Raw genomic sequence first — 82,530 nt, 5'->3', positions numbered from 1 at the left:
ACACGCTCGTGGTCCTGACTGACTGGATGCATAGACACCACCCAGCCTGCTACAGGGCCACGAGCCCTCACATCAGGACCACATCACGCGGAGAGTCGGAGAGCCGCCAAAACTATGGGCGGAGAAGCGTTGGTGGACACCCGAAAATCATGCCTCGCGTACTGGCGAGTAATGCACTACGTTCGGCCCAACTCTTTAACCGGTTGTCAAAGGAGTGCAGACATGGCAGGCACCCTCGTTGCTCAGTTGTTGCGGCGCAAGCCGATCGTCTTCCAGCACCATCCCCATCAGGGCGAGGAACTGCCGCGCAACCTGACGACCTTTCAACTGATGATGTTCGGCGTCGGCGCGACCGTCGGCACGGGCATCTTCTTCGTTCTCGGCGAGGCGGTGCCCAAGGCCGGTCCGGCAGTCCTCGTCTCTTTCATGATCGCCGGCTTCGCGGCCGGCCTGTCCGCTCTCTGCTACGCAGAACTGGCTTCGGCGATTCCGGTGAGCGGTTCGACGTACTCGTATGCCTACCACGCCCTCGGCGAGATCGTCGCCGTCATCATCGCCGGCTGCGTCCTGCTCGAATATGGCGTCGCGACGGGTGCTGTGGCGGTCGGGTGGAGCGGCTATTTCAACGAACTTCTGCACGAGACGATCGGGTGGCAGCTTCCCGATGCGCTTTCGGTGTCGCCGATTCCTGGCACCGACCACGTGCCCACAGGCGGAATCATCAACCTCCCGGCCGTCGTCCTGGTGCTGCTGTGCATGCTCCTGCTCATTCGGGGGGCCTCGGAGTCAGCGAAGATCAACGCGATCATGGTGATGATCAAGCTCACCGTTCTTGCGCTCTTCTCCGTCATCGGGTTCAGCGCCTTCAACGCCGATCACTTCTCCAACTTCTTCGCGAAGGGCTTCACTGGCGTGAGCGCCGCCGCCGGGACGATCTTCTTCTCCTTCATCGGTCTGGACGCCGTGGCGACCGCGGGTGAGGAGGTCAAGGATCCACAGAAAGCGTTGCCACGCGCCATCATCGGTGCGCTCTCGATCGTCTCGGGCATCTACCTTGCGGTGGCCGGCGCCGGTCTCGCCGCCAAGCCCGCGTCCTTCTTCGCGGACAAGGACAATGCCGATGCCGGCCTGGCGCTGATCCTCAAGGAGATCACCGGCAACGAGGTGTGGAGCACGATCCTCGCCGCGGGCGCGGTTATCTCGATCTTCTCCGTGACCCTGGTGACACTTTATGGTCAGACCCGGATCCTGTTCGCGGTCGGCCGGGACGGCCTGATCTCCAAGAAGTTCCTCGAGGTCAACCAACGGACCATGACCCCCACCTTCAACACCGTCGTGGTCTCGATCGTCATCGCCCTGATCGGCGGTTTCGTGCCCGCCGACTATCTCTGGGACACAGTCTCGATCGGCACGCTGATGGCCTTCTCGGTCGTCGCGATCGGCATCATGGTCCTGCGACGCACCCATCCGGAATTGGAGCGTCCTTTTAAGGTCCCCGGCTATCCGGTCACCCCCATTCTCACGGTCGCCGCGTGTCTCTACATCATGTACGGCCTGGCGGCCATCACCTGGGTCATCTTCTTGATCTGGATCGTGCTGTGCATCGCCTTCTACTGGCTGTACGGCATGCGCAATGCCACGCTCAATCACTACAGCGATCCCGAGGAGATCGCCGAGCCAAGCGGCCGGCGGCGTGACCTGGAGGACGATCGCGGATGACCTATCTCGTCTGCTACAGCCCGCATAAGGACGACATCGGAGCGATCGATCTGGCCTGCCAGTTCGCCCGCTCCGAGCATGACACCGTCCACGCGCTGACCGTGGTGCCGCGTGGTTGGGAGACAGCTGTCGCCGGCGACACCGATCGCGACTTCGAGCAGTGGGCAGCGCAGGAGGGCGCCGCGAGTGCCGCAGAGGCGCTGGAGGTGTTGGCACGGCATACGGACGTCGTGTCGACTGCGACGTGGGTCGCGGGACGCTCTGTCCCCCAAGCAGTGTGCGAGCAGGTCGACGCGCTGGGTGCGTCGCTGATCGTCGTCGGCTCCGGCGAGAACGGCCCCCGCGGCTATGTCACGGTGACGTCGAAGACCGACCGTATGCTGCACTCCGCCGCCGTGCCGGTCGCGATCGCGCCGCGGGGGTATCGCCCCGTCCCGGACAGCCGGATCACACGCGTGACCATGGGCTTTCGCGATGACGACGCGAGTTGGACGCTGCTGGATCTGGTCGCGAGCATCTGCGCCCGGATTGGGGCGAGCCTGCGCTTGGTGACCTTCGCGGTGCGCCCCCGGCGGATGGTGGTCTCGGCGATGCGCGATGACGAGTCGGACATCTTCGCGCAGTGGAAGTCCCAGGCCCAAGCAGGACTCGACGAGGCGGTGACCCACCTCCGCGACCAAGGCCTCGTCGATGTGGAGGCCGTTCTTGCGCAGGGCCGTTCGTGGGGTGGGGCGATGGACTCCGTGGAGTGGGGACGCGAGGACGTGCTGGTCGTCGGCTCGTCGTCCACGCACAAGCTGGCCCAGGTCTTCCTCGGCTCCAGCGCCGCCAAGATCCTACGCAACTCGACCGTCCCGGTCATCGTCGTCCCCTGAAAGCCCGCCACGCCCGCCCCAGCTCTCCCGCCCGCGCCGGGCTGGTCACCGCAGGGCGAGGGCGGCCAGGGCGGCGTTGACGATCGAGCCCGGCGTCAGGTCGTTGACCGAATAGAGGTCGGCCACCGCACCGGACTGGCCGAAGGCGTCGACGCCGAGGGGGACGCAGGGCACGCCGAGAGCCGAGCCGAGCCACGCCAGCGTGTGCGAGGACGCGTCGTGGACGGTGACGATCGGGGCGCGCATGTCGAACGCGGCGCGCAGCGCCCCGGGGATCGACGGCGTCGTTGCGGTGCGAATGCCCTGGCGCAACGTGCGCTGCCATGCGGCATACAGCCGGTCCGCGGAGGTGATGTCGACGACATGAGCCAGGATGCCCTCCTCGGCGAGTTCCGCTGCGGCAGCGAGCGTTTCCGGCAGCACAGCGCCACAGGCGGCCAGTTGAACGACGGGTGCGCCTTCGTCGCCGCCGGCGTCACGCAGCCGGTAGGCCCCGGCAAGCACCTGGCGCCTCAGTGTGGCATCGCCAAGCCGGGCGCGAGCTTCCTCGAAGGGCGCCGGGTCGAGCGGGCGGGTCGTCAAGCGGAAGTAGTAGGACCCATCCTCGGTCTTGCCCAGCGCGTCCCCCTGGCCGGGATCGGCGATCCGCGCGAGGGCGTGGCACAAGAGCCAGTCGAGGGCCACGGCATACGCCGGTTCGATGAGCGTGGTGTTGGGCAGTTCCAGGCCGACCGACGCGGTGATCGTCGATTGGTGCGCGCCGCCCTCCGGCGCCAGCGTGACGCCCGACGGCGTGCCGGCGACGACGAAGCGGGAGCCGGAGTAGGCGGCATATACATAGGCATCGAGACCGCGCAGCACGAACGGGTCGTAGAGGGTGCCCACCGGCAGCAACAGCTGATCACTGTGATCCCACGTCAGGCCGAGCATACCGAGCAGCAGGAAGAGGTTCATCTCCGAGATGCCCAGCTCGATGTGTTGTCCCGCAGGGGATTCCGACCACTTCACCAGCGGATCGGGGCTCCACGAGCGACGCTCCTCGGGCGCGAAGACACCCGTGCGGTTGATGAAGCCGGCCAGATTGGTCGACGTGGCCACATCCGGTGCGGTCGTCACGAGGTGATCGCCGACGCCGTCGATGCGAGAGAGTCCGACGAGGATCCGGCCGAATGCTTCTTGGGTGGACATCGGCTTGGCCGACGAAAGCCCCGTTGCCGTCGGAACCGGCAAGAGCGAGCGGGTCTGCACGGGGTCGTGACGCAGGTGCTCGGCCCGCAGCGCGGCGAGTTGACCGGCAGCTGTCGTGGGGTCGAGTCGGTCCCACTCGGTGTCCGCGGTCAGCACTACCCGGGCACGCAGGGCATCGATCTGCTCACCGCTCAACACCGCCGAGTGGTTGCGCGGGTTGCCGGCCAGCGGCAGCCCCCAGCCCTTGACGGTATAGGCGAAGACCACGCTCGGCCGGTCGGTGACGGCATCGCAGGCCGCAAAGGCGTTGAGCATCGCGGTAACGTCGTGGCCGCCGAGATCCGTTACCAGAGAGGCGAGTTCGTCGTCGCTCTGCGCGGCGCAGAACGTCTGGACGTCATCAGGGGCGCCGTCGAGGAAACGCTCACGTACGTCCGCCGGTGCCATCCCGAAGAGGGATTGATAGCGCTCGTTGGGCATCGCGTCGATCCACGCCTCCAGGCCCGCTCCCCCGGGCCTGCCGTATGCCGCGTGCAGACGCGGCCCGTATCTCACCTCCACGACATGCCACCCGGCCGCCGCGAACTGGGCACGCCATTGTTGGATCCGAATGCCCGGGACGACCCGGTCGAGGGATTGCCGGTTGAAGTCGACGACCCACATGACATTGCCGAGCCCCTGCGTGGCCGGGTCGGCGACGGCCTCCCAGATATTGCCCTCATCGAGTTCGGCATCCCCGAGCAGGGCGATGAAGCGGCTTGCTGGGCGCGGCCCGAAGTGGGGATCGACATAGCGCCGGGCGACGGCGGCAAAGAGGGGCGCCGCCGGACCGAGTCCGACCGATCCCGTGGAGAAGTCGACGTGGTCGGGGTCTTTGGTCCGCGAGGGATAGGACTGCAGACCGCCGAAGTCGCGCAGGCGCGTCAGATAGGACCGATCGAGATTGCCCAGGAGGTACTGGATCGCGTGGAAGGCCGGCGACGCGTGCGGCTTTACGCTGATGCGGTCGGCGGCGTCCAGGTGCGCGAACCAGAGGGCGGTCATCGTGGTGACCAGGCTCGCGCTGCTGGCCCGGTGCCCACCGACCTTGACCCCGTCGCCCGTGACGCGTTCGCGATTGGCGGCGTCGACGATCCTCGTGGCGAGCCAGAGGACGCGCTGCGCGACCTCATCGAGAAGGTGCCATCCGGGCGTTCGGGGGTGTGCGGCATACGGGTTCGGTCCTTTCAGGACCAGAGCGAATGGTAGGCGTTCAGCGCGAGCTGGCCGCCGAGGTGGGCATAAAGAACGTTGGAGTCCGCGGGGATCTCGCGATCCTGGACCAGGTCGATCAGGCCGGCGAGCGACTTGCCTTCGTAGACGGGGTCGGTGATGAAGGCTTCGAGCTGCGCTCCCAAGGCCATGGCGTTCATCGTGGACTCGACCGGGATGCCGTAGAGGTCGCCGGCCCAGCCCTCGAGGACCCGGATCTCGTCGGCGCGCAAGTCGCGACCGAGCTCCATGACCTGCGCTGTGTGCCGGGCGATCCGCTCGACCTGGTCACGCGTCTTGGCCAAGGTGGCGGATGCGTCGATGCCCAGGACGCGGCGCTTGACACCGGTCCGATCCTCCAGTGCGGCGAAGCCGGCAATCATCCCGGCGTGCGTCGAGCCCGTCACCGTGCAGACGACGATCGTGTCGAAGGTGACACCGAGAGCCTTCTCCTGCTCGGCAACCTCGAAGGCCCAGTTCGCGAAGCCGAGGCCACCTAGCGGGTGCTCGGACGCGCCGGCCGGGATCGCATAGGGCTTGCCGCCCTTGGCCTCGACCTCGGCGAGGGCGTTCTTCCAGGAGTCCCGGATGCCGATGTCGAAGCCCGCGTCGTCGAGACGCGAGTCGGCGCCCATCATCCGCGAGAGCAAGATGTTGCCGACTTTTGTGTTCATCGGGTCGTCCCAGGGCACCCACTTCTCCTGCACCAGAAGGCACTTCATGCCCAGGTGCGCGGCAACCGCGGCAACCTGGCGGGTGTGGTTGGACTGGTAGCCACCGATCGAGACCAGCGTGTCGGCGCCGGAGGCGATCGCATCCGGAATGATGTATTCCAGCTTTCGAATCTTGTTGCCGCCGAAGGCGAGACCGCTGTTGCAGTCCTCACGCTTGGCCCAGATCTGGGCACCGCCAAGATGCTGGGTGAGCCGGTCGAGGCGCTGGATCGGGCTCGGCCCGAAGGTGAGCGGGTAGCGCGGGAAGTCTTGGAGCTTCATACCGATTCTTTCCTTTCTCGTATGCCGTTCGGCTGGGTTGCGGTGGTGGCCGGTGGGCGCTTGGTGGTGCCGTCGGGTCAGGTAAGGGTGTCGAGCAGCGGTTGGAGCGACTGCCAGGTTTCGTGGGATACGTCGGCGGCTGCCTCGGTGTCGCCCTCCGCGCAGAGGTCGATGAGGCGGGTGTGCAGGGCTACGGAAGCGCGGCCTGGGAGAGTGGCGAAACGGAGACGCTCGAGGCGCCGCACGACGGGTGAGAACTGGTCGAGGACCGTCTCGATGGCGGTATTGCCGGCCGCCCGCACCGGGACGGCGTGGAAGTCGTCATCGGCGGCGAGGGCGGCTTCGGCATCGCCCGACTTCATCGCTGTTGCGAAGCGCCTGTTGGCCGCACGCATACTCGCCAAGTCGTCCGGTGTGAGCTGGGCGACGGCGAGTTCTACGGCCAGGCGATGCATCGCGGCAACGACGGACTGCGCGTCCCGGATGGCCTTGACCTCCAACTCGGCGACCGTGGTGGACCGCCCGGGTGCGGTGGTGACCAGGCCGGCAGCCCCGAGCCGCAGGATTGCCTCGCGCACGGGTGTCCGGCTGACGCCGAGCCAATCCGCGAGCTCACCATCACGCAGTTGCTCACCGGGCGCGAAGGTGCCGTCGACGATCGCGTCCCGCAACCGCGTGTAGACGTCATCACGCAGCAAGCCGCGCTTGAGGGCGCTCGAACCGGCGTCCTGGGGGATGGGCATGCAATATATTGCACATTAATCGCCATCCATGTCAAGCCCCCACCCGTCGAGAGGCCGGTTCAGGGGCGTCGAGAGGCCGGTTCAGGGGCGTCGAGTGCGCATCCATCCCCACCGCCTGTGGACAACTTCGCACTCGACGGGGCTGAACCGGCCTTTCGACGTGGGATAGGGGGCGGCGTCCGGGACGGCAATGCTCAAATTCGCGGGACAGCGCGGCCTCGATGAGTGACGATGGTGGCGTGACTGCTCCCCCACTTCCCGCCGGTCTCACCTCCCGGCCGCTCACACCCGCCGACCTGGACGCGACCTTTGCGGTCTACGCCGACGCCGAGTTGGCCGATTGCGGCGAACTCATGATCGAGCCCGAGGACATCGAATCCGATTGGGAGCGAGCGAGTTTCGACCTGAGCACCCAGAGCGTTGGCGTGTTCGACGGCGAGCGCCTCGTCGGCGCGGCCGAGGTGTTCGGGGCGCGACGTGCTGACGGGGCGGTGCACACGGCATACGGCAATCGCGGCATCGGGAGCTGGCTCGCGGCGTGGACCGAGGATCTCGCGAGACGCGAGGGCGGGTCGCGTGTCGGGCAATCACGATTCGCCGGCGGCGGGGGCGACCGGCTGCTGCGCGGGCGGGGCTATCGCGAGATCTGGACCTCCTGGGTGTTGGAAGTGCCGGCCGCGACCCCGATCGAGCCCCAGTCGCTACCGCCGGGCTACGAGCTGCGCACCTTCGTGCCGGGGCAGGACGAGGACATCGCCTACCGACTGATCGAAGATGCCTTCAACGAGTGGCCGGATCGCACCCCGCAGACGTATGCCGATTGGCAGCCTCGCACCCTCGGTCGCCGCGGCTTCGAGCCCTGGCAGGTCCGCTTCGCGGTTGACGGTGACCGCACTCCCGTCGCGGTGGCCTGCACCATCCTTGACGTCGCGAACTGTGCGCACGTCGACCAGATCGCGGTCCGGGCCGACCGGCGCGGGCTCGGCCTGGCGCGCGCACTACTCGTCGATGCCTTCGAGAACGGCCGGGTGCGCGGAGCGATTCGTAGCGATCTGTCGACGGACTCCCGCACCGGCGCACTCGGGCTCTATCTGCGCGTCGGCATGACCATCACCCAGACCTGGCACCACCTCGGGCTCGACCTCTGAGCGCGCTTCAGGGCGCGACGGGATCGGTGACGTCGGCCCGCTCGGCGCCGAGCGCCGCAACCATGGCATCGGCGTCAACCGTGACGGCGACGCCGTGCGCGCCCGCGCCCATCGAGATCGGACGACCCGTGATCGTCACGTCCGCGAGCACTGGCCAGGAATGCTCGCTGCCGAAAGGCGTGATCGTTCCACGCTCGTATCCCGTTGCCGCCCTTGCCGTTTCGGCATCGGGCATGGACAGCCTGTTCACCCTGAGGTGGACGCGCAGCTTCGGCCAGGAGATCTCGCGATCGCCCGGGACCAGGACGAAAACGTAGTCGCCCTCGGTACGCCGGATCACGAGCGTCTTGATGATGTCGGCGGGTGTCACCCCGCGCGCGGCGGCGGCCTCCGCGAGCGAGCCGACGCGCCCGTGGCGGATGACGGCATACGGCAGTCCGTATGCCGCGAGCGCACCGATCGCGCGCGACTCGCCGTCACTCATCCGGCGTCAGGAAGTTCACCAACTCGACGTACTCATCGCTCGCGGCGTCCGCGTCGAGCCCGCGCAACTGGGCCCACGCGTCATATTTGGCGCGGCCGACAAAGTTGGTGAAGCCCGGGCGTGAGCCGGTCACATCGCCCTCGGTTGCCTGCTTATAGAGGGCGTAGAGCCGCAGCTTGATGTCATTGCCCGGGTCGTCGGTCAGGGCGGACACCGCGTCGACGGCGGCCTGGAAGTCAGCGTCAGATGCCATGGCGGTCAATGTAGCCGCACTAACCACCCTCGGGGGCGGGTGGCGTGGCCCGGCTGGGGCCAGTGGCACGGTCTGGCCACTGCACCTGGGAAACTTGATCCCGCACAGGCTTGAAGCGGCCGAACTCCACGGCCTGGGCAGCCGGAGTGAAAGTAGGAACGGGCGATGCCGGTGGAGCGAAAGCGTGGCGCGGTGGATGTGGCGCGAGCCCGGGCGGCCCTCGCCCTGCGCAGCCAGGTGGCGGGGAGCAACCCCGATGCCCGCGCAGCCCGCGTGTGGGGAGTGAGCGGGCCCCGCTGGTTCACCCCGGCGGATCCGATCTGGCGGGTGCACGCGGACGCGTCGATGTTCGTCGGCGGCATCCGCTCGCTGCTGTTGCAGAGTCTGCACCCGCTCGCGATGGCCGGCGTTGATCAGCACTCCTCGTATCAATCCGACCCGTGGACGCGCGTCCAGAACACGTCAGGCTTCATCACGATGACGACCTTCGGCACGATCGCGAATGCCGAGCAGTCCATTGCCGCCGTCCGCGCGATCCACGATCGGGTGCACGGCGTCGCCGCCGACGGCCGGACGTATGACGCCAATGACCCACATTTGCTGCTCTGGGTGCACGTCGCCGAGATCGAGACCTTCCTGACCTGCTATCAGGCGTATGGACGCGCCCCGTTGAGCGCAGCCGACGCAGACACCTATGTCGCCCAAACCGCCGTCGTGGCAACGAAACTCGGCGTCGTCGACCCACCCATGTCGGTTGTCGATCTGACGGCGACGATCGAGGCATTCCGTCGGGAACTGGCCCTCACCCCCGGCGCCGCGGCGGCCTGCCGCTTCTTGCGCAGCGAAACGCCGCTCCCCCGGGCGGCCAAACTCCCGTATGCCGCGCTCGTCAGCGCCGCCGTCGCTACCCTCCCGGCGTGGGCGCGCGATCTGCTGGAGCTGCCGGTCCACCCGGTTCGGGATGCCGCCACGATCCGACTGGTCGGTCGGCCAGCCGTTGCCACAGTGCGCTGGCTGCTCGACCATCCGTCGGTTGCCAAGGACCGCGTGCTCGGGCACGCCGATCGCTAGCTTCCGACCTCGACGCTTGCCTTGTGACGGGTGGCGCTGAGGGGACGTGAGTGGCCGCGAAACCTGGTGACCGCTAATCCCCCACGGCTGTGTTCCCCCGCCTACGTTGAAGGCAAGGGGATCCCCACGAAAAGGAGCTCGACATGCGTGGATCTGGACTCATCTGGACGATCGTCGGCGTGCTGCTGATCATCGTGTTGCTCATGTGGATCATGGCCCGTACCTGATTCCATACACGCCGGTGCCTTCCCAACTCGGGGGCGGCATCGTCTGTGTCAGCACTCGAGCCGGATGCCACGGGAATGGAACGCCGGCCCGGCACGTCGAGTGGTGGTGACACGCCGATGGCGAGGATCGGCATACGGCGTGTCGCCGACTGTCGACCTTTCCGAGTGACCCGGCTCGGCCCCCCGTCAGCCGAGCGCGGTCACTGGAGCTTGAGCCACTCCTCGGCCACCTGCACCGCGTTCAGCGCGGCGCCCTTGCGCAGGTTGTCACCCACCACAAAAAGGTTGAGGCCCTTGCCCTCCGGCGCCGCCTGGTCGGCGCGGACCCGGCCGACGAACACCTCGTCGCGGCCGGCCGCGTCGAGAGGGTTGGGCACATCGACGACAACGACGCCTGGCGCGTTCTTGAGCAGGTCGAGCGCCTCATCGGGCGCGATGTCGTCGGCAAACTCGGCGTGGATGGCCAGGGAGTGACCGCTGAAGACCGGCACGCGCACGCAGGTGCCCGAGACCCGCAGACCCGGGATGTGCAGGATCCTGCGCGACTCGTGCCGCAGCTTCTGCTCCTCGTCGGTCTCACCGGAGCCGTCGTCGACGAGGGACCCGGCGAGCGGGACGACATTGAAGCCGACGGGAACGGCATACACCTGGGGATCGGGGACAGCCACGGCGCGACCGTCGAGGGCCAGGCCCATCGGGTCGCCGGCGGCATACCCGCCGCGCAGCTGACGGTCGAGCTCTTGGACGCCCTTGCCGCCCGAGCCGGACACCGCCTGATACGACGAGACGTGCAAGCGGACCAGAGAAGCCTTGTCGTGCAACGGCTTCAGGACCGGCATCGCAGCCATAGTGGTGCAATTGGGGTTGGCGACGATCCCCTTGGGGATGGTCAGCAGGTCGGCGGCGTTGACCTCGCTGACCACCAGCGGGACGTCGGGATCCTTGCGCCAGGCCGAGCTGTTGTCGATGACGACGGCCCCCGCCGCGGCGACCTTGGGCGCGTACTCCTTGGACGAGGAACCGCCATTGGAGAAGAGCGCGATGTCGATCCCGGAGAAGTCGGCCGTGGCCGTGTCCTCGACGAGGACCTCGCCGTCCGCCCACGGGAGCGCCGTTCCCGCCGACCGCGCGGACGCGAAGAAGCGGATGTCGTCGACGGGAAAGGCCCGCTCCGCGAGCAGGGTCCGCATGACCCCGCCGACCTGACCGGTGGCCCCGAATACACCTACACGCATGTCACCAGAATACGGAGACAGCGCGGCGCGGGCTCTCGCATTTCACCACGCGGGCGCGTCCCGGACGTATGCCGGCACATCCACCCCGACGACCGAATCGCCTCGGGCGTCAGAATCCCAAACGCTGCAGCTGTTTCGGGTCGCGCTGCCAGTCCTTGGCGACCTTGACGCGCAGGTGGAGATACACGCGCTCGCCGAGCAGGGCCTCGATCCCGGCACGAGCCGTGGTCCCGACCTCGCGCAGCCGCGCACCGCCACGGCCGATCACGATGGCCTTCTGGGAGTCTCGCTCGACGAAGATGTCGACGCGCACGTCCAGCATCGGCCGGCCCGCGGGCTGGTCCTCGCGCGGGGTGATCTCCTCGACCACGACCGCGAGCGAGTGCGGCAACTCATCCCGCACCCCTTCCAGGGCCGCCTCCCGCACCAACTCGGCAATGCGCGTGTCGCTTTCCTCGTCGGTCAGCACATCCTCCGGATAGAGCGGCCCCGGAGCTTCGGGCAGATAGGACGTGAGCACCTTCAACACATCGTCGACCTGGTCGCCACGGCGGGCCGAGCACGGCACGATCGCGGCCCAGTCGGCCAGCTGGTCGATCGCGATCAGGTGCTCCGCCAACCGCTTCTTGTCCACCAGATCGCTCTTGGTCGCGATGGCGATGATGGGCAGCTTCTTGGCCGCCATCAACTCCGAGAGTTCCGCAGCGATGAACCGGTCGCCCGGACCGATTCGTTGGTCCGCAGGCATACAGAAGCCAACGACGTCGACGTCGAGCAGCGTGGCGCGCACGAGGTCGTTCAGCCTCTCTCCCAACAGCGTTCGCGCCTTGTGCAGACCGGGCGTGTCCACCAGAATCAGCTGACTGACCGGCCGGCTGACGATCCCGCGAATCGTATGCCGTGTCGTCTGCGGCTTGGCCGAGGTGATGGCGACCTTGTCGCCGACAAGGGCATTGGTCAGCGTCGACTTGCCCGCATTCGGTCGGCCGACCAGGCAGGCGAAGCCCGCGACATAGGGCTCGGGGGTGGAAGGCTTCGGCGTCATGCGCGCTCCGTCCTGGGTGAGGCTGTCTCGGACATGGCCAGTTCGCCCACCGCATCGACAACCGGCGGAAGCGGTTCGAGGAGGACCGAGGCGATCCGGTGCCGCCGGCCGGCCATCCGCTCGGCGGTGAGCCGGTAGCGGCCGACCTCGCAGTGGGAGCCGAGGATCGGCACCCGACCGAGGTGTTTGGCGATCAGCCCGCCGACGGTGTCGACCTCGTCCTCGTCAAGATCGACATCGAAGTCCTCGGCGAAATCGTCTACCGACATCGAGGCAGGCAGCCGGAATCGCCCGGCACCGAGGTCCTCGACCTTGGGTGCCTCGCGGTCGTACTCGTCGTCGATCTCGCCGACGATCTCCTCAAGGATGTCCTCGATGGTGACCAACCCGGCGGTGCCGCCGTATTCGTCGACGACGATGGCAATGTGCACCGAGTCGCGTTGCATCTCGCGCAGCAAATCGTCGACGGGCTTGGACTCGGGGACGAAGGGCATCTGGCGCATCAACGACTCGATCGAGATGGTGCGCAGATCGGCGCCGTCCGAGGTCATCAGGCGCACGACATCCTTCATATAGATCAGGCCGAGCACATCGTCCGGTCCGTCGCCGACGACGGGCAGTCGGGAGAAGCCGGAACGGATGAACAGCGACATCGCCTGCCGGGCGTTCTTGGTGATCTCGATGGCCACCATGTCGGTGCGCGGGACCATGACCGAGCGCGCGACCGTGTCGCCGAGTTCGAAGACGGAGTGGATCATCTCTCGCTCGTCGTCCTCGATGAGGGCGTTCTCGCCGGCGATGTCGACCAGATCGCGCAACTCGGATTCGCTTTGGAACGGGCCGTCCTTGTAGCCACCACCGGTGGCGAGGTTGGCGAGCGAGACCAGGAGGCGAGCGATCGGCCCGAGGAGGCGACGCAGCCATACGACCACGGGCGCGAGGGTCAGACCGACGACGTCGGAGTGGCGGCGTCCGAGGGTGCGGGGCGAGACACCGACGGCGAGGAAGGAGACCAGCGTCATGATCGCGATCGAGGTCAGCAAGGGCCGCCAGAACCCGGCGAGTGAGCGTGTCACCGCCAACGTAATGCACACTGCCGCAACGGCTTCCGCCACTGAGCGCAGGAACGCGGTCACCGACAGATAGGCGGCGCTGTCGTCGAGGATCCGGCCGAGCGCCTTCGCTCCACCGCGCCCTTCATCGGCGAGTTCGGCCGCGCGCACCCGACTCGAGCGCGTGATCGCGGCTTCGGCAAGGGCGAGGACGGCCGCGAAGAGCACGCTCGCCGCGGCGACGAGGATCAGGCGAAACATCAGGCCGAGGGGCGGCCCGCGAGGAAGGTCAGGAGCAGTTGGCGCTGCAGGTCGAACATCTCCTTCTCCTCCTCGGGTTCGGCGTGGTCGTAGCCGAGCAGGTGCAAGATGCCGTGCGTGGTCAGGAGCAGCAGTTCCTCGGCGGGCGCGTGACCGGCCTCGTGAGCCTGGCGCGCCGCGACGCTCGGGCACAAGACGATGTCGCCGAGGACGCCTTCCATCGGCGTCTCCCCGTCGCGGCCCGGACGCAACTCGTCCATCGGGAAACTCATCACATCGGTGGGTCCGGGCAGGTCCATCCACTTCTCGTGCAGGACGGCCATGGTCGGCTCGTCGACGAGTCGCAGGCACAGCTCGGCCTGCGGGTGCACCCGCATCTCCACCATGACATAGCGGGCGAGATCGACGAGTTCGACCTCGTCGACCCGCGCGTCAGTCTCGTTGAGGACGTCGATGCTCACGTTCGTTCCTTCCCTGCTTCGCGGACGTATGCCGTTCGGTGGCGTCCCAGCGCCCGTAGGCTTCGACGATCTCGCCGACCAGGCGGTGGCGGACGACGTCGACCGCCGTCAGATGGGCGAAGTGGACGTCCTCGATGTCGTCGAGGATGCCCTGGACCACCCGCAGGCCGCTCTGCGTGCCGCCTGGCAGGTCGACCTGGGTGACGTCACCGGTGACGACGATCTTGGACCCGAACCCGAGCCGGGTCAGGAACATCTTCATTTGCTCAGGCGAGGTGTTCTGCGCCTCGTCGAGGATGATGAAGGCATCGTTAAGGGTCCGTCCCCGCATATAGGCCAGGGGGGCGACCTCGATGGTCCCGGCGGCCATCAGCCGCGGGATGGAATCGGGGTCGAGCATGTCGTGGAGGGCGTCATACAGCGGGCGCAGGTAGGGGTCGATCTTGTCGTTGAGCGTGCCCGGCAGGAAGCCCAGCCGCTCTCCCGCCTCGACTGCGGGCCGGGTCAGGATGATCCGGTTGACCTGCTTGGCCTGCAGGGCGGCAACCGCTTTCGCCATCGCCAGGTAGGTCTTGCCGGTGCCGGCCGGCCCGATCCCGAAGACGATGGTGTGCGCGTCGATGGCGTCGACATACCGCTTCTGGTTGAGCGTCTTGGGCCGGATGGTGCGGCCGCGGTTGCTGACGATATTCATCGTCAGCACATCGGCCGGGCGCTCGATCGTCTGGGCGCGCAGCATGGCGATGGACCGCTCGACCGCATCCCGGTTGAGCGGCTGCCCGGCGGCGATGACGGCCAGCAACTCCTCGATGGTGCGCTCGATGAGCGCAATATCGGCGCTGGGTCCGGTCATCCGGAACTCGTTGCCCCGCACATGGATCTCGACCGCGGGGAACTGGCGCTCCATCGTGCGCAACAGCTCATCGCGTGGCCCCAGGAGGGAAACCATGGGCACCGTTGGCGGGATTTCGACGGAAAAGGTGGGCTGCGTCGCCGGTAGGGGTGCGCTCGCCTCGGGATGGTGTTCAGACATGGGTGGTCGTATTCTACGGGCCCGTTCAGCCCGGGGGCCACGTCATTGCGCGTGCACCGAGCAGGTGCAAGTGCGCGTGGAAGACCTCCTGGCCGGCATCGCGGCCGGTGTTGAAGACCAGTCGATAGCCGTTGGCCAAGCCGTCGTCGGCCGCGACCTGCGCGGCGAGCGCGAAGACGTCGGCGAGTTCCTCCGCCGACGCGGCGGTCAACTCGGCCGCGTCGGCGACGTGCCGCTTCGGGATCACCAGCACATGGGTCGGTGCTTGCGGGTTGATGTCGCGGAAGGCGAGCGAAAGGTCACTCTCCCCCACCACGACCGGCTCGATCTCGCGCCGCACGAACTTGCAGAAGAGGCAATCGGAGGGATCGGTCATACGGCAAGCTTGGCACTTTCCGGCCCGCCGACGGCGTGAGCGCGGCCGCTCCCCCTGCGCAATGTCAACCGAAAGGCTGGCAGCGGCGTGGAGCAGGCGTGACAATCAGCGCTGTGGCGGACTCCCCCGGCGACCTGCGGCGAATGAGCGCCGATGCGGCCATTGCGAGCTTGTATGCCGCGCACTGGTCCGGTCTGGTGCGCCTGGCCTGGCTGCTGGTGCGTGACCAGGGCGTCGCCGAGGACATCGTCGCCGACGCGTTGATCGCGCTGCACCGGCGGTGGGACCACCTCGCCGATCGCGATCTCGCGCTCGCCTACCTGCGACGCAGCGTCGTGAACGCCGCGCGCTCGGTCCTGCGCCACCGCACGGTCGAGCGCACCTATGTCGCACAGCACGGCCGGGCGATCACGGAGGCCACCGCGCCCAGCGCTGAGCACGAGGCCCTGGACGAGGTGGGCAATGCCGGGATGCTCGCTGCCCTCGACCGCCTGCCGCGTCGCCAGCGCGAGGTGCTGGTGCTGCGCTACTACCTGGATCTGAGCGAGGCCCAGATCGCCCACGCTCTCGAGATCGCGCCCGGGTCGGTCAAGGCCCACGCCTCTCGCGGTCTGACCGCCCTCCGCGCCCAACTCGGCGCCGACCCCGACCGAACCACCCGGGAGGACCGATGAAACCCGGCAACGCCGACGGCCTAGGCGACCTGCGCGACCTGCGCGACCTGGAGGAGGCGTTGGCGCAGGCCCTGCACGCCGACGCCGAGCGGATCACGCCGAGCGACCGGCTGGCCGCGATTCAGGGGGCGACGGCCTACGAGATCCCGACGCGGCGGCGCGGGCCGCGCCTGTTCACGCTGGTCGCCGCTGCGGCTGCGGCGGCCGTGATCGGCAGTGTCGCGGCCGGCCAATGGCTCGCGCCGCACGACCGTACCCGGCCCGGCGGAACCGTGAGCCTCAGTTCACCGGCCACGACCGGGCTGTCGGAGAGCCCGACGGCCGTGGCCGGCGCCGCCCTGCCGGTCTATGTCCCGGTCCAGGTAACGATCGATGGGACGCAGGTATGGCGGCTGACCCGCACCTTCGTCTCCGGCTCGGCGGACGCGGGTGCGAGCGGATCACGACGGGTCCTCGAGGCGCTCCAGTGGTGCGCCAGCGATCGGGCCTGGCCCTACCCCGGCGCCGCTCCCCTCGAAGGCACCGCGGTGGCCGGCGTCGATGTGACACCCCAACTGATCACGATCGTGCTGACCAATGGGGGCGCCCAGGACGGCACGGACGACTATCGACGCCTTGGCATTCAGCAACTCGTGTGGACCGCCCAGGCCGCTGCGGGTCTGGGCCGGGTGCCCGTGACCTTCCAGCTGGAAACCGGCGCGGGTCTGCTCTTCGGCCGCTTCCCGGCGAGCGATCGTTACGACCGGCCGGATACAGCCGGTGCCGCCGCGGTCATCGCACCGATCTGGATCGACCAGCCCGGCACCGAGGCGACGGTCCGCGCGGGTGTCGTCCACGTCAAGGGGTTGGCCGCTGCACCGGAGGGAACCCTCGTCTGGTCCCTGCATCGCGGGGACGGCGCGGCCCCGGTCGCCCAGGGCTCGACCCAGGCCGAGGCAGGGGCCCCGGCGCAAGCGCCCTACGCCTTCGACATCCCCGCCGTGCCGGGCGGCCGCTATCGCCTCGACGTCGGCTATCCCTCGCCGAAGGACGGGAGCGCGACCGGCGTCACGCAGGTCTGGTTCACGGTGAGCTGACCGGGCCGGAAGGCTGGGACGCGGGTCAGCGCCAGCGGGCGGCGGCGGAAAGGACCGCCAGCGCGGCCGGGCCGGCCGAGGACGAGCGCAGGACCGTAGGCCCGAGCCGCACAGCCCGCGCACCAGCCGCGGTCAGTGCCTCGACCTCGCCGGGCGCGATGCCGCCCTCGGGCCCGACGATCACCAGCACCTCACCCTGGTCCGGAAGCCGTTGCGCCGCAAGCGGTTCGACCGCCTCCTCGTGCAGCACGTATGCCGTTCCCGCACCCCGCACGCGCGCCACCAGACCCGCGGTCGTCACCGCCGGTTCGACCTCGGGCAGCCAGGCGCGCCTCGACTGCTTGGTCGCCGCGCGCACGACGTCGGCCCACTTGCGGCGGGACTTCTCGCCGCGCTCGCCCCGCCAGATGACCACCGACCGCTCGGCCTGCCACGGGATGATCCGGTCCACGCCCAACTCGGTCGCCGCCTCGATGGCGTCCTCGTCACGGTCGGCCTTGGCCAGGGCCTGCACCAGCGTGAGGGCCGGTGTGGGTGCAGGCAGGTCCACGACCTGATCGATCGCCAACTCCAGGGTCGCCGCGGCAACCGCCGCAATCGTCCCGGTCACCCGCCGGCCCGCGCCGTCGGCCACCCACAACGCCTCCCCGACCCGCATCCGGCGCACCGTCGCGGCGTGCCTGCCCTCCGGCCCGTCGAGCACCAGGCGGCCACCGACCGACACCGCGTCCAGCGCCCCGGCGTCGAGGAGGAAGAGAGGGAGCGTCATACGGCCTCGGCGCGGAGCGCCGCGTCCTGGGTGACCGTCATGACCCAAGCCGGTGCCACGGCAGGCACGCCCGGGGCGACCGCCAGGGCCAGCCCGCCAGGGACGGCCATCAGGCCGTCGCGGACCAAGGTCACCGCGGCTTGAAGGCGTCGCGCAGCTTGCCCATCAAGCCGTGGTCGGCGCTGGCGAGCTTGCCCGTGGGCGCCTCCTCGCCACGCGCCGTGGCCAGTTGGCGCAGCAGGTCCTCCTGAGCCGGGTCGAGCCTGGTCGGTGTGCGCACATCGGCGTGGACGATCAGATCGCCGCGCCCGTTCGCCCGCAGGTGGCTGACGCCGAGCCCACGCAGAGTGATGGTCTCCCCCGGCTGGGTGCCCGGCTTGATGTCGATGTCCTGGACACCGTCGAAGGTGTCGAACTTCATCGCCGCGCCGAGCGCCGCCGCAGTCATCGGCAGACTCAGGCTCGCGTGCAGGTCGTCACCGCGCCGCTGGAAGGTGCTATGCGGATTGACGGCCACCTCGATATAGAGATCGCCCTGCGGGCCGCCTCCGGGGCCGACTTCGCCTTCACCGGCGAGATGGATGCGGGTGCCCGTGTCGACTCCACCGGGGATCTTGATCGTCATAGTGCGCTGGGTGCGCACGCGCCCCTGACCGGAGCATTCGAAGCACGGATGGGTGATCACCTCACCGAAGCCCTGGCAGGCATTGCACGGCCGGCTGGTCATCACCTGGCCGAGGAAGCTGCGCTGCACCTGCTGGATCTCGCCGCGCCCACCGCACACATCACAGGTGCGCCGGCCGGTGCCCGGCTGCGATCCGTCCCCGCTGCACGTTCCGCACCGCGCGGCCGTCTCGACGGTCAACTCCTTCTCCCCGCCGAAGACCGCGAGCCCGAGGTCGATCGGCAGCCGCACGAGGCCGTCCTGACCCCGCGCCGACCGCGGGCGCGGTCCGCGCCCCGGCCCACCGGCTGCGGCGCCGCCGAAGAAGGCGTCCATGATGTCGCTGAAGGAGAAGCCCTGCCCGAACCCGCCGCTCTGCCCACCGTAGGGGTCGGCGCCCATGTCGTAGTTGCGCCGCTTGTCGGCGTCCGAGAGGACGTCATAGGCCTGCGAAACCTTCTTGAACTGCTCCTCGGCCTCCGCGCCGGGGTTGACGTCCGGGTGCAGCTTGCGCGCCAGCTTGCGATAGGCGGACTTGATCTGCTCGGGCGTCGCGTCCCGCGCGACCCCGAGGTCCGCGTAGTAGTCGTTCACAGTGGCCTTCTGGATTCGGTGAGTGGGTCAGTTCGTCATTGGGTGAGCAGCGCCGAGACGTATGCCGCGACCGCCCGGACCGCGGCCATGCTGGCCGGGTAGTCCATCCGGGTGGGCCCCAGCACGCCGAGCCCGCCGACCAGGTCACCGCCCGTGCCATAGCCGGTGGTCACCATCGAGGTGGACTGCAGGCCCGTCACGGGGTTCTCGTGGCCGATGCGCACGGCGATGTGCTGCTGGCCGCCTTCCGCCGTCGATAGCAAACGGAGTAGCACGACATGTTGTTCCAGCGCATCGAGCACCGGCTCCAGAGTGGCTGGGAAGTCGCCCGGCCGGCGGGCGAGATTGGCCGTCCCGGCCATCACCACCCGCTCCTCGCGCTCCTCGATGAGGGCCTCATCGAGTGCCCCGATGACCCGGCGCACGACATCCCGCTCGCTGGGGGCGAAGGAATCGGGCAGCACCGACAACGCGGCCGCCGCCTCACCGAGGCGCCGGCCGCTGGCCGTCGCGTTGATGCCTGCGCGCAGGCGGGCCACGAGATCCTCGTCGGCGACGGCCTCACGAGCGACCTCGATGGTGCGCTGCTCCACCCGCCCGGTCGTGGTGATCAGCACCAACATCAGGCGCGCCTCGCCGACGGGAACCAGCTCGATGTGCCGCACGTCGGAGCGGGTCAACGACGGGTACTGCATGACGGCGACCTGCCGGGTCAAGGACGCCAGCAGTCGCACCGTCCGATCCACGACATCATCGAGATCCACTGCGCCGGAAAGGAACTCGGCGATGGCCGCCTGCTCGGCCCGGCTCATCGGCTTGATCGCGAGCAGCCGGTCGACAAACAACCGATAGCCCGCGTCGGTCGGGATCCGCCCAGCGCTCGTGTGTGGGGCGACGATCAACCCGTCCTCCTCCAGCGCCGCCATGTCATTGCGGATGGTCGCTGCCGAGACGCCGAGCTGATGGCGCTCGAGCAGGGATTTGGAGCCGACCGGCTCGCTGGTGGACACATAGTCCTGGACGATCGCGCCGAGCACGGCCAGGCGACGATCCTGCATACCGGTCACCTCCTCACGCTGCTGGCACTCACCGGTGTCGAGTGCCAATCCTACGTCCAGCGCGAGGGACAGGCACGCTCGCCAGGCCGACCCGGCGCGTCTGCGGCCGCTCGAGCGTGGGCTCGCTTAGGGTGCCGCGGTGAGCGACCGCTACGGACATGACGTGCTCAGCGGCGACTGGCGCCGCCCGCCCCGGGGACGCACCACGGATGTCGCGACCGAGATCGGCATGGTCGTCGAAGAGGTCGAGACCGGCTGGGTCGGCGCGGTGACGGCCGTCGAGACAATCGGCGGTCGGCGCGTCGTGCGCCTAGAGGACCGCCGTGGCGTGGTCCGCGCCTTCCCGCTCGGGCCCGGCTTCCTCATCGACGGCCGGCCCGTATGCCTGCTCCCCCCGGCCCCCGCGGCAGCCGCACCGAAGGCTCCGCTGCGGTCCGCCAGCGGCTCGGTCGCCGTGCCCGGCGCACGCGCCCGGGTCGCCGCTGCCTCGCGGATCTTCGTCGAGGGCACCCACGACGCCGAACTCGTCGAAAAGGTCTGGGGCCACGACCTGCGCGTCGAAGGCGTGGTCGTCGAGGTGCTGCACGGCGTGGACGATCTCGCGGCCGCACTCGCCGACTTCGGCCCCACCCCGCAGGCCCGGGCCGGGGTTCTCGTGGACCATCTCGTGGCCGGCAGCAAGGAGAGCCGCCTGGTCGCGGCCGCCGAAGCGCGCTTCGGCGGTGACCGCGTGCACATCGTCGGCCACCCCTATGTCGATGTCTGGCAAGCGATCCGGCCCGAGCGGGTCGGTCTGCCACGCTGGCCGGTGATCCCGAAGGGGACCGACTGGAAGGCGGGGATCGCCGCGGCACTGGGGCTGCCGCAGACGTCCACCGAGGACATCGGACTGGTGTGGAAGCACCTGCTCTCCCGCGTGCGTACCTATGCCGATCTGGAGCCGAGCTTCTCGGGCCGGGTCGAGGAACTGATCGACTTCGTGACCGTCGGCGGCTGAGGCGGCCGGCGACCTGAGGGTGGACCCTGAGCGCACCCGTGACGAACCCCAGACCGAGCTGGATCGGGAAGAATTCGCCGGATTCGTGCGGTTGACTGGAGCGAACGAGACAACATCCGGGGAAATGCTCCGGCTCGTGTCACCGAAGGGGACAGCAGAAGACCATGACCCAGAATCCGCAGGGCGACCCGGTCTACCCGAGCTATCAATCGCCCACCACCGACTCGCCGTGGGGCACCCAGTCGCCGGCGGGGACGACCCCGCCGCCCATGACCTACCAGGCGCCCGCCGGACAGACCGCCTTCGAGCGCACCGTCGGCTCCATCGGCGGCACCGACCCGATGACGCCGGCCCAAGAACGCAACTGGGGCATGCTCGCGCACCTGATCCCGGCAGCGCTTTTCGTGCTGTCCGCGGGCACGCTGGGCTTCTTCGCGTCGCTGGGGATCTACTTCATGTACAAGGACCGCGGGCCGTTCGTGCGGCAGAATGCCGCGAACTCCCTCAACGTGCAGATCACCGCCGGGATCGGCCTGCTCATCTCGCTGCCCCTGATGTTCCTGCTCATCGGGTTCGTCACGTACCCGCTCATCTGCATCTGGGCGCTCATCGTCCACCTGATTGCCGCCTCGAAGGCGAGCAACGGCGAGTGGTACAACCCGCCGTTCGCGATCAAGTTCATCAAGTAGCCCGTCCGCGCCGCGCCCCGAGCCCATCGGCTCGGGGCGCGGTCGCGTCTGTGGGTGCTTCGCGGAGGCTCAGCCGGCGTAGCCGAGCAGCCGGCGCACGACGGTGTCGGCGAGCAGCCGGCCGCGCAGCGTCAGGACGACGCGGTCCTCGCCGGCCACCACCAGATCGTCCTCGACCAGCGCCGGTATGGCGGCGCGCCCGGCATCGCTCAACGCCTCCACTCCCAGTCCCTCCCGCAGCCGCACGCCGAGGAGGATGGCCTCGTCAGCCCGCTGGTCGGCGGTGAGCGTCTCGCGCGCGTGGGCCGGGGATGCGCCGGCGGCCAGCCGGTCGGCATACGCCCCGGGATGCTTGACATTCCACCAGCGCACCCCGCCGATATGACTGTGGGCGCCAGGCCCGAGGCCCCACCACTCCCCGCCGCGCCAGTAGGCGAGGTTGTGGCGGCACGCCGCGCCCGCGCGCGCGAAGTTGCTGACTTCGTACCAGTCGTAGCCGGCGACGCTGAGGAGGGCGTCGGCGAGTTCATATTTGTCCGCTTCGTCGTCGTCGTCGGGCATTGTCACGACCCCGCGCCGCACTTGGGCCGCGAGTTTGGTCCCGTCCTCGACCACCAGTGCGTAGGCCGAGATGTGCTGTGGCGCAAGGGCGATCGCTGCATCGAGACTGGTGCGCCAGTCGGCTAAGGATTCGCCCGGCGTGCCATAGATCACGTCGAGACTGACCTCCAGGCCGGCAGCCCGCGCCGCATCGACGGCAACGCCGACTCGGGCGGGGTCGTGGGTGCGTTCGAGGGTGGCCAGGACATGCGGCACTGCCGACTGCATCCCGAAACTGACGCGCGTGAAACCGCCCTGCGCCAGCGCCGCCAAACTCTCGGGGCTGACTGAATCGGGGTTGGCCTCGGTGGTCACCTCGGCGTCGGCAGTCAGCGGCCACACGCGGCGGAGTCGGTCGAGGATGCCGACCAGGTCGCGCGCGGGCAGCAGCGTCGGAGTGCCGCCACCGACGAAGACGCTGTGCAGGGGCGGTCGCCCCGGTGCCTCGGCGAGCACGGCCGCGGCGAGGTCGATCTCCCGCGCCAGCGCGTCCAGGTAGGTCGCGGGCGCGCTCGCCGAGCCGGCCAATTCACCCGGGGCATAGGTGTTGAAATCGCAATAGCCGCACCGGACCCGGCAAAAGGGCACGTGGACATAGGCGCCGAAGGTGCGCCGACCGACCTCCGCCAGCGCGGCCCGAGGCAGCCGGCCATCGGCGGGCGGCGCGGCGCCGTCGGGAAGGGCGCTGGGCGGCATACGGGCGATTCTCCCAGGCCCCCGGTGACACCCGCGCCACCCCGAAACCCCACGAACATCGCGGGCCTCGGCGTGTCCAGTGCGACACGCCGTGGCCGGAAAGATTTTCACAATTGCTCGCCGCTAAGCCTTGTTCCAACCCCCGGCGTGACATAGAAATATCCCATCGCCATCACCTCCGGGTGAACGCGACAGGATCAGGCCTCCGGGTCGGATTCGGACGCGAAACGTGTTTCGTGTCAACGAGATCGGCGCTTCGGCGCTGATCACGAGCAGGGCTACGGCCCAGCTCGACGCCGGCGGCTTCGGCCGACGGCACCCGATCTCGACTCCGGTCGAGATCACGATCGAGACTTCGGTCTCGATCATCTGGACGAGGCTTCGGCCCCGACCAGACGAGGGCCTCGGAAACTCATACTTTCCGAGGCCCTCACCCTTTTCCCCGGCCGTTCACCGGCGACTCGGTGGCCGCGGCATAGCCTGGCCGCATGGACCGGTGGATCGACCTCGACGGTGTCGTCAATATGCGCGATATGGGTGGCCTACCCACGCGCGACGGTGGCCGAATCCAGGCACACCGGCTGATCCGCTCGGACAATCTCCAGGACCTCTCCCGGGCCGATGTCACTCGGTTGATCGGCCTCGGGGTCAGCGACATCGTCGACTTGCGCTCCAACACCGAGGTGCAGGTCAGCGGCGACGGACCGCTGCGTGCCACGCCGCTGCGCCACCATCACCACAGCTTTTTCCCCGAGGCGCGGAACGACCGCGCGGGGGCCGCAGCCAACGACTGGCGAGCGGGCACGCACGAGATGGTCAAGGACGCGAGCTTCTGGAGCCAGCATTACCGCGGCTACCTCACCGGCCGCCCCGACTCAGTGACCGCGGCCCTGTCCGTCGTGGCCACCGCCGCGGGTGGCACGATCGTGCACTGCGCCGCCGGCAAGGACCGCACCGGAACCGTGGTCGGACTTGCCCTCGCCGTTGCCGGTGTGCCGGACGAGGTCATCGTCGAGGACTACGTCCTCACGTCCGAGCGGCTCGAGGCGATCATGGCCCGCCTGATCGGCCGGCCGCCGTATGCCGAGTCGCTCGCCGGTCGCAACCATGCCGAGCAGATCCCGCTGGCCGCGTCGATGGAAGCGCTGCTCGGTTTCCTGGCCGACGCCGGTGGTGCGGACGGCTGGCTGCGGGAGCACGGCTGGACGGCGGACGAGGTCGACGCGCTCCAGGCCAAGCTCCTGACCCCCTGACCCTGGCACTTCCGGCGGCACGATCAGGCCGCCTCATCCGGTCGCCGGGCTGGCGATCCGCGTGGCAGGCTCGCACCATGCGGCCTGTCCCTCTCGACTACTCCGTGACGTCGGAGCGCCCCGCGTGGGCGAGCCTGCCGACCGACGTGCGTGAGGGCGTGGCCGCCATCTGCGGATCCGCAATCGCGTCCGACGCGCCGCCCGTGCGCTCCGGCTTCACCGGCTCGTATGCCGGCGTGCTCACCCTCGACGGCGGCCGGCGCGTCTTCGTCAAGGCCGGTGGACCCGCATTGCCGCACGTGGTCACCGCCCTGGCGCGGGAGGCTGACGTTCTGCCCCAACTGGGTGAACTGAACTGTGCGCCAAGGCTCCTCGGCTCGTCCGCGATCCAGACGCGAGGCGAGGGCGACTGGCGGGTTCTCGTCCGGACCTGATCGACGGGGTCCAGCCCGGTGATCCCTGGTGCCCCGGACACCCCGATGCGGTCGCCGCGGCCTGCGTCGACGTCGCGCGTATTCGCGGTTCGCGCGCGTGCGCGATCACGACCGCGTCGCTGGGTGAGGAGATCGGCGAAGACGAGCACGCGTTGACGGCGATCGACGAACTGGTGGCCGGCCGCGTGGGGTGGCCGGACGGCATACCGGCAATCGGGGCGGATGCGCGACGCGATTTGGCGCGCCTGGCCGCGAAGGCGTCTGCGGCACTGCATGGAGATGCGCTGGTGCACTCGGCTATCTGATCCACGGTCAGGACGAGCAGCCACCACCGGGCTGCACCCCCGCCTTGCGCGCGCACCAGCGTTTCCTCACCGCGGCCTGCCTGAAGTTGCTCCGGGCGCGCCGCGACTGGTGATCGTCGAAAGGCCGGTTCAGCCCCGTCGAAAGGCCGGTTCAGCCCCGTCGAAAGGCCGGTTTAGCCCCGTCGAAAGGCCGGTTCAGCCCGTCGATGGGTCGATTCAACCGGCCGCTGAGTACTCCTACTCATCCCGGCGGGCGCGCCCGGCGCCACCATGTGAGCATGCAACGATCACGACTCGGACGAGGGGCCATCGCGGGCGCGGCCCTTTTCATCGTGCTGGTGAGTGGTTGCGGCGATCCGCCGCCGGACCCATCCGTCGCTCCGATCGAAGTCGTCCTCGACGGCTGCCAACTCAACCGTCCGTCGGTTGCCGCGGGCACGCACGACGTCAGCGTCGTCGGCACCGGGTCGGTCCGCATTCTCGACACGCGCGGCGCCACTGTGGTCGAGCGTAACAACGGCGAACCCGAACCGACTCCCGTGGCGATGGCGAGCGGGCAGCACACGGTGACCTGCCTCGACGCCGCAGGGAAGAACACCGGGTCGGCCACCTTGACGGTGACAGCGAGCTGAGTTTGCAGGCCTGGGCTAGCTCCAGATGCCGTAGCGGCGGTTCCAGTTCTGCGCGCCGGTATAGGCGTCAACCATCCCCCAGATCCACACGCCCAGCATTAGCGGCACGCCGACGAAGACCAGGATGAGCGGCCAACTGATGAGGTAGATGAGCAAGAAGGCGATGCCCTTCCCGACTTCCCCATTGATCATCGTCCCCAGCCCGGGGATGAAGAAGGACGCGATCAACGACAAGCCGGGGTTCTTCGGCGCGACGACCGGAGCCACGGCATACGGCGGGGGATAGCTGACCGCAGGTGCGCCATACGCCTGCGGTAAGCCGGGCTGCCCAGCGGCCAGGCCGTAGGGCTGAAGCCCGGTCTGCGGCGACGGCTGACCATAAGACGCCGTGCCATAGGGCGCACCGGTCATCGGGTCGTATGCCGAGAGCGGCCGATCCTGCGGTGTCGGCCCCGCCGTCCACGCGACCCCATCCCAATAGAGTCGGCGACCGTCTGGCTGGGCATACCACCCGGCCTGCGCGGAAGTCATGGGCCTAAGTATCTGTGTCCTCAGGGGGTTCTTTGGAACAGCACCGCCAATCCGGCGCACATCAGCAAGCGACGTCGAGCGCGGCGGGGCGTGACGCACGGGCGAGGAACAGCACTCCCAGGCCGAGGCGCCGATGACCGCGGCCCCCAGGAAGACGGCGGCATAGCCCAGTTCGGGTGCGGCCCCGAGGGTGATCAACGGCCCGGCGAGCACCGCGCCCACCCGGATCGAGTTCATGAACAACCCCGATGCCAGCCCCGGACCGGGTAGAGCGTCTTGCAGCACGGTCAGCCCGATGCCCTGAACGGCGGCGATGCTGGCCGCATTGAAGATCTGGACGGCCACGAGGGAAATGGGTCCGTCGACGAGCATCATCGCGGCGTAGTAGGCGACGGCTGCGACCGCCCCGAGCTTCAGCAGGCGTTTGGGCGCGACCCGTTCGGCCACCTTGCCGAGCACGAGCAGGAAGGGGATCTCGAGGGCTGCGGCGACGCCGAGGGCCACACCTCCCAACAGGACATGCAGATCGAGTCGATCGGTGACGAAGAGGTTGGTGACGGACACTGCCGCCGTATTGGCGGCCCCGAGCAGCACCAGTCCGCCGACGAGCAGTCCGATCTCGCGGCGACGGATCGCATCGAGCAATCCCCCGCCCTCCGGGACACCGGACCGGTCCCGGGCGGCAGCCCGGGCAGCTTTGGCCAGAGCCACGCTCACGGCGATGGAACCGATCCCGATGATCGCGATGGTCCACAAGATCGACCGATTGCCGAGCAGGCCCATGATCACAGTCGCGACCGGGGGGGGCCCGCGATCCAGGCGAAGGACAAGACCGCCCGGGTGCGCTTGATCTGCGCAACGCTCGCTCCCAGCGCCCGTTGATGGGCAAAGAGCAGCCCCAGTCCGACCCCGGCCGGACCGCCGAGCGCGACCAGCGCGAGCACCGCGAGCGGCACAAGGTGGTCACGAGTGCGAGCGCGGTGACCAGCAGGACGGTGAGCACGCCGCATACGACCATCGGCCGGACGTAGTCACCGGAGCGGTCTGCGCGGGTGGGGACGATCAGGGTGGAGACGAATCCGGAGATGTTGTAGGCCGTCAGCGCCCACCCGACCTGCCCGGGCGTCGCGCCGTAGAGCGCCGCCAGAAGCAGGCCGATGGTCGGGTTGAGGAGGGCGAACTGCAGCCCCCACAGCAGGGCCGCGCCGGGGATGACCAGTGATCGAGAACCAGGCGCGGCGTCCGCCTTCGCGGCTACTTCTTGGCCTTGGCGCCGTTGTCGTCGGAGGAGAGAGCGGCGATGAAGGCCTCCTGCGGGACCTCCACACGACCGACCATCTTCATCCGCTTCTTGCCTTCCTTCTGCTTCTCTAGCAGCTTGCGCTTGCGGGTGATGTCACCGCCATAACACTTGGCGAGCACATCCTTGCGGATCGCGCGAATATTTTCGCGGGCGATGATGCGCGCGCCGACGGCGGCTTGGATAGGCACTTCGAACTGCTGCCGCGGGATGAGTTCCTTCAGCTTGCCGGCCATCATCACGCCATAGCCGTAGGCCTTGTCCTTGTGCACGATGGCGGAGAAGGCGTCGACCTGCTCGCCCTGGAGCAGGATGTCGACCTTGACCAGATCGGCGACCTGCTCACCGTCGGGCTCGTAGTCGAGGGAGGCGTAGCCGCGGGTGCGCGACTTCAACTGGTCGAAAAAGTCGAAGACGATCTCGGCGAGTGGCAGGGTGTAGCGCATCTCGACCCGGTCTTCGGAGAGGTAGTCCATGCCGCGCAGGCTGCCGCGCTTGCCCTGGCACAACTCCATGATCGCGCCGATGAACTCACTCGGCGCGAGGATCGTCGCTCGCACGATGGGCTCGCGGACCTCCGCGATCTTGCCGTGCGGGAACTCGCTCGGGTTGGTCACCGTGACGACGGTGTCGTCCTCCATGGTCACCTGGTAGACGACATTGGGTTGGGTGGAGATCAGGTCGAGGCCGAACTCACGCTCCAGTCGTTCCCGGACGATCTCTAGGTGCAACAGGCCGAGGAAGCCGCAGCGGAAACCGAAGCCGAGGGCGGCGGAGGTCTCCGGTTCATAGACGAGCGCGGCATCGTTGAGCTTGAGCTTGTCCAGAGCCTCGCGCAGGTCGGGATAGTCCGAGCCGTCGATCGGATAGAGGCCGGAGAAGACCATCGGCTTCGGGTCGCGGTAGCCGCCGAGCGCCTTGGTGGCGGGCTTGCCGGCGTTGGTGACCGTGTCGCCGACGCGGGACTGGCGCACGTCTTTGACGCCGGTGATCAAATAGCCGACCTCGCCGACGCCTAGGCCCTTGCTCGGCACCGGCTCGGGTGAGATGACGCCGATCTCGAGCAGCTCGTGCTGCGCCTTGGTCGACATCATCACGATCCGCTCGCGCGGGTTGAGATTGCCATCGATGACGCGGACATAGGTCACGACCCCGCGGTAGGTGTCATAGACGGAGTCGAAGATCATCGCGCGGGCCGGGGCGTCGGGGTCGCCGACCGGTGGCGGGAGTTGCCGGACGATCTGCTCCAGCAGCGCCTCGACGCCCTCCCCGGTCTTGCCACTGACTTTGAGGCAGTCCTGCGGGTCGACGCCGATCAGGCCGGCGAGCTCCGCGGCATACTTCTCCGGCTGCGCCGCGGGCAGGTCGATCTTGTTGAGGACCGGGATGATCGTCAGGTCGTTCTCCATCGCAAGATAGAGGTTGGCCAAAGTCTGCGCCTCGATACCTTGCGCGGCATCGACGAGAAGCACGGCGCCCTCGCAGGCGGCGAGGCTGCGCGAGACCTCGTAGGTGAAGTCGACGTGACCGGGCGTGTCGATCATGTTGAGCGCATAGGTCGTGCCGTCGAGTTCCCACGGCATGCGCACGGCCTGGCTTTTGATGGTGATGCCGCGCTCGCGTTCGATGTCCATCCGGTCGAGATACTGCGCGCGCATCGAGCGGTCGTCGACGACGCCGGTCAGCTGCAGCATCCGGTCGGCCAGGGTCGACTTGCCATGGTCGATGTGGGCGATGATGCAGAAGTTGCGGATCAGCTCCGGCGGCGTGGCGTGCGGATGCAACGCTGTGCGGGCACGGGGTGACACTGGCGCTCGTGATCCTTCGGTGGTCGGGCGGGGACTGACTGCCTAGTCTCCCACGCGCGACCAGCAGCGGTTGTCGGCGCTGGATGATCCAATGAGACCGGGATGGCGTCCGTGCCGTCCGCCTCGCCACCGCAGGAGTCAAGGATCGCGTATGTCGCTCCACCCGCCCCCGCCGCCCGGCTACGCGCCCGTGGACCCGGTCGCCGACGATCCCGGGCGTGCGGGTCGGCGCCGCACCATCCGAGCGGCCTTGCGCCACCCGTTGGAGAATTTCGCGCTCGTCGTGGCGGTGCTCGTCTCCGTGGTGATCCTGATCTCGTGCCTGGTCGCGGTCATCCGCGCCTTCCGCAGGGGCGAGACGCCCGACCCGTATGTGTTGCTGTTCGCGTTGGCGCCGCTCGTGCTGTGGTTCATGCGTGGGCAGCTGATGGCCAAACTTCGGCTGAACGGCGTCAAGGTCACGCCGACCCAGTACCCCGAGGCGTATGCCATGGTGCAGGACGCCGCCAGCGCCTTCGGCCTGAAGCGGGTGCCTGATGCCTATGTCGTGCTCGGCAATGGCATGATCAATGCGGCGGCCTCGGGCCACGGCTTCCGCCGCTTCATCTTCATCTACAGCGACCTGTTCGAGGTCGGTGGCCGGCTGAAGAATCCCGATGCCCTGCGCTTCATCATCGGCCACGAAGTCGGCCACATTGCCGCCGGGCATACCAGTTATTGGCGGTGGCTGGGGATCTTCGGCGCCAATATCGTGCCGATCATCGGCCCGGCGCTCTCGCGCAGCCAGGAGTTCACCGCGGACAACTTCGGGTATGCCTATTGCGCGCACGGCAGCGCGCCCGCGATGTCGGTCCTGGCGGCCGGGAAGTACCTCAACGAAACGGTGGACATCAACGCGATCGCCGACCGGGCGGAGAGCGAGAAGGGCTTCTTCGTCTGGACCGTCAACGCGATGTCCTCGCACCCGGTGCTGGCGTGGCGGGCGCACGCGCTGCGGGATCGGTCGGCCCCGGGCCGGCTGCTGTGGCGACCGCGAGCGCCCAAAGGCATGATCTCGGCCCCGCCTGGGCCGGAGCGTGCATCCATCCTGCCTCCGGGAAACGGCGGCTGAAATGGCCGATCGCGGGTCACTGGCATCCCTCGTCGACCGATTGTTAGCGCGGCTGACGCATCGGGCGGGCGAGTCAGCCGCCGCGCGACCGGGTCGACGGGCGGGTGGACCGGCACGCGTTGGGGCGAGGGGCGCGGAGGCGGCGTCGGGGGGCGCCGGCCCCGCAGGGTCGCCTCCCTCCGGCGGGAATGCCCCGCTGGCCGACTTCACCGGTCCCCTGCCGCGCATCACCTACTCCCCCAAGCCCGATGGCCGTCCCGACCCCGGTGAGGTGGTGTGGGCGTGGGTGCCTTTCCAGGAGGACCCGGCGCGCGGCAAGGATCGGCCCGTGCTGCTGATCGCGTGGGATGGCCCGTGGCTGTTGGCGTTGCCGATGACCAGCAAGGACCACGATCGCGACGCCGCTCATGAGCGCGCGCAGGGGCGGATCTGGGTGGATATCGGGTCCGGCGCGTGGGACGCACGCGGGCGCGCCTCCGAGGTCGGCGTGCACCGGATCCTGCGTGTGGACCCCTCCGCGATCCGGCGCGAGGGTTCCGTTCTGGGGCAGCAGCCGTTCGAGGCGGTGGTCGCCGCGCTCGCGGGTGTTCACGGGTCCAGCCGCTGACGGCGACACAGCCCGGTCAGGGGCGCCAGCGGGCCACGAGTGCGTCGAAGTAGGCATCCAGGTCGGGCTCCCCACTGCATACGTCGTGCTCGCGATGCCAGCGGATGATCTCTCGCGCTCCTTGAGCAAAGGTGGTCTCCGCGCGCCAGCCCGCCGCGAAGGTCCGGATCTTGGAGTTGTCGAAGACCATCGACTGCGCCTTGTCGCCCAGCAGGCTGCCGGTCAGTTCCGGGCGGCCCTCGCAGATCGCCTCCGAGGCGACGGGGACCAGATGCGCCTCCACACCGGCGGCCGCAGCGAGTGTCGTGAAGAGCGCGTTCCAGGTCAGCGCGGTGTCGGCGGTAATGTGCACCGCCTCCCCGTATGCCGTTGGCTCCCCCAGCAGGGTCGTGAAGGCGCGCGCGACATCACGCGCGTGGGTCACGGTCCACAAGGAGGTGCCGTCGCCGGGAACGACGACTGGTGCCCCGCGCAGCAGCCGTTCCACCGCGGTCCAGCCGCCGAAGAGCGGCGGGCTGGTCGCGTCATACGTGTGGGACGGGCGCACGATCGTCATCGGGAGTCCGTCGTCGCGATAGCGCTGAACGAGCAGGTCCTCGCAGGCAATCTTGTTGCGGGAGTAGTCCCACAACGGATTGCGTAGGGGTGTGGACTCGGTGACCGGCAGCCGCGAGGGCGGCGTCTGATAGGCCGACGCCGACGAGATGAAGACATAGTGCCCGCAGCGACCGGCGAGTTGATCGAGGCTCTGACGCACATTGTCGGGATGGAAGGCGAGGAAGTCGGCGACGACGTCGAAGCGGCGACCCCCCAAGGCGTGGGCCACCCAGTTGCTGTCGCGGACGTCGGCGTGCATGACCTCGACCCCATCGGGCAAGGCACGGCTTGTCGTCTGTCCGCGGTGGAGGACGCTGACCGTATACCCGGCCCGCGCCGCCTCGCGGGCGCACGCGGAACTGATCACTCCCGTCCCGCCGTAGAAGAGGACGCTCAGGCCGGTGGCAGCATTCATACGTCGGGACGGTACCGGGCGTCCGCGACAGAGGGCCGGCGCCCGGATCGATCGAGGCCAACACGCCAAGAAGTCGAGCGACTCCTCGACGTGTTGGCCATCTCGATCGGTGTCGGCGTGCCGTAGCACGCGCGGGGACAGTCAGCGGCCGAAGCCCCGGCTGTTGAGGTCCTGGAGGAGGCCCTCGTTGATCACCGCGTAGATCCCGCGGATCTCGCCGTCCAGCTCCTTGAAGTCGATGGCGCCGTGCAGGTCCGGGACTTCCATCTGGGCGAGCGCCGAGAGCACGCTGCTGCGGATCTGCGCGTCGAGGCGTTCTTCGAGGATCGGCGTCAACTGCAGACCGCCGAGGTCGACCGTGAATTTGCTGCCACTCATCGTGGTGTTCCTTCCTGTGATGGGTCGGCCGAGGCCGGTGCCCCGGACGCTCTGGTGACCACCGGGCAGATCCGGCAGGCGTCGCGCCCGTCCTGGGCGAACCAGCGGCAGCTCGCGCGGATGGCACATCGGGGCAGTTCATCGGCTTGGTACTGATCAGCGACCACGTCCCGCAGCCGGCCGATGAGTGAACACTGCCCCGATGGCGGGCCGGCGGATGACCGGTCGGAAGACGGACTGCTGCTGTCGGGTGGCGGGTCAGCGCGCCAGTGCCCACAGCCGCCGCGCGCGCACGGGGCCGCGAAGCGGAAGTCGGTTGACGCGCGGTCCCGGACCGCGGCGACGAAGTCCGCGTCCGCGGTGAGTTGTCCGGGCAAATAGCCGATCGTCCCATCCGCGCGTCGGATGCCCAGGACGATCACGCCCGGCTCGGCCGCGGCGCTCGGGCAGAGCAGGTCGCGTTGTGCCATGTCGCACCTCCCGTTGGTCTCTCTCTAGTCAGAGAGCAGGACGGCGTCAGCGGTGATACATGCGCGTTGTCGGCCGACGGGGGCAAAGCACAAGGCCACCCAACCCCGTGGGGTGGGTGGCCTTCGCCGAACGACGGGCAAGCCTCAGAGGGAAGCGGCCTTCTTGGCCATCGCCGACTTCTTGTTGGCGGCCTGGTTCTTGTGGATGACGCCCTTGGCGACAGCCTTGTCGAGCTTCCTCGACGCGGCCTGGAGAGCGGTCTTGGCCGCCTCCACGTCGCCCGAGGCCGCAGCCTCGCGGAACTTGCGGACGAAGGTGCGCACCTCGGACTTGACCGCCTTGTTGCGCTCGGTCCGGGTGCGGTTGGTCTTGATCCGCTTGATCTGGGACTTGATATTTGCCACGAACTATCTTTCTGTTGGTCGGTATGCCGTTGAGGGCGGCAGGCCTCCTCGGGACCGGCGTGGGGATACCTTGCGTGAGGATGCCTGGGTGGTGCTTCGTGCGCGCACGACCTTGCGCGCACGCAAGGAGCAAATTTACCAGTGCGGGCGGGCGGCCCCAAACCGCCGGGGTCAGCGCCGGCCGGCTCGCTCGCCGGCGATCGTCAGGATGGCGCGTTCGACGGCGTACACCGGGTCGCGCCCACCGCCTTTGACCTCGAAATCGGCCGCCGCGACGGCCTGAATGCAGCGTCCCAGGGCCGGGCCGTCCCAGCCGTTGAGGGCACGGCGCGCGCGATCGACCTGCCAAGGCGCCATCCCGAGATCCCGCGCCAGGTCGCCCGAGCGTCCGGAGCCGGCGGAACCCACACGGACCAGTTGGCGCAGCTGGCCGGCGAGGACGGCGACGATAGGAACGGGATCGAGGCCGGTGCCGAGAGCGTGACGCAACAGGCGGAGGGCCTCACCCGCATCGCCGGCGATGGCCGCGTCGGCGACACGGAACCCCGTGGCCTCGACCTTGCCACCGTGATAGGTGAGGACGACCTGCTCATCGATCGTGCCGGTCGTGTCGTCGACCAGCTGCCGGCATGCGGCGGCCAACTCGGCGATGTCGTTGCCGACGGCCTCGATGAGCGCCCGGACGGCCCCCGGGGTCGCCTTCCGCCCGGCGCGCCGGAACTCGTTGACGGTGAAGTCCTGTTTGTCGCGGTCGGTCTTGATGGCCGGAGCGTCGATCACGCGGGCCTTGTGATGCTTGAGCGTGTCGACGATCTTCTTGCCGCGGTTGCCGCCTTTGTGGATGACGATGATCCGCAACTCGTCCTCGGTATCGGGGATGACAGCGAGCAGGTCGTTCTGGAATGCCTCGCCGCCCTCGTCCGCATCGGCGACCACGACGGTCTTGGCCTCGCCGAACAGGCTGGGGCTGGCCGCCATCGTCAGTTGGCCCGCCTCATACCCCTGGGCCGAGAGCCGGATGACTTCGGCCTCCGGCTGGGCGATGCGGACCTCGGCAAGGGTCTCGGCGAGGGCGCGGTCGATGAGCACCGCCTCGGGCCCGTGAATGAGCACGAGCGGAGGCACGCGGCTCGGGACGGTGACGGGCGCGGTCATACGTCCGAGCTTGCCATGTGGCACCGACAACGGGGCCGGGCACGCTGGCCTCACGAGCTACCGGCGCGGCCAACGGGGTGATCGCGCCACGTACCGCCGGCGATCGGTGCGTCGACGAGCGGCGGGCGTGGCCGCGCCCTAATCGAAACTGAGTTGCGGCTCGGTGGTGGCCTGCAGGCCCAGACCGTCGAGGCGGGCGGCGATGATCTCCTCCGGCAGTTCGAGAGACTCGGCGAGTTCCCCCAGCGTCAGGCCCATCTCCACGCCGTCGCGCAACTCCTCGTCGTCCTGCTCAGTCCACGGGTGTCCCTGGGTGACCGCCGTGCGCGCGTTCTCCGGCGGGGGCGGAGCGGGAGCCTGCGGGCCGGCGGGAGCGTTCGGCCGGGCGTGCGCAGCCCCGTGGGCATCGACCTGCTCAGCGCCCCCGGGGGCGAGGCCGCCGCCGAGTCCGCGTAGGCCCGGCTCGGCGACAGGGCGTGGCGGGGGCGCCGTCTCGTCGAGTCGCGCGAGGGCTTGAAGCACGAGCGCCCGGTCGGTGGTCGGCCAGAAGGGCGGGATGGAGCGCTGGAGGAAGCCGGCATACCGGGCACTGATCATCCGCGAGTCGAGGAACGCGACGACGCCGCGATCGGTAGAAGCGCGGATCAGCCGACCGGCGCCCTGAGCGAGCCGGAGGGCGGCGTGGGTCGCGGAGACCGCCATGAATCCGTTACCGCCCATCTTGCTGATGGCTTCGGTGCGCGCGGACGCGAGCGGGTCGTCGGGGCGTGGGAAGGGGATGCGGTCGATGATGACCAGCTGGCAACTGGAGCCGGGGACGTCGACGCCTTGCCAGAGCGTCATGGTGCCGAAGAGGCAAGCCCTCGGGTCCTTCGCGAACTCGCGCACCAACGTGGGCACTTGGTCCTCACCCTGCGCCAGAACACGTATGTCGCTCTCCCCCAACCGATCTCGCATCGCCTCTGCGGCCTCCCGGGCCGCGCGCGTAGAGGAGAAGAGCCCAAGGGTCCGGCCGCCGGCGGCCCGGACGAGGGCCTCGATCTCGTCCAGGGCGGGGTCGCCCAGGCCGCCGCGACCCGGCGGCGGGAGGTGGGCGGCGACATACGCGATCGCCTGACTGCGGTAGTCGAAGGGCGAGCCGACATCGAGCCCGACGTACGCGGGAGCCTCCGCACCGCGCAGGCCGATGGTGCCGGCGACGGCGTCGAAGGTGCCACCGAGTTCGAGGGTGGCCGAGGTCAGGACGACGGTGCGGTCGGTGAAGATCTTCTCGCGCACGAGCATCGCCACGCTCATCGGGGCGACCGAGAGGACCGGGCCACGGCGCGGGTCGATGCGGTTCCAGAGGACGTCGAGGTCGCGTTCTTCGACCATGCGCGCGCTGTTGTCGAAGATCTCCTCGACGGCTGCGAGGGCGACCTGCCGGGCGCCGTCGGGGGTTTCTCCAGGAGCGGGCTTGAGTTCGGAGTGGACGGCGCGGGCAGCGTCGCGGACCGTTGCGAGGGCCATCGCGAGCGCATCGGGGATGGCGTCGATCCGGGCGTCGGGCTGAGTCTCGAGCGCGCGTTCGAGCACGATGGCGGCGTCCTCGAGTTGGTCCGAGCTATCGGCGGAGCGGGCCCGGCGGGCGGCGGAGCGCACGCTGCCGGGGGTCAGCTCGTCGGTGATGGTCGAGGTGACACGGTCGACGAGCTCGTGACCCTCGTCGATGATCAGGACATCGTGCGCCGGGAGCATGAAGCGGCCCTCGAAGGCATCGATCGCCATGAACGAGTGATTGGTGACAATGACGTCGACGTCCTTGGCCGCCTCGCGGGAACGCTCGACGAAGCACTCGGCGACCATCGGGCAGCGCGAGCCCAGGCATTCCTCCGCACTGACGCTGACCTGACGCCAGGCGCGCTCGGAGACTCCCGGGACGAGTTCGTCGCGATCGCCGGACTGGGTCTGGTCGACCCATTCGCGCAGGCGGACGATCTCCTTGCCAAGGCGGGAGGCGTTGGCGTCGGCTTCGGCGACATCGAAGAGGCCCTCGTCGTCGGCGGGGAAGCCGCCGGCAAGTTTGTGCTGGCACACGTAGTTCCGGCGGCCCTTGACCAGCCCGTAGGTCGGCGTCCGGCCCAGGATGGGGGCGAGCGCCCTCGCCAGGCGCGGCAGATCGCGGTCGACGATCTGACCCTGCAGGGCAAGCGTCGCGGTGGCCACCACGGCCGGCCGGCCGGTGGCGTGGGCGTGCAGGATCGCGGGGACGAGGTAGCCGAGGGACTTGCCGGTGCCCGTGCCGGCCTGGACCAGCAGGTGCTGCTCCTGCTCGATGGCGTCGAGAACGGCCTGGGCCATCTGGGTCTGGCCGGGACGCTCGACACCACCCAGTTCCGCGACTGCGGCCTGGAGGAGTTCGGGGAGCGTGGGCATGTGTCGAGGATAGGCGGCTGGGTGCCGGGCAGCCGCGCGGTTGGGTGAGTTGTCCACAGCCTGCGCCGGCCTGGGCCACCGCGCCCTCGAAACACCCCCTCAAAGACGTAACCCGATGGCACGAGTCAGGTGGGGCTACGAAGGATCTGGATGCCTTGAGCGCATGACCCGCGGCGAGCCGGCACGCCTCAAGACGCTGACGTGACCGGGAAACATAGGAGGCGGACGCCGCACAGCAGCTATCTCAGCCGCCATAACTCAGATACAGGCGGTTGGTCGCCGTTTTGATCGTCAGATTGGTCGGCGTGCCGGACAGGGCAACCTCGCCAGGGATCTCGATCCACTCCGAGTCGTCAATGGCGACATAGCCCTTGTAGATGACGTCCGCCCGCGTCTCGACGACTCCGGCACCCTCGTATGCCGCGACGATGTCGCCGCTCGGGTAGGGGCCGCCCAGGCTGGCCGTCGGCCCGAGGACGCGGCCGTCACCGAGGGAATAGGTGACGCTCTTCAGAACTGGCTGGACCTGAATGTGCATTCCGAACCACTTGGCGGGATCCAGGGTGTCGATTTCGTTGGGCTCGAACCCCTTGGTGGGCCACTTGACCTCGAAATAGGTCGGGAGCCGCACGAGGGTGAGGTCGCCCTCCGGCTGGATGTTGAGCGCTGGTAGTGCGAACGGCGTCTCGCGAAAAGCTTCCGCCAATTTCGCGTAGTCGACAAGCCCAGGAAGGAGCTTTGGATAGCACGTCCAACCCATCCGAGTCCACGCCAAATCACTTCCTCGTATCCGACGATAAATGTGCGTAGCCGGACCATCCCCGGGCCGCTCTTCGCACACTTCGGTCATGGCGTGGCACTCGAAACCGCCGGGGCCTTCGGGAATGTCACCCACGCAATATGGGGCTATTCCGTATTCGTAAGCTGCACCCCAGGTGCCGCCCACGTGGGCAGGAAGATCCAACATGTTCTTGGCAAATAGGAACGTTCCATCCTCGTCCGTGCCACCATCGACGTCTGCAAAGGCAGAGCCGGACAAAGCCAGCAAGGAAGCCAACAGTACCGAAGGTACTAGCCTGCGCCGATGAGATTTATGCGCCACCGATCCACCCCCCACTTAACACCGACTATTCGCTTCAACGTCTTTTCGCGGTCTACCCCAACGACGTCGCCGGCGGACGAGACTCGCTCCGATTTGAACTGGTGAATGTCAACCACGAAGCGCATGTTCACATCATCCCCAAGGGCGTACTCGATGCCCGTCACGCGGGCCGGCAGGGAAGTGTATTTTTCATTTTTGGCAACAAGTTCTTGGGCTGTTGCAGATAAGCTCTTGCAGCTGTTGCAGGTTTCGTCGCCGAGGTCGATCAGGATGAGTGCGTCTGGTTTCATCCAGGAGTAATTCAGGGCGGCGAAGTAGTACCGGATGAAGGCCTCGGCTCCCGCGCGCGTCTGCTCCTTCGCATCAGACGGATACGCCGGCTTCACCGGAACGTACCCCGGCGAGGAAGATGTCACGGTCGTCAGGGGGGCCGAGCTTGTGGTCGGACTCGGGGGCGCGGTGGTTGTGGGCGACGTCGGGGGCGCCGAGAGCGTCATGTCGCCGCCGCCCTCACAGGCGGAGAAGGCCAAGGCCCCGGCGAGGGCCGTGGCAGCCACGGCGAGCCGGCGCGGGCGGTGAGCACGCGGCATACGGAAATCTCCTCCCCTTCTGGCCGGATCCCGGCCCGTTCTTCCCAACCCTGAGCCATGTCGTTCGATCTCGCCACCGGAGAGCGCCCCCCTGTGGATAAGTCACGGCGGACGGGGCCTTGTGACCGGCATCACCACCTCGACCCTGCATCGCCCCTGAAGGTGCAGGTGATTGACTACCCCGCATGCCAGAGGTGCAGGTCAACGGGATCCAGCTTCACTACGACGAGCAGGGGTCGGGTGAGCCGATGCTGCTGATCATGGGGCTCGCCACCCAGATGATCGCGTGGCCGCCGCCCATGCTGGATGCCTTGCAGGCCAAGGGCTTCCGCGTGATCCGCTTCGATAACCGCGACATCGGCCTGTCCACCAAGACCGACGCCCCGCGCCCCCGACGCAAGGACGTGCTCGCGGCGGCCGCGAGCGCCCGCTTCGCCAAGTCTGACTATCTCCTCTCGGATATGGCGGACGACGCGGCCGGCCTGCTGGATGCGCTCGGCATCGACTCGGCACACGTCGTCGGCGTCTCGATGGGCGGGATGATCGCCCAGGAACTGACGATCCGGCATCCCGAGAAAGTGCGCTCGCTCACGTCGATCATGTCCAACACCGGCAACCGGCGCCAGGGACGGCCGGCGACGACCTTCCTGCCTGCGCTGCGGCGTTCGATGATGGCGCCGCCAGCGGAGACCCTCGACCAGGCCGTCGACATGGGGGTGCTGGCCTGGCGGCAGATCTCCGGGCCCCAGTTCGACGAGCAGGAGATCCGCAGCCTCGTGCGCGCCGCCGTCGAGCGCGACCCGGACCCGATCGGCCGGGTGCGCCAGTTGCTGGCGATCAACGCCAGCCCCGACAGAACCCCGGCGCTGCGCAAGGTCACCGCACCCACCCTGGTCATCCACGGCCTCCTCGACCGCCTCGTCACGCCGAGCGGCGGCATGGCCACGGCCAAGGCGGTGCCGGGCTCGCGCCTGCTGATGTTCCCGGACATGGCGCACGACCTGCCGCGCGGCCGGATCCCCGAGATCGTCGATGCCATCACCGCGAATGCCGCCCGGGCGGGCCAGGCCGCTCCGGCCGCAGCGTCCGCCTGACGCGCCCGCTGCGGATCGCCCGGGATGACGCACCCGAGCGCCACGACCCGCGTCCCCGGAACCCAAGATCCCGCGGCACAGTCCGCCCTATGCCTGGGGCGTGCGGTCGAGGATCAGGCGGGCGGAGCCGAGTGGCAGACGGCCTCAATGTTGTTGCCGTCAGGGTCGCGCACAAAAGCGCCGTAGTAGCCCGGGTGGTATTCCGGCCACAGGCGCGGTGCGTGCAGGCTCTCGGCCCCCATCTCGATCGCCTTGTCGTAGAACGCCTTAACCATGCCTTCGTCGGGCGCCGCGAACGCGACGTGCATCTCCCGGTTGGGCTCGGCCCCCGGCCAGCGGCTGATCCAGAACTGCGGGTCACTGTCCGACCCGTAGCCGATGGCCACCCCGAAGTCCATCACCCGCGTATGCCCGAGCACCCCCAGCACCGCGTCATAGAAGGCCGTGCTCGCCTCGAAGTCGGAACAGTTGATGCCGAAGTGATCGATCATGCTCCGATCCTGGCACTTGCCACCGACAACGGCACGCCCGCGGGGCGGCATAGGGTGGGCACGGCACACGGGCAATCCATCACGAGGAGCACCGAACCCATGGCCAAGTGGACCGCCAGTGACATTCCCGACCAGTCCGGGCGTCTCTTCGTCATCACGGGAGCCAACTCCGGCATCGGACTGGAGGCGGCAAAATCCTTGTGCGCCATTGGCGCTCATGTGGTCTTCGCCTGTCGCAATATGGCGAAGGCGGACGCTGCCCGAGCGGACATCGCCGGCAGCCATGAGGCGCGCCAACTCGATCTGTCCGACCTCGACTCGGTCCGGGCTTTCGCCGCCGACTTCGGTGACCGGAAGATCGATGTCCTGATCAACAACGCCGGGATCATGGCAATCCCCAAGTCGCTCTCGCCGCAGGGGCACGAACTCCAGTTCGCCACGAATGTCCTGGGCCACTTCCTCCTCACCGCGCTGTTGCTGCCCCAGGTCACCGACCGGGTCGTCACCTTGTCCTCGCAGGTGCATCGCGCCGGCAAGGTCGACGTGAGCGACCCCGACTTCGCCAACCGCCGCTACAACCCGTGGCTCGCCTACGCCCAGAGCAAGCTTGCCGACCTGATGCTCGCGTATGAGTTGCAGCGTCGTCTCACGGCCGACCGCTCCCCCATCCGGTCGATGGCGGCGCATCCGGGATACTCCGCGACCAATCTGCAGTCGAAGGGCGGTTCGCTCCAGTCCACCCTGATGGGGCTGGCCAACCGGCTGCCTTTCGTCGCCCAGCCCGCAGCGATGGGCGCCCTGCCCACCCTCTATGCAGCGACCGTCCCCGACCTGCCGGGCGGCAGCTATATCGGGCCCGACGGCATCGGGGAGATGGGCGGTCACCCGCGCCCCGTCGGCTCCAGCGGCGCGTCGCACGATCGGGCGGTCGCCCGCCACCTGTGGGAGTTGTGCGAGCGCTTGACCGCGCCCGGCTCCTGACCGCGGGAGGGGGCCACGGCATACGCTGATCTCGCCCCGTCATTCGGCGGCGCATCCCCGCCGGCCGTCCCCGGCGGGCGGCCTAGGAGGAGGTATGCGCGCGCTGGTCAAGACCGCGGCCCAGCCCGGCCTCGAACTCATCGACGTCCCGGAGCCGCGGTGCGGCCCGGCTGACGTCAAGATCCGGGTCTTGCGCGCCGGCCTGTGCGGGACCGACCTGCATATCCACGACTGGGACGATTGGGCCGCGGCCACGGTGCACGCCCCGCAGATCATCGGGCACGAGTTCTACGGCGAGATCGTCGAGGTCGGCGAGGACGTGCCCGCCGGGACGCTGGCCGTCGGCGACCGCATCTCCGGCGAGGGCCATATCGTCTGCGGGCACTGCCGGAACTGTCGAGCTGGCCGAAAACACTTGTGCATCAACACGATCGGCATCGGCGTCAACCGGGACGGAGCCTTCGCCGACTATGTCGTCATCCCGGCGACCAACGCCTATGTGCAGCCGGACACGGTCGACCCGGATCTCGGCGCCGTCTTCGACCCGTTGGGCAATGCGACACATACGGCCCTGCAGTGGCCGATGGTCGGTGAGGATGTGCTCGTCACCGGCGCCGGGCCGATCGGCGTGATGGCAACGGCGATCGCGCGGCACGCGGCGGCCCGGCATATCGTCGTGACGGATCTGTCCGATGTGCGCCTGGAGTTGGCTGCGCAAGCCGGTGCCGACCTGGTCGTCAACACCGGTCGTCAGCGGATCCGGCAGGCGCAACACGACCTCGGCATGCGCGAGGGCTTCGACATCGCCCTGGAGATGTCCGGTGCGCCGAGCGCGGTCGCCGAACTCATCGACAATATGAACCACGGTGGACGAGTCGCGATGCTCGGCCTGCCGAAGAGCCCCTATCCGGTCGACTGGGGCAAGGTCATCACGCACATGCTGACGATCAAGGGCATCTACGGGCGCGAGATGTTCGACACCTGGTATCACATGGGCGCAATGTTGCAGACGTCCACCGTGCTCACCGAGGCAGTGCGTTCGGTGATCACCCATCGCGTCCCCGCGGTGGACTGGGCCGACGCCTTCGCCATCGCCCGCTCCGGGCAGTGCGGCAAGGTCGTCATGAACTGGGAGGTATGACGGTGTACGGAACCATCCGCGAGGAACTGGCCGAGACATTGCAGCAGATCCGGTCGGCCGGGCTCTACAAACCCGAGCGCCAGCTGACCACACCCCAGTCGGCGCACATCGCGACGCCGACCGGGGATGCGCTGAACTTCTGCGCCAACAACTATCTCGGCCTCGCGGACCACCCCGACATCATCGCTGCGGCGCGAAATGCCTTGGACGAGTGGGGGTTCGGGATGGCGAGCGTTCGCTTCATCTGCGGCACCCAGACCCTGCACAAGGACGTGGAAGCCGCGCTGTCGGCTTTCCTCGGCACCGACGACACCATCCTCTACTCCTCCTGCTTCGACGCCAACGGCGGCGTCTTCGAGGTGCTCTTCGGCGAGGGCGACGCCATCATCTCCGATGAGTTGAACCATGCCTCGCTCATCGATGGCATCCGGCTGTGCAAGGCCGCGCGCTATCGCTACCGCAATGCCGATATGTCCGACCTGCGGGGGCAACTCGTGGCGGCCCGGGATGGTGGGGCGGAGCGCATCGTCGTCGTCACCGATGGCGTCTTCTCCATGGATGGATCCTTCGCGCCGCTGGGCGAGATCTGCGACCTGGCGGAGGAGTTCGGCGCGATGGTGATGGTCGACGACTCGCACGCGGTCGGCTTCATCGGAGCGACCGGCGCCGGGACGCCGGAGCTGTTCGGCGTCCGCGATCGGGTCGACATCCTCAGCGGGACACTCGGCAAGGCCCTGGGCGGCGCCTCCGGCGGTTACATCAGCAGCCACCAAGAAGTGGTCGATCTGCTACGCCAGCGCTCGCGGCCCTACCTCTTCTCGAATGCCGTTGCTCCCTCGGTCGCCGCCGGCTCAGTGGCCGCTCTGAGGCTGGCCACGTCGGCCGCTGATGCGCGAAAGCGTTTGCAGGACAATGCTGTTTTATTCCGCGCCCTGATGGATGAGGCGGGTTTCGAGCTTCTGCCGGGCGAGCACCCGATCGTGCCGGTGATGTTCCGGGGCGAGGACGGGGCCAGGCTCGCCGCCGAGATCGCCGACGACATGCTCAGCCACGGGGTCTATGTCATCGCCTTCTCCTATCCGGTGGTGCCCAGGGGTGCGGCACGCATCCGGGTTCAACTGTCCGCCGCGCACAGCCCCGAAGATGTGCGCGCCGCGGTGAGCGCATTCACCGCGGCGCGCGAACGGCATACGGGCTAGGGGCTCTGCTCGTCAGCCGCGGGAGCGGACACCGGGGGCGACATAGTCGCCGAGGAAGTCCGGGCTAATGATCTGCCGATCGACGGCAGCCTGGCCGGGGTAACAGGTCCAGTGCGTGCCCACGCTGTTCTCGCCGCGGCACCCGCCGGCCACGTGATCGCCGACGACGAAGGGATAGACCGATCCCGTGAAATCGTTCTGAGTAGTGGCGGGCTCCTTCCCCGAAACGGGAGCCGGGGCCGGTTCGCCCGGTGGTTGGGTCGTCGTGCGGCAATCGAAGCTGACCCTGTCGGTCGTCGTGCACGTCGCCGTCACATCGCCGAAGAGCAGATTGCGGGTCATGCCCGCCGCGACCTGATCGCCGGTGAACAGGCCGGCCCCAGCGGCGACACCCACGCCGATGGTGCTCAGCGCCAGCGCGGCGGGGATGACGAGGACCTTGCGTCGCCAAGTCTGCCGTGGGTTCGCCGGCGCCAGGTCGCGGGTGAAAGCCTGCTCGAGACCATCCCCGAGAGCCGAGAGGTCGGCCGGAAGGGTGACAGAGGGCGAGTATTCAGTCATGGCGTCTCCTGGGTTTCGGTGAGGGCGGATCGAAGGGTGGCAAGGCCGGTGAACGCGGATGCGGGCGGCGGTCTCGGAGGTGTCGAGGGTGCGGGCGAGGTCGGCCTAGGACGCGTCGTGAATGACGCGCAGTTCGACGGCTCGACGTTGGCCTGGTGGGAGCGATTCGAACGCTTCGGCAAGGTCGGCGTCGGGACCGGACTCCGTGAACCGCGCTTCCGGGCTCTGAGCGGGCGTCGCGGACCGGCGGTCCACCCCAAGGGCAGCCATGGCGTCGAGCTGCAGCCGCCGCTCCCGCGCGGCTCAGGTGAAGACGTGCCGGGCAATGCCGAACAGCCATGGAGCCGCGCTCCCCGCCCGCCGGTCGGCGAACGTATGCCGTGAACGCCAGGCCCGGCAGAAGGTCTCGGCCGTGACGTCCAGTGCTGTTTCGTGGTCGCCGCAGCGGCGAGCAGCGAAGCGGTGGGTGGGCTCGGCATACCGGTCGTGGAGCGCGCGAAAGGCGTGCGGGTCGGTGCGGGCGCGAGCGATGAGATCGGCGTCGGTGAGGTCGGCGTACGCCGCCTCCTCGATCGCCGTGGCGGGTCGATCTCGTGGGTGGTGTTGGGTCACAACCGGTTCATGCCCGTTCGGCCCCACCATGTTTCATTCTTGCGGCGATTGCCTCGTGGCCGACAAGCCTCGGCCCGTCAGACCCGGACCCCTCCCAGATCACGAGGATGTGTTCCGTGCGGCATTCGTGACCGGGCGAGTGTCCGGGGATGCAGCCCTCGTTCAGCGTCGGCGACGCGCGGCCGTAATCCGAGCGCCGACGAGGACGGCGGTTGCCACCAGAACGTACGCGAGGAGAGTCCATAGGGCGGCAGCGGAGGGCGGTGCCGACCATTCGGGATGCGCTGCCTGACGGTCCGCCGCAAAGATCGCATGGACGGAACCTGCGAGGACCATCACGGTTGCGAGGACTACGCCTCGTCCGGTGCGGCTGTCCATGAATCATCCTCCTGGCCTGAGTGTACGGCCCGGACAGAGGACGGGCCGGCCGCGAAATTAGCTGTTCGCGACCGGCCCGTCGGATGCTGGCTCAGCTGCAGCCGGAGGTCGAGCCGCAGCCCTCGCACACATAGCAGGAACCGGCGGGACGCATCTTGGTGCCGCAGGTCAGGCACATCGGGGCGTCGGCCGTCTTGCCCTGGAAGTGAGCCAGGAGGTCCTGGCTGGAGTGGATCTCGTCCGAGACCTCGCGGGCCGAGGCGGCACCGGCGCCGGACTTGACGGCATCGGCGTCGAGATCCTTGCCCTCGTGGGCTGGACGCGCGGAGCGCTTAGAGGAGGCACCGACGCCCTGGGCGTAGCCCTCGATCTCGTCCTCGATCTCGTCCTCGGACTCGGTGTCGACCGAAATCGCTTGGTAGGAACCGGTTTCGAGCTGACGCGCCCGCTCGGCCGCCGTGTGGATGCCCATGAACGACCGGGTGTCGAAGTCCATATAGTCCAGGGCCAGCCGGCGGAACACGTAGTCCATGAGGGACTGGGCCATCCGCACGTCGGGGTCGTCGGTCATGCCGGCCGGCTCGAAGCGCATATTGGTGAACTTCTCGACATAGGTCTCCAACGGAACGCCGTACTGCAGCGCCACGGAGATGGCGATCGAGAAGGCGTCCATCACGCCGGCCAGGGTTGAGCCCTGCTTGCCGAACTTGAGGAAGAGCTCACCGAGGCGGCCATCGTCATACGTGCCCGCGGTGAGGTAGCCCTCGGCGCCGCCGACGGTGAACGACGTGGTCTGGCTCATCCGGCGCTTGGGCAGGCGCTCGCGGACCGGGCGGTATTCGACGACCTTCTCCACGACCGGAGCAGCCGCGGTAGCGGCAGCGTCCTTGGCGGTCGACCCGCCGTCCGAGAGCGGCTGGCCCACCTTGCAGTTGTCGCGGTAGACGGCCAGCGCCTTCAGGCCCATCTTCCAACCCTGAACGTAGACGTCCTCGATCTCGTCGACGGTCGCCGTCTCGGGCAGGTTGACGGTCTTGGAGATGGCGCCCGAGAGGAAGGGCTGCACGGCGGCCATCATCCGTACATGGCCCATCGGGGAGATGGCGCGCGCGCCCATGGCGGTGTCGAAGATCTCGTAGTGCTCGGTCTTCAGCCCCGGGGCGTCGATGACGTGGCCCTTGTCGGCGATGAACTCCACGATCGCCTCGACGGTCTCCTCGGCGTAGCCGAGCTTGCGCAGCGCCCGCGGGATGGTCAGGTTGACGATCTGCATGGAGCCGCCGCCGACGAGCTTCTTGAACTTCACCAGTGAGAAGTCCGGCTCGATGCCGGTGGTGTCGCAGTCCATCATGAAGCCGATGGTCCCGGTGGGGGCCAGGACGGAGGCCTGGGCGTTGCGGAAGCCGTTCTTCTCCCCCAACGTCAAGACGTCATCCCACGCCTTGGTAGCGACCCGGTGGATGTCCTTGTCCATCGTGTGCACGGTGCGCAGGGCGTCGTTGGCGGCTTGGTGCTTGCGCATGATGCGCTTGTGCGCATCCTGGTTGCGGGCGAAACCGGCATACGGGCCGACGATGCCGGCCAGTTCGGCGGAGCGCTTGTAGGCGGCACCGGTGAGCAGCGAGGTGATGCTGGCCGCCAGCGCCCGACCCCCGTCGGAGTCGTAGCCGTGACCGGTCGCCATCAGCAGCGCGCCGAGGTTGGCGTAGCCGATGCCGAGCTGGCGGTAGTCGACCGTGGTCTTGCCAATGGGCTCGGTCGGGAAGTCGGCGAAGCAGATGGAGATGTCCATTGCCGTGATGACCAGCTCGACGACCTTTTGGAAGGTGACGGCGTCGAAGGTCTCGTCCTCGCGCAGGAACTTCAGCAGGTTGAGGGAGGCGAGGTTGCAGGAGGAGTTGTCGAGCGACATGTACTCGCTGCACGGGTTGGACGCGGTGATCCGGCCGGTCTCGGGGTTGGTGTGCCAGGCGTTGATGGTGTCGTCGTACTGGATGCCTGGGTCGGCGCACTCCCAGGCCGCCGTCGCAATCTTGTGCATCAGGTCGCGGGCATCGATCTCTTCGATGATCGAGCCGTCCATACGGCTGGTCAGCCCGAAGGACGCGCCCTTCTCGACCGCGGTCATGAACTCGTCGGTGACGCGCACCGAGTTGTTCGCGTTCTGGTACTGGACCGAGACGATGTCCTTGCCACCGAGGTCCATGTCGAAGCCCGCGTCGCGCAGGGCCCGGATCTTGTCCTCCTCGCGGGCCTTGGTTTCGACAAACTCGACGATGTCGGGGTGATCGACGTCCAGGACGACCATCTTGGCGGCGCGACGCGTGGCCCCGCCGGATTTGATGGTGCCGGCCGAGGCGTCCGCCCCGCGCATGAAGGACACCGGGCCGGAGGCGGTGCCGCCGGAGGAGAGCAACTCCTTGCTGGAGCGGATGCGGGAGAGGTTGAGGCCGGCTCCTGAGCCGCCCTTGAAGATGAAGCCCTCCTCCTTGTACCAGTTGAGGATGCTGTCCATGGAGTCGTCGACGGAGAGGATGAAGCACGCGCTGACCTGCTGGGGCGAGGGCGTGCCGACGTTGAACCAGACGGGGCTGTTGAAGCTGAAGACCTGGTGGAGCAGGGCATAGGTCAGCTCGTGCTCGAAGACCTCGGCGTCGGACTCAGTGGCGAAGTAGCCGTACTGCTTGCCCGCGCGGACATAGGTCAGCACGACGCGGTCGATCAACTGACGCAGGCTGCGCTCGCGGGCGTCGGTGCCCAGGGCCCCGCGGAAGTACTTGGTCGTGACGATCGTGCTGGCGTTGACCGACCAGAAGTCGGGGAACTCGACGCCGGACTGCTCGAAGATGACCTCGCCGGTCTTCCAGTTGGTCTGGTTGACCTCCCGCTTCTCCCACGTGACCTCGTCATAGGGGTGCACTCCGGCCGTGGTGAAGATCCGCTCCATGGTCAGGCCCTTGGCCTTGCCGGAACGGGCGGCACTCGAGCGTGCGGTCTCCGTCATCAATCCTTCTCCTGGGGTTGTTGCGTCATGCGATGGGGCTGGGTTGGGCAAAGCGGGCCGCGGGTCTGCGGCACCGGAGTCAATGGTCGATGGCCAGGCGATCGAGCGTGGCTCGCTCGGCGCGTAGCAAGGTGATGGCCGCCTCGAAGTCCTCGAGGGACTCGAAGGCCTGGTAGACGCTCGCGAAGCGGAGGTAGGCCACCTCGTCGAGGTTCCGCAAGGGACCGAGGATGGCCATGCCCACCTCGTGCGCATCGACCTCGGCGATGCCGAGCGACCGAACGGATTCTTCGACCCGCTGCGCGAGGAGCGCGAGATCGTCCTCGGTGACCGGTCGGCCCTGGCAGGCCTTCCGGACACCGACGAGCACCTTGCTCCGACTGAACGGCTCACTCACGCCGGAGCGCTTGAGCACCGTCAGACCGGCCGTCTCGATCGTCGAGAAGCGCCGCCCGCAATCGGGGCACTGACGGCGGCGCCGGATCTGGGCACCGTCGTCACTGGTGCGCGAATCCACGACGCGCGAGTCGGTATGCCGGCAGAACGGACAGTGCACGGCAAACCTCCAATAGCACGACCTGGGGATAAATGCGCGGACAACGTGGGGATTATCTGTGGGTAACTTCACCACCGATGTGTACTACATGTTGACGAACTACAACCGTGTAACCACTAGATGTAGGAATCTACTTCGTCAACGACCCCAACGCAAGGTCTCTTCCCCGGCGCGTCGCCACAGACTTCCCAAGACGCGTCCGGCCCGCCTCAGCCCTTCGGAATCACCAGTCGCTGGCCGATCATGATCCGGTCCGTGGACAGCCCATTCGCCTGCTGAAGGGCGACGACGCCCTGATGAATGGCCTGGTCGGGCAGGTAGTCGCGAGCGATCTCGGACAGCGTCTGCCCCTTCTCCACGACGACAGTCGGAAGGGCGGGTGCGGTCGAGGCCGACGCGATCGCCCCCGGACGGTTGACCATGGCGACCCCCAGCACGATGCCGCCGCCCAGCAGCGTGGACACCAGCAGCGAAATCGCCAGTCGGCCGGCCCGAGTGACATGAACCGTGCCCCGGACGGCCAGCTCGCGAACCGGATGCGTGGTCGCGGGCGCCATGCCACGGCGACGCGACGACGGCTGCGCCGGGGCGACCGGCGGCACGAGCGCAAGCGCGCGGCGGCGGTCACGTCCCGGCCTGGTCGACGGGGCGGGCAGGGTCAGCGGAGCGGACAGGGCCAACGATCCGTCGGTCCCCCAGGATGTGAGCGTTGCGGCCATGTTGATCTCCTCCTTCGGCGTGTCCATCGAAGAAATGTTCGATAGAACGGTTGTACGATATGTAGCACGGAATCTGCGACTGATGCAAGAAACGATCGAACAGATGTTTGAGATCGTGACCTGATCGGCATAGGCTCTTCCGTACTGGGACGAGCATGTCAGCGACCACCGACAACCGGCCCCAGCTGCGGAAATGCCACCGTCGAGCAGGCCACGCGAGGGCAATGGAGGCCCAGATGAGCAGCGACAACACGACCGGCCAGGTGCACCCCATGCCTGAGCGCGAGGACGGCGACGGTCTGACCGTGCGCCAGCGACGCGTCCTGGATGTCATCCGCACCTCGATCGATCAACGTGGCTATCCCCCGAGCATGCGCGAGATCGGCGAGGCGGTCGGACTGGTCTCCCCCAGTTCGGTTGCCCACCAACTCCACGCCCTTGAGCGCAAGGGCTATCTGCGGCGCGATCCCAACCGGCCCCGAGCGATCGAAGTCGTCTCCCCGAACGCCCCGGGTGAGCGTGGCTACCGCCCCGGCGACCACGAGGACGATGGTCACCAGGACGAGACGGGCAGCGGCGACGCGCGGCCGGAAGCGTCATACGTGCCGGTGATCGGACGGATCGCCGCGGGTTCACCGATCATGGCCGACGAAGTGGTCGAGGACGTCTTTCCTCTGCCGCGCCAGATCGTCGGCGACGGCACTCTTTTCCTTCTGCGGGTGGTTGGCGACTCGATGATCGACGCCGCGATCTGCGACGGCGACTGGGTTGTGGTGCGTCAGCAACCGACTGCGGACAATGGCGACATCGTCGCCGCGCTGCTCGATAACGAGGCCACGGTCAAGTCGTTCAAGCGCCGTGACGGCAAGGTGTGGCTGATGCCGCACAATCCGGCGTTCGGCCCCATCGACGGTGACCACGCGACGATTCTCGGCAAGGTGACCGCAGTCCTTCGCCGGGTGTGATCGGTCAGTCACCGAGACGGTCGGCCACCAGCCGCAACGTTGTCGGCCACCAGCCGCAACGTTTCGGTGATGCCGTCGTCCACCTGCACGTCGATCAGGTGCCGATCGCGCAGGGTTCCGCGCGTCACCGCAGCGATCGGTATGCCGCCACGCGCCGCGCGCCGCACGAAGCGAAGTCCGCTCATCACCTGTAGCGAGCTGCCGATGACGACGAGCGCGTGGGCCGCATCGGTGAGGTGGAAGCACTGGTCAACCCGCTCGCGCGGCACGCTGCCACCGAAGAAGACGACATCCGGTTTGAGCCGGTCCAGGCCGCAGGCGCGGCAGGTCGGGGTCACGAAGTGCGCGATGAGCGCGTCATCGAGCACCACATCGCCGTCCGGGCGGATCTGGCTGCTGACCCGGGATCCGTCGCGAGCCAAGCCGATGATGTCGTCGGCAAAGTGCGGATTGGCCTGACGGATGGCCGCCTGTATCTGCTCGCGCGGATAGCGCTGGCCGCAATCGAGGCAGACGACCTCGGCGAGGCTGCCGTGCAACTCCACGACCCGACTGCTGCCCGCCCGTTGATGGAGTCCGTCGACATTCTGGGTGATGATGTCGGTGACCAGGCCGTGCCTTTCGAGGGCGGCGAGGGCCTGGTGGCCCGCGTTGGGTTCGGCGGCGGTGAAGCGGGACCAGCCGGCATACGAGCGGGCCCAGTAGCGCTGGCGGCTGGAGCTGGAGGTGACGAACTCGCCGTGCTGCATCGGGGTGACGCGCCGCTGGCCGTCGGGGCCGCGGTAGTCGGGAATGCCGGAGTCCGTGCTGATCCCGGCCCCGGTCAGGGCAAGCACCCCACCGCGTGCGACGAGGCCGGCGAGCGCGTCAACAGCGCGATTCGCGGTGTCGGTATGTGCGGTGGCGGAGGTCGAGTCGGTCAAAGCCGGCCTGCCATGGGGTGCTCCTCGGGCGGGGCATGTTCGTGGGTTTCATCCCATCACATGCCGAACCGGCCTCTCGACGGGGCTGGACCGGCCTCTCGACGGGGCTGGACCGGCCTCTCGACGGGATGGGGCCGGGGGTTTCCGCGCCGGGACGAAACTACCATGGAAACGGCAGCTGATTCCGAACTTCATAACATGCTGTTATAGACTGCCGGGATGATCGACGCTGCCGGCCTTCGAGTTGTCCGGGCCATTGATGAGGCCGGCAGCTTCACCGGCGCGGCGACGATGCTCGGCTATTCACAGCCCGCGGTGTCGCAGATGATCCGGCGCCTTGAGCAGCGCACCGGAACAGCCATCGTCGACCGGGTCGGACGGACGGTCCGGCTGACCGAGGCCGGTCAGGTGCTCGCACGGCACGCCAAGACCGTGCTCGCTGCGCTCGACTCCGCGGAGGAGGAGGTGGCCGCCCTCGCGGGTCTGCGCGCCGGCCGGGTGCGTGTCGCGGCGTTCCCCTCGGCCTCCGCGACCCTCGTGCCCAAGGCGCTGGCCTTGGTGCGCAGTCGCTATCCGGATGTGTCGATGTCCTTCACCGAAGCCGAACCTCCGGAATCGCTGGCGGCCCTGCGTGCCGGCGAGTGCGATCTCGCGGTGGCGTTCTCCTATCCGGGGACCGACCTCGCCCGGGGCGAAGAAGACCTCGACGTCTTCGTCACCCGGCGACTGCTCGATGACGAGGTGCTCCTGGCGCTGCCCCCCGAGCATCCTCTCGCCGCGAGTAGCGGACCGATCGACATCGCCAAGCTCAAGTCCGACACCTGGATCGCCGGGTGCCCGCGCTGTCGCGGGCACTTGTTGGAGATGTGCTCGCGGGGCGGGTTCACGCCGGATGTCAGCTTCGAGACCGAGGACTACGTTGCGGTGCAGGGCATGGTCGCCTGCGGTCTGGGCGTGGCCCTCATTCCCGACCTGATCCTGCGCACCACTCATCACCCAGGCGTGGTGGCGCGGCGGATCGCGCCCGCCTCCCGGCGGGAGATCGTGGCCGTGACCACACCCGATCTGTTGCGCGTGCCGTCTGTGGCCGCCGCCTTGGACGCACTGGTCGAGGTGGCTGCGTCGCCCGATCTGTTGCCGACACTGGCGCCTGAGCCTGCGGGAGCATCGACCGGACCGGAGTTGGACTACTACCTCTGAGGTCGGCGCCCAAGTTGCTCTCGGGCGGCGGGATCCCGTGTGTTGGGGGGGTCGCCGCACGGGTTAGTCGCCGCGCTCAGTGGTGGGTCCGGGTGGTGAGCCGGCCATGGTCGAGCCACACCGCGATGTCGCCGTCCTCATCGGTGCGCAGCAGCCGGGCTCCCGTCGACTGCACCCACGCCAACGCACCGGGTGAGGGATGGCCGTAGTCGTTGTCGGCGCCCACGCTGACCACCATCAAGGGGGCACGCAGCAGGCCCATCAGAGACGGATCGAGATTGGACGACCCGTGATGGGGCAGCTTCACCACGTCGTATGCCGAGAGCCGCGATCGCAGGGCAGGGTCACCCGAGACGGCGCGCCAGAGCGCGTGACCGGCCTCGCGCTCGATGTCGCCGGAGAGGAAGAGGTCGAGGCCAGCGACGTGGGCATCGAGCACGATGCTCGCATTGTTGGGGACCGAGCCGTCGAGGATGCGCCGCCCTGGCCACCAGACGGTCGCGGTGACGGAGCCGGCGGTGATGACTTCACCCACGCGCACCGACCGAACGGGAATGGATCGCGAATGCGCTTGGGCAGCAACCTCATTCGCCCCTTGAGTGGGGTCTGCCACCGGTGAGACCAGGATCGTGCCGACCTGGCGGCCGGCCAACGCGCCGGACAGGCCAGCGATGTGATCCGCGTGGAAGTGGGTCAGGACGATGGCGTCGAGACGCCGCACGTTGAGCTGGCGAAGGCAGCGATCCACCGCGGACGGCTCGGGTCCGGCGTCGACCAGGATGGCGCTCTGCTCCCCGGTGCGCAGCACGAGGGCATCGCCTTGGCCCACATCACACGCGACGAATTGCCAGGGCGGCGGCCAGGCAAGAGACCCCACCGGCGCGAGGAGGGCGCCGGTGAGCAGCCCGCACCCCAGCCACGGCACCGGGTGGTGGCGAACGGCATACGTCAATCGGGGGCCGCACACCAACGCCAGCGCGACCAACGCGGTCATCAGCCACGCCCCACGGGGACCCTCCGGCCACGGCGCACTCGCCCAACTCACCCGCGCGCCGCGGTGCGCGATCTGCGCAATCGCCAGCGCGGGCAGGCCGGGGAGCCACGCGGCGGCCGCCGGGGCAAGGCCGGTCATGCCGGCCAATGCCAGCCCCGCTCCGGCGATGGTGACCGGTGCGACAAAGATGGCCGCCAGCAGGTTGGCCGGGATGCCGACCACGCTCACGCTGCCCTGCAGGAGCACGATGATCGGCGCACAGGTCACCTGAGCGGCCAACGGGACGAGCAAGGCGGGCAGCGCCGGGCGCAGACGCGGCAGAACGTGCGGTTCGAGCGACTCGGCCCACGGGCGAACGAAGAGCAGCAGCCCCAGGGTCGCGAGCACCGACAGGGCGAAGCCTGGGCTGCGCGCGAGCCACGGATCGACGACCAGCATGGCGACGACCGCCGCAGCCAGGGCCGGTATGCCGCTCGCCCGCGTCGCGCGATAGACCGCGAGCAAGCCGATGGTCCCCATCACCGCAGCCCGGAGCACGCTGGGCTCGGGCCTTGCGACAGCCACGAAGGCCGCGACAACGACAACGAACGCGATGGGTCGCGCGCGACGTGGGATTCGGGCCCAGCGGATCAGCGGAGCGATGGCTGCCAGCAGAATGGAGATGTTGGCGCCGGAGACGGCGCTCAGGTGCGTCAGACCGGTGGTGCGCATGTCCGCGATCAGGTCCGGGGGTGAGCGCGAGGTGTCCCCGACCACCATCGCGGGGACGAGACCCTGTCCATCCGGCGGGAGGGCGGCAACCGCTCCCCGCAGGGCCTCCCTGACGGAGGCGGTCCAGCCGGTCGCGGAGCGGTCAGGTCCGGCGATTGGCGGGCCGAGAGCCCGCACCACGGCGAGTTCGGCCGATCCGTCGTCGCCGGGGCCGAGTCGCCCGACGAGCGCAACCTCTTGCCTCCAGCGCACTGCCGACCAGCGAACGTCCCCGACGACGAGCAACCGCGCGGACACCGCGCTCGACAGGCCACGGGCTACCACTCGACTCGCCCGGACGCGAACCAGGATGCGACCGTGACCGACGTCGATCGGCTCCCCCGCGACGATTGCCGTGACGCGAACGACGGCGCGCTCGGAGATCCATTCCGGGAGCGGACCGGAGCGCCGCCGGGCATCCGCCGCGGCCGCTGCCCCGACAGTAAGCCCCACCACGGCCGCGCTTAGGGCGGCCAGCATCAGCCGGGCGTGCCAACGTCGGTGCCGGGGGCGACCCCGCCAAGCGAGGAACGCGGCGATAAGCACCCCACCGCCTGCCAAGCACAACCGGATTTGCCAGGACAGGGCAAGGGTGGCAGCGACCATCGCCCACGCGGCGAGCGCGGGGACCAGCAGTCGAATGTCCAGGCGCGGCGACGCCGTCGGGGGTCGGTGCAGAGCGCGAACCATCCGAGCTGCGCCGCGTGGATCGATCTCGACCAGACCGTTCCGTGTCCTGGCCGGGTCGGCTCGCTCCGACTCTGCGTGCGCATCCGACGTGTTCGCGGGACGTGCGGCCGGACCGGAACGATTGGTCACAGGGTGACCAATGGACTCAGTTGGGCCAGCAACTTCTCTCCGATGCCGGAGACCTCTCCGAGTTCGTCGATGCTGGAGAACCGCCCGTGCTCGGCGCGCCAGTCCAGGATCCGTTGCGCGAGAACGGGTCCCACGCCGGGCAGTGTGTCCAGGGCGGTGGCATCGGCGGTGTTGAGGCTGACCTTGCCGTTTGCTTGGCCGCTCGATCCGCTTGGTCCGGAGGGGCTGCCGCCGGGGCTGGATCCACCCGGCGCGGTGATGACCTCGCCGGGTTTGGGGATGCGGATCTGCTCACCGTCGACGCAGAGGCGTGCGAGATTGACCGCACCAAGATCGGCCTTGCCGGTCGCTCCCCCGGCCTTCTCGACGGCATCCTCCACGCGCGAACCGGCGGGGAGTGACACCACTCCGGGACGAGCCACTTGGCCGACGACATGCACGATCACGGGCGGCCCGGTCGACGACGCCGTGCCGGTCACTGTCGGTTCACCGGCACTCGATGCCGGGCCGCTGCCGGACGAAGGAGTTGCTCCAGAGGAAGCTGGAGTCTCGACGGCAACCGACGCCACGGGCACCGGCGTCGCCTCGGCTCTCGCGCTCACGACGCGCGCTCCGAAGACTCCGCCGGCGATCACCGCCAGCGCAAGGAAGGTCAGGACGACGGGATGAGGCACCGCCGCGAAGCGGTCACGGAGCCCAACTGGCCAACTCACCACCGGGGGTGGGTCGGTTCGATCGAGCCGGCGCGAGCGCGGAGGGTCGCTCGCCGCATGCCGGCCAGGGCTGGACGCTTCGTCGCGACGGACCACTTCCCTGGCGTCGTCCTCGAGGTCCGCTCCCGGCCAGGCATCCGTCTCGGCTTCCTCCGTCACCGCCCGGATGGCGAGCGCGGCACGGAGCCGGTCGGCAGGGTCAGGACGTCGCGTGCTCATGCCTCCCGACGGTAGGAGGCCGAGCAGCTTCGGTGCCAGGGCCTCGAAAAAGCCTGTGGATCAGCCGATTTGGCTGACGGCCCTGTGGAAAGACACACAGCCAGGCGCGGTCGAATGCTCCTTTCGACCGGGCCTGTGGGCACACTCGACGGGGACAGATTGTCCTATCGACGTCAGGCGAGGGGAACGACGTTGACCAGTTTGGGGGGGCGCACGATGACGGTGCGCACGCCACCGGCAGTCGCGTCTATCACCTTCGGCAGCGCCATGACGAGGCCGCGCAAGTCGTCCTCGCCGATATCGGCGGGCACCTCCACGCGGTCACGCACCTTGCCGCGGATCTGCACCACGCAGGTGACGTTCTCCTCGACCAGGTAGGCCGGGTCGGCGACGGGGAACCGCTCATACGTCAAGGTCGCGGGGTGGCCCAGACGCGACCACAATTCCTCGGCGATGTGCGGCGCCAAGGGCGCCACCATCAGCACCAGCGCTTCGGCAACGGCGCGCGGTACCGCGTCGAGCTTTGTCACGGCATTGTTCAACTCGGTCAGTCGCGCGATCGCCGTGTTGAAACCGAGACCGGCGTAGTCCGCACGCACCGCGTCGATCGTGCGGTGCAGCACCCGCAAGGTCGCCTCGTCCGGCGCCACGTCAGCGACCGTGGCAGCTCCGGTCTCTTCGTCGATCACATTGCGCCACAAGCGCTGCAGGAAGCGCTGGCTCCCCACGACCGCCCGGGTGTCCCAGGGCTTCGACTGCTCCAGCGGCCCCAACCCCATCTCGTACAGGCGCAGGGTGTCGGCGCCATACGCGGCGTACATCTCGTCGGGGCTGACCATATTCTTCAGCGACTTGCCGATCTTGCCGAACTCCCGCGTGACCGGCTCGCCCTGCCAGGTGTAGCTCACCGACCCGTCGGCCGCGAAGTCCTCGACGACGTCCTTGGCCTCGACATACTGCCCGCGGGCATCCTTGTACGCCGCCGCCTGGATATACCCCTGCGAGAAGTACGTCCGGAAGGGCTCGTCCGAGGCCAGATGCCCCAGGTCGTGCAGGACCTTGTGCCAGAAGCGCGCATAGAGCAGGTGCAGCACCGCGTGCTCGACGCCACCGACATAGAGGTCGACGCCACCCGGGTCCCGCGTGCCGGGCATGACCGCCTCGTCGCGCGGCCCCATCCAGTAGGCCTCGTTGACCGGGTCGACGAACTGCTCGGCATTGTCGGGGTCGAGATAACGCAAGTAGTACCAACAGGATCCGGCCCAGTTGGGCATGGTGTTGGTCTCGCGGCGGTAGCGCTGCAACCCGCGCCCGTCCTCGAGGTCGAGGTCCACCTCGACCCACTCCCCGACCCGCGAGAGCGGCGGCTCGGGCTCGCTGGAGTTGTCCTCCGGGTCGAAGGTCTTCGGCGAGTAGTCGGGCACATCGGGTAGCTCGATCGGCAGCATCGACTCGGGAACGGCGTGCGCGACGCCGGCCTCGTCGAAGACGATCGGGAAGGGCTCACCCCAGTAGCGCTGGCGGCTGAAGAGCCAGTCGCGCAGCTTGTAGTTGATCGTCGCCTCGCCCAGCCCCTTGTCGGCCAGCCACTGCGTTATCGCCGTCTTCGCCTCGGCAATTCCCTTGCCGTTCAACGAGATTTCGTCATTGGCCGAGTTGATCGTGGCTCCTTCGCCGGCATACGCCGACGACCCGTCGTGATCCGCGGGTGGCTGCACGGTATAGACCACCGGGAGCCCGTATGCCGTCGCGAAGTCGAAGTCGCGCTGGTCACCTCCCGGGACGGCCATGATCGCCCCGGTCCCGTAACCCATCAGCACATAGTCGGCGACGAAGACCGGAATGCGTTCTCCCGACGTGGGATTCACGGCATACGAGCCGGTGAAGACGCCCGTCTTTTCGCGCGTCTCCAGCTGCCGGTCGACCTCGGACTTGCGCGAGGTGGAGAGGCGGTAGGCCGCGATCGCCTCCCCCGGGGTCGCCGCACCGCCCGTCCAGCGCGGGTCCGTGCCCGCCGGCCAGGCTGCCGGGGTCAGCGACTCGACCAGCGGGTGCTCGGGCGCCAAGACCATGAAGGTCGCGCCGAAGAGCGTGTCCGGACGGGTCGTGAAGACCTCGATCCCACCACCGCTCGCCACGTCCGCGCCGTCGAAGGGGAAGGTCACCCGCGCCCCGTGGCTGCGCCCGATCCAGTTGCGCTGCATGATCCGGACCTTCTCCGGCCAGTCCACGCGGTCGAGGTCGTCGGCCAGGCGATCGGCATACGCGGTGATGCGCATCATCCACTGACGCAGATTCTTCCGATAGACCGGGAAATTCCCGCGCTCGGATCGCCCGTCGTTGGTGACCTCTTCATTGGACAGCACCGTGCCCAGCCCGGGGGCCCAGTTGACCGGCGCCTCGTGGGTGTAGGCCAGCCGGTAGCCGTCGATGATCGCGGCCTGCTCCGCCGGGCTCAGGTCGGCCCATGGGCGCCCGTCGGGCGTGGCCCGATCGCCCGCGGCGAAAGCGGCGATCAGGTCGGCGATGGGGCGCGCCCGGCCCCGGCCACCGTCCTCGCGCACTGCGTCGACGTCGTACCAGGAGTTGAAGATCTGCAGGAAGATCCACTGGGTCCACTTGTAGTAGCCCGGATCGATCGTCTGGATCGCGCGCCGGTCATCGTGCCCAAGACCCAGCCGCCGCAGCTGCCGCTGCATGATGACGATGTTGTCCTCGGTCGTCTTGCGCGGATGCTGACCGGTGGTCACGGCATACTGCTCGGCCGGCAGGCCGAAGGCGTCATAGCCCAGGCAGTGCAGAACGTTCTTGCCCAGCATCCGGTTGTAGCGGGCGAACACGTCGGTGGCGATATAGCCCAGCGGGTGGCCGATGTGCAGGCCGGCACCGCTGGGATACGGGAACATGTCGAGCACCAGCAGGTGGCCGTCGAAGTCACGGATCGCCTCGGGATCGCCGAGATTGCCCGTGGGATTCGGCGCGTGGAAGGTCCCGTCCTCCTCCCAGCGGTCCTGCCAGGCGCGCTCGAACGTGTCGGCCAGCGCAGCGGTATAGCGGAAGGCGGGGGTGTCGCTCATCGTCGTCCTTGGGGTGTGCTCACTGCTCGGGGAGAAAGAAGGCCCCTTCAGGGCAGAAGGGCCGAGCCGCGATGACGTCCGTGCGGTTCGTCAGCGCGGCCGGCTAAGGAGCAGCGACCTCGTCATGCCGGTCACCCTACCCCAGCCGGTTTTACCGCCGTCGACGCTTCCGGCGGCCGGGCACCGCCTTCCCCAGCACGTATGGTGCCCACCATGGTCCGCGTCGTTCTCGCCTCCGCCTCCCCTGCCCGCCGCGAGCTCCTACGCCGCGCGGGCGTTGCCGCCGATGTGCGGGTCAGCGATGTCGACGAGACGGCGGTCCTCGCGCGGATCAAAGCGGTCATCCCCGATCTGGAGCCGGTCGACGAGGTGCTCGCGCTGGCGCGGGCCAAGGCCGAGGATGTCGCCGCGGACGTCGAGGACGCCCTGATCATCGGCTGCGACTCGATGCTGGAGTTCGCCGGGGAGGTGCTGGGCAAGCCGGCCACCGAGCAGGAGGCGATAGCCCGCTGGCGGAAGATGAGCGGGCGGGTGGGCACGCTGCATACCGGCCACTGGTTGATCGATGCGCGGGCCGCCGGCAGCGGCGGACTGCTGGGGGCGACGGCGTCGACGGTGGTCCGCTTCGGCACATTGGCTGAGGACGAGATCGCCGCCTATGTCGCGACCGGTGAGCCGCTGCGGGTCGCGGGCGCTTTCACCATCGACGGCCTCGGAGGACCCTTCATCGACGGCATCGAGGGCGACCACAGCAATGTCATCGGGCTCTCCCTGCCCGTGCTGCGCGGGCTGCTGCACGACCTCGGGCTGCGCTGGGCCGACCTGACCAAGCGGGTGCACGCGGGTCCGCAGGGCCACGCGGCGTGTCCCTAGTTACGCACGAGGAAGTCGCCGTACATGTCCTTGGCGTGGGTCAAGGCGGCGACATAGCCGGCCCGCTCATAGGCCGCCGCATCCACCTCGTCACCGAGCGCCAGCAGCCCGCGCACATCAGCCACCGAGGCGAAGCCCTTGCGCTCCATCCACGCCGTCAGCTCGGTCAACAGCGTTGCGGCATAAGCCGGTCCGTGACGCATCAGTGACGAGGCGGTCATCACGACGTCGGCCCCGGCCAGGAGATATTTCACGACATCGGCACCGGACTCGACACCCGTCGTCGCCGCCAGTGAGGCCGCGACCCGGCCGCGCAAGATGGCGATCCAGGTCCGCGCGATGCCGGACTCCACGGGCGAGGACAGGGTCACAGCCGGACCGACGGCCAGCGCCTCGATGTCGATGTCCGGCTGCAGGAAGCGGTTGAAGAGCACCAGCCCGTCGGCACCGGCGGCGTCGAGGTCGCGGCACATGGTCCCGGTCGCGCTGAAGAACGGACTGAGCTTCACCGCCACCGGGATCGAGACCGCGTCCTTGACCGTATGCACGATCTCCACGTGCCGCTCCTCGATCACCGCGCCCGCGACGCGGGTGTCGCCGGGAACGGCATACGGGTTGACCTCCAGCGCCGCCGCGCCGGAGTCCTGAAGTTGGCGGGCACACTGCGCCCACCCCTCGAGATTGACCCCATTGAGACTTGCAATCACCGGAATGTCCACGGCCGCAACGGATTTCTCCAGATGCCGCAAGTAGGGCGTGGCGCCGCCCGCGGCGATGTCCACATCGGGGAAGTAGCTCGTTGCTTCACCGAACGAGTCCTCGTGCATCGCGACGATCTCGAAGTCGGCGATCTCCTGGCGACGGATCTGCTCCTCGAAGAGCGAATAGAGGACGACCGCTCCGACGCCGGCATCGGCCAGGGCCCGGACGCCGGCGACGGTCTGCGAGAGCGGCGACGCCGACGCGACCAACGGATTGCGCAGCGGGAGACCAAGATAGGTCGTGGCCAGGTCCATCAGTTCCTCTTCGTCGCGTCGGGCATGAACTGGCCGGCGCTGCGCGTGGCCATCTCCTCATAGACCGCCCAGCGCTGGTCCACGGCGTGCTGGGCGAGACCCAAGAGCCGCTCGGCCTCCTCGGGCGCGGTCTGACGGAGCATGCGGTAGCGCAACTCCTTGTAGATGTAGTCCGACAGCGGGATCGTCGGCCGCGGCGAGTCGAGGAAGAAGGGATTGTCTCCTCGGTCGCGAATCGTCGGGTCGTAGCGCATCAGCGGCCAGTGTCCCGAGTTCACCGCGCGCTTCTGCTGCTCGAGGCCTTTGCTCATCTCGATGCCGTGGGCGATGCAGTGGCTGTAGGCGATGATCAGCGAGGTGCCGTCATAGGCCTCCGCCTCGCGGAAGGCACGCAACGTCTGCTGCGGGTCCGCGCCGAGGGCGACGCGGGCGACATACACCGAGCCGTATGCCGTGGCCTGCAGCGCGAGGTCCTTCTTGGCGACCGCCTTGCCCGCAGCGGCGAATTTCGCTACTGCCGCAATGGGAGTCGCCTTCGATGACTGCCCGCCGGTGTTCGAGTAGACCTCGGTGTCCATCACCAGGATGTTGACATTGCGCCCGCTCGCGAGCACATGGTCGAGCCCGCCGGATCCGATGTCGTAGGCCCAGCCGTCACCGCCGACGATCCACACGCTGCGCCGAACCAAGTGGTCGGCAACGCTGCGCAGATCCTCGGCGACCGGCCCTTCCATCCCGTCAAGCCGCCGCATCAACTCCTCGACCCGGACACGCTGCGCGGCCAACTCGGACTCGCGGATCTGCGGTGCGCTCAGGATGTCGTCGACCAACTCGGCGCCGACGCGATCGCGCAGCATCGACAGTCGCTCCCGAGCCAGCCGGTTGTGCAGGTCGGCCGCCATCTGTAGGCCGAGCCCGAACTCCGCGTTGTCCTCGAAGAGGCTGTTGGACCAGGCCGGGCCGCGGCCTTGCGCATTGCGCGTCCAGGGGGTCGTCGGCAGGTTGCCGCCGTAGATGGAGGAGCAGCCGGTCGCGTTCGCGACGGTGAGGCGGTCCCCGAAGAGTTGGCTGAGCAACTTCAGGTAGGGGGTCTCACCACAGCCGGAGCACGCCCCGGAGAACTCGAAGAGCGGCTGCAGGAATTGGGCACCGCGCACCGTGCCGAAGTCCACCCGGGCACGCTCGTTCTGCGGGATCGACTCGAAGAAGCCGACATTGGTCACGCCACGCTCCATCACCCCCTCATCGGCGGTCAGGTTGATGGCCTTGCGGCCCGACCCGACGACGGGGGTGACCGGACAGGCTTCGACACACAGTCCGCAGCCGGTGCAGTCCTCTGTGTAGACCTGCAGCGTGTAGCCGCTCTGCGGCAGCCCGGCGGCGTTCAGGGGCGCCGACTCGAAGCCGTCCGGAGCACCATCGAGCGCCGCGCGGTCATAGAACTTCGAGCGCAGCACGGCGTGCGGGCAGACGAATGCACAGTTGCCGCATTGGATGCACCCACTCGGATCCCATTGCGCGACAAGGTCGCTGATCCGCCGCTTCTCGTATGCCGTGGTGCCACTCGGGAAGGTCCCGTCGACCGGCATCGCACTCACCGGGAGGTCGTCGCCGCGGCCGGCCATCATCGCCGCGGTCACGGTCCGGACGAACTCCGGCGCGTCCGCGCTGACGATCGCGCGCGGGGCACGCTTGGACGTGGCCGCCTCGGGGACGTCGATCCGGTGCAACTGGGCGAGGGTGGCATCGACCGCGGCCTCGTTGCGGCGCACGACCTCGGGGCCGCGCCGGCCATAGGTCTTGCGGATCGACTTCTTGATCGCCTCGATCGCCTCCTCGCGCGGCATGACGCCGGAGATGGCGAAGAAGCAGGTCTGGAGGATCGTGTTGGTCCTCCCGGGCAGCCCCGCGCCGCGCGCGACGCTGTCGGCGTCGATGGCATAGAGCTGCAGCCCCTTGGCGATGATCTCCTCCTGCACGGGGCGCGAAAGTGACTGCCACACCTCGTCTTTCGGCATGGACGCGTTGAGCAGGATCACCCCGCCGGGGCGGGTCAGGCCGAGCACGTCGAGCTTGTCGAGCAGGCCGAAGTGGTGGCACCCGACGAAGCCGGCGCTGCCGACGAGATAGGGCGCCTTGATCGGGTGCGGGCCGAAGCGCAGGTGCGAGATCGTCGACCCGCCGGACTTCTTCGAGTCATAGACGAAGTAGGCCTGGGCGTAGCGATTCGGGTCCTCGCCGAGGATCTTGATGGTGTTCTTGTTGGCGCCGACGGTGCCGTCGGAGCCGAGGCCGAAGAAGACCGCCCTCAGGGTCTTCTCGTCCTCGATGTGCAGACCGCGGTCATAGTCGATCGAGGTCCCCGAGACGTCGTCCGTGATGCCGACCGTGAACCCGGTGGGGGGTCGGTCGGCGGCCAGGGCGGCATACACGCCCGCGACCATCGCCGGCGTGAACTCCTTGCTGGAGAGGCCATACCGACCACCGACGACGCGCGGCATCGACGCGAGGTGGCCCTCGGCATACGCGCCGGAGAGGGCGGCGACGACGTCGAGATAGAGCGGCTCGCCGCCGCTGCCGGGCTCCTTGGTGCGGTCGAGCACCCCGACGACTCGGGCCGTCGCCGGGAGAGCGGCGACGAGCTCGGCGGCCGGGAAGGGACGGTAGAGCCGGATCCGGACGACGCCGACCTTCTCGCCCTGGGCGAGAAGGTGGTTGACGGTCTCCTCGACGGTCTCGCCGCCGGAGCCCATGATGACGATGACCCGCTCGGCCTCGGCGTGCCCGGCATACTCGAGAAGGTGGTAGGCCCGCCCGGTCTGAGCGGCGAACTCGTCCATGACGCCCTGGACGATGCCGGGCGTCGCGGCATAGAACGGGTTGACCGTCTCGCGGGCCTGGAAATAGACGTCGGGGTTCTGCGCGGTGCCGCGCACGAAGGGGCGCTCGGGCGAGAGCCCCCGCATCCGGTGCTCGTGAACCAGGCTCTCGGGGACGAGCGCGTGCAGCACCGCGTCGTCGAGCAGCTCGATCGTGTTGAGTTCGTGCGAGGTCCGGAAGCCGTCGAAGAAGTGGACGAACGGGATCCGGCTGCGCAGGGTCGCCGCGTGCGCGACGAGGGCGAGGTCGTGCGCCTCCTGGACCGAGCCGGAGGAGAGCAGCGCGAACCCGGTCTGCCGCACGGCCATGACGTCCTGATGGTCGCCGAAGATCGAGAGTCCTTGTGCCGCAAGCGATCGAGCGGCAACGTGAAGCACCGCCGAGGTGAGTTCGCCGGCGATCTTGTACATATTGGGGATCATCAGCAGCAGGCCCTGCGAGGCGGTGAAGGTCGTGCTGAGAGCACCGCCCTGGAGCGCCCCATGGAGGGCGCCGGCGGCTCCACCCTCGCTCTGCATCTCGATGACCGTTGGGACGGTCCCCCAGATGTTCGTGCGGCCCTTGGCAGACCAGTCGTCGGCGAGCTCGGCCATCGTCGAGGACGGCGTGATGGGATAGATCGCGCACAGTTCACTGAGGCGGTGGGCGACGTGGACCGTTGCCTCGTTGCCGTCGATCGTCGTGCGGGTCATCGCTGCGCTCCCCCTTCGCGGGCCAGGCCGGTGACCGGAGCGACAAAGACGTTTGCCGGCAGGGGTTCGTGCTCACCGATCATGTCGATGGCGTGCACTGGGCACTGTCGAGCGCAGGTGCCGCACCCTGTGCACTTGTCATAATCGAAGCGATACCGATGTCCCACACCGAGTTTGACGACCGCATCGTCGGGACACGACCCGAGGCAACCGTCGCATTCGAAGCAATTCCCGCATGAGAGGCAGCGGGCCGCCTCGAAGGCGGCTTCCTCCTCGGACAGCCCGGCGACGACCTCCGTGAAGACGTGCGAACGGGCCTGCGGGTCGAGCGCCGCCTGCTGGCGCTGCCGGTGATCACCGAAGTACCACAGATTCAGCTTCTCGAGATCGGCGACGGGATGCTTGGCTCCCGGCGCATAGGCCGCCCCCGCCAGATAGGCGTCGATCGCCTGCGCCGCCTTCTTGCCGTGGCCGACGCCGATCGTCACCGTTCGCTCGCTCGGGACCGCATCGCCGCCGGCGAAGACCCCGGGCGCTCCGGTCATCAGCGTCACCGGGTCGACCTGGACGACATCGCCGTCGAAGGCGATCCCGGGCAAGGCCCTGAGGAAGCCAGTGTCGGACTCCTGTCCCAGCGCGAGGATCACCGTGTCGGCCTCGAGTTGCTCGAATCGCCCTGTCCCCCGTGGCTTTCCGAACTCGTCGAGCTCCTGGATCTCCACCGTCACGTCGTCCGCGCCCATCGAGGAGATGGTTCGCAACCAGTTGATCCGTATCCCCTCGCGCTCGGCGTCGGCAGCTTCCTCCGCGTGGGCGGGCATCTGCTCACGCGTGCGCCGGTAGACGATGATCGTGTCGTCGGCGCCTAGGCGGCGGGCCACCCGAGCCGCGTCCATGGCCGTGTTCCCCCCGCCGTAGACCGCGACCCGACCGGACAACGCGCTGCGCTCCCCCTCCTCCACGCCACGCAGGAAGCTCACAGCGTCCAGGACGCGAGCGGCGTCACCATTGGGGATGTCGACGCGCTTGGATAGGTGCGCGCCGACGGCCACGAAGGCCGCGTCGAAGCCCTCGGCCAGTTCGGCTTGAAGGTCGGTGACCGTGTGGTTCTGTTCGAAGGTGACCCCATAGGCCGCCACCCGGGCGATCTCGGCGTCGATGACATCGCGGGGCAGACGGTAGGCCGGTATGCCGTAGCGCATCATCCCGCCCGGCTGGTCGCTGTTGTCGCGGACGGTGACCCGGTGACCCAATCGCGTCAGGTGGTAGGCGGCCGACAGGCCGCTCGGGCCGGAGCCCACGACGAGCACGTGCTTTCCGCTGGGAGCTGCGGGTGCGGCATACGTCCATCCGGCGGCGATCGCGCTGTCGCCGAGGTGACGCTCGACCGCGTGGATGGAGACCGCTGCGTCCATCAGGGCGCGGTTGCAGGCCGTCTCGCACGGGTGGTAGCACACCCGGCCGTGGATGGCCGGGAAGGGGTTGTCCTGGGTCAACCGGTCCCACGCGCCGCGGATGTCGCCTCGCTTGGCCAGCGCCAGCCAGGACTGGATGTTCTCGCCCGCAGGGCACCCGGCATTGCAAGGCGGCAATAGGTCGACATAGACCGGGCGCTGGTGGCGGACCGGTCCAGAGCGTTGGCGTCCGCTCCCCAAGGCGGACAGGGGGGTCAGATCGTGGTCCCGCTCGCTCATCGCCGCCTCCTGGACCCGTCGCCCCGGGGCGTTCGCCCGCGCCGGCCCGTCGATCCGACCCTAGTCCCCAGGCTCAGACGGGGCATCTTTGGCCTGCCTCACTCCGCAGGCTCAGTCGGCCGATTCACCAGAAGAGCCCGACCGGATCGGTCGGGCTCGTGTGGTGACGGACGGGCGCTGAGCAGGCCTGCATCGACGCTCTGCGTGTCAGGCGGTCCAGACCGCCCCGCTCTGGCAGGACTGGTCGGCGTTGTAGGGCGAGGCCTGGTTGTTGGTGATGACGTCGCTCGTGCGGGCGCCGCCGGTGAGGCGTGGGTGGTCGTTGCGGAGCACACCGGAACTGTCGCCAGCGAGGAGGTCACGCAGGTCAGCGCGTAGCCGCCGATCTTGGTGTTGGGGTTGAGCGCCATGGTGAAGGACACGCCGCCACACAGACTGCTCGGGCCAGTGATCCCGCCCGTCAGCGTGACCTTGACGGTCGTGGTGCGCACCTCGGAAGCCTGGCCTTGGTACGTCGTGGGCGTCCAGGTCCCCTGGCTGGTACTCCAGCTGCCCCAGTTCGTCCCACCGAACTTGCCATTGAGGCCGAATCCGTTCACGGTGGCCCCAGTCGGACGATAGACGTCGTAGGTGAAGGTGAAGGCGGTGCCGGCGGGCACGGTGGTGTTGGCCGGGATGGAAATCATCAGTGAGGTCTGCGCCTGGACGTGGGTCGAGTCGTAGTCGCCGACCAACAGGTTGTAGTTGTCGAAGTCACACGACCAACAGCCGGCGGTGTCCACGGTGACACACTGTTGCGGCGTCGAAGCCGCCAGCGCGGGAGCGGCGATGCCGACCGCCACTACCGGCACGGACCCACGCCGCGCCCCTGGTGACAGACCGACGAGAGGGTTGGGGGGACGACAGTGGGAACTCCTGGGAAAGAGCGGATCGGACGAGGTGGCCCCGGGGGGGAGGAACGAGTGGTGCTCGGCGTCAGGCGCGGCATTGCTGACCCGGGAACCGGGACGGTGATAACAGGTTCACTCTCCGCGATACGCCGACGTTACCGGCGGGTAGAAGGACGTCCCGTCGGAACGCAGCGCGGCCGACGGCGATCACACGCACCACGCCGGAGCGCTGGCGTCCGGTGCCCAGCGCGGACACAAGGGCCAGGCCGTTGTCCCGCTCCCCTCATCACGCTCGCTCCGAAGGCCGTGAGCACCTGGCGTTCGCCGGCGCCGGCCGTGGGTCCGAACACCAGACCTCGGCGGCATTGGGCTCAAGCGCGGCGCAAGGGTTTAAACCGGTGGCACGTCGCGGCGCTTGGCAGCGAAGTGGCGATCGCGATGCACGGCATACGCCAGACGGGCGGTCAGCTCGTCGCGCAGGGCATCGGCCTCGATGATCTGGTCGATGACCAGATCGGCCGCTAGCCGCTGGATGTCGACATCCTCTTCGTACTCCCGGCGCTTCTGCGCGACATATGCGGCGCGCTCGTCGGCGTCGGCGATCTCGGCGATCTTGTTGGCGTAGACCGCATTCACGGCCGCCTCCGGTCCCATGACGGCAATCCGCGCCGTCGGCAAGGCGATCGTCGCGTCGGGACCGAAACCCGGCCCGCCCATGGCATACAGGCCGGCGCCATAGGCCTTGCGGATCACGACGCAGAACTGCGGCACGGTCGCCGACGCGACCGCAGAGACCATCTTGGCGCCGTGCCGGATGATGCCGCCCCGCTCGACCTCCGAGCCGATCATGAAGCCCGGCACATCGGCGAGATAGATCAGCGGGATCGAGTAGGCATCGCAGAGCCAGATGAAGCGGGCCGCCTTGTCTGCTGAATCGGTGAAAAGCACACCGCCCTTGACTGCGGAGTTGTTGGCGAGAATGCCGACGCTCTCGCCATTGAGGCGGCCAAAGCCGACGACGAGCTCGGCCGCGAAGAGCGGTTTGATTTCGAAGAAGCTGTCGGCGTCGACGAGCCCGTCGATGACCTCGTGCACATCGAAAGGCACGCTCTCGCGTTCCGGGATCGTATGCCGTGTCAACGGCTGCGTGGGCGGCTCCGGGTGGTAGGCCGGCGCCGGCGACCGCCAGTTCTGCGGGAGATAAGAGAAGTAGAGGCGGGCGAGCTCGATGGCCTCGGTGTCATCGGCGGCGAGCAGATCGCCGACGCCAGAGACCGTGCAGTGCATGCGTGCACCGCCCATGTCCTCCAGTGAAACCTTTTCTCCGACAACCATTTCCGCCATGCGTGGGCTGCCGAGATACATCGACGCGTTGCCGTCGACCATGATGATCAGGTCGCAGAAGCTCGGGATGTAGGCGCCTCCCGCGGCGCTCGGCCCGAACAGGCAGCAGATCTGCGGGACCTTGCCAGAGAGCGCCACCTGATTGTGGAAGATCCGCCCAGCCCCGCGCCGGCCCGGGAACATCTCGACCTGGTCGGTGATGCGCGCGCCCGCGCTGTCCACCAACCAGAAGACCGGGAGTTCTTCACGCAAGGCCATCTCGGTGGCCCGGACGATCTTCTCGACGGTGCGTGCACCCCAGGACCCGGCCTTGACGGTCGGGTCGTTGGCGATGACGATCACCGGACGGCCGTCGACCAGGCCCCGGCCGGTCACGACCCCATCGGCAGGCAGCCCGGGCGCGAGCGCATTCGCGAAGCGGCCGTCCTCGACGAAACTGCCGTCGAGCAGCAGCGCGATCCGGTCACGGACATACAGCTTGTGCTGCGTGGCGAGTTTCGCTGCGGCGCCGTCCGGCGGGCGGTGCGACGCGGCATACGCGCCGGCGAGGCGTTCGCGGACGTCGGTGACCTTGGGGTCACTGCCGGCGTCGGGGCCGGTGGCGAAAGGGGTGTCAGGGTGCGGCATACCGCTCATCCTTGCGGCAGGCCGAGGTGACGCGCGATGACCATCTTCTGCACCTCGGAGGTGCCCTCGCCGATCTCGAGGATCTTGGCGTCGCGGTAGAAGCGGGCGACCGGGAACTCCTCCATGAAGCCGTTGCCGCCGAAGATCTGCGTGGCGATGCGGGTCGCGGTGACGGCGGCCTCCGTCGCGTAGAGCTTGCCGATCGCCGCCGCCTGCTTGACCTCCGTGACGCGACGCCGGCCGAGGTCGTGCTCATCCTTGAGCCAGGCCGCCTTATAGACCAGCACGCGCGAGGCCTCGACCATCGTTGCGAGGTCGGCGAGTTGGAAGGAGACGCCCTGGTTGACACCGATGGGCCGGCCGAAGGCCGTGCGCGTCTTGGCGTATGCCGTGGCTTGCTCCAGGCAGGCCCGCGAGAGCCCCAGCGCGAGCGCCGAGATCGCGATCCGGCCATCGTCGAGGGTCTTGAGGAACTGCTTGAAGCCCCTGCCCTCTTCGCCGAGCAGGTTGCCGGCGGGGACGCGGCAGTCCGCGAAGGTCAGGCCGTGGGTGTCGGAGATGTGCCAGCCGAGCTTGTGGTAGGCCGGCTCGACCGTGAATCCCGGCGTGCCATTGGGCACCATGATGGCGCTGATCTGCGCAGACCCATCGGGGTTGGTGCCGGTGCGCGCGGTGACCGTGTTGACGGTCGTGATCGCGGTTCCGCTGTTGGTGATGAAGGCTTTGGCACCGTTGATCACCCACTCCTCGCCCTCGCGCGTGGCGCGGGTGCGCGTGGCGCCGGCGTCGGAGCCCGCCTCGGGCTCGGTCAGGCCGAAGCCGGCGAGCGCCCGCCCGGCGACCAGATCGGGCAGCCAGCGCTCCTTCTGCTCGGCGCTGCCATAGGTCAGGATCGGGTTGATGCCCAGCCCCACGCCGGCCGAGAGGGTGATGCCGATCGACTGATCGACCCGGCCGAGCTCCTCGATGGCGACGCAGAGGGCAGTGAAGGGGCCGGCGTCGTCGTCGCGGTGTCCGCCGAACTCCTCGGGCACGACCAGCCCGAAGAGCCCGAGATCGCCCATCGTGGGCACCAAATCGACGGGGAAGTAGGCGTCGCGATCCCATTGGGCGACGTTGGGAGCGATCTCGCGCTCCGCGAAATCGCGCACCACCGCGCGGAAGTCCTCGTGCTCCTTGGTCAGTTCGAACACCGGTCTCGCCCTCTTCGATGATTGACGTTTACGTCAACGTAAAGCAATACTGGCGCACATGGCAAGCCCGACGCAACGGCCGCGCAACGAGACCTCCCGCACGCCCAGGCTTCGGCGCAGCGACGTCACGGCGGGCCGGAGAGAGGACTCGTGGACGATCGCCCAGGTCGCGGACGAGTTCGGCATCACCCATCGCGCGGTGCGGCACTACGAGGATCTCGGCCTGATCACGCCCGAGCGCCGCGGCACGGCACGGATCTATCACCGGCGCGATCGCACCCGCCTCAACCTGATCCTGCGCGGCAAGCGCCTCGGCTTCCCGCTGGAAGAGATCCGTACGATCATCGACCTCTATGACGCGCCGCGCGGGAAGCGCAGCCAGTTGGAGTATGTGCTCGGCCAGATCGACGACCGCCGCGCCGACCTGGAGCAGCGGCGCCGCGACATTGATGACGCGCTTGCCGAGTTGGACACCTTCGAAGCGCGCTGCCGGGCCGATCTGGACGCCGTCGGCGCGGGGCGCTGACGGGGCGCGGTCGGCGCGGGGCGCGGTCGGCGCGGGGCGCTGACGGGGCGCGGTCGGCGCGGGGCGCTGACGGGACGCGAACGGCATACTGACGCGCTGACCCCGCTGGGCCGCAGCACGGCGGGCCACCCCCGTCGAGAGGCCGGTTCAGCCCCGTCGAGAGGCCGTGGGCACGCGGCATACTGAGGCAATGGCGACGACGGAGGACCTGGACCGGATCGCGCGGTCGTTCGATGGGGTGAGCGTCGGGACGTACTGGGCCGATCCCCACGCTTTTCTCCTGCCCGGTCGAGGGGGCACAGGCTTCGTGATGAAGCGCAGCCCGCGCCGCCAGGAGGGCACCGTCGACCCGGCGACCGACGAGCCGTATGCCGATCTGATCGTCGTCGCGCTGGGCACTGCGGCGGCGCACGACGAAGCGCTGGCGATGTTCCCACCGGACGTGGTCTTCACCATCCCCCACTTCGCCGGGCACTCGGGTGTGCTCGCCCATCTGGACCGGATCAGCGTCGAGCAACTGGAGGACCTGCTCGACCTGTGCTGGCGCAGCAAACAGGCATAAGGGTGCGCCCTACCGTGCGGTAAGTGGGGTGATCACCCCACTTACCGCACGGTAGGCCGGCGGGCGAGGCGGGCGGCGTCGAGCAGGGCGTTCTCGACCAACTCCATCGCGGCGGGGTGGATCCACAGCGGCGTGGCGGCGGCGTCCATCGCCGTCAGCCCTCGCGTGACCGCATCCACGAGCGGCTGAATCAGGGACGACGCGAAGGGCGCCATGATCTGCGCCCCCAACACGACGCCGCTCCCCCGCTCGGCGACGACCGTGCACACCGAGGTCGTGTCCTCCAGCGCCCAGCCGTATGCCGTGTCCGACAGCGGCCGCGTGGCCGCCACTGCGTCGCGTCCCTCCGCCCGCGCAGCTTCCGGCGTCAGGCCGACGAGCGCGATCTGTGGGTCGCTGAAGATCGCCGCGGGAATTGCCTTGGTGCGCAAGGGTTCCAGGGCGTCGGGGTGCAGGATGTTGTGACGGATCGTGCGCGCCTGAGAGTTGGCGAGATGCTTGAGCTCGATCTCGCTGGAGATGTCGCCGAGGGCCCACACCCTCTCGGCGCTGGTCCGGCCGTAGTCGTCCACGAGCACCCGCCCCGACTCGGCGTCCACCGCGACACCGGCACTCTCGAGCCCGAGACCGGCCGTGTTCGGGCGGCGCCCGGCGGCGACGAGCAGCCGGTCGCCGACCAGGGGCGTCCCGTCGCTCAGGCGCAGATGGATCCCGTCCGAACGCTGCTCGACAGTCGTCACCGAGGCGCCGGTGTGCACATCCCAGCGCTCACGCGCAATCGCGGTGAAGCGTCGCGCGACGTCCTCGCCCGCTCGCCGGGCGAGGACCGGCCCTTGCGTCACAAGGGTGATCGCGCACCCGAGCGCCCCGAAGATGCTCGCCATCTCGATCCCGATGACCCCGCCGCCGAGGACGAGCAAGCGCTTCGGCAACTCCTCGATGCGCATGATCGTGTCGGACGTGTCTACCCGAACTCCGCTCTGCCGCACCACATCCGGGATCACCGGGTGCGCACCGGCGGCGATAACGATGTGATCTGCGCTGACCTCGATCCCTCCGGTGGGCAGGTGCAGACGCACCCGCCGCTCACCGACGAACTCGGCCCGACACTCATACGCAGCGATGCCGGCGTCGCGGGCACCGCCCGGGCCGGAGGCGGCATACGAATCGATGCGCCCGAAGACGCGGTCGCGAATGTCCGGCCAGCGCACACCGTCGATGTGTGCGTCGATGCCGAAGCGCGCCGCGTCTCGGATGGTCGCCGCGACGTCGGCCGCGTGCACGAACATCTTGCTGGGGATGCAGCCTCGGTTGAGGCAGGTGCCGCCATACGGCCCGCTATCGACGATGGCCGTATGCCGTCCGCTCACCATCGCCTCGTTGAGCACCATCCGCCCCGATCCGGCCCCAATCACGAGCACGTCGTAGGGGGCGGTGACGGGAGGCGGCGGCGAGCTGGGCGACATACGTCAAGAACATAGGGCTAGCGCGAGCGCACGCCGCCCACCGCCGCCATCTGTTGCCGCAACTGGTACGGCAGAAGCTCGGCGTGAGCGTGGTGCAGGGCACGGCCGGAATGCACCGACAACCGGGCGCACGCATGGCAGGCTGACGGGGTGATCGACACTCCCCCACCGCGATTCGCCCATGTCGACGACGTCGCGGCGCGCCTCGCGGCGGCCGGCTACCTGGCCTCCGACGCCATCGCCACCACGGCCTTCCTCGCCGACCGCCTCGGCAAGCCGCTGCTCGTCGAGGGGCCCGCGGGCGTCGGGAAGACCGAACTCGCCAAGGCGCTTGCGAGCGCGATCGACGGCGACCTGGTGCGCCTGCAGTGCTATGAGGGCGTGGACGAGGCGCGAGCGCTCTACGAGTGGAATCACGCCAAACAGCTGCTCCGGATCACCGCCGGGCAGGGCGACTCCTGGGACGAGCTACGCGGCGACATCTTTACCGAGGAGTTCCTTCTGCCGCGGCCACTGCTGAAGGCGATCCGGGCAACCGGCGAGACGGTGCTGCTCATCGACGAACTCGACAAGGCCGACCAGGAGATCGAGGGACTGCTTCTGGAAATCCTCGGCGACTTCCAGATCACCGTTCCCGAGCTCGGGACGATCCGAGCCGAGCGGCGGCCACTAGTCGTGTTGACCTCCAATGCGACGCGCGAGTTGTCAGAGGCGCTGCGCCGACGCTGCCTCTTTCTGCACATCGACTATCCCGAGCCCGAGCTCGAGCAGCGCATCGTCCAGATCCAGGTGCCCGAACTGGGCGCCTCGCTCGCGGAATCCGTTGTGCGACTTGTCAATCGACTACGCCTACTCAAGCTGCGCAAGTCGCCGTCGGTCGCGGAGAGCGTCGACTGGGGCCGGACTCTGGTCGCTCTCGGCGCGCGTGAGATGACGCCCGACGTGGTCGCCGACAATCTGGGCGTGCTGCTGAAGCACCAGGACGATCTCGTGCGTGCCCGCCACGCATTGGAGCTCTGAGGGCCGGATGCCAGCCCCTCCCCCCGGCCGACCCCGAACCGTCGGCGGTGGCCGCGCCCCGTCGGGCGGGGTCGCCGGGAGTTTGCCTGGTGATCCGCCGCACCCACTCCATGAGCGACTGGCCACCTTCGGCGCGGCTTTGCGCGATCACGGGATCTCGGCCGGGACGTCAGACATCATCGATGCTGGCACTGCTGCCGTCGCTCTCGGCCTAGAGGATCGAGAGCGCCTTCGAGCCGCCTTCGCGTGCGCCCTGTTGCGCCGCAGCGGCGAACGACGTCTTTTCGACGAGCTCTTCGATGTCTATTTCCCCGCAGCTGTGGGTGCTCGATCGGGCGTGAACGATAGCCCGCGCACGCTCTCCGAGGTGAGCGAGATCCGTTCCCGCGCAGAGGAATTGCGCCAGCTCCTGGCAGCTGCCCTGGCCGCGGGCGACCGCGCTGCGCTGGATCGAATTGCGGCCCAGGTCGTCGCCGAGCTCGGCCGGCTCGCGAACGACTCGACCCTCGGCGGCTACTCGGCGGCCCAGGCCCTCGATGCCCTGGCGCCCCAGCTGGCCATCGCCGTCGCGGAGGCGCTGGCCCGTCAGGCCGGTGCCGGCGCCCGCGGCGCGGGCGCCGCGGGCGCCGGCACCGGCCTGACGGCCGGCTTCTCCCGCGACGAACTCCGGGCCGAGGTGGCTGCCTTTCGTCGCCGTGTCGAGACCGAGACCCGGCGGCGCAATGCCGAGATCCGTGGGGCCGAACGCATCGCTCGGTATGCCGTGCGCTCCCCCGTCGAACAGAGCAGCTTCGTGCTCGCCGGGCCGGACGAACTCGCTGAACTGCGCCGCGCCATCGGCCCGTTGACGCGCAAGCTGGCCACCCGCCTGGCCGCCCGGCGCCGCTCGGGTCGCGGCGCCCCGATCGACATGCGCCGAACCCTGCGGCGGGCGATGGGATCCGGCGGGGTGCCGATGCGTCCGGCCTTCCAGCGACGCTCGACGTCCCGGGTCGATCTGGTGCTGCTCTGCGATATGTCCAGCTCGGTTGCCGGCTTCTCGCGATTCACGATCCTGCTGATGCAGGCCCTGGCGGCGCAATTCCGACGGGTGCGCGTCTTCGGTTTTGTGAACGTGGTCGAGGAGCTGACCGAGATAATCGCCGTCGCGCCTCCGGGCTCGGATCTGACGACGGCCTTGTCGGACACTCGCCGAATGACCAAGTGGCACAACAACTCCGACTACGGAACGGCGCTTTCCGACTTCACCGAGCATTGCCTGGACGCCGTCGGCCACCGCAGCGTCGTCCTCGTGCTGGGCGATGCCCGCACCAACAACACCGACCCGGGCTTGCCCGCCCTCCACGCGATCCAGGAGCGCGCGAAATCGGTCATCTGGCTCAACCCCGAGCCGGCCCGGCAATGGGATTCCGGCGATTCGGTAGCCCACCTCTATGCCGAGGTCGTCGATATGCACGAGTGCCGCAACCTGGCGCAGCTGCGCCATTTTGTCACCCGCCTGCTGCCCATCTGACGCCCGCATCGGGGCATGCCATCCGACTGTCAGATCGGCACTTCAGCGGGGCCAACACACCGGACATTCGCCCGAATAGTCGGCGTATTGGCCCCAGCCGATTGGCTGTCGATGGCGCGGGACCTGGTGGGATCACCGACCGATCTTGACCACGCCCCCGATCCCGGCGCACAGCCCGCATGTCGTGACATAGGCGGATCCGCCGCGGATCGCCACGCCATAGGGCGCGGTGAGCCCCCCGGCGATGACCGTATGCCGCGACGCCCCGGGCGTGATCCTCAGCAGCGAGCCCGTGGGCACCTCGCCTTCGGGCACGGTGAGCAAGCCGGCGGAACTGAACTCCACGGCATACAGGGTGCGTCCGGCGAAGGCAAGGCCGGTGACATTGGTCAGGCCGCTGGCATACACGGTCGGGGCCGAGCCCGGCACCACGCGCCAGATGCGCGCCTCGCCGGCGGGGAAGGGGAACCCGGTCAGTTCGCTGACATAGAGCGCGCCGTCGGGGCCGCCGACGACGGTGGTCGGCACCGACTGCATCGGCATCAGGCCGGGCGGCGGCAGGAAGGGCGGCTTGGGCACCATGCGGTTCTCGAACACCGAGACGGTGCTGATCGCGCTTCCCGACTGGCGCAGAAGGGCATTCGCGCCGGCGTCGATGACATAGTTCTTGCCGCCGACGATCTCGACGGACGTCGGGTTGGAATCGATGCCCTGCCCGTCCGGGTCGTCGGCCGCTTCATGGGCAGCAAGGTCGCCGCCCACACCGCCGGCCGCCGGCAGGGTCCCGACGAGGACCGTGCCGAGCTGCCGCGCCGGGCCGGGCAAGGTCGCGCGCGTGGCCGGGTCGGAACCGAGGCCCAGGGTCAGCAGATAGGTGCCATTGCGTCGCACGGCGATATCCGACGGGCCGCTCGCACCGAAGCCACCCGCACCCGCGAGCGAGGGCAAGCGCGTAAGGACCCGAGTCGCGACGCCACCCCGGATCCGGGTGACCGAGCCCGTGCGCCCGTAGCACACTTCGCCCTCGTCACCGTCGAGGCACGGGCCGACGCCACCGGTGCCAGCCTCGGCGATGTAGAGATCGCCATTCGGCGCGAAGCTCAACTGACGCGGATTGTTCAGGCCGTCGGCCACGACGACCGGACCAGCCGACCGGGTCGTCGCCGCCCCGAGGGCTCGCTGCGCCGTTGCGCCGGCCGATGCGGCCCCGGCCGGGCGCTGGTCGCCCCGGCCAGGATGGCCGCTCCCGCGGCGAGTGCTGTGGTGCTGAATCTGCGCATCCTCATGGCTCGTCTCCCCGTGGACCCGCCAGGCCCCGTTGGCCCGGCCCTTGGACGACCATGACACCGCGCTCGAGGCAACACACCGGACAATGTCCCGGCGTGGGCGCCACGCCCCCACCGGCCCGCGCATCACCCGACGGCGCAATCGGCGGCTCACCGCCCGGGTGCGCGCATACGCGGGAGGCGGCTCAGGTCAGCGCGAGATAGATCAGCCAGATCACCACGACCAGGGCGACCAGGCTGGAGGCCGCGATCGCGGCGTCGACATAGCGCGGGCGGGCGCGGCCCGCGCGACGCGGCGGGGGCGGCGGGGTGGACGCAGGCATACGGGCCGTCAGCCGTTGAACTCGAGCGGGTTCGGGCCGGTGCGCATCCCGCGGTCCAGGCCTTCGATCGCCTCCATATCCTCGGCGTCCAAGGAGATCCCGAAGACGTCGAAATTCTCCGCGATCCGGCTCGGGGTCACCGACTTCGGGATCACCACATTGCCGAGTGCCAGCTGCCAGCTGAGGATCGCCTGCGCCGGCGAGACCCCATGCTTGGCGGCGATCGCGCCGATGACCGGGTCGTCGAGCACCTGCTTGCCGGACGCGAGCGGGCTCCACGCCTCGGTGACGATCCCGTGCTCGGCGTGGAAGGCCCGCAACTCGCGCTGCTGCAGGTAGGGGTGCAACTCGATCTGGTTGATCGCCGGATACTCCCCCGTTGCCGCCTTTGCGGCCTCGAGATGCGCCGGCTCGAAGTTCGACACCCCGACTGCGCGCACGCGCCCCTCGCCGCGCAGCGCGACCAGGATCTCCCACGCCTCGACATAGCGGCCCTGCTCCGGGAAGGGCCAATGCAGCAAGAAGAGGTCGAGCACATCGAGTCCCAGCCGCTCGGTGCTGGCGTTGAAGGAGGAGCGGGCGTCGGGGAAGTCGGTCGGCCACAGCTTCGAGGTCACGAAGACCTCCTCGCGCGGTAGCCCGGACTGGACGAGCGCCCGGCCCACGCCGGTCTCGTTGTGATAGAGCTTCGCGGTGTCGATGTGCCGGTAGCCGACACCCAGCGCCTCGACGACGGCGATGAACGCCTCGTCGTCAGGCACCTGCCAGACACCGAAGCCGAGTTGCGGGATGGCGACCGTGGTCGAGCCGGCGCGCAGGTCCTTGTGCGGTTGCGTCATAGGCCCACTGTAGGCACCTATGACGCACCTAACCCGCGGATCGACGCGTCGGCGACGGGCCGCCCGCTAGGCTCCCGAACATGCCGACGATCACCAAAGTCCTCATTGCCAACCGCGGTGAAATCGCCGTCCGTGTCGCGCGGGCGTGCCGGGATGCGGGCATCGGATCCGTGGCCGTCTATGCCGAGCCGGACCGAGACGCGCTGCATGTCAAGGTCGCCGACGAGGCCTACGCCCTCGGCGGTTCGACGCCCGCGGACTCGTATCTGCTGCAGGACAAGCTCATCGACATCGCGCGCCAGTCCGGGGCCGACGCCATCCACCCCGGCTACGGCTTCCTCGCCGAGAACGGCCCCTTCGCCCAGAAGGTCATCGACGCCGGCCTGATCTGGATCGGCCCGGGACCCGAGGCCATCGACTCCCTCGGTGACAAGGTCAAGGCCCGGCACATCGCGCTGGCCGCCGACGCGCCGCTCGTGCCGGGCACGAAGAACCCGGTCAGCGGCCCTGACGAGGTGGTCGCCTTCGCGACCGAGCACGGACTCCCCGTCGCGATCAAGGCGGCATACGGCGGCGGCGGCCGTGGCCTGAAGGTCGCACGCACGATCGAGGAGATCCCCGAGCTGTATGACAGCGCCGTCCGGGAGGCGGTCACCGCCTTCGGCCGCGGCGAGTGTTTTGTCGAACGCTTCCTCGACCACCCGCGGCACGTCGAGACCCAGTGCCTGGCCGACATGCACGGCAATGTCGTCGTCGTCTCGACGCGCGACTGCTCGCTGCAGCGTCGCAACCAGAAGCTCGTCGAGGAAGCCCCGGCCCCCTTCATCACCGACGAGCAGCACGCCGAGTTGCTGCGCGCGTCCAAGGCCATCCTCAAGGGCGCCGGGTATGTCGGCGCCGGCACCTGCGAGTTCCTCATCGGGCCGCAGGGCGATATCTCCTTCCTCGAGGTCAACACCCGTCTCCAGGTCGAACACCCGGTGACCGAGGAAGTCACCGGGATCGACTTGGTCCGCGAGCAGTTTCGCATCGCGAACGGCGAGGCCCTCAGCTTCACCGACCCCGAGCCGCACGCCCACTCCATCGAGTTCCGGATCAACGGCGAGGATGCCGGCCGCGGCTTCCTGCCGGCTCCGGGGACGGTCACCACGATGGTTATCCCCCAAGGACCGGGCGTGCGCTGGGACGCCGGCATCGTCGAGGGTGACACCATCGCCGGCGCCTTCGACTCCCTGATCGCGAAATTGATCGTCACCGGACGCACCCGCCAGGAGGCCCTGGAGCGGTCGCGCCGGGCCCTCGACGAACTCGTCATCGAGGGCATGCCGACGGTGACGCCCTTCCACCGCGCCGTTGTCGCCAACCCCGACTTCGCCCCCGCGGACCCGGCCGAGAAGTTCCGCACGCATACCCGCTGGATCGAGACCGAGTTCGTCAACGACATCGCCCCGTATGCCGGCGCGACGGCCGATGCGCCCGAGGCCGAGGAGCGCCAGCACATCGTCGTTGAGGTCGGCGGCAAGCGCGTGGAGGTCTCCTTGCCCGGTGGACTGTCGTTGGGTGGAGGTGGCGGCGCTACCGCCGCGAAGAAGAAGGCGCCGCGTCGCAGCGGTGGCGCGAAGTCCGGCGCGGCCACGTCGGGCGATTCCCTCACCGCGCCGATGCAGGGCACCATCGTCAAGGTGGCTGTCGCCGACGGTCAGCAGGTTGCCGCCGGTGAACTCGTGCTCGTCCTCGAGGCGATGAAGATGGAGCAGCCGATCAATGCCCACAAGGCGGGCACGATCAGCGGCCTGAGCGCCACCGTCGGCGCGACCGTCGCCAATGGCGCGGTTCTCTGCGAGATCAACGACTGACGCGCCCACCCCCGGACGCGTTCACTCAGGGGCTGACGACAAACGCGCTGTCGACCTGCCCTAGGCTGGTCAGCTTCTTGGTGCCCAGGTCATAACGCGCCCACGCGCTGGTGCGGTGCGTCGAATCCCGGGAGTGCCGCGGGTAGGCCTGAGAGCCGACAACGGTCAGGACAGTCGGCTGTGCCGACGCGGCGAGCCCGAGCTTTCCGTGGCCAGCGCGCCATCGGCGCTGAGGCGTGCGTAGGTCAGCGGGTCGCCGGCCGGCGGCAGGTGGGTCACGAGCGGCAGGCTCGACGTGCAGTGACAGCGGCCCGCCGATTTGGGCCACCACCAACTGTGGCTCTGCCCCCCGCGCGATCAGCGGCACGCTGCCGCACTCAGGCCCGGCGAAGGAGGTCCACTTCTTGGTCGGATTCGGGGCGCTGTGCGCGGTCGCCGTCAGTGAGCCGGCGAGGACAACGGACGCGGTGACAACGGCCGATCAGCGGGTGGGCACAGACATGGAATCTCCTCGGCTGACGATGTCCATGAGCCTAACGACAGGTGCCGACAGCCATCCCTGACTAGGGTGGCTGAGGTCGATCCGAGGAGGGGTGGGCTCATGAAGCGGACTGTGTGGGCGGCTGGCGCGACGGCCGCCGCGGTGGGCGTGGGCGTGACAACGGCCGGTGCGGCGCCCACGGGGGCGAGCGACGGCATACGCACGCAAGTCGTCGTGGACGGCCAAGCCCAGCCGGTCTTTGCCGCGCGCCCGGCGGACTGGATCGTCAAGGAAGCGTGGGTGAGCGTGCCCGTGGATTCCGACCACGACGGCCGGCCCGACCGGGCGCACATCCGGTATGCCGTGGCCAAGGACGCCCCGCAGCGGGTTCCGGTGATCATGGTGGCCAGTCCCTACTGGGTGGGGGTCAATGACGTCGCCAACCACAATGTCGACCACGACCTCTACGACCCCGACACGCGCGCGGGCGCCCGGCAGCCGGGGCACGAGCGGGCGACGGGCGGTGGTGTCCAACTGCTCGATCGGTGGACGGCGGCCACGTGGATCTCGCGGGGCTTCGGCTATGTCGAGTTCGAGTCGCTCGGCACCGGCGGCTCCACTGGGTGCCCCACGACGGGCGGAGCCAACGACAGCCTCGGCCCGAAGGCGGCCATCGACTGGCTGAACGGGCGCGCGAGTGCGGTGGACGCGTCCGGGCGGGCCGTGGCTGCCGGATGGAGCAATGGGCGGGTGGGCATGATCGGCACGTCCTACGACGGGACCCTGCCCAATGCCGTGGCGACCACCGGCGTCGAGGGCCTTGAGGCGCTCATCCCGATCTCGGCGATCTCGGACTGGTACGGCTACTACCGGGCCGGTGGGGCGGTGGTCGCGCCGGAGGGCTACCAGGGCGAAGACGCCGATGTCCTGGCGAAGTTCGTGCTCATGCGGGCGAATCGTGCGATCTGCAAGCCGGTGATCAATACCCTTGCGCGACAACAGGATCGAGTCACCGGTGATCTGAACTCCTTCTGGGCTCAACGCTCATACCTCGCCGATGTCTCCCGGGTCAAGGCCGCGGTGTATGTCGCGCACGGACTGCAAGACTGGAATGTCAAGCCCAGCCAGGCGGGGCTCTGGTATCGCGCGCTGCGCGCCCAAGGCACACCGGCGAAGATCTTCTGGCACCAGTGGGGGCACGGCGGGCCGCCGCCACTCTACGAACAGAACCGCTGGTTCACCCGCTATGTGCTCGGAGTGCGCAATGGCGTCGAAAGTGACCCGCGCGCCATCATCGAGACCCCAGAGGGCACCTCGCCGCGGTATGCCGATTGGCCCCTCCCCGGCAGCGCGGCCCGGACCACGACCCTCGCCGATCTGACCTTGCGCGCGGGCGCGTCGGGTCGCCTGCTCACCTTCGCCGACGATCCGAGGCAGAGCCTCATCCCGTTCACGACGTCGCCGACGCGATCCACCGGGCTCGCCTTTGCGACCGCCCCCTTGACGGCGAACACCCGGCTCTCCGGATTCGCGTCCGCCGATCTGCGACTCGCGCTCGGGCAGGGCAATGCCAACCTGAGCATCGGTGTCTTCGACCTCAACGCACGCGGAATGGCCACGCTGATCACCCAGGGCTGGGCTGACCCACAGAACCGCAACTCCCTCTGGCGCACCGACGCGATCACACCGGGCCAGTTCATGCGGGTGCGGGTCGACCTCGAAGCCAACGATCATGTCATCGCCAAGGGCCACCGCATCGGCGTCACGATCCTGCAGTCCGACCACGAGTTCACCATTCGCCCGCCCGCCGGCAAGACCATGACGATCGACACCCGCGCGAGCACGATCACCCTGCCCCTGACCCAGCCGCTACCCTGATCAGCTGCAGCCGTCAGGTCACGAGCGAACGCAACTCATCAAGGAGCGAGGCGTGTCCTCGCCGCTGCATATCGGCGATCACGGGAACGATCTGGCCGTATCTGACTTGCGACAGATTCACCGAACGCGGCACGGGAACGCCGCTGCGTCGATCGAGTTCTGAGAGAGTCAGCACATCGACTCTCAACGCCTCAATTCCGTCAACAATCTTATGGAACTCGGCTAACGGGTAGCCGGGGTGATTCGGATCCCCCACCTCGAAGCGATGGCCTGTGATTATTAGCGTGCCCCCACCGTTCATCGCTTTCCTCACCGCAGCTAGTGACGCGTCCTTGAAATATCTTTATGGTTTCGTGGGATAATCAGGGCATGGCGAACAAGATCGCGGCTCCCCTGCCGCTGCGTGTCGGTGACCGCGAGCGGTTGGAGACGA

General features: G+C 68.6%; 75 protein-coding genes. 28 read left to right on the top strand and 47 right to left on the bottom strand.

Annotated features, from left to right (window positions below):
• Nucleotides 1-222 precede the first annotated feature (222 nt).
• Complete coding sequence (locus tag ABD209_RS08830) at nucleotides 223-1,719, top strand: APC family permease (RefSeq protein WP_344064945.1); 1,497 nt, start codon at nucleotides 223-225, stop codon at nucleotides 1,717-1,719.
• A complete protein-coding gene (locus ABD209_RS08825; RefSeq protein WP_324385683.1) occupies nucleotides 1,716-2,594 on the top strand; it encodes a universal stress protein in 879 nt (292 codons plus the stop codon). The genes ABD209_RS08830 and ABD209_RS08825 overlap by 4 nt, the downstream gene beginning before the upstream one ends.
• A gap of 45 nt (nucleotides 2,595-2,639) precedes the next feature.
• On the opposite strand, the gene ABD209_RS08820 is transcribed toward ABD209_RS08825, so the two are convergent.
• The 3 genes from ABD209_RS08820 to ABD209_RS08810 all read right to left on the bottom strand — a co-directional run bounded on the left by ABD209_RS08820 (nucleotide 2,640) and on the right by ABD209_RS08810 (nucleotide 6,771).
• Complete coding sequence (locus tag ABD209_RS08820) at nucleotides 2,640-4,826, bottom strand: transketolase-like TK C-terminal-containing protein (protein ID WP_344064942.1); 2,187 nt, start codon at nucleotides 4,824-4,826, stop codon at nucleotides 2,640-2,642.
• A 182-nt stretch (nucleotides 4,827-5,008) separates the two neighbouring features.
• Nucleotides 5,009-6,028, bottom strand: a complete 1,020-nt coding sequence (locus ABD209_RS08815) for a 1-aminocyclopropane-1-carboxylate deaminase (protein ID WP_344064940.1) — start codon at nucleotides 6,026-6,028, stop codon at nucleotides 5,009-5,011.
• Between the two features lie 77 nt (nucleotides 6,029-6,105).
• The gene (locus ABD209_RS08810) at nucleotides 6,106-6,771 is read right to left on the bottom strand and encodes a GntR family transcriptional regulator (protein ID WP_344064937.1); all 666 of its coding nucleotides are present in this window, start codon (nucleotides 6,769-6,771) and stop codon (nucleotides 6,106-6,108) included.
• A 239-nt stretch (nucleotides 6,772-7,010) separates the two neighbouring features.
• Between ABD209_RS08810 and ABD209_RS08805 the strand changes: the two genes are divergently transcribed.
• Nucleotides 7,011-7,919 (top strand): GNAT family N-acetyltransferase, encoded by a 909-nt coding sequence (locus ABD209_RS08805; RefSeq protein WP_344064934.1) that lies wholly within the window; start codon nucleotides 7,011-7,013, stop codon nucleotides 7,917-7,919.
• 7 nt (nucleotides 7,920-7,926) lie between these two features.
• On the opposite strand, the gene ABD209_RS08800 is transcribed toward ABD209_RS08805, so the two are convergent.
• On the bottom strand, nucleotides 7,927-8,403 hold the full coding sequence (locus tag ABD209_RS08800) for an aminoacyl-tRNA deacylase (protein WP_344064931.1): 477 nt from the start codon (nucleotides 8,401-8,403) through the stop codon (nucleotides 7,927-7,929).
• Entirely contained in the window at nucleotides 8,396-8,656 is a 261-nt protein-coding gene (locus tag ABD209_RS08795; RefSeq protein ID WP_344064928.1) for an acyl-CoA-binding protein, read from the bottom strand. Before ABD209_RS08795 ends, ABD209_RS08800 begins: the two co-directional genes overlap by 8 nt.
• Before the next feature lie 165 nt (nucleotides 8,657-8,821).
• Here ABD209_RS08795 and ABD209_RS08790 point away from each other — a divergent pair, with 165 nt between their 5' ends.
• Entirely contained in the window at nucleotides 8,822-9,727 is a 906-nt protein-coding gene (locus tag ABD209_RS08790) for an oxygenase MpaB family protein (protein WP_324385690.1), read from the top strand.
• Nucleotides 9,728-10,154: 427 nt separating this feature from the next.
• Here the strand turns inward: ABD209_RS08790 and ABD209_RS08785 are convergent, their stop codons facing one another.
• The 6 genes from ABD209_RS08785 to ABD209_RS08760 all read right to left on the bottom strand — a co-directional run bounded on the left by ABD209_RS08785 (nucleotide 10,155) and on the right by ABD209_RS08760 (nucleotide 15,417).
• A complete protein-coding gene (locus ABD209_RS08785) occupies nucleotides 10,155-11,189 on the bottom strand; it encodes an aspartate-semialdehyde dehydrogenase (RefSeq protein WP_344064924.1) in 1,035 nt (344 codons plus the stop codon).
• A gap of 109 nt (nucleotides 11,190-11,298) precedes the next feature.
• On the bottom strand, nucleotides 11,299-12,234 hold the full coding sequence (era, locus tag ABD209_RS08780; protein WP_344064922.1) for a GTPase Era: 936 nt from the start codon (nucleotides 12,232-12,234) through the stop codon (nucleotides 11,299-11,301).
• The gene (locus tag ABD209_RS08775) at nucleotides 12,231-13,547 is read right to left on the bottom strand and encodes a hemolysin family protein (RefSeq protein WP_344064919.1); all 1,317 of its coding nucleotides are present in this window, start codon (nucleotides 13,545-13,547) and stop codon (nucleotides 12,231-12,233) included. Before ABD209_RS08775 ends, era begins: the two co-directional genes overlap by 4 nt.
• Nucleotides 13,547-14,008 carry an rRNA maturation RNase YbeY gene (gene ybeY, locus ABD209_RS08770; RefSeq protein ID WP_344064916.1) on the bottom strand — a complete coding sequence of 154 codons (462 nt, stop codon included), beginning with the start codon at nucleotides 14,006-14,008 and terminating at the stop codon, nucleotides 13,547-13,549. The genes ABD209_RS08775 and ybeY overlap by 1 nt, the downstream gene beginning before the upstream one ends.
• The gene (locus tag ABD209_RS08765) at nucleotides 13,980-15,041 is read right to left on the bottom strand and encodes a PhoH family protein (RefSeq protein ID WP_324388045.1); all 1,062 of its coding nucleotides are present in this window, start codon (nucleotides 15,039-15,041) and stop codon (nucleotides 13,980-13,982) included. Before ABD209_RS08765 ends, ybeY begins: the two co-directional genes overlap by 29 nt.
• A 25-nt stretch (nucleotides 15,042-15,066) precedes the next feature.
• On the bottom strand, nucleotides 15,067-15,417 hold the full coding sequence (locus ABD209_RS08760; RefSeq protein ID WP_324388046.1) for a histidine triad nucleotide-binding protein: 351 nt from the start codon (nucleotides 15,415-15,417) through the stop codon (nucleotides 15,067-15,069).
• Between the two features lie 98 nt (nucleotides 15,418-15,515).
• On the opposite strand from ABD209_RS08760, the gene ABD209_RS08755 reads away from it, so the two are divergent.
• Nucleotides 15,516-16,091 carry a SigE family RNA polymerase sigma factor gene (locus tag ABD209_RS08755; RefSeq protein WP_344064912.1) on the top strand — a complete coding sequence of 192 codons (576 nt, stop codon included), beginning with the start codon at nucleotides 15,516-15,518 and terminating at the stop codon, nucleotides 16,089-16,091.
• Complete coding sequence (locus ABD209_RS08750) at nucleotides 16,088-17,167, top strand: Gmad2 immunoglobulin-like domain-containing protein (RefSeq protein ID WP_344064909.1); 1,080 nt, start codon at nucleotides 16,088-16,090, stop codon at nucleotides 17,165-17,167. Before ABD209_RS08755 ends, ABD209_RS08750 begins: the two co-directional genes overlap by 4 nt.
• A gap of 25 nt (nucleotides 17,168-17,192) precedes the next feature.
• On the opposite strand, the gene ABD209_RS08745 is transcribed toward ABD209_RS08750, so the two are convergent.
• The 4 genes from ABD209_RS08745 to hrcA are packed head-to-tail and all read right to left on the bottom strand — an operon-like array spanning nucleotide 17,193 to nucleotide 20,252.
• On the bottom strand, nucleotides 17,193-17,936 hold the full coding sequence (locus ABD209_RS08745; protein WP_344064906.1) for a 16S rRNA (uracil(1498)-N(3))-methyltransferase: 744 nt from the start codon (nucleotides 17,934-17,936) through the stop codon (nucleotides 17,193-17,195).
• Nucleotides 17,933-18,070 (bottom strand): hypothetical protein, encoded by a 138-nt coding sequence (locus ABD209_RS08740; protein WP_344064903.1) that lies wholly within the window; start codon nucleotides 18,068-18,070, stop codon nucleotides 17,933-17,935. Before ABD209_RS08740 ends, ABD209_RS08745 begins: the two co-directional genes overlap by 4 nt.
• On the bottom strand, nucleotides 18,067-19,194 hold the full coding sequence (dnaJ, locus tag ABD209_RS08735) for a molecular chaperone DnaJ (RefSeq protein ID WP_344064900.1): 1,128 nt from the start codon (nucleotides 19,192-19,194) through the stop codon (nucleotides 18,067-18,069). Before dnaJ ends, ABD209_RS08740 begins: the two co-directional genes overlap by 4 nt.
• Nucleotides 19,195-19,229: 35 nt before the next feature.
• Nucleotides 19,230-20,252, bottom strand: a complete 1,023-nt coding sequence (hrcA, locus tag ABD209_RS08730; RefSeq protein ID WP_344064952.1) for a heat-inducible transcriptional repressor HrcA — start codon at nucleotides 20,250-20,252, stop codon at nucleotides 19,230-19,232.
• A 139-nt stretch (nucleotides 20,253-20,391) separates the two neighbouring features.
• On the opposite strand from hrcA, the gene ABD209_RS08725 reads away from it, so the two are divergent.
• The gene (locus tag ABD209_RS08725) at nucleotides 20,392-21,249 is read left to right on the top strand and encodes a DUF3097 family protein (RefSeq protein WP_344064897.1); all 858 of its coding nucleotides are present in this window, start codon (nucleotides 20,392-20,394) and stop codon (nucleotides 21,247-21,249) included.
• Between the two features lie 164 nt (nucleotides 21,250-21,413).
• Nucleotides 21,414-21,938 (top strand): DUF4870 domain-containing protein, encoded by a 525-nt coding sequence (locus tag ABD209_RS08720; RefSeq protein WP_344064894.1) that lies wholly within the window; start codon nucleotides 21,414-21,416, stop codon nucleotides 21,936-21,938.
• 69 nt (nucleotides 21,939-22,007) lie between these two features.
• Here the strand turns inward: ABD209_RS08720 and hemW are convergent, their stop codons facing one another.
• Complete coding sequence (gene hemW / locus ABD209_RS08715; RefSeq protein ID WP_344064891.1) at nucleotides 22,008-23,234, bottom strand: radical SAM family heme chaperone HemW; 1,227 nt, start codon at nucleotides 23,232-23,234, stop codon at nucleotides 22,008-22,010.
• A 488-nt stretch (nucleotides 23,235-23,722) separates the two neighbouring features.
• Between hemW and ABD209_RS08710 the strand changes: the two genes are divergently transcribed.
• The 4 genes from ABD209_RS08710 (at nucleotide 23,723) to ABD209_RS08695 (ending at nucleotide 25,858) form a co-directional block, all read left to right on the top strand.
• On the top strand, nucleotides 23,723-24,487 hold the full coding sequence (locus ABD209_RS08710) for a tyrosine-protein phosphatase (protein ID WP_344064888.1): 765 nt from the start codon (nucleotides 23,723-23,725) through the stop codon (nucleotides 24,485-24,487).
• A 77-nt stretch (nucleotides 24,488-24,564) separates the two neighbouring features.
• Nucleotides 24,565-24,921 carry a hypothetical protein gene (locus ABD209_RS08705; protein WP_344064885.1) on the top strand — a complete coding sequence of 119 codons (357 nt, stop codon included), beginning with the start codon at nucleotides 24,565-24,567 and terminating at the stop codon, nucleotides 24,919-24,921.
• 152 nt (nucleotides 24,922-25,073) lie between these two features.
• The gene (locus ABD209_RS08700) at nucleotides 25,074-25,226 is read left to right on the top strand and encodes a hypothetical protein (RefSeq protein WP_344064882.1); all 153 of its coding nucleotides are present in this window, start codon (nucleotides 25,074-25,076) and stop codon (nucleotides 25,224-25,226) included.
• A 278-nt stretch (nucleotides 25,227-25,504) separates the two neighbouring features.
• On the top strand, nucleotides 25,505-25,858 hold the full coding sequence (locus tag ABD209_RS08695; RefSeq protein ID WP_344064879.1) for a hypothetical protein: 354 nt from the start codon (nucleotides 25,505-25,507) through the stop codon (nucleotides 25,856-25,858).
• 15 nt (nucleotides 25,859-25,873) lie between these two features.
• On the opposite strand, the gene ABD209_RS08690 is transcribed toward ABD209_RS08695, so the two are convergent.
• Entirely contained in the window at nucleotides 25,874-27,208 is a 1,335-nt protein-coding gene (locus ABD209_RS08690) for an MFS transporter (protein ID WP_344064950.1), read from the bottom strand.
• 62 nt (nucleotides 27,209-27,270) lie between these two features.
• Here ABD209_RS08690 and ABD209_RS08685 point away from each other — a divergent pair, with 62 nt between their 5' ends.
• A complete protein-coding gene (locus ABD209_RS08685) occupies nucleotides 27,271-27,420 on the top strand; it encodes a hypothetical protein (RefSeq protein ID WP_344064876.1) in 150 nt (49 codons plus the stop codon).
• Between the two features lie 223 nt (nucleotides 27,421-27,643).
• Here the strand turns inward: ABD209_RS08685 and lepA are convergent, their stop codons facing one another.
• The gene (gene lepA / locus ABD209_RS08680; protein ID WP_344064873.1) at nucleotides 27,644-29,497 is read right to left on the bottom strand and encodes a translation elongation factor 4; all 1,854 of its coding nucleotides are present in this window, start codon (nucleotides 29,495-29,497) and stop codon (nucleotides 27,644-27,646) included.
• Nucleotides 29,498-29,648: 151 nt separating this feature from the next.
• On the opposite strand from lepA, the gene ABD209_RS08675 reads away from it, so the two are divergent.
• Entirely contained in the window at nucleotides 29,649-30,608 is a 960-nt protein-coding gene (locus tag ABD209_RS08675; protein ID WP_344064870.1) for a M48 family metallopeptidase, read from the top strand.
• A 1-nt stretch (nucleotide 30,609) separates the two neighbouring features.
• On the top strand, nucleotides 30,610-31,215 hold the full coding sequence (locus ABD209_RS08670) for a type II toxin-antitoxin system PemK/MazF family toxin (protein WP_344064867.1): 606 nt from the start codon (nucleotides 30,610-30,612) through the stop codon (nucleotides 31,213-31,215).
• Between the two features lie 16 nt (nucleotides 31,216-31,231).
• Here ABD209_RS08670 and ABD209_RS08665 read toward each other — a convergent pair whose 3' ends face one another.
• From ABD209_RS08665 to ABD209_RS08630, 8 genes are all read right to left on the bottom strand, one after another.
• The gene (locus ABD209_RS08665) at nucleotides 31,232-32,227 is read right to left on the bottom strand and encodes an NAD-dependent epimerase/dehydratase family protein (RefSeq protein ID WP_344064864.1); all 996 of its coding nucleotides are present in this window, start codon (nucleotides 32,225-32,227) and stop codon (nucleotides 31,232-31,234) included.
• A gap of 141 nt (nucleotides 32,228-32,368) precedes the next feature.
• The gene (locus tag ABD209_RS08660; RefSeq protein WP_324388180.1) at nucleotides 32,369-32,605 is read right to left on the bottom strand and encodes a hypothetical protein; all 237 of its coding nucleotides are present in this window, start codon (nucleotides 32,603-32,605) and stop codon (nucleotides 32,369-32,371) included.
• Nucleotides 32,602-33,075: a hypothetical protein gene (locus ABD209_RS08655; protein ID WP_324388181.1), complete on the bottom strand. Its 474-nt coding sequence runs from the start codon at nucleotides 33,073-33,075 to the stop codon at nucleotides 32,602-32,604. Before ABD209_RS08655 ends, ABD209_RS08660 begins: the two co-directional genes overlap by 4 nt.
• Nucleotides 33,076-33,219: 144 nt before the next feature.
• Nucleotides 33,220-33,480: a 30S ribosomal protein S20 gene (rpsT, locus tag ABD209_RS08650; protein WP_324388182.1), complete on the bottom strand. Its 261-nt coding sequence runs from the start codon at nucleotides 33,478-33,480 to the stop codon at nucleotides 33,220-33,222.
• 171 nt (nucleotides 33,481-33,651) lie between these two features.
• On the bottom strand, nucleotides 33,652-34,635 hold the full coding sequence (holA, locus tag ABD209_RS08645; RefSeq protein WP_344064859.1) for a DNA polymerase III subunit delta: 984 nt from the start codon (nucleotides 34,633-34,635) through the stop codon (nucleotides 33,652-33,654).
• A gap of 138 nt (nucleotides 34,636-34,773) precedes the next feature.
• Nucleotides 34,774-37,050, bottom strand: coding sequence for an ATP-dependent DNA helicase (locus ABD209_RS08640; protein WP_344064856.1), 2,277 nt, complete (start codon nucleotides 37,048-37,050; stop codon nucleotides 34,774-34,776).
• A gap of 244 nt (nucleotides 37,051-37,294) precedes the next feature.
• Entirely contained in the window at nucleotides 37,295-37,756 is a 462-nt protein-coding gene (locus ABD209_RS08635) for a hypothetical protein (RefSeq protein WP_344064854.1), read from the bottom strand.
• Nucleotides 37,757-38,121: 365 nt separating this feature from the next.
• Nucleotides 38,122-38,742 (bottom strand): DUF6318 family protein, encoded by a 621-nt coding sequence (locus ABD209_RS08630; protein WP_344064852.1) that lies wholly within the window; start codon nucleotides 38,740-38,742, stop codon nucleotides 38,122-38,124.
• 185 nt (nucleotides 38,743-38,927) lie between these two features.
• On the opposite strand from ABD209_RS08630, the gene ABD209_RS08625 reads away from it, so the two are divergent.
• On the top strand, nucleotides 38,928-39,836 hold the full coding sequence (locus ABD209_RS08625; RefSeq protein WP_344064850.1) for an alpha/beta fold hydrolase: 909 nt from the start codon (nucleotides 38,928-38,930) through the stop codon (nucleotides 39,834-39,836).
• A 113-nt stretch (nucleotides 39,837-39,949) separates the two neighbouring features.
• Here the strand turns inward: ABD209_RS08625 and ABD209_RS08620 are convergent, their stop codons facing one another.
• Nucleotides 39,950-40,327, bottom strand: a complete 378-nt coding sequence (locus ABD209_RS08620; protein ID WP_344064846.1) for a VOC family protein — start codon at nucleotides 40,325-40,327, stop codon at nucleotides 39,950-39,952.
• A gap of 99 nt (nucleotides 40,328-40,426) precedes the next feature.
• Between ABD209_RS08620 and ABD209_RS08615 the strand changes: the two genes are divergently transcribed.
• The 3 genes from ABD209_RS08615 to ABD209_RS08605 all read left to right on the top strand — a co-directional run bounded on the left by ABD209_RS08615 (nucleotide 40,427) and on the right by ABD209_RS08605 (nucleotide 43,648).
• Nucleotides 40,427-41,308: an oxidoreductase gene (locus tag ABD209_RS08615; RefSeq protein ID WP_344064843.1), complete on the top strand. Its 882-nt coding sequence runs from the start codon at nucleotides 40,427-40,429 to the stop codon at nucleotides 41,306-41,308.
• Between the two features lie 94 nt (nucleotides 41,309-41,402).
• Nucleotides 41,403-42,449, top strand: coding sequence for an L-threonine 3-dehydrogenase (gene tdh, locus ABD209_RS08610; protein ID WP_344064841.1), 1,047 nt, complete (start codon nucleotides 41,403-41,405; stop codon nucleotides 42,447-42,449).
• Complete coding sequence (locus ABD209_RS08605) at nucleotides 42,446-43,648, top strand: glycine C-acetyltransferase (RefSeq protein WP_425564623.1); 1,203 nt, start codon at nucleotides 42,446-42,448, stop codon at nucleotides 43,646-43,648. The genes tdh and ABD209_RS08605 overlap by 4 nt, the downstream gene beginning before the upstream one ends.
• 12 nt (nucleotides 43,649-43,660) lie before the next feature.
• On the opposite strand, the gene ABD209_RS08600 is transcribed toward ABD209_RS08605, so the two are convergent.
• The 5 genes from ABD209_RS08600 to ABD209_RS08580 all read right to left on the bottom strand — a co-directional run bounded on the left by ABD209_RS08600 (nucleotide 43,661) and on the right by ABD209_RS08580 (nucleotide 49,505).
• Complete coding sequence (locus ABD209_RS08600) at nucleotides 43,661-44,209, bottom strand: hypothetical protein (RefSeq protein ID WP_344064838.1); 549 nt, start codon at nucleotides 44,207-44,209, stop codon at nucleotides 43,661-43,663.
• 303 nt (nucleotides 44,210-44,512) lie between these two features.
• Complete coding sequence (locus ABD209_RS08595; protein ID WP_344064835.1) at nucleotides 44,513-44,821, bottom strand: RNA polymerase sigma factor; 309 nt, start codon at nucleotides 44,819-44,821, stop codon at nucleotides 44,513-44,515.
• A 469-nt stretch (nucleotides 44,822-45,290) separates the two neighbouring features.
• On the bottom strand, nucleotides 45,291-48,203 hold the full coding sequence (locus ABD209_RS08590) for a vitamin B12-dependent ribonucleotide reductase (RefSeq protein ID WP_344064832.1): 2,913 nt from the start codon (nucleotides 48,201-48,203) through the stop codon (nucleotides 45,291-45,293).
• A gap of 79 nt (nucleotides 48,204-48,282) precedes the next feature.
• A complete protein-coding gene (nrdR, locus tag ABD209_RS08585) occupies nucleotides 48,283-48,759 on the bottom strand; it encodes a transcriptional regulator NrdR (RefSeq protein ID WP_344064829.1) in 477 nt (158 codons plus the stop codon).
• A gap of 209 nt (nucleotides 48,760-48,968) precedes the next feature.
• A complete protein-coding gene (locus ABD209_RS08580; protein WP_344064826.1) occupies nucleotides 48,969-49,505 on the bottom strand; it encodes a LysM peptidoglycan-binding domain-containing protein in 537 nt (178 codons plus the stop codon).
• A 209-nt stretch (nucleotides 49,506-49,714) separates the two neighbouring features.
• On the opposite strand from ABD209_RS08580, the gene lexA reads away from it, so the two are divergent.
• Nucleotides 49,715-50,443: a transcriptional repressor LexA gene (gene lexA, locus ABD209_RS08575; protein WP_344064823.1), complete on the top strand. Its 729-nt coding sequence runs from the start codon at nucleotides 49,715-49,717 to the stop codon at nucleotides 50,441-50,443.
• 8 nt (nucleotides 50,444-50,451) lie between these two features.
• Here the strand turns inward: lexA and ABD209_RS08570 are convergent, their stop codons facing one another.
• Nucleotides 50,452-51,366 carry an NAD-dependent protein deacetylase gene (locus ABD209_RS08570; RefSeq protein WP_344064820.1) on the bottom strand — a complete coding sequence of 305 codons (915 nt, stop codon included), beginning with the start codon at nucleotides 51,364-51,366 and terminating at the stop codon, nucleotides 50,452-50,454.
• Nucleotides 51,367-51,585: 219 nt separating this feature from the next.
• Between ABD209_RS08570 and ABD209_RS08565 the strand changes: the two genes are divergently transcribed.
• The gene (locus ABD209_RS08565) at nucleotides 51,586-52,566 is read left to right on the top strand and encodes a LysR family transcriptional regulator (RefSeq protein WP_344064817.1); all 981 of its coding nucleotides are present in this window, start codon (nucleotides 51,586-51,588) and stop codon (nucleotides 52,564-52,566) included.
• Between the two features lie 76 nt (nucleotides 52,567-52,642).
• Here the strand turns inward: ABD209_RS08565 and ABD209_RS08560 are convergent, their stop codons facing one another.
• The 3 genes from ABD209_RS08560 to leuS all read right to left on the bottom strand — a co-directional run bounded on the left by ABD209_RS08560 (nucleotide 52,643) and on the right by leuS (nucleotide 59,138).
• Nucleotides 52,643-55,000 carry a ComEC/Rec2 family competence protein gene (locus ABD209_RS08560; RefSeq protein WP_344064814.1) on the bottom strand — a complete coding sequence of 786 codons (2,358 nt, stop codon included), beginning with the start codon at nucleotides 54,998-55,000 and terminating at the stop codon, nucleotides 52,643-52,645.
• Nucleotides 55,001-55,125: 125 nt separating this feature from the next.
• A complete protein-coding gene (locus ABD209_RS08555; protein ID WP_344064811.1) occupies nucleotides 55,126-56,061 on the bottom strand; it encodes a ComEA family DNA-binding protein in 936 nt (311 codons plus the stop codon).
• A gap of 173 nt (nucleotides 56,062-56,234) precedes the next feature.
• A complete protein-coding gene (gene leuS / locus ABD209_RS08550; RefSeq protein WP_344064808.1) occupies nucleotides 56,235-59,138 on the bottom strand; it encodes a leucine--tRNA ligase in 2,904 nt (967 codons plus the stop codon).
• 213 nt (nucleotides 59,139-59,351) lie between these two features.
• On the opposite strand from leuS, the gene ABD209_RS08545 reads away from it, so the two are divergent.
• A complete protein-coding gene (locus tag ABD209_RS08545; RefSeq protein ID WP_344064805.1) occupies nucleotides 59,352-60,011 on the top strand; it encodes a Maf family protein in 660 nt (219 codons plus the stop codon).
• Here the strand turns inward: ABD209_RS08545 and ABD209_RS08540 are convergent.
• The 6 genes from ABD209_RS08540 to ABD209_RS08515 all read right to left on the bottom strand — a co-directional run bounded on the left by ABD209_RS08540 (nucleotide 60,008) and on the right by ABD209_RS08515 (nucleotide 70,347).
• Entirely contained in the window at nucleotides 60,008-61,027 is a 1,020-nt protein-coding gene (locus ABD209_RS08540; RefSeq protein ID WP_344064802.1) for a dihydroorotate dehydrogenase-like protein, read from the bottom strand. The two genes, ABD209_RS08545 and ABD209_RS08540, sit on opposite strands and share 4 nt — an antisense overlap.
• On the bottom strand, nucleotides 61,027-64,599 hold the full coding sequence (nifJ, locus tag ABD209_RS08535; protein ID WP_344064799.1) for a pyruvate:ferredoxin (flavodoxin) oxidoreductase: 3,573 nt from the start codon (nucleotides 64,597-64,599) through the stop codon (nucleotides 61,027-61,029). The genes ABD209_RS08540 and nifJ overlap by 1 nt, the downstream gene beginning before the upstream one ends.
• Nucleotides 64,596-66,293, bottom strand: coding sequence for an NAD(P)-binding protein (locus ABD209_RS08530; protein ID WP_344064796.1), 1,698 nt, complete (start codon nucleotides 66,291-66,293; stop codon nucleotides 64,596-64,598). Before ABD209_RS08530 ends, nifJ begins: the two co-directional genes overlap by 4 nt.
• A gap of 98 nt (nucleotides 66,294-66,391) precedes the next feature.
• Nucleotides 66,392-67,075 carry a hypothetical protein gene (locus ABD209_RS08525; protein WP_344064792.1) on the bottom strand — a complete coding sequence of 228 codons (684 nt, stop codon included), beginning with the start codon at nucleotides 67,073-67,075 and terminating at the stop codon, nucleotides 66,392-66,394.
• Between the two features lie 498 nt (nucleotides 67,076-67,573).
• Nucleotides 67,574-69,154 carry an acyl-CoA carboxylase subunit beta gene (locus tag ABD209_RS08520; protein ID WP_344064789.1) on the bottom strand — a complete coding sequence of 527 codons (1,581 nt, stop codon included), beginning with the start codon at nucleotides 69,152-69,154 and terminating at the stop codon, nucleotides 67,574-67,576.
• A gap of 5 nt (nucleotides 69,155-69,159) precedes the next feature.
• Entirely contained in the window at nucleotides 69,160-70,347 is a 1,188-nt protein-coding gene (locus ABD209_RS08515) for an acyl-CoA dehydrogenase family protein (protein ID WP_344064787.1), read from the bottom strand.
• A gap of 58 nt (nucleotides 70,348-70,405) precedes the next feature.
• Between ABD209_RS08515 and ABD209_RS08510 the strand changes: the two genes are divergently transcribed.
• Nucleotides 70,406-70,873 (top strand): MerR family transcriptional regulator, encoded by a 468-nt coding sequence (locus tag ABD209_RS08510; RefSeq protein WP_344064784.1) that lies wholly within the window; start codon nucleotides 70,406-70,408, stop codon nucleotides 70,871-70,873.
• Nucleotides 70,874-71,063: 190 nt separating this feature from the next.
• A complete protein-coding gene (locus ABD209_RS08505) occupies nucleotides 71,064-71,435 on the top strand; it encodes a hypothetical protein (RefSeq protein WP_344064781.1) in 372 nt (123 codons plus the stop codon).
• Between the two features lie 41 nt (nucleotides 71,436-71,476).
• On the opposite strand, the gene ABD209_RS08500 is transcribed toward ABD209_RS08505, so the two are convergent.
• Nucleotides 71,477-72,901, bottom strand: a complete 1,425-nt coding sequence (locus tag ABD209_RS08500) for a mycothione reductase (protein ID WP_344064778.1) — start codon at nucleotides 72,899-72,901, stop codon at nucleotides 71,477-71,479.
• A 153-nt stretch (nucleotides 72,902-73,054) separates the two neighbouring features.
• On the opposite strand from ABD209_RS08500, the gene ABD209_RS08495 reads away from it, so the two are divergent.
• Nucleotides 73,055-73,921 (top strand): AAA family ATPase, encoded by an 867-nt coding sequence (locus ABD209_RS08495; RefSeq protein WP_425564624.1) that lies wholly within the window; start codon nucleotides 73,055-73,057, stop codon nucleotides 73,919-73,921.
• Nucleotides 73,922-73,928: 7 nt separating this feature from the next.
• The gene (locus tag ABD209_RS08490) at nucleotides 73,929-75,434 is read left to right on the top strand and encodes a VWA domain-containing protein (RefSeq protein ID WP_344064773.1); all 1,506 of its coding nucleotides are present in this window, start codon (nucleotides 73,929-73,931) and stop codon (nucleotides 75,432-75,434) included.
• A gap of 132 nt (nucleotides 75,435-75,566) precedes the next feature.
• On the opposite strand, the gene ABD209_RS08485 is transcribed toward ABD209_RS08490, so the two are convergent.
• The 3 genes from ABD209_RS08485 to ABD209_RS08475 form a co-directional block, all read right to left on the bottom strand.
• Nucleotides 75,567-76,781 (bottom strand): ScyD/ScyE family protein, encoded by a 1,215-nt coding sequence (locus ABD209_RS08485; protein ID WP_344064770.1) that lies wholly within the window; start codon nucleotides 76,779-76,781, stop codon nucleotides 75,567-75,569.
• Between the two features lie 124 nt (nucleotides 76,782-76,905).
• Nucleotides 76,906-77,043: a hypothetical protein gene (locus tag ABD209_RS08480; protein WP_324387777.1), complete on the bottom strand. Its 138-nt coding sequence runs from the start codon at nucleotides 77,041-77,043 to the stop codon at nucleotides 76,906-76,908.
• An 8-nt stretch (nucleotides 77,044-77,051) separates the two neighbouring features.
• Nucleotides 77,052-77,882 (bottom strand): aldo/keto reductase, encoded by an 831-nt coding sequence (locus tag ABD209_RS08475; RefSeq protein ID WP_344064767.1) that lies wholly within the window; start codon nucleotides 77,880-77,882, stop codon nucleotides 77,052-77,054.
• Between the two features lie 80 nt (nucleotides 77,883-77,962).
• On the opposite strand from ABD209_RS08475, the gene ABD209_RS08470 reads away from it, so the two are divergent.
• A complete protein-coding gene (locus ABD209_RS08470) occupies nucleotides 77,963-79,738 on the top strand; it encodes an acetyl/propionyl/methylcrotonyl-CoA carboxylase subunit alpha (RefSeq protein ID WP_344064765.1) in 1,776 nt (591 codons plus the stop codon).
• Between the two features lie 601 nt (nucleotides 79,739-80,339).
• Nucleotides 80,340-82,097 (top strand): Xaa-Pro dipeptidyl-peptidase, encoded by a 1,758-nt coding sequence (locus tag ABD209_RS08465; RefSeq protein WP_344064762.1) that lies wholly within the window; start codon nucleotides 80,340-80,342, stop codon nucleotides 82,095-82,097.
• Nucleotides 82,098-82,110: 13 nt separating this feature from the next.
• On the opposite strand, the gene ABD209_RS08460 is transcribed toward ABD209_RS08465, so the two are convergent.
• A complete protein-coding gene (locus ABD209_RS08460; RefSeq protein WP_344064759.1) occupies nucleotides 82,111-82,410 on the bottom strand; it encodes a hypothetical protein in 300 nt (99 codons plus the stop codon).
• Nucleotides 82,411-82,530 lie beyond the last annotated feature (120 nt).

It is taken from the genome of Nostocoides vanveenii (assembly GCF_039531165.1).
Taxonomy (GTDB): domain Bacteria; phylum Actinomycetota; class Actinomycetes; order Actinomycetales; family Dermatophilaceae; genus Nostocoides_A; species Nostocoides_A vanveenii.
This window is presented reverse-complemented; position numbering and strand designations above follow the sequence as displayed.

Coding starts and splice junctions, on each gene's coding strand:
- ABD209_RS08830 (WP_344064945.1), top strand. CDS start 223: ATGGCAGGCACCCTCGTTGCTCAGTTGTTGCGGCGCAAGCCGATCGTC.
- ABD209_RS08825 (WP_324385683.1), top strand. CDS start 1,716: ATGACCTATCTCGTCTGCTACAGCCCGCATAAGGACGACATCGGAGCG.
- ABD209_RS08820 (WP_344064942.1), bottom strand. CDS start 4,826: ATGACCGCCCTCTGGTTCGCGCACCTGGACGCCGCCGACCGCATCAGC.
- ABD209_RS08815 (WP_344064940.1), bottom strand. CDS start 6,028: ATGAAGCTCCAAGACTTCCCGCGCTACCCGCTCACCTTCGGGCCGAGC.
- ABD209_RS08810 (WP_344064937.1), bottom strand. CDS start 6,771: ATGCCCATCCCCCAGGACGCCGGTTCGAGCGCCCTCAAGCGCGGCTTG.
- ABD209_RS08800 (WP_344064931.1), bottom strand. CDS start 8,403: ATGAGTGACGGCGAGTCGCGCGCGATCGGTGCGCTCGCGGCATACGGA.
- ABD209_RS08795 (WP_344064928.1), bottom strand. CDS start 8,656: ATGGCATCTGACGCTGACTTCCAGGCCGCCGTCGACGCGGTGTCCGCC.
- ABD209_RS08790 (WP_324385690.1), top strand. CDS start 8,822: ATGCCGGTGGAGCGAAAGCGTGGCGCGGTGGATGTGGCGCGAGCCCGG.
- ABD209_RS08785 (WP_344064924.1), bottom strand. CDS start 11,189: ATGCGTGTAGGTGTATTCGGGGCCACCGGTCAGGTCGGCGGGGTCATG.
- era (WP_344064922.1), bottom strand. CDS start 12,234: ATGACGCCGAAGCCTTCCACCCCCGAGCCCTATGTCGCGGGCTTCGCC.
- ABD209_RS08775 (WP_344064919.1), bottom strand. CDS start 13,547: ATGTTTCGCCTGATCCTCGTCGCCGCGGCGAGCGTGCTCTTCGCGGCC.
- ABD209_RS08765 (WP_324388045.1), bottom strand. CDS start 15,041: ATGTCTGAACACCATCCCGAGGCGAGCGCACCCCTACCGGCGACGCAG.
- ABD209_RS08760 (WP_324388046.1), bottom strand. CDS start 15,417: ATGACCGATCCCTCCGATTGCCTCTTCTGCAAGTTCGTGCGGCGCGAG.
- ABD209_RS08750 (WP_344064909.1), top strand. CDS start 16,088: ATGAAACCCGGCAACGCCGACGGCCTAGGCGACCTGCGCGACCTGCGC.
- ABD209_RS08745 (WP_344064906.1), bottom strand. CDS start 17,936: ATGACGCTCCCTCTCTTCCTCCTCGACGCCGGGGCGCTGGACGCGGTG.
- hrcA (WP_344064952.1), bottom strand. CDS start 20,252: ATGCAGGATCGTCGCCTGGCCGTGCTCGGCGCGATCGTCCAGGACTAT.
- ABD209_RS08720 (WP_344064894.1), top strand. CDS start 21,414: ATGACCCAGAATCCGCAGGGCGACCCGGTCTACCCGAGCTATCAATCG.
- hemW (WP_344064891.1), bottom strand. CDS start 23,234: ATGCCGCCCAGCGCCCTTCCCGACGGCGCCGCGCCGCCCGCCGATGGC.
- ABD209_RS08710 (WP_344064888.1), top strand. CDS start 23,723: ATGGACCGGTGGATCGACCTCGACGGTGTCGTCAATATGCGCGATATG.
- ABD209_RS08705 (WP_344064885.1), top strand. CDS start 24,565: ATGCGGCCTGTCCCTCTCGACTACTCCGTGACGTCGGAGCGCCCCGCG.
- ABD209_RS08695 (WP_344064879.1), top strand. CDS start 25,505: ATGCAACGATCACGACTCGGACGAGGGGCCATCGCGGGCGCGGCCCTT.
- ABD209_RS08685 (WP_344064876.1), top strand. CDS start 27,271: ATGGGCAAAGAGCAGCCCCAGTCCGACCCCGGCCGGACCGCCGAGCGC.
- ABD209_RS08675 (WP_344064870.1), top strand. CDS start 29,649: ATGTCGCTCCACCCGCCCCCGCCGCCCGGCTACGCGCCCGTGGACCCG.
- ABD209_RS08670 (WP_344064867.1), top strand. CDS start 30,610: ATGGCCGATCGCGGGTCACTGGCATCCCTCGTCGACCGATTGTTAGCG.
- ABD209_RS08665 (WP_344064864.1), bottom strand. CDS start 32,227: ATGAATGCTGCCACCGGCCTGAGCGTCCTCTTCTACGGCGGGACGGGA.
- ABD209_RS08660 (WP_324388180.1), bottom strand. CDS start 32,605: ATGAGTGGCAGCAAATTCACGGTCGACCTCGGCGGTCTGCAGTTGACG.
- ABD209_RS08655 (WP_324388181.1), bottom strand. CDS start 33,075: ATGGCACAACGCGACCTGCTCTGCCCGAGCGCCGCGGCCGAGCCGGGC.
- holA (WP_344064859.1), bottom strand. CDS start 34,635: ATGACCGCGCCCGTCACCGTCCCGAGCCGCGTGCCTCCGCTCGTGCTC.
- ABD209_RS08640 (WP_344064856.1), bottom strand. CDS start 37,050: ATGCCCACGCTCCCCGAACTCCTCCAGGCCGCAGTCGCGGAACTGGGT.
- ABD209_RS08630 (WP_344064852.1), bottom strand. CDS start 38,742: ATGCCGCGTGCTCACCGCCCGCGCCGGCTCGCCGTGGCTGCCACGGCC.
- ABD209_RS08625 (WP_344064850.1), top strand. CDS start 38,928: ATGCCAGAGGTGCAGGTCAACGGGATCCAGCTTCACTACGACGAGCAG.
- ABD209_RS08620 (WP_344064846.1), bottom strand. CDS start 40,327: ATGATCGATCACTTCGGCATCAACTGTTCCGACTTCGAGGCGAGCACG.
- ABD209_RS08615 (WP_344064843.1), top strand. CDS start 40,427: ATGGCCAAGTGGACCGCCAGTGACATTCCCGACCAGTCCGGGCGTCTC.
- tdh (WP_344064841.1), top strand. CDS start 41,403: ATGCGCGCGCTGGTCAAGACCGCGGCCCAGCCCGGCCTCGAACTCATC.
- ABD209_RS08605 (WP_425564623.1), top strand. CDS start 42,446: ATGACGGTGTACGGAACCATCCGCGAGGAACTGGCCGAGACATTGCAG.
- ABD209_RS08600 (WP_344064838.1), bottom strand. CDS start 44,209: ATGACTGAATACTCGCCCTCTGTCACCCTTCCGGCCGACCTCTCGGCT.
- ABD209_RS08590 (WP_344064832.1), bottom strand. CDS start 48,203: ATGACGGAGACCGCACGCTCGAGTGCCGCCCGTTCCGGCAAGGCCAAG.
- ABD209_RS08580 (WP_344064826.1), bottom strand. CDS start 49,505: ATGGACACGCCGAAGGAGGAGATCAACATGGCCGCAACGCTCACATCC.
- lexA (WP_344064823.1), top strand. CDS start 49,715: ATGAGCAGCGACAACACGACCGGCCAGGTGCACCCCATGCCTGAGCGC.
- ABD209_RS08565 (WP_344064817.1), top strand. CDS start 51,586: ATGATCGACGCTGCCGGCCTTCGAGTTGTCCGGGCCATTGATGAGGCC.
- ABD209_RS08560 (WP_344064814.1), bottom strand. CDS start 55,000: ATGGTTCGCGCTCTGCACCGACCCCCGACGGCGTCGCCGCGCCTGGAC.
- ABD209_RS08555 (WP_344064811.1), bottom strand. CDS start 56,061: ATGAGCACGCGACGTCCTGACCCTGCCGACCGGCTCCGTGCCGCGCTC.
- leuS (WP_344064808.1), bottom strand. CDS start 59,138: ATGAGCGACACCCCCGCCTTCCGCTATACCGCTGCGCTGGCCGACACG.
- ABD209_RS08545 (WP_344064805.1), top strand. CDS start 59,352: ATGGTCCGCGTCGTTCTCGCCTCCGCCTCCCCTGCCCGCCGCGAGCTC.
- ABD209_RS08540 (WP_344064802.1), bottom strand. CDS start 61,027: ATGGACCTGGCCACGACCTATCTTGGTCTCCCGCTGCGCAATCCGTTG.
- nifJ (WP_344064799.1), bottom strand. CDS start 64,599: ATGACCCGCACGACGATCGACGGCAACGAGGCAACGGTCCACGTCGCC.
- ABD209_RS08530 (WP_344064796.1), bottom strand. CDS start 66,293: ATGAGCGAGCGGGACCACGATCTGACCCCCCTGTCCGCCTTGGGGAGC.
- ABD209_RS08520 (WP_344064789.1), bottom strand. CDS start 69,154: ATGCCGCACCCTGACACCCCTTTCGCCACCGGCCCCGACGCCGGCAGT.
- ABD209_RS08510 (WP_344064784.1), top strand. CDS start 70,406: ATGGCAAGCCCGACGCAACGGCCGCGCAACGAGACCTCCCGCACGCCC.
- ABD209_RS08505 (WP_344064781.1), top strand. CDS start 71,064: ATGGCGACGACGGAGGACCTGGACCGGATCGCGCGGTCGTTCGATGGG.
- ABD209_RS08500 (WP_344064778.1), bottom strand. CDS start 72,901: ATGTCGCCCAGCTCGCCGCCGCCTCCCGTCACCGCCCCCTACGACGTG.
- ABD209_RS08490 (WP_344064773.1), top strand. CDS start 73,929: ATGCCAGCCCCTCCCCCCGGCCGACCCCGAACCGTCGGCGGTGGCCGC.
- ABD209_RS08480 (WP_324387777.1), bottom strand. CDS start 77,043: ATGCCTGCGTCCACCCCGCCGCCCCCGCCGCGTCGCGCGGGCCGCGCC.
- ABD209_RS08475 (WP_344064767.1), bottom strand. CDS start 77,882: ATGACGCAACCGCACAAGGACCTGCGCGCCGGCTCGACCACGGTCGCC.
- ABD209_RS08470 (WP_344064765.1), top strand. CDS start 77,963: ATGCCGACGATCACCAAAGTCCTCATTGCCAACCGCGGTGAAATCGCC.
- ABD209_RS08465 (WP_344064762.1), top strand. CDS start 80,340: ATGAAGCGGACTGTGTGGGCGGCTGGCGCGACGGCCGCCGCGGTGGGC.